This is a genomic window from Geothrix fuzhouensis (genome assembly GCF_024609325.1).
GTDB lineage: Bacteria > Acidobacteriota > Holophagae > Holophagales > Holophagaceae > Geothrix > Geothrix fuzhouensis.
On sequence record NZ_JANHMQ010000003.1, the window covers coordinates 115,159 to 227,319 of the forward strand.

The 112,161-nt window shown below is 67.6% G+C and carries 111 protein-coding genes and 1 riboswitch (2 of these 112 cut by a window edge); of the genes, 62 read left to right on the plus strand and 49 right to left on the minus strand.

Annotation, left to right across the window (positions count from 1 at the left end; all coding sequences use genetic code 11):
- Positions 1–28: the 3' portion of a S1C family serine protease gene (locus NOV74_RS11910; protein WP_257312715.1), read on the plus strand. Its footprint begins 1,175 nt before the window's first position; the window shows 28 of its 1,203 coding nt (coding positions 1,176–1,203); its start codon lies off the left edge, out of view; the stop codon is at positions 26–28.
- Positions 29–34: 6 nt separating this feature from the next.
- Here the strand turns inward: NOV74_RS11910 and NOV74_RS11915 are convergent, their stop codons facing one another.
- A complete protein-coding gene (locus NOV74_RS11915; protein WP_257312718.1) occupies positions 35–1,072 on the minus strand; it encodes a hypothetical protein in 1,038 nt (345 codons plus the stop codon).
- Positions 1,073–1,218: 146 nt separating this feature from the next.
- Here NOV74_RS11915 and NOV74_RS11920 point away from each other — a divergent pair, with 146 nt between their 5' ends.
- From NOV74_RS11920 to NOV74_RS11930, 3 genes are read left to right on the plus strand one after another with little or no spacing between them, the layout of a single operon-like run.
- The gene (locus NOV74_RS11920; protein WP_257312721.1) at positions 1,219–3,066 is read left to right on the plus strand and encodes a PKD domain-containing protein; all 1,848 of its coding nucleotides are present in this window, start codon (positions 1,219–1,221) and stop codon (positions 3,064–3,066) included.
- A gap of 59 nt (positions 3,067–3,125) precedes the next feature.
- Positions 3,126–3,560, plus strand: a complete 435-nt coding sequence (locus NOV74_RS11925) for a secondary thiamine-phosphate synthase enzyme YjbQ (protein ID WP_257312724.1) — start codon at positions 3,126–3,128, stop codon at positions 3,558–3,560.
- A gap of 1 nt (position 3,561) precedes the next feature.
- On the plus strand, positions 3,562–4,179 hold the full coding sequence (locus NOV74_RS11930; RefSeq protein ID WP_257312727.1) for a flavin reductase family protein: 618 nt from the start codon (positions 3,562–3,564) through the stop codon (positions 4,177–4,179).
- A 12-nt stretch (positions 4,180–4,191) separates the two neighbouring features.
- Here the strand turns inward: NOV74_RS11930 and NOV74_RS11935 are convergent, their stop codons facing one another.
- The 9 genes from NOV74_RS11935 to NOV74_RS11975 all read right to left on the minus strand — a co-directional run bounded on the left by NOV74_RS11935 (position 4,192) and on the right by NOV74_RS11975 (position 12,927).
- Positions 4,192–5,094: a cation diffusion facilitator family transporter gene (locus tag NOV74_RS11935; RefSeq protein WP_257312730.1), complete on the minus strand. Its 903-nt coding sequence runs from the start codon at positions 5,092–5,094 to the stop codon at positions 4,192–4,194.
- Between the two features lie 49 nt (positions 5,095–5,143).
- A complete protein-coding gene (locus NOV74_RS11940; RefSeq protein ID WP_257312733.1) occupies positions 5,144–6,373 on the minus strand; it encodes a bifunctional folylpolyglutamate synthase/dihydrofolate synthase in 1,230 nt (409 codons plus the stop codon).
- Complete coding sequence (gene accD, locus NOV74_RS11945) at positions 6,373–7,227, minus strand: acetyl-CoA carboxylase, carboxyltransferase subunit beta (RefSeq protein WP_257312735.1); 855 nt, start codon at positions 7,225–7,227, stop codon at positions 6,373–6,375. Before accD ends, NOV74_RS11940 begins: the two co-directional genes overlap by 1 nt.
- An 8-nt stretch (positions 7,228–7,235) precedes the next feature.
- Positions 7,236–8,105: a ParB/RepB/Spo0J family partition protein gene (locus NOV74_RS11950; protein ID WP_257312736.1), complete on the minus strand. Its 870-nt coding sequence runs from the start codon at positions 8,103–8,105 to the stop codon at positions 7,236–7,238.
- Positions 8,105–8,884 (minus strand): ParA family protein, encoded by a 780-nt coding sequence (locus NOV74_RS11955; RefSeq protein ID WP_257312739.1) that lies wholly within the window; start codon positions 8,882–8,884, stop codon positions 8,105–8,107. Before NOV74_RS11955 ends, NOV74_RS11950 begins: the two co-directional genes overlap by 1 nt.
- 114 nt (positions 8,885–8,998) lie before the next feature.
- A complete protein-coding gene (locus NOV74_RS11960) occupies positions 8,999–9,637 on the minus strand; it encodes a diaminopimelate epimerase (protein WP_257312741.1) in 639 nt (212 codons plus the stop codon).
- Between the two features lie 157 nt (positions 9,638–9,794).
- Positions 9,795–10,097 (minus strand): FtsB family cell division protein, encoded by a 303-nt coding sequence (locus tag NOV74_RS11965; protein ID WP_257312744.1) that lies wholly within the window; start codon positions 10,095–10,097, stop codon positions 9,795–9,797.
- A 12-nt stretch (positions 10,098–10,109) separates the two neighbouring features.
- On the minus strand, positions 10,110–11,390 hold the full coding sequence (eno, locus tag NOV74_RS11970) for a phosphopyruvate hydratase (RefSeq protein ID WP_257312746.1): 1,281 nt from the start codon (positions 11,388–11,390) through the stop codon (positions 10,110–10,112).
- An 82-nt stretch (positions 11,391–11,472) separates the two neighbouring features.
- Positions 11,473–12,927: an indole-3-glycerol phosphate synthase TrpC gene (locus tag NOV74_RS11975; RefSeq protein WP_257312748.1), complete on the minus strand. Its 1,455-nt coding sequence runs from the start codon at positions 12,925–12,927 to the stop codon at positions 11,473–11,475.
- A 489-nt stretch (positions 12,928–13,416) separates the two neighbouring features.
- On the opposite strand from NOV74_RS11975, the gene upp reads away from it, so the two are divergent.
- The gene (upp, locus tag NOV74_RS11980; RefSeq protein ID WP_257312750.1) at positions 13,417–14,043 is read left to right on the plus strand and encodes a uracil phosphoribosyltransferase; all 627 of its coding nucleotides are present in this window, start codon (positions 13,417–13,419) and stop codon (positions 14,041–14,043) included.
- A 24-nt stretch (positions 14,044–14,067) separates the two neighbouring features.
- On the opposite strand, the gene NOV74_RS11985 is transcribed toward upp, so the two are convergent.
- Positions 14,068–15,483 (minus strand): tetratricopeptide repeat protein, encoded by a 1,416-nt coding sequence (locus NOV74_RS11985; protein ID WP_257312753.1) that lies wholly within the window; start codon positions 15,481–15,483, stop codon positions 14,068–14,070.
- 158 nt (positions 15,484–15,641) lie between these two features.
- Here NOV74_RS11985 and NOV74_RS11990 point away from each other — a divergent pair, with 158 nt between their 5' ends.
- The 10 genes from NOV74_RS11990 to queA are packed head-to-tail and all read left to right on the plus strand — an operon-like array spanning position 15,642 to position 26,638.
- The gene (locus NOV74_RS11990; RefSeq protein WP_257312755.1) at positions 15,642–17,294 is read left to right on the plus strand and encodes a serine/threonine protein kinase; all 1,653 of its coding nucleotides are present in this window, start codon (positions 15,642–15,644) and stop codon (positions 17,292–17,294) included.
- Positions 17,295–17,296: 2 nt separating this feature from the next.
- On the plus strand, positions 17,297–18,004 hold the full coding sequence (locus NOV74_RS15370; RefSeq protein WP_306672469.1) for a ribonuclease III family protein: 708 nt from the start codon (positions 17,297–17,299) through the stop codon (positions 18,002–18,004).
- A 44-nt stretch (positions 18,005–18,048) separates the two neighbouring features.
- Positions 18,049–18,765 (plus strand): HisA/HisF-related TIM barrel protein, encoded by a 717-nt coding sequence (locus tag NOV74_RS12005; RefSeq protein WP_257312756.1) that lies wholly within the window; start codon positions 18,049–18,051, stop codon positions 18,763–18,765.
- Between the two features lie 11 nt (positions 18,766–18,776).
- A complete protein-coding gene (locus NOV74_RS12010; protein ID WP_257312758.1) occupies positions 18,777–20,561 on the plus strand; it encodes a hypothetical protein in 1,785 nt (594 codons plus the stop codon).
- Between the two features lie 42 nt (positions 20,562–20,603).
- Entirely contained in the window at positions 20,604–21,614 is a 1,011-nt protein-coding gene (locus NOV74_RS12015) for a hypothetical protein (protein ID WP_257312759.1), read from the plus strand.
- Positions 21,611–22,204 carry an RNA polymerase sigma factor gene (locus tag NOV74_RS12020; protein WP_257312761.1) on the plus strand — a complete coding sequence of 198 codons (594 nt, stop codon included), beginning with the start codon at positions 21,611–21,613 and terminating at the stop codon, positions 22,202–22,204. Before NOV74_RS12015 ends, NOV74_RS12020 begins: the two co-directional genes overlap by 4 nt.
- Positions 22,201–22,890, plus strand: coding sequence for a hypothetical protein (locus tag NOV74_RS12025; protein WP_257312764.1), 690 nt, complete (start codon positions 22,201–22,203; stop codon positions 22,888–22,890). Before NOV74_RS12020 ends, NOV74_RS12025 begins: the two co-directional genes overlap by 4 nt.
- Entirely contained in the window at positions 22,887–23,705 is an 819-nt protein-coding gene (locus NOV74_RS12030) for a tetratricopeptide repeat protein (RefSeq protein ID WP_257312767.1), read from the plus strand. The genes NOV74_RS12025 and NOV74_RS12030 overlap by 4 nt, the downstream gene beginning before the upstream one ends.
- 49 nt (positions 23,706–23,754) lie before the next feature.
- Positions 23,755–25,560, plus strand: coding sequence for an ABC transporter ATP-binding protein (locus NOV74_RS12035; protein ID WP_257312769.1), 1,806 nt, complete (start codon positions 23,755–23,757; stop codon positions 25,558–25,560).
- Positions 25,514–26,638, plus strand: coding sequence for a tRNA preQ1(34) S-adenosylmethionine ribosyltransferase-isomerase QueA (gene queA / locus NOV74_RS12040; protein ID WP_257312771.1), 1,125 nt, complete (start codon positions 25,514–25,516; stop codon positions 26,636–26,638). Before NOV74_RS12035 ends, queA begins: the two co-directional genes overlap by 47 nt.
- A gap of 70 nt (positions 26,639–26,708) precedes the next feature.
- Here the strand turns inward: queA and NOV74_RS12045 are convergent, their stop codons facing one another.
- Positions 26,709–27,056, minus strand: coding sequence for a hypothetical protein (locus tag NOV74_RS12045; RefSeq protein ID WP_257312773.1), 348 nt, complete (start codon positions 27,054–27,056; stop codon positions 26,709–26,711).
- Positions 27,057–27,091: 35 nt separating this feature from the next.
- Positions 27,092–27,880: a sulfite exporter TauE/SafE family protein gene (locus tag NOV74_RS12050; RefSeq protein ID WP_257312775.1), complete on the minus strand. Its 789-nt coding sequence runs from the start codon at positions 27,878–27,880 to the stop codon at positions 27,092–27,094.
- 92 nt (positions 27,881–27,972) lie between these two features.
- On the opposite strand from NOV74_RS12050, the gene NOV74_RS12055 reads away from it, so the two are divergent.
- Positions 27,973–28,743, plus strand: coding sequence for a metallophosphoesterase family protein (locus tag NOV74_RS12055; RefSeq protein WP_257312777.1), 771 nt, complete (start codon positions 27,973–27,975; stop codon positions 28,741–28,743).
- A gap of 6 nt (positions 28,744–28,749) precedes the next feature.
- On the opposite strand, the gene NOV74_RS12060 is transcribed toward NOV74_RS12055, so the two are convergent.
- The 3 genes from NOV74_RS12060 to thyX form a co-directional block, all read right to left on the minus strand.
- Positions 28,750–29,232 carry a DUF192 domain-containing protein gene (locus NOV74_RS12060; RefSeq protein ID WP_257312779.1) on the minus strand — a complete coding sequence of 161 codons (483 nt, stop codon included), beginning with the start codon at positions 29,230–29,232 and terminating at the stop codon, positions 28,750–28,752.
- A gap of 120 nt (positions 29,233–29,352) precedes the next feature.
- Positions 29,353–30,567, minus strand: coding sequence for an aminotransferase class V-fold PLP-dependent enzyme (locus NOV74_RS12065; protein ID WP_257312781.1), 1,215 nt, complete (start codon positions 30,565–30,567; stop codon positions 29,353–29,355).
- Positions 30,564–31,244, minus strand: a complete 681-nt coding sequence (gene thyX / locus NOV74_RS12070) for an FAD-dependent thymidylate synthase (protein ID WP_257312784.1) — start codon at positions 31,242–31,244, stop codon at positions 30,564–30,566. Before thyX ends, NOV74_RS12065 begins: the two co-directional genes overlap by 4 nt.
- A gap of 175 nt (positions 31,245–31,419) precedes the next feature.
- Here thyX and NOV74_RS12075 point away from each other — a divergent pair, with 175 nt between their 5' ends.
- The 19 genes from NOV74_RS12075 (at position 31,420) to NOV74_RS12165 (ending at position 49,414) form a co-directional block, all read left to right on the plus strand.
- Complete coding sequence (locus NOV74_RS12075) at positions 31,420–33,360, plus strand: hypothetical protein (protein WP_257312786.1); 1,941 nt, start codon at positions 31,420–31,422, stop codon at positions 33,358–33,360.
- A gap of 226 nt (positions 33,361–33,586) precedes the next feature.
- Positions 33,587–34,234 carry a fructose-6-phosphate aldolase gene (gene fsa / locus NOV74_RS12080; RefSeq protein ID WP_257312789.1) on the plus strand — a complete coding sequence of 216 codons (648 nt, stop codon included), beginning with the start codon at positions 33,587–33,589 and terminating at the stop codon, positions 34,232–34,234.
- Between the two features lie 185 nt (positions 34,235–34,419).
- Positions 34,420–34,896, plus strand: a complete 477-nt coding sequence (locus NOV74_RS12085) for a histidine triad nucleotide-binding protein (RefSeq protein ID WP_257312791.1) — start codon at positions 34,420–34,422, stop codon at positions 34,894–34,896.
- Between the two features lie 158 nt (positions 34,897–35,054).
- Positions 35,055–35,681: a YajG family lipoprotein gene (locus tag NOV74_RS12090; protein ID WP_257312794.1), complete on the plus strand. Its 627-nt coding sequence runs from the start codon at positions 35,055–35,057 to the stop codon at positions 35,679–35,681.
- A gap of 39 nt (positions 35,682–35,720) precedes the next feature.
- Complete coding sequence (locus NOV74_RS12095; RefSeq protein ID WP_257312796.1) at positions 35,721–36,422, plus strand: beta-ketoacyl synthase chain length factor; 702 nt, start codon at positions 35,721–35,723, stop codon at positions 36,420–36,422.
- Between the two features lie 4 nt (positions 36,423–36,426).
- On the plus strand, positions 36,427–37,233 hold the full coding sequence (locus NOV74_RS12100; protein ID WP_257312800.1) for a lysophospholipid acyltransferase family protein: 807 nt from the start codon (positions 36,427–36,429) through the stop codon (positions 37,231–37,233).
- Positions 37,181–37,453 (plus strand): phosphopantetheine-binding protein, encoded by a 273-nt coding sequence (locus NOV74_RS12105; protein WP_257312803.1) that lies wholly within the window; start codon positions 37,181–37,183, stop codon positions 37,451–37,453. Before NOV74_RS12100 ends, NOV74_RS12105 begins: the two co-directional genes overlap by 53 nt.
- Before the next feature lie 22 nt (positions 37,454–37,475).
- Positions 37,476–37,718 carry an acyl carrier protein gene (locus NOV74_RS12110; protein WP_371748453.1) on the plus strand — a complete coding sequence of 81 codons (243 nt, stop codon included), beginning with the start codon at positions 37,476–37,478 and terminating at the stop codon, positions 37,716–37,718.
- A complete protein-coding gene (locus NOV74_RS12115; protein WP_257312808.1) occupies positions 37,715–38,062 on the plus strand; it encodes an ApeI family dehydratase in 348 nt (115 codons plus the stop codon). The genes NOV74_RS12110 and NOV74_RS12115 overlap by 4 nt, the downstream gene beginning before the upstream one ends.
- A complete protein-coding gene (locus NOV74_RS12120; protein ID WP_257312811.1) occupies positions 38,059–39,786 on the plus strand; it encodes a glycosyltransferase family 2 protein in 1,728 nt (575 codons plus the stop codon). Before NOV74_RS12115 ends, NOV74_RS12120 begins: the two co-directional genes overlap by 4 nt.
- Entirely contained in the window at positions 39,783–40,199 is a 417-nt protein-coding gene (locus NOV74_RS12125) for an acyl-CoA thioesterase (RefSeq protein ID WP_257312814.1), read from the plus strand. Before NOV74_RS12120 ends, NOV74_RS12125 begins: the two co-directional genes overlap by 4 nt.
- The gene (locus tag NOV74_RS12130) at positions 40,196–41,401 is read left to right on the plus strand and encodes a beta-ketoacyl-[acyl-carrier-protein] synthase family protein (protein WP_257312818.1); all 1,206 of its coding nucleotides are present in this window, start codon (positions 40,196–40,198) and stop codon (positions 41,399–41,401) included. The genes NOV74_RS12125 and NOV74_RS12130 overlap by 4 nt, the downstream gene beginning before the upstream one ends.
- Positions 41,398–41,826 carry a hotdog family protein gene (locus NOV74_RS12135; protein WP_257312820.1) on the plus strand — a complete coding sequence of 143 codons (429 nt, stop codon included), beginning with the start codon at positions 41,398–41,400 and terminating at the stop codon, positions 41,824–41,826. Before NOV74_RS12130 ends, NOV74_RS12135 begins: the two co-directional genes overlap by 4 nt.
- Positions 41,823–42,569, plus strand: coding sequence for a 3-oxoacyl-ACP reductase FabG (gene fabG / locus NOV74_RS12140; RefSeq protein ID WP_257312823.1), 747 nt, complete (start codon positions 41,823–41,825; stop codon positions 42,567–42,569). Before NOV74_RS12135 ends, fabG begins: the two co-directional genes overlap by 4 nt.
- Positions 42,569–43,798, plus strand: a complete 1,230-nt coding sequence (locus tag NOV74_RS12145; protein WP_257312826.1) for a beta-ketoacyl-ACP synthase — start codon at positions 42,569–42,571, stop codon at positions 43,796–43,798. The genes fabG and NOV74_RS12145 overlap by 1 nt, the downstream gene beginning before the upstream one ends.
- A 61-nt stretch (positions 43,799–43,859) precedes the next feature.
- A complete protein-coding gene (locus tag NOV74_RS12150; RefSeq protein WP_257312829.1) occupies positions 43,860–45,719 on the plus strand; it encodes an aspartate ammonia-lyase in 1,860 nt (619 codons plus the stop codon).
- 82 nt (positions 45,720–45,801) lie between these two features.
- Positions 45,802–47,340, plus strand: coding sequence for an acyl-CoA carboxylase subunit beta (locus NOV74_RS12155; RefSeq protein WP_257312831.1), 1,539 nt, complete (start codon positions 45,802–45,804; stop codon positions 47,338–47,340).
- 60 nt (positions 47,341–47,400) lie between these two features.
- Positions 47,401–48,522 carry a hypothetical protein gene (locus NOV74_RS12160; RefSeq protein ID WP_257312834.1) on the plus strand — a complete coding sequence of 374 codons (1,122 nt, stop codon included), beginning with the start codon at positions 47,401–47,403 and terminating at the stop codon, positions 48,520–48,522.
- 19 nt (positions 48,523–48,541) lie between these two features.
- A complete protein-coding gene (locus tag NOV74_RS12165; protein WP_257312835.1) occupies positions 48,542–49,414 on the plus strand; it encodes a CPBP family intramembrane glutamic endopeptidase in 873 nt (290 codons plus the stop codon).
- Here NOV74_RS12165 and NOV74_RS12170 read toward each other — a convergent pair.
- Entirely contained in the window at positions 49,380–49,910 is a 531-nt protein-coding gene (locus tag NOV74_RS12170; RefSeq protein ID WP_257312838.1) for a GNAT family N-acetyltransferase, read from the minus strand. The two genes, NOV74_RS12165 and NOV74_RS12170, sit on opposite strands and share 35 nt — an antisense overlap.
- Between NOV74_RS12170 and NOV74_RS12175 the strand changes: the two genes are divergently transcribed.
- The 5 genes from NOV74_RS12175 (at position 49,909) to NOV74_RS12195 (ending at position 54,652) form a co-directional block, all read left to right on the plus strand.
- Positions 49,909–50,688: an MBL fold metallo-hydrolase gene (locus tag NOV74_RS12175; protein WP_257312840.1), complete on the plus strand. Its 780-nt coding sequence runs from the start codon at positions 49,909–49,911 to the stop codon at positions 50,686–50,688. The genes NOV74_RS12170 and NOV74_RS12175 overlap by 2 nt on opposite strands.
- Before the next feature lie 8 nt (positions 50,689–50,696).
- Positions 50,697–51,395 carry a LolA family protein gene (locus tag NOV74_RS12180; RefSeq protein WP_257312843.1) on the plus strand — a complete coding sequence of 233 codons (699 nt, stop codon included), beginning with the start codon at positions 50,697–50,699 and terminating at the stop codon, positions 51,393–51,395.
- A gap of 34 nt (positions 51,396–51,429) precedes the next feature.
- On the plus strand, positions 51,430–52,062 hold the full coding sequence (locus NOV74_RS12185; protein WP_257312845.1) for an FHA domain-containing protein: 633 nt from the start codon (positions 51,430–51,432) through the stop codon (positions 52,060–52,062).
- A gap of 37 nt (positions 52,063–52,099) precedes the next feature.
- On the plus strand, positions 52,100–53,911 hold the full coding sequence (locus tag NOV74_RS15375) for a tetratricopeptide repeat protein (protein ID WP_306672470.1): 1,812 nt from the start codon (positions 52,100–52,102) through the stop codon (positions 53,909–53,911).
- Positions 53,912–54,022: 111 nt separating this feature from the next.
- Positions 54,023–54,652: a flavin reductase family protein gene (locus NOV74_RS12195; RefSeq protein WP_257312848.1), complete on the plus strand. Its 630-nt coding sequence runs from the start codon at positions 54,023–54,025 to the stop codon at positions 54,650–54,652.
- 2 nt (positions 54,653–54,654) lie between these two features.
- Here NOV74_RS12195 and NOV74_RS12200 read toward each other — a convergent pair whose 3' ends face one another.
- The 11 genes from NOV74_RS12200 to NOV74_RS12250 all read right to left on the minus strand — a co-directional run bounded on the left by NOV74_RS12200 (position 54,655) and on the right by NOV74_RS12250 (position 65,586).
- The gene (locus NOV74_RS12200) at positions 54,655–55,491 is read right to left on the minus strand and encodes a bifunctional transcriptional activator/DNA repair enzyme AdaA (protein ID WP_257312851.1); all 837 of its coding nucleotides are present in this window, start codon (positions 55,489–55,491) and stop codon (positions 54,655–54,657) included.
- Between the two features lie 62 nt (positions 55,492–55,553).
- The gene (locus NOV74_RS12205) at positions 55,554–56,705 is read right to left on the minus strand and encodes a type III PLP-dependent enzyme domain-containing protein (protein WP_257312854.1); all 1,152 of its coding nucleotides are present in this window, start codon (positions 56,703–56,705) and stop codon (positions 55,554–55,556) included.
- Positions 56,706–56,735: 30 nt separating this feature from the next.
- On the minus strand, positions 56,736–57,851 hold the full coding sequence (locus NOV74_RS12210) for a pyridoxal phosphate-dependent aminotransferase (protein WP_257312856.1): 1,116 nt from the start codon (positions 57,849–57,851) through the stop codon (positions 56,736–56,738).
- Between the two features lie 119 nt (positions 57,852–57,970).
- Positions 57,971–58,792: a 2,3,4,5-tetrahydropyridine-2,6-dicarboxylate N-succinyltransferase gene (locus NOV74_RS12215; protein ID WP_257312859.1), complete on the minus strand. Its 822-nt coding sequence runs from the start codon at positions 58,790–58,792 to the stop codon at positions 57,971–57,973.
- A complete protein-coding gene (dapA, locus tag NOV74_RS12220) occupies positions 58,792–59,694 on the minus strand; it encodes a 4-hydroxy-tetrahydrodipicolinate synthase (protein ID WP_257312862.1) in 903 nt (300 codons plus the stop codon). The genes NOV74_RS12215 and dapA overlap by 1 nt, the downstream gene beginning before the upstream one ends.
- On the minus strand, positions 59,691–60,413 hold the full coding sequence (locus tag NOV74_RS12225; protein ID WP_257312865.1) for a 4-hydroxy-tetrahydrodipicolinate reductase: 723 nt from the start codon (positions 60,411–60,413) through the stop codon (positions 59,691–59,693). The genes dapA and NOV74_RS12225 overlap by 4 nt, the downstream gene beginning before the upstream one ends.
- Positions 60,410–61,750 carry a lysine-sensitive aspartokinase 3 gene (lysC, locus tag NOV74_RS12230; protein ID WP_257312868.1) on the minus strand — a complete coding sequence of 447 codons (1,341 nt, stop codon included), beginning with the start codon at positions 61,748–61,750 and terminating at the stop codon, positions 60,410–60,412. The genes NOV74_RS12225 and lysC overlap by 4 nt, the downstream gene beginning before the upstream one ends.
- 291 nt (positions 61,751–62,041) lie before the next feature.
- Positions 62,042–63,097 carry an aspartate-semialdehyde dehydrogenase gene (gene asd / locus NOV74_RS12235; protein WP_257312870.1) on the minus strand — a complete coding sequence of 352 codons (1,056 nt, stop codon included), beginning with the start codon at positions 63,095–63,097 and terminating at the stop codon, positions 62,042–62,044.
- Positions 63,098–63,100: 3 nt separating this feature from the next.
- On the minus strand, positions 63,101–64,135 hold the full coding sequence (locus tag NOV74_RS12240; RefSeq protein WP_257312873.1) for a M20/M25/M40 family metallo-hydrolase: 1,035 nt from the start codon (positions 64,133–64,135) through the stop codon (positions 63,101–63,103).
- A gap of 57 nt (positions 64,136–64,192) precedes the next feature.
- A riboswitch (Lysine riboswitch) is annotated at positions 64,193–64,372 on the minus strand.
- 37 nt (positions 64,373–64,409) lie between these two features.
- Positions 64,410–64,934 (minus strand): RBBP9/YdeN family alpha/beta hydrolase, encoded by a 525-nt coding sequence (locus tag NOV74_RS12245; RefSeq protein WP_257312874.1) that lies wholly within the window; start codon positions 64,932–64,934, stop codon positions 64,410–64,412.
- A 46-nt stretch (positions 64,935–64,980) separates the two neighbouring features.
- Complete coding sequence (locus NOV74_RS12250) at positions 64,981–65,586, minus strand: TetR/AcrR family transcriptional regulator (protein WP_257312876.1); 606 nt, start codon at positions 65,584–65,586, stop codon at positions 64,981–64,983.
- An 83-nt stretch (positions 65,587–65,669) separates the two neighbouring features.
- Here NOV74_RS12250 and rhlP (NOV74_RS12255) point away from each other — a divergent pair, with 83 nt between their 5' ends.
- The 6 genes from rhlP (NOV74_RS12255) to NOV74_RS12280 are packed head-to-tail and all read left to right on the plus strand — an operon-like array spanning position 65,670 to position 70,006.
- Positions 65,670–66,488, plus strand: a complete 819-nt coding sequence (rhlP, locus tag NOV74_RS12255) for a rhombotarget lipoprotein (protein ID WP_257312878.1) — start codon at positions 65,670–65,672, stop codon at positions 66,486–66,488.
- 22 nt (positions 66,489–66,510) lie between these two features.
- Positions 66,511–67,371, plus strand: coding sequence for a rhombotarget lipoprotein (rhlP, locus tag NOV74_RS12260; protein WP_257312880.1), 861 nt, complete (start codon positions 66,511–66,513; stop codon positions 67,369–67,371).
- Entirely contained in the window at positions 67,371–67,853 is a 483-nt protein-coding gene (locus NOV74_RS12265) for a rhomboid family intramembrane serine protease (protein ID WP_257312881.1), read from the plus strand. Before rhlP (NOV74_RS12260) ends, NOV74_RS12265 begins: the two co-directional genes overlap by 1 nt.
- A 23-nt stretch (positions 67,854–67,876) precedes the next feature.
- Positions 67,877–68,548 (plus strand): hypothetical protein, encoded by a 672-nt coding sequence (locus NOV74_RS12270; protein WP_257312885.1) that lies wholly within the window; start codon positions 67,877–67,879, stop codon positions 68,546–68,548.
- Between the two features lie 41 nt (positions 68,549–68,589).
- Positions 68,590–69,366, plus strand: a complete 777-nt coding sequence (locus NOV74_RS12275) for a thiazole synthase (protein WP_257312887.1) — start codon at positions 68,590–68,592, stop codon at positions 69,364–69,366.
- Positions 69,323–70,006, plus strand: a complete 684-nt coding sequence (locus NOV74_RS12280) for a YceH family protein (protein WP_306672471.1) — start codon at positions 69,323–69,325, stop codon at positions 70,004–70,006. Before NOV74_RS12275 ends, NOV74_RS12280 begins: the two co-directional genes overlap by 44 nt.
- 17 nt (positions 70,007–70,023) lie before the next feature.
- Here the strand turns inward: NOV74_RS12280 and NOV74_RS12285 are convergent, their stop codons facing one another.
- From NOV74_RS12285 to NOV74_RS12295, 3 genes are read right to left on the minus strand one after another with little or no spacing between them, the layout of a single operon-like run.
- Positions 70,024–70,470, minus strand: a complete 447-nt coding sequence (locus NOV74_RS12285; RefSeq protein ID WP_257312894.1) for a barstar family protein — start codon at positions 70,468–70,470, stop codon at positions 70,024–70,026.
- 11 nt (positions 70,471–70,481) lie between these two features.
- Positions 70,482–70,892: a guanyl-specific ribonuclease gene (locus NOV74_RS12290; RefSeq protein WP_257312897.1), complete on the minus strand. Its 411-nt coding sequence runs from the start codon at positions 70,890–70,892 to the stop codon at positions 70,482–70,484.
- A gap of 40 nt (positions 70,893–70,932) precedes the next feature.
- A complete protein-coding gene (locus NOV74_RS12295) occupies positions 70,933–72,255 on the minus strand; it encodes an MFS transporter (protein WP_257312900.1) in 1,323 nt (440 codons plus the stop codon).
- A 237-nt stretch (positions 72,256–72,492) separates the two neighbouring features.
- Here NOV74_RS12295 and NOV74_RS12300 point away from each other — a divergent pair, with 237 nt between their 5' ends.
- Positions 72,493–74,157 carry a M4 family metallopeptidase gene (locus tag NOV74_RS12300; protein ID WP_257312902.1) on the plus strand — a complete coding sequence of 555 codons (1,665 nt, stop codon included), beginning with the start codon at positions 72,493–72,495 and terminating at the stop codon, positions 74,155–74,157.
- Positions 74,158–74,256: 99 nt separating this feature from the next.
- Complete coding sequence (locus NOV74_RS12305; RefSeq protein WP_257312905.1) at positions 74,257–74,976, plus strand: hypothetical protein; 720 nt, start codon at positions 74,257–74,259, stop codon at positions 74,974–74,976.
- Here NOV74_RS12305 and NOV74_RS12310 read toward each other — a convergent pair.
- From NOV74_RS12310 to NOV74_RS12320, 3 genes are read right to left on the minus strand one after another with little or no spacing between them, the layout of a single operon-like run.
- Positions 74,973–76,901, minus strand: a complete 1,929-nt coding sequence (locus NOV74_RS12310; RefSeq protein WP_257312907.1) for an APC family permease — start codon at positions 76,899–76,901, stop codon at positions 74,973–74,975. The two genes, NOV74_RS12305 and NOV74_RS12310, sit on opposite strands and share 4 nt — an antisense overlap.
- Positions 76,902–76,922: 21 nt before the next feature.
- Complete coding sequence (locus NOV74_RS12315) at positions 76,923–78,812, minus strand: APC family permease (RefSeq protein ID WP_257312910.1); 1,890 nt, start codon at positions 78,810–78,812, stop codon at positions 76,923–76,925.
- Positions 78,813–78,827: 15 nt separating this feature from the next.
- On the minus strand, positions 78,828–79,238 hold the full coding sequence (locus tag NOV74_RS12320) for an EamA family transporter (RefSeq protein WP_257312912.1): 411 nt from the start codon (positions 79,236–79,238) through the stop codon (positions 78,828–78,830).
- A gap of 181 nt (positions 79,239–79,419) precedes the next feature.
- On the opposite strand from NOV74_RS12320, the gene lipA reads away from it, so the two are divergent.
- Complete coding sequence (gene lipA / locus NOV74_RS12325; RefSeq protein WP_257312915.1) at positions 79,420–80,346, plus strand: lipoyl synthase; 927 nt, start codon at positions 79,420–79,422, stop codon at positions 80,344–80,346.
- Positions 80,347–80,349: 3 nt separating this feature from the next.
- Here the strand turns inward: lipA and NOV74_RS12330 are convergent, their stop codons facing one another.
- From NOV74_RS12330 to purB, 3 genes are all read right to left on the minus strand, one after another.
- A complete protein-coding gene (locus NOV74_RS12330; RefSeq protein ID WP_257312919.1) occupies positions 80,350–81,000 on the minus strand; it encodes a 4Fe-4S dicluster domain-containing protein in 651 nt (216 codons plus the stop codon).
- Between the two features lie 275 nt (positions 81,001–81,275).
- On the minus strand, positions 81,276–82,106 hold the full coding sequence (locus tag NOV74_RS12335; RefSeq protein WP_257312921.1) for a hypothetical protein: 831 nt from the start codon (positions 82,104–82,106) through the stop codon (positions 81,276–81,278).
- Between the two features lie 27 nt (positions 82,107–82,133).
- The gene (gene purB / locus NOV74_RS12340; protein WP_257312923.1) at positions 82,134–83,585 is read right to left on the minus strand and encodes an adenylosuccinate lyase; all 1,452 of its coding nucleotides are present in this window, start codon (positions 83,583–83,585) and stop codon (positions 82,134–82,136) included.
- A gap of 118 nt (positions 83,586–83,703) precedes the next feature.
- On the opposite strand from purB, the gene glyA reads away from it, so the two are divergent.
- Entirely contained in the window at positions 83,704–84,942 is a 1,239-nt protein-coding gene (gene glyA, locus NOV74_RS12345) for a serine hydroxymethyltransferase (protein ID WP_257312925.1), read from the plus strand.
- Between the two features lie 74 nt (positions 84,943–85,016).
- The gene (locus NOV74_RS12350) at positions 85,017–85,448 is read left to right on the plus strand and encodes a gamma-glutamylcyclotransferase family protein (RefSeq protein ID WP_257312928.1); all 432 of its coding nucleotides are present in this window, start codon (positions 85,017–85,019) and stop codon (positions 85,446–85,448) included.
- A 57-nt stretch (positions 85,449–85,505) separates the two neighbouring features.
- Here NOV74_RS12350 and gyrA read toward each other — a convergent pair whose 3' ends face one another.
- The 4 genes from gyrA to dnaA form a co-directional block, all read right to left on the minus strand.
- A complete protein-coding gene (gyrA, locus tag NOV74_RS12355) occupies positions 85,506–88,112 on the minus strand; it encodes a DNA gyrase subunit A (RefSeq protein ID WP_257312931.1) in 2,607 nt (868 codons plus the stop codon).
- A 54-nt stretch (positions 88,113–88,166) separates the two neighbouring features.
- Positions 88,167–90,731 carry a DNA topoisomerase (ATP-hydrolyzing) subunit B gene (gene gyrB, locus NOV74_RS12360; protein ID WP_257312933.1) on the minus strand — a complete coding sequence of 855 codons (2,565 nt, stop codon included), beginning with the start codon at positions 90,729–90,731 and terminating at the stop codon, positions 88,167–88,169.
- 54 nt (positions 90,732–90,785) lie between these two features.
- Positions 90,786–91,919, minus strand: coding sequence for a DNA polymerase III subunit beta (dnaN, locus tag NOV74_RS12365; RefSeq protein ID WP_257312936.1), 1,134 nt, complete (start codon positions 91,917–91,919; stop codon positions 90,786–90,788).
- Positions 91,920–92,133: 214 nt separating this feature from the next.
- Positions 92,134–93,513: a chromosomal replication initiator protein DnaA gene (gene dnaA, locus NOV74_RS12370; RefSeq protein WP_257312939.1), complete on the minus strand. Its 1,380-nt coding sequence runs from the start codon at positions 93,511–93,513 to the stop codon at positions 92,134–92,136.
- Positions 93,514–93,745: 232 nt separating this feature from the next.
- On the opposite strand from dnaA, the gene rpmH reads away from it, so the two are divergent.
- The 9 genes from rpmH (at position 93,746) to thiS (ending at position 100,861) form a co-directional block, all read left to right on the plus strand.
- Positions 93,746–93,880 carry a 50S ribosomal protein L34 gene (gene rpmH, locus NOV74_RS12375; RefSeq protein ID WP_026852422.1) on the plus strand — a complete coding sequence of 45 codons (135 nt, stop codon included), beginning with the start codon at positions 93,746–93,748 and terminating at the stop codon, positions 93,878–93,880.
- 10 nt (positions 93,881–93,890) lie between these two features.
- Positions 93,891–94,259, plus strand: coding sequence for a ribonuclease P protein component (locus NOV74_RS12380; protein WP_257312940.1), 369 nt, complete (start codon positions 93,891–93,893; stop codon positions 94,257–94,259).
- Positions 94,256–95,803, plus strand: a complete 1,548-nt coding sequence (locus tag NOV74_RS12385; protein ID WP_257312943.1) for a YidC/Oxa1 family insertase periplasmic-domain containing protein — start codon at positions 94,256–94,258, stop codon at positions 95,801–95,803. The genes NOV74_RS12380 and NOV74_RS12385 overlap by 4 nt, the downstream gene beginning before the upstream one ends.
- 10 nt (positions 95,804–95,813) lie before the next feature.
- Complete coding sequence (locus tag NOV74_RS12390; RefSeq protein WP_257312947.1) at positions 95,814–96,278, plus strand: R3H domain-containing nucleic acid-binding protein; 465 nt, start codon at positions 95,814–95,816, stop codon at positions 96,276–96,278.
- 9 nt (positions 96,279–96,287) lie between these two features.
- On the plus strand, positions 96,288–97,592 hold the full coding sequence (locus tag NOV74_RS12400; RefSeq protein WP_371748444.1) for a tRNA modification GTPase: 1,305 nt from the start codon (positions 96,288–96,290) through the stop codon (positions 97,590–97,592).
- Positions 97,593–97,625: 33 nt separating this feature from the next.
- Entirely contained in the window at positions 97,626–99,086 is a 1,461-nt protein-coding gene (gene gatB, locus NOV74_RS12405) for an Asp-tRNA(Asn)/Glu-tRNA(Gln) amidotransferase subunit GatB (RefSeq protein WP_257312949.1), read from the plus strand.
- Positions 99,087–99,107: 21 nt separating this feature from the next.
- On the plus strand, positions 99,108–99,395 hold the full coding sequence (locus NOV74_RS12410) for a hypothetical protein (RefSeq protein WP_257312952.1): 288 nt from the start codon (positions 99,108–99,110) through the stop codon (positions 99,393–99,395).
- Between the two features lie 72 nt (positions 99,396–99,467).
- Positions 99,468–100,664 (plus strand): trans-sulfuration enzyme family protein, encoded by a 1,197-nt coding sequence (locus tag NOV74_RS12415; RefSeq protein WP_257312954.1) that lies wholly within the window; start codon positions 99,468–99,470, stop codon positions 100,662–100,664.
- Positions 100,661–100,861, plus strand: a complete 201-nt coding sequence (gene thiS / locus NOV74_RS12420; protein ID WP_257312959.1) for a sulfur carrier protein ThiS — start codon at positions 100,661–100,663, stop codon at positions 100,859–100,861. The genes NOV74_RS12415 and thiS overlap by 4 nt, the downstream gene beginning before the upstream one ends.
- A 3-nt stretch (positions 100,862–100,864) precedes the next feature.
- Here the strand turns inward: thiS and NOV74_RS12425 are convergent, their stop codons facing one another.
- The 8 genes from NOV74_RS12425 to NOV74_RS12460 all read right to left on the minus strand — a co-directional run bounded on the left by NOV74_RS12425 (position 100,865) and on the right by NOV74_RS12460 (position 109,887).
- A complete protein-coding gene (locus tag NOV74_RS12425; protein WP_257312962.1) occupies positions 100,865–102,562 on the minus strand; it encodes a hypothetical protein in 1,698 nt (565 codons plus the stop codon).
- A 76-nt stretch (positions 102,563–102,638) separates the two neighbouring features.
- On the minus strand, positions 102,639–103,766 hold the full coding sequence (gene ribD, locus NOV74_RS12430; RefSeq protein WP_257312965.1) for a bifunctional diaminohydroxyphosphoribosylaminopyrimidine deaminase/5-amino-6-(5-phosphoribosylamino)uracil reductase RibD: 1,128 nt from the start codon (positions 103,764–103,766) through the stop codon (positions 102,639–102,641).
- A complete protein-coding gene (gene ftsY, locus NOV74_RS12435; RefSeq protein WP_257312967.1) occupies positions 103,759–104,676 on the minus strand; it encodes a signal recognition particle-docking protein FtsY in 918 nt (305 codons plus the stop codon). Before ftsY ends, ribD begins: the two co-directional genes overlap by 8 nt.
- 74 nt (positions 104,677–104,750) lie before the next feature.
- A complete protein-coding gene (locus NOV74_RS12440; RefSeq protein ID WP_257312970.1) occupies positions 104,751–105,137 on the minus strand; it encodes a hypothetical protein in 387 nt (128 codons plus the stop codon).
- Between the two features lie 50 nt (positions 105,138–105,187).
- Positions 105,188–106,045 carry a tetratricopeptide repeat protein gene (locus tag NOV74_RS12445; RefSeq protein WP_257312973.1) on the minus strand — a complete coding sequence of 286 codons (858 nt, stop codon included), beginning with the start codon at positions 106,043–106,045 and terminating at the stop codon, positions 105,188–105,190.
- A 7-nt stretch (positions 106,046–106,052) separates the two neighbouring features.
- Positions 106,053–108,470, minus strand: coding sequence for an endopeptidase La (lon, locus tag NOV74_RS12450; protein WP_257312976.1), 2,418 nt, complete (start codon positions 108,468–108,470; stop codon positions 106,053–106,055).
- Positions 108,471–108,827: 357 nt separating this feature from the next.
- Positions 108,828–109,421, minus strand: a complete 594-nt coding sequence (gene nrdR, locus NOV74_RS12455; protein ID WP_257312979.1) for a transcriptional regulator NrdR — start codon at positions 109,419–109,421, stop codon at positions 108,828–108,830.
- A gap of 19 nt (positions 109,422–109,440) precedes the next feature.
- Positions 109,441–109,887: an OsmC family protein gene (locus tag NOV74_RS12460; protein WP_257312981.1), complete on the minus strand. Its 447-nt coding sequence runs from the start codon at positions 109,885–109,887 to the stop codon at positions 109,441–109,443.
- 78 nt (positions 109,888–109,965) lie between these two features.
- On the opposite strand from NOV74_RS12460, the gene NOV74_RS12465 reads away from it, so the two are divergent.
- Together NOV74_RS12465 and NOV74_RS12470 are read left to right on the plus strand one after the other, a co-directional pair.
- Complete coding sequence (locus NOV74_RS12465) at positions 109,966–111,132, plus strand: CsgG/HfaB family protein (RefSeq protein WP_257312984.1); 1,167 nt, start codon at positions 109,966–109,968, stop codon at positions 111,130–111,132.
- 42 nt (positions 111,133–111,174) lie between these two features.
- Positions 111,175–112,161, plus strand: partial view of an RsmB/NOP family class I SAM-dependent RNA methyltransferase gene (locus tag NOV74_RS12470; protein ID WP_257312987.1) — the 5' portion only. 324 nt of this gene lie beyond the right edge of the window; only the first 987 of its 1,311 coding nucleotides appear in the window; the start codon lies at positions 111,175–111,177; the stop codon falls past the right edge of the window.

The following is a 112,161-nucleotide window of genomic DNA, read 5'->3' on the forward strand; positions in this document are numbered from 1 at the left end:
GAAGAAAGCCGTGCCCACCAGCATCTGAAATCAGCTAGTGGTGGTGGTGTTCCTCTGCGGGCGGCGGGGGCGGCACGGCGCCCTTCGGGGGCCGTGCCCTGGGATCCAGATAACGCAGCGGCACCTTGAGGGGCTCCCCCAGGTTCGAGCAATGGACCAGCAGGAGGGCTTCCGCCGCGGTCCCCGTGCGCCGGATCCGCAGGACCTGCCGGGCGGATTCCGCCTCGGGCGCGTCCAGCACCTGGAACCCGCGTCCCTGGACCTCCGTCTTCAGGATGCGGAAGGGCTTTCCGTCCCGGGCACGGAGCTCCAGGGCCAGCAGGGTGTTCTTCGGCTCCGTGAACACTACCCGGGAAGGCTCGGGGATGACCGGGAACGCAATCCGCCAATCCAGGTACAGGGTGAAGAGGGGCTGCTTCGGTGCGTTGGTGGCCACCTTCAGCACCTCTAGCCCTGCGGTGACCCCCGGCTCCAGGTGCCTGGGCCGCAAGGTCACGCGCAGGTCCGACCCGCCCTCCCGGGGAACCAGCTCCATCTCGAGGTACGAGGGCGCCGCCGAGGCCAGCGCGAGCTTCAGGGGTTCGCCGCCTTCCCGCCGGAAGTGGAAGTCCAACTCCGGACTCTCGTGGGGCGCGACCTCGCCAAGGCTCTTGCGCTCGGCATCCACCGTCACCTCGGGCCGCACCAGCATGTCGTAGCGGAGGATGTAGTTGGGCTGGCCGGGATCATCGGTGCCCAGGCGCACGGCACCCTTGACGGGACCCACCAGCCCCGTGGGATCCACCTTCACCCTCACCAGGCGGACCTCACCGGGCTGCAGGGGCGCGGCCAGCTGCGCCGGGTCCAGGCTGAGTCCCAGCGACAGGTCGAGCACCCGCAGGTGGAAGGGCCGGTCGTGGATGCTCTTAATGCCGTAGGCCGCCTCCCGGATCTCACGCGGGCCCACGCTGCCCAGGTGGACGGGGAACGGCGTGGTGAGTTCGATGCGGGCCGGCGGCACCGGGTCCGGCTTGGCCGGAGCCGGGGCTGGTGGGGCCTGCATCAGGAGAAGGAGGGCGGGAACGAGCAGCATGTCGGATCCTGGAGGAGTCCTTCCAGTGTGCCGCGAGGGGGGCGCGCCACTGGGATGTTAATTGTTGTTAAGTGCAGCAAATTCACCTCGCGGTCACGCCCGGTCTGGGTGGAATGGGGAGAACCCTACTTTCCTGCGAGGTGATCATGCGCCTGTTCCGCGTTCTCCTGAGCCTGTCTCTGGCCCTGGCTCTGGGGGCCCAGACCCCGAAGAAGATCCTGTTCGACCACACCCGCCACGAGGAGGCCGGCACGTCGGCCGAGTGGGTCATCTGCTCGGCCAGCGAGCCCAATCCCAGCCCAGCCGCCCCTGCCTCCGAGGCCGACTGGAACGGTGGCATCAGCGCCTGGGCCTTCGATCTCTACAAGGCCGGCTACACCGTCCAGACCCTTCCCCCCACCGGTCGCGTCAGCTACCGGGACACCACCAACGCCCAGGATCTCGCCAACTACGCCGTCTACGTCATCCCCGAGCCCTATCTCAAGTTCACGGCCGCGGAAAAGCAGGCCATCCTCACCTTCGTCCAGAATGGCGGCGGCCTGTTCATGGTGTGCAACCACCCCGGCGCCATCCGCTACAGCGGCACCGGGGGCACGGATGCCTACACGGTGTTCAATGACCTGGTGGCTGTGAACGGCGGCAACCCCTTCGGCTTCACCTTCGTCCCGGGCCATGGCCCCGGCGATGCGCTGGCCAACACCACCAGCACCGCCTTCAGCACCAGCACCTCGCCGGCAGCCCAGGCCATCATCCACGGCGCCTATGGCGGCCTGGGCCTGATGGACTTCCATTCCTACTCGTACCTGAACTTCAACACGGCCCAGAACCCCAACGTGCAGGAGATCCTCCATACCCAGATCAGCGGCGACACGGGCTCCTTCATCGTGACCTGCACTGTGGGGGCCGGCCGGGTGGTGGCCATCAGCGACAGCTCCCCTTCCGATGACGGCACGACCACGACCGCTGGGAAATCCCTCCACGCCAGCTACGGCATCAATAGCAACCGGGCCTTCTACCTGAATGCCACCACCTACCTGGCGGGCACCACCTCCGCCCCGGTCCCCTCGGTGAGCATCGTCTCCCCGTCCTCCAACCCGACGATCCTCGCCGGCGGATCCGTCAGCTTCCAGGGCAGCGCCAGCATCTCCGACGGCAGCGCCCTCACCTACAACTGGTCCTTCGGCGACGGGTCCTCCGCCGCGGTGCTGGGCCCCGTCAACCACACCTACACCACGGCCGGCACCTATACGGCCACCTTCACCGCCACCAGCAATCAGGGCAAGTCCGCCTCGGCCACCCGCACCATCACCGTGAATGCAGCCTCCTATACCCTCACGGCCAGCGCCGGGACCGGCGGCACCATCAGCCCCGCGGGCACAGTCACCATAGCCAAAGGCGGCAGCCAGACCTTCACCATCACCCCCGCCACCGGCTACGTCATCAGCAGCCTCACCGTGGATGGCGTGAACCAGGGCGCCCTCGGCTCGTACACCTTCAGCAATGTCACGGCCAGCCACACCATCACCGCCGCCTTCGCCGCCAGCGCCGGCAGCAGCCTGAAGGAGACCTTCGACACCGGCACCAAGACCGCGTATGCCACGGGCACCGTCGCTCTCCCCACGGGCACATGGACCTTGAACGACGCCCTCCTCGGCAACACCTCCTCCGATCCCAAAGTGGGCACCCAGAGCGTCCGCACCCGCAACAGCGGCAAGGTGACGATGATGTTCAACTTCGCCACCGGCGCCAAGACCGTTTCGGTGAAGCACGCGAAATACGGGACCGATGGCAATTCCACCTGGGGCCTGTGGTACTCCACCAACAGCGGCTCTACCTGGACTCAGGCCGGAAGCACCGTGACCACCTCGTCCACCACCCTGGCCACGGCCTCCTTCACCGTGAACGTGGCGGGCGCCATCCGCTTCGAGCTCCGCAAGACGGACGGCAGCGCCAACCGCGTAAACTTCGACGATTTCCAGATCGCTGGCTACTGAGCGTCCTCGCTCCACCAACCCCGGGCCCCAGGCCCGGGGTTTTTCGTTATGCTTCGCCCATGAAGAGCCACCGGAAGGTCCTCACGCTCCACCTCCCCGGCCGGACCGGCTTCGTGAACATCACGGCCGAGGTGGCCGGCGCCGTCCGCGACAGCGGCATCCGGGAGGGGCTCTGCCTGGTCAACTCCATGCACATCACCTCCAGCGTCTTCATCAATGACGAGGAGTCCGGCCTTAAGCAGGACTACCTCCGCTGGCTGGAGAAGCTGGCCCCCTTCAACGCCGGGAGCGATCCGGCCGCCGGCGGCTACCTCCACAACCGGACCGGCGAGGATAACGGCGACGCCCATCACAAACGGCAGATCATGGGCCGTGAGGTGGTGGTGGCCATCACCGGGGGACAGTTGGACTTCGGCACCTGGGAGCAAATCTTCTATGGCGAGTTCGATGGCCGCCGGGACAAGCGCGTCCTTATTAAGATCATCGGGGAATGACATGATCACTCGCGACCTCGCTTCCCTGCCCAAGCGCGATGTCTACCGCATCCTGTCCAGCCTGGTGATCCCGCGCCCCATCGCCTGGATCACGACGGTGGATACGGCCGGGCGGGTGAACCTGGCCCCCTTCAGCAGCTTCATGGGCATCTTCGGGCCGCCCATGGTGGCCTTCACGGCGGGCCGCCGCCGAGACGGATCCCTCAAGGACACCCACGGCAACCTGAAGGCGAACGGCCAGGCCGTGGTCCACCTGGCGGATCTGCCGCTTCTGGCGCCCCTCCACGCCAGTGGGGCGGAGGTGGAACCGGACATCAGTGAGGTGGAGCGCCTGGGCCTGGCCACGGAGCCCTCTCAGCGCGTGGCGCCGCCCCGCCTGAAGGATGCGCCGGTGGCCCTGGAGTGCCGGCTGAACCGGGAGCTGGAGCTGGGTCCCGCCAGCACCCTCCTCCTGCTGGATGTGGTGGTGGCCCATGCCGCAGAACGCATCTGGAACGCCGACCAGGACTGCGCCGATGCCAGCCAATGGACGCCCATCGTCCGGCTGGCCTCAGTGGTGGGGCCCAACTACGGCGCCCTGGGCGAGACCTTCCGTTTGGGGCCGTCCGAGCTGCCCTGATCGGCTCCAGGCTCAATCTTCGTCCGGCTCCACGAACAGGTGCTGGATCTGGGGGAAGCGCTGGTGGAGATTCCGCTCCAGGGCGTTGATGACCGCCACCATGGCCATCCCACTGGGCTGGTCCCGGAATTTCACTTTCAGCGCCACCATCAGCCGGTCGCTGCCGACGATCACGGCCACCAGGTTCAGCACCTGGTCCACCGCCGGGTCCTCATCCACCGCGGCGCGGATGGCGGCCCGCAGGACCAGGGGCGGGGCCTCGTTCAACAACAGACTCGTCACCTCCGTGCCCACGAAGGCCGCCACGCCGATGAGCAGGAGGCCGATGGCCACGCTGCCGATGCCATCCCACACGGGATTTCCGGTGAGCAGGGTAAGCAGCACGGCGGCGAGGGCAAACACCAGACCCAGCAGGGCCGCGATGTCCTCGGCCACCACCACCACCAGCTCCGTGCTGCTGGACTGGCGCAAGTACCGCAGCAGCGACCGGCCGCGGCGTTCGGGCCCCGCGGCGCGGAGGGCGCCCCGCAGGGACCAGCCCTCCAGGGCCGTGGCGAAGAGGAGCAGGGCCACGGCCCAACCCAGGTGATGCGGCTGCTCGGGATGGTGGATCTTGTGGAGGCCCTCCACCAGCGAATAGAGGCCGCCCACGCTGAAGAGCAGCAGGGCCACGAGGAAACTCGCCACGAAGGCGGCCTGGCCGTGGCCTAGCGGGTGCTTGGGTCCCGCGGGCTTCGATCCCTGGCGCATGCCCAGGAAGAGCAGCACCTGGTTCGCGCAGTCCGCCGTGGAATGGATCGCCTCCGTCAGGAGGCTGGAGCTTCCCGTCAGGAGAAACACGCCGAACTTGGAGATGGCGATGCCGCCATTGGCGGCGAGCGCGAGGGCAACGGCGCGGGAGGATCCGGTGGACATGGCTCCAGGTTAGCGGCTTCCCTCCGCAGACCGGGCATGACCAGGTTGCTCAGGACACCTGGATGTCCAACTCCCTCAGCAGGTCACCCAGCAGGTAGAGGGAACCGGTCACGAGCCGTGGGGCTTCGGCGGGAGCCTTCAAGTGGGCCGCCGCCTCGCGCACGGTGAGCAGCGGGGCCTCGTTGCCCCAGGCTTCCCTAAGATCCGGCGCCTTCGCATAGCGGGGCGCATCCCCCTGGATGAAGGTGACGGACAGGGGGCGCATGCGTTTCAGTTCCCGGGCCACACCAGCCAGATCTTTGTCGCCCATGGCGCCGAAGTACAGATGCGGCCGCACCCCGCAGGCCAGAGCATGATCGGCCAGGGCGCGGGCGCCGTCGGGGTTGTGGGCGCCATCCATCCAGATGCCCTGGAGGCCCGGCGGGGCCCAGAGCCTGCCGGGCCAGCGGGTGGCCGCCACGCCATCCCAGAGGCGATCCTCCGGGATGGGGAACCCCAGCTCCCGCAGCTGGCGGATCGTTTCGAACGCCGTGGCCAGGTTGTCCAGCTGATGCAACCCCGCCAGACCCACCCGATGCCCATTCACACGGGAATGGTCCCAGCGGATGTCCGCGGGACCCAGGCGCGACGCCGGGCAGAGCACCGGCTCATTCGAGAGCAGCAGGCGAATCCATTCGGGATCGAGGGTGGGTCCCAGAATGAGGGGGCGGCCGTCTCGGGCTGTGCAGAGCTTCTCCCGCGCGATGGCCTCCCGGGTGTCCCCCAGGTACTGCTGGTGGTCCAGACCCACGCTGGTCAGCACCGTGAGGATGGGATCGGTGGCGTTGGTGGCGTCCCAGCGCCCTCCCAGGCCCACTTCCACCAGGGCCACTTCCACGCCGGTCATGCGGAAGGCTGATAGGGCGGCCGTGATCATCAGCTCGAAGTAGGTGGCGTTCACACCGGTCCGGGCTTCAGCGTCGAAAGCTTCTCCCAGTAGGAGTTCCAGGGCCCCCTCGCCGATGAACCCACCGTCCACCCAAACCCGCTCGGTGGGGTCCACCAGGTGGGGCGAGGTCGTCCATCCGACGACGAAACCCGCCGCCTTCAGCATGTGGGCGAGGAAAGCCCCAGTGCTGCCCTTGCCATTGGTGCCCGCGATGAGGATGACGGGAAAGCCCGCATCGGGGCGTCCCAGGCCTTCGAGCAGCGCGTGGATGTTCTCCAGGCCGCACTTGATCCCGAGGTGGCCGCGCGCCTGCAGGCGTGGAATGAAGACGGGTTCGATGTCGGGGCGCATCAGTCCCTGGGCGAGGGCATCATCCAGACCAGGCAAGCGGTGATGAAGTCCTTGAGGTGATCACGGGTGACAACCTTATCGACCATGCCGTGGGTCTGGAGGAACTCCGAGCGCTGGAAGCCCTCGGGCAGGCTCTGCTTGATGGTCTGCTCGATGACGCGGGGACCGGCGAAGCCGATGAGGGCCTTGGGCTCGGCGATGTTCAGGTCGCCCAGCATGGCGTAGCTGGCGCTCACGCCGCCCGTGGTGGGATCCGTCAAGAGGCTCAGGTACGGCAGTCCGGCCTTGTCCAGCTTGGCCAGGGCGGCGCTGACCTTGGCCATCTGCATGAGCGAGAGGGTGCCCTCCTGCATGCGGGCCCCGCCGCTGCAGCTCACAATGATGAAGGCGCACTGCTTCTCCAGCGCGCGCTCGGCGCCCAGGCGCAGCTTCTCGCCCACCACGCTGCCCATGCTGGCGGCCAGGAAGTCGAAGTTCATGATGGCCGTCACCACCGGCTGGCCGGACAAGGTGCCTTCCACCACGACCACCGCATCCTCAGTCTGGCCCGCCTGCTCCAGCTTCTTCAGCTGGTCCTTGTAGCTCTTGGTGGAGACGAAGCCAAGGGGGTCCCCGCTCCGCAGGTCACTGAAGAGGGTCGTCCAGCCCTCGTCCATCAGGTTCTCGAGCCGCTCATCCACACCGATGCGGAAGTGGTAGCCGCACTTGGGACAGACGTTGTGCGTGTTGACCAGTTCCTTGCGGTAGATCAGTTCCTTGCAGGCCTCGCACTTGATCCAGAGCCCCTCAGGCACCCGGACGGTCTTTTCTTCGACAGCAGTCTTCTGTTGACGCTTCTTCACGAACCAGGACATGACGACTCCTACCGGCCCTTGGCCGGACCGTGCTTGAGGGCCTCGAAGAGCCGGTCCAGCTCCGCTTCGCTGCCATAGTGCATCACCAGGGCACCCGCCTTGCCCTTGGCCTTGATCTCGATGCGGGTACCCCAGGACTGGGTCAATTCTTCCGCGGCCGCCTTGATGAACAACTCCTGGGGATGCTTCTTCCGCCCCCCCTTGGCCTTGGCCTGCTTCTGGAGTTGCTGGATCCGGGCTTCCAGGGCGCGCACGCTGAGCTGCTGCGCCACCACTTCGTGGGCGAGCTGCTCCTGCAACCGGGGATCGGGAACCCCCAGCAGGACTTTGGCGTGCCCGGTGCTGAGGCGACCATGGGCGACGTCGGCTTTCAGCTCGGCGGAAAGGCGCAACAGCCGCAAGGTGTTGGCCACCTGGGGGCGAGACTTGCCCACCCGATCCGCCACCTGTTCCTGCGTGAGGCGCAGATGCTCGCCCAGCTGCCAGTAGGCCGTGGCCTCCTCGATGGGATTGAGCTCCTGCCGCTGGATGTTCTCCACCAGGGCGAACTCCAACAGGCGATCGTCCGGCACTTCTTTGATGACCACCGGGACCATCGCGATCCCGGCGAGCCGTGCGGCCCGCCAGCGGCGCTCGCCGGCGATGATCTCGAACTGCTGACCCACCTTGCGCACGACGATGGGCTGGACCATGCCGTGCTGCTTCAGGCTCTCGGCGAGTTCGGCCAAGGCCGTCTCGTCGAAGTGCGTGCGGGGCTGCGCCCGGTTCGGGACAAGGCTGCCCAGCGGCAGCTCCCGCTGGTTGGCATCCTCAGGCGCCATCTGGCTCATGAGCGAAGTGAGTCCCCGGCCCAGGGCCGGACGCTTCAGCTGGGTCATCAGGCTTCCCTCCTCGCGGGGATCTCCAGACCCAGCCATTCCTTCGCGAGGCTGAGGTAGGCCTGGGCGCCCTTGGAGCGTAGGTCATAGAAGGCGACGGGTTTGCCGTGACTGGGTGCCTCGGCGAGCCGGATGTTGCGGGGGATCATGGTCTGAAAGACTTTGCCCGGAAAGGCGTGGCGCACCTCGTTCGCCACCGCAGCACCGAGGTTGGTTCGCTCTTCCGCCATGGTCAGCAGGATGCCGCCCAGCTGGAGGCGCGGGTTCGGGCCGGCCTGGATGCGGCGCAGGGTCTCGGTCAACTCCGCCAGGCCATCCAGGGCGAAGAACTCGCAGGGCATGGGAACGATCACCTCGTCCGCGGCAGTGAGGGCGTTCAACGTGATCATGCCGAGGCTGGGGGGCGGGTCGATGAGGATGTAATCGAAGCGGTCCATGAGTGGCGCCAGGCCCTGCTTCAGCACCTGGAGCTGGGGCAGTTCGAAGAGCTCGAACTCCAGCTGGGCGAGATCCTTGCCTGCGGGGATCACCTGCATCATGGGGACTTCGGTGCTCAACACCAGGGCTTCGGCGGGGGCGCCCTTCATCAGCGCGTAGGCTCCGGCCCGGTGGTCCGGCTTGGGGAAGCCCAGGCCCGTGGTGCTGTGGCCCTGGGGATCGAAGTCCACCAGCAGCACCATTTTCTCCATCATCGCGAGGGACGCGGCGAGATTGATGGCCGTGGTGGTCTTGCCCACCCCACCCTTCTGGTTCGCCAGAGCCACCACCCGGGCGCGCATCAGGCGGCCCTCATCATTGCGCAGGCGCTCGTCAAACCACGCATCTCGGCATCCCCTTGGGTGTGGAACACGCCAGTCTAGCAGGTCAGGTTCCACGGCAAAGTGCCCGTGTGATCAGGGCCGCAGCGAAGGGTCCGGCTGCACGTGACCCAGCCTCCGCACCGAGCCGGAAAGCCACAAGTCGCGCCAACCGCCACCGCCTTCTGGGGTGAGGGTCACGGAAACGTCCTCGCCCCCCGCGGTATGCAGACGCCAGCGAGTGGGTCCCTCCATGTGGGCCAACCAGGCGGCGGCGACGGCGCAACCGGTCCCGCAGCAGAGAGTCTCCCCTTCGACGCCACGCTCCCAGGAACGGATGCTCGCCTCGCCCGGTGCGATCACTTCGACCACACTCACGTTCGTGCCGCCAGGGAGCGCGGCGTGGTGGCGGAGCGGCGGCGCGAAGACCGGAAGATCGATCGAGGTCACCGACGGCACGCGCAACACCAGCTGCGGATTCCCGATCCACCCGAACCCTGCCGGATGCGCGGTCGGCATGGGCACGGGACGAAGTCCGAAGCCCTCGCCCTCCGGCATGCGGATGCCGACGCCACCTTTCGCATCGCGTCGGAGGAGGACGGCTTCGCCGCTGGAGATCACCTCGACCAAGTCGCCTTCCGGGGCCCCGGGGACAGCTAGGGCAGCCCTACTACCGTTGGAACAAAAGGACTTGGCACCATCTGTATCCCAGTGCTCCAGGATCCATGGACCCATTCCAGGCCTTTGCATCAAAAAAAGGCCATCTAAACCAAACCCTCGCCCCCTGGGACAGAGGATCCTGGCCCAATCCGAGCCTGGACAATCTTTAGCCTCCTCCCCCCAGAGGTAGCCGAACACGTTGCCAGCGGCAGAGGCGAGGAAGAGATCCAACCTATTTCTCGCGATTCCCGAAGGTGTACACGGTCTCGCCGGGACGCGCATAGCCTTGGCGCCGCGCCAGGGCCTCCATCAGCTCCGGGTCCTTGGCGGCGAGGCGCTGGACCTCCTCCAGCAGTTCGCGGTTCCGCCGGTTCAGCTCGACCAGGCGGGCGCGGGTCGCGACCAGCTCCCCTTCGCGCTTCCGCAGTTCAGGCAGCCCCCCTTGAGAGAAGAGCAGGGCCATGAGGGACAGGAACCCGGAGGCTCCAAGCACGCCCCACACGGTGGAGGACTTCAGGAGCCAGTTGGCATTCATGCCGGGGTCCTCCTAACTGAGGCGGGACCCGAAGGCCTCACGACCCGCGTAGCGGGCGGCGGCCCCCAGTTCCCACTCGATCTGGAGCAGGCGGTTGTATTTGGCGATCCGGTCCGTGCGGCAGGGAGCGCCGGTCTTGATCTGCCCCGCGCCCGTGGCCACGGCCAGATCCGCGATGAAGCTGTCCTCGGTCTCGCCGCTGCGGTGGCTGATGACGGCCCGGTAGCCCGCCTTGTGGGCCATGTCCACGGCCCGGAGGGTCTCGGTGACGGTGCCGATCTGGTTCAGCTTGATCAGGATGGCGTTGGCCACGCCCTCCTGGATGGCCTTGGCCAGGAGGATGGGGTTGGTGACGAAGATGTCATCCCCCACCAGCTGGGTCTTGGCCCCCATAGCCTCGGTCTGGGCCTTCCAGCCTTTCCAGTCGCCCTCGGCGAAGCCGTCCTCGATGGAGATGATCGGGTGCCGGGAGACCAGACCCTGGTAGTACTCCACCAGCTGGGTGGGGGTCTTCTGGACGCCATCCAGGGTGTAGGTCTTGCCGTTAAGGAATTCACTGGCAGCGCAGTCCAACGCCAGGAAGACATCCTTCCCCAGCTTATAGCCCGCCTTCTTGACGGCTTCCCCGATCAATTCGAGGGCCTCCTCGTTGGAGGCCAGGTTCGGTGCGAACCCGCCTTCATCCCCCACGCCTGTGGACAGCTTGCGGGCCTTCAGGACCCCCTTCAGGGCGTGGTAGACCTCGGCGCCCCAACGGAGGCCCTCCCGGAAGCTGGGAGCGCCCACGGGCAGCACCATGAACTCCTGGATGTCCACGTTGTTGTCTGCGTGGGCACCGCCGTTGAGGATATTCATCATCGGCACGGGGAGCAGCCGGGCCGAGGCACCCCCGAGGTACCGGTACAGCGGCAGGCGGGACGCCTTCGCCGCGGCGTCCGCGATGGCCATGGAGACGCCCAGGATGGCGTTCGCGCCCAGACGGCCCTTGTTCTCGGTCCCGTCCAGGTCGCACATCAGCTCGTCGAGCTCGGCCTGCTGGAAGGGATCCATCCCCTGGAGGGCCTGGGCCAGCTCCACATTGACCGCATCCACGGCGCCCAGGACTCCCTTGCCGAGGTAGCGCTTCTTGTCGCCGTCCCGCCGCTCGAGGGCTTCCCGGCTGCCGGTCGAGGCGCCGGAGGGAACGAGAGCCTGGCCCATCGTCCCATCGGAAAGCTCGACCCGGGCAAGAACCGTGGGGTTCCCCCGGCTGTCGAGGACTTCAAGGGCAGAGACGCGTTCGATGGTCATCATGGCGGCACCCGGCTCAGAGAGGCGCGCTAGCGCGCCTCTCTGATGTTAGCCCGGTTGCGCAGAAGGATTCCGTGGAATCCGTCTACTTCTTCGTGGCCTTCTTCACGGCCTTCTTGACGACCTTCTTGGCGGCCGGCTTCTTGGCGGCAGCCTTCTTCGGCGCGGCCTTCTTCACGACCTTCTTGGCGGCCGGCTTCTTGGCGGCAACCTTCTTCGGCGCGGCCTTCTTCACGGCCTTCTTGACGGCCGGCTTCTTGGCAACGGCCTTCTTCTTCGGCGCGGCCTTCTTGGCAGCGGCCTTCTTCGGCGCGGCCTTCTTCACGGCCTTCTTGACGACCTTCTTGGCGGCAGCCTTCTTCGGCGCGGCCTTCTTCACGGCCTTCTTGACGGCCTTCTTAACGGCCGGCTTCTTGGCAGCGGCCTTCTTCGGCGCAGCCTTCTTGGCGGCCGGCTTCTTGGCGGCAGCCTTCTTCTTCGGCGCAGCCTTCTTCGCAGCCGGCTTCTTGGCGGCGGGCTTCGCGGCCGCGGGGGCGGCAGGGGTGGCGACCATGTTGGTCAGTTCGGCCATGGGTGGCTCCTTTACGCCCTTTTGGGCGAGGTTGGAAGGGGTCGTGCGGGAAGATGGCTTCCCAGTGGCATCTTTTATGCCAATTTGGATCGCGTCTTTCCGCTGGGTGGATATGCGTTCCTTGGCTGCGGCAGCAGCCGCGGGGGGATGCGCCGCATCGGCGGCAGAGCCGGTCTTGCCCTTGGGCTTCGCGGCTTTTTTCGGGGGCTCAACGCCTGCCAGGATCTGCGCCAGGCGCTTGCCGGGATAGTAGTCATCGAGAAGGGCGTCACCAATCAGGAGTCCGTGGATTCCCAATGCCTCCATCTCCTTGATTTGATCAAGGTTATGGATACCGCCTTCGACCAGTTTGAGACAGCTTTTGGGGATCTTCTTGACCAGCGACACGGCCATGTCCCAGGAGGCTTCCCAGGTGTCGAGGTTGCGGCCCACGGCGCAGATGATGTCGGCGCCAGCCTCCAACGCCCGCTGGAGTTCAGCCTCGGAGGTCACTTCGACCACCACATCGAGCCCCTTGCTGGTGGCGAACTTGAGCAGCGTCTCCAGCCGGTCCTGGCTAAGCAGGGCAGGCATGAGGTAGATGGCGTCGGCGCCGAGGATCTTGCTTTCCTCGACCTGGTATTCCTCGAAGATGAAATCCCGGCGGATCAAGGGGAGCTTCACCTGGCTGCGAACCTCGGACAGGTGCTTGTCCTCGCCGTGGTAAAGGAACTTGTCCGTGGCGATGGACAGGGCTCGGGCCCCGTTTTCGGCCAGACTCTTGGCGTGGGTGGAGGCCTTGTAGGACTCACGGACCTGACCCCGGCCCGGATCCCCCCCGGCCACTTCACCCAAAATAGTGATTCCAGGCTGGCTGAGCTCTTCCTTCAAGGAGTGGTGACCCTTGTAGGCATCTTTCACCGCCACAGGGCCCCTCTGCTTCTTGATTTCCACGTCGAGGGCCTTGAAGATGGCGACTTTCTTTAGCATTTCCCACGCTCCAAATCTCAGATACCTCGCTGCTGGCCCTATGGGGAAGATGATCGGTCGTTTTTCCTCTGATTCAACATCAAACCAGTGATTTGGATGAGGTCAACAGAGAAATCTTAAAAATCTTCATTTTTTTTGACGCTACCGCCTCGTCTTCCCCCCATTCGTTTCCGACGCCGCGACCATCGCCAAGGGCGAAATCCGATCCCGTGAAAGCCTCTGCAATCCGGAATTGCCGGGCTGCGCGTCAAGGTCAAGATCGTCGCGAAACCCCGCCATCACTCGATCCGCATCTCTCCGCAAGCCAACCGCGCGGACCCACTGCGTCTGGATCACGAGCGCGGAATCGCTTCCGTGGAGCCAAGACCGAGCGGGGTGTTCGTGTCCACCATCAAGGGTTCCGCCTGCTACCCTTTCCTTCGCGCTTCCCGCTCCGGGGCTCAGTGCATGCGGCCTTCAGGGTCCCGCCGGAAGCGACGAGAGGTCCCCATGACGATCCAAGTGCTCGACCACCCCCTGGTGCATCACAAGCTCTCCCTCATCCGCGACCGGAAGACGTCCGGAAGCCTCTTCCGCTCCCTCATCGAGGAGGTCGGCTTGATCCTCGCGACGGAATCGACGCGGAATCTCCCTGTGGAGTCCGTGGTCGTGGAGACGCCGCTGGAACGCACAAGCACGCTTCGCTTGAGGGTACTGGATCCCGTGCTGGTGCCGGTGCTGAGGGCGGGACTCGGCCTCCTCCCCTCCTTCCTCAAGCTGCTGCCGACCGCGAAGGTGGGTCATCTCGGGCTCTACCGCGATCACGATTCCCTCGTGCCCGTTCCCTACTACCGCAACTTCCCACCCATGCTCGAGGCCCGGCCCGTTTTCGTTCTGGACCCCATGCTCGCCACGGGAGGCAGCGCCTCTGAGGCCGTGCGCCAGCTCAAGAGCGCGGGTGCGGTGAACCTCACCCTCGTCGCCTTGCTCGCGGCTCCCGAAGGTCTGGAGCGTCTCCAGGCAGACCACCCGGACTTGGCCATTGTCGTGGGCGCCGTGGACCGCCAGCTCAACGAAAAGGGCTACATCCTCCCCGGCCTCGGCGACGCCGGTGACCGGCTCTTCGGAACAGCCTAGGCGGTGGCGGGGGCTCGTACGCGATCAGCCTTTTTCGCGGCCGAGCATGGCGCGCAGGCGGCCCATGATCCCACTCTCGCCCCGCGCCATTTCGGAACCGGCCTCGCCGCCATAGTCGGATGGCACCGCTACCGAAGGATCCAGTTCCAGCGCGCGGCGGAAGCAGCCCTGGGCGTTGGCGTGGAAGCCTTTGCGGTGGTAGAGCTCGCCCATCAGGGCCCAGGGTTCGGCGGCCTGGGGCCGGATGCGCGAGGCCACCTGTAGCGCCTCGACGGCACGAGTGGACCAGGCGGGATTCCCCAGCCGCAGCCGGCCTAGCAGCAACCACGCCTCGTAGGCTGCCGGGGAATCGCCGTCCAGCTTGATGGCCTGCTCGAGGGCGCGGATGGCCTCGCTGGTGCGGTTCTGCATCACGTAGGACTTGGCCTTCACCAATAGATGATGGGCCCGTTCCGGGGCTGACAGTGATTCTTCATCGGCCGTGGACTGGAGCAGGGGGAGGACCGAAGGTGTCGGTTCGGAAAAGGCCCGCTCTATGGCCTCTAGGGGTGGGGGCGGCAAGGAACGCGGCGTGTGGGCCCTGGGAGGAGGACCGTAATCCTCCTCGATCAACAGGATCGGCTCTGGATCCGCTTCGAGTTCGAGCACCGGACTGGCCTCGAATACGGGTTCGGGGGTCTCGCTGGATGCGGGGGAGGGCGCGGCGGATTCCTTGGGCAACAGCGGGAGTTCGCCTCGAACCAGACTCAACCCACCCAGGGCCCACAGCGTCGCCACCAGTCGGGCGGAGTCCGCAGGCGACATGCCGGAGAGCGAGCCGATGGTCTCGTAGCCGAGGGGTTCGGAGCCCAGCAACGACAGCGCGTAGGCCAGCGTGGGGGTGAGCGGCAGGTCGCTGAGGGAATTCAGCAGATCCGGTCCGGCTCCCCACCGCCAATCCAGTTCGCTGCGGAACATTTCCACCAACTCATTGTCGATCTTGGCGTTCTGGAAGGTGTCCCACACGAGCCGGCGATGGTCCAGCCAGAACTGCAGATCCCCGCTGAGGTTGTCTTCCAGCACGCCGGGAATCCAGGTCATCTTCAGGATCGTGTGTTCCATGGCGTGCAGCAGCACCGAGCCCAGCAACTCATGCAGGCGCTTGTCCCGTTCGGCCACGGTCATGAGCCCGCTTTGCACCACGCGGTCTCCCATGCGGGAGCCTTCGCCATCGGCCAGCAAACCCTTCAGGGACGCCATGTCCAGCACGCCGCGCCGGATGAGGAAGTTCCCGAACTGCTCCCCGACGGCATCACTCCGCAGGTAGACGAGATCGCCTCCGCGCCAGTAGAGCCTGCGGGTGCCATCGTTCTGTTCCAGCACGAGTTCGCCTTCGGCCTGCTGCTGATGCAACGATCCCATGAGGGCTGGCAGGAAGTGGCGAAGGCGGACTTCGGGCACCGGTGGCTCCGGAGTGTGAATTCTAGTTTGCATGTTCCTCGCCAGGGCGCCAGTCCAAACGAGCCTCCTGAATGCCGCATTATCCCAAGTCCCTTGGCCCGGAAGAGGACAGGACCTATGCTGTCCCTCCATCCTCATCGCATCCAGGGGACCTTCCCATGTTCGAGAAGCTCGGGAAATTCGAGATCAAGCGTGTCCTCGGGAATGGCGCTATGGGTGAAGTCTACCTCGGTGTCGATCCCTCCATCGGCCGGGAGGTGGCCATCAAGACCATCCTCCCGGCGGCGGCTCAGGGTGGCGAGGCCAAAGAACGGTTCGCCCGGGAGGCGCGGGCCGCTGGCGTGCTGAACCACCCGAACCTCGTCACCATCTATGAATTCGGCGAGGACCAGGGCGTGCTCTACATCGCCATGGAGTTCGTGAAGGGCCACGACCTGGACGAGCTGCTCCAGGATCAGTCGCTCAGCCGTTCAGAGACCCTTGAAGTCCTGGCCCAGGTCTGCGACGGCCTCGGCTTCGCCCACCGCCAGCAGATCGTCCACCGCGACATCAAGCCCACCAACGTCCGTGTCCAGCGCGACGGGCGGCGCCTGCACGCCAAGGTCATGGACTTCGGGGTGGCCAAGATCAGCAACTCGGACATGACCGCCACGGGCATGGTCATGGGCACGGTGAGCTACATGGCGCCGGAATACATCCGCACCGGCAAGCCTGACCCTCGCAGTGACCTCTTCGCCGTAGGCGTGATGCTGTACGAGAGCCTGAGCGGCCGGAAACCCTTCTCCGGTGATACCACGCCCACGGTGCTCTACAAGATCGTGAACGAGCCCCCGGATCCCATCGAGACCGAGAAACTCCAGGGGATCAGCCCCGCCATCCGCACCGTGCTGGACCGTGCTCTGGCGAAGAATCCTGACGAACGCTTCCAGACCGCGGAGGACCTCGCCAAGGCTCTGCGCGCCGCGAAGGATCCCTCATGGACCGGAGAGTTGGAGGAGGCGACATCGCGGCTTCAGGCCGCCGCGCCCACGGCCCCCGCCCCGGCCCTGCCAGCCGCTTCCGCCCCCACCATTCAGGCCCCGGCAGTCCTGGTTCCCCCGGTGGCCACCACCCCTCCGACCCGGCCCGCCAGCGGGAAGCGGGGCGTTTGGATCGGACTCGCGGCCCTGGTCCTCGCAGCAGCTGGAGGCACGGGCTGGTGGGCTCTCCACCGGAATGGCGCTCCGACCGCGGACGTCACGCCCGCCCTCCCAAGCCAGGTTGATACGAAGACCGATACCTCCCACCCCGCGCCGGAGGGCGCTGCCCCGGCCAACCTGGGCGCTGCGAACCACGGGGACGTGAAGGCGAAGCCTGAGGCCCTGCGAACGGCCCAGGTGGCGGAAACAGTGACAGCGGAAAGCCGCCCCCAGGAATCCCGGCCGGCAGGCCCCAAGGTCGCTGAACCGCGCGCCATCGACCAGCCCGAACTCTATCAACCCGAGAAGCTCGACAAGCTGCAGACCCACGAGCGGCTGAACCTGGGCAATGTGTCCCTGAGTGAAGCCATCCAGCTGGCGGACAGCCAGCCCGATAAGGCCATCCACGGGTTCCGGCAGGCCATCAAGGCCGATCCCTATAATGTGAACGCGCACGCGTGGTTGGCCGTCGTGCTCCATGATCAGGGCCGCTCCGGTGAGTTCGTCCAGGAACTCCGGGAGGCTCGCCGCCAGGGCATCCTGGGGCAGATGGCCACGCGGAACATCCGGTTCCGATCGGTCCTCAATCAGGCCCGGTTCAACCGGAAGCTCCCCCCGGATCTGGCGGATTGACCATGGCGAAGCGCTCCGATGGACTGGCGGACCTGGAGGTCGGGCTGGGTTACCAGTTCTCAGACCGGACCCTGCTCCAGGAGGCGCTCACGCACACCTCGGCTGGCAAGGTGCGAGATAACCAGCGGCTGGAATTCCTCGGGGATGCGCTGCTGAACTTCTCGGTGGCGCTGCTGCTTCACCGGGAGCGGCCGGATTGGCAGGAAGGGCCCATGAGCAAGTTCCGAGGCGTTCTGGTCCGCACGGATTCGCTGTATCAGTGGGCCCTGGATCTCGGCCTCGATCAGACTCTGCGCGCCATCCATCCGCGCAAGGCCCCGCCCATGGGGCCCAAGCCCCTGGCCGATGCCCTGGAAGCCCTGCTGGCGGCGGTCTACCTGGACGCCCAGGCCTCGGGCCGGGACGGGAACGCCGCCGCCATGGCCCTGGTGGAAGCCCGCTTCCTGGAACCCATCCGCCAGGCCGATCCGGAGGCTTGGTCTCGGCTGGACCCCAAGACCACCCTTCAGGAAACGGCCGCCCGGCTAGGATTGCCGGCCCCTTCCTATGACCAGGTCGCTCAGTCCGGTCCCGGCCACGCTCCCCTCTTTACCGTGCGGGCGGTCGTGGGCCACCTCAGCGTGGAGGCCAGGGGTTCCTCCCGCAAGCGGGCGGAGAGTGATGCCGCCCGGCAGCTCCTCGACCTGCTCACGGAATCCTCACAGGCCTGACCCTTGCGTTACACTCCCATCTACCGGTCTACCGGGGTGTCCGCTTGAAGATCTACCCAACCTTGAATCTCCAGCATGGCCGTGTCATCCCGACGACGGGACAGGGCGGTCCCTCTGCGGAAGCACCGCTGGACCTCGCGGCCCGCCTCCTCGATGAGGGCGCCAAACGCATGGCCCTCGTGGATGTGGACGCCGCCCTGGGCAAGGGCAACAACCGCGACCTCATCGCCCAGATCCTCCAACGCTGCCAGGCCCGGGATCGCAAAGTCTGCATCCAGGTGGCCGGCGGCATCCGCAGCTCCGATCAGGCCCAGTTCTTCATTGATCAGGGCGCGGTCTGGCTCGTGGCGGGAACGATCCTCCACAAGTCGTCACTCGTCTCGGAACAGCTCATGGCGCGGTTCCAGCCCTTCCTCACCGCGGCCATCGACGCCCGCGGAGGCCAGGTGCATCGCTCGGGCTGGGTGGACACCGCCAACCTCAGCGCCCTTGACCTCGCCCTGCGGGCCAAGGCTTACGGCTTCAAGCGTCTGCTCTTCGTGGACATCCCCGAGGTTCCTGGCGCCGATCCCGACTTTGCCACCGCCGAGGCCCTGGCCACGGCCACGGGCCTGCCCCTGGTGATGGGCGGCAGCATCACCTCCCTCCGGCATCTGGACGCGGCCCGCGCCCATCTTGGCCTCAAGGGCGCCTTGGTGGACGCCCTGCTCTTCCGCGAAGATCCCGGACTTCTGGCCCTCCTGCAAGCCGCCTGCGCCTGACCGGAGGGACCGTGAAGGAAGCGGAAGGCGCGTTCCTCGCCAGCCTCACGGAACCTGAGCAGATCCACTTCCGCCATCTGGCGTTGATCCGCCCCCAGCTGCCCACGGAAAGCCAGGTCTACATGCTGGAGGGCCTGGCCCGGTCCTTGGCCTCCCCCCGGCTGCTGACCCTCATGGCCCGCACACCCCACTGGCTGGCCCACTGGCCCATCCTCCTCAGCCTGGCCGAGAACGAGGCCACCCCCGAGGCCATCCGCCGCGACTTGGAGATGGTGGTCTCCCTCTTCGACCAGATGAGGGAGATGGACCAGGCGCCCCCAGCGGATAAGAAGGACCGCTCGGAGGCCGTCAAGGCGCTCTACTCGCAGCTGAATCCCGACCTGAAACCCGTGGCCAAGCTGCTGGCCAAGCTGATTGCCAAATCCGTCTCCGCCACCGGGAACACCCAGGAACTGCCTCCGCTGCCTGGCGAGGACACGGATTGGGAGGCTCTCACGGCCCTGCCGGAAGCCCCGCCGCCCCAGGCCTCGGCCCCCATCCTGCACCGGGGCGACCGTCTCGCCCGAGCCCAGCAGACCGCCCAGCCCGATGAACTCCTGGGTTTCCTGGTGGATGCCGACGCCGAGCTGCGGATGGTCGCCCTCCAGAATCCCCTGATTTCCGAGGATCTCATCCGCCGTGCCCTGGGACTGTGCGCCGTGCCGGAGTTCTTTGAAGAGGTCTACGCCGAGGCTCGCTGGTATTTCCGGGAACCTGTGCGCGAGAGCATCCAGGAGGCCCCGGGCTGTCCAGCTGGCCTCTCCCGCCGCCTGGCCCTCGCCTCCCACCTGGTGGCGGCGCTGGAACGGGGCGCGGCGCACCCGGCCTCCCTCCGACGCATCGTGAGCCTCTTCACCCAGCTGGAGGAGGGCGAGTACCAGTACGTCACCTACTGGGCCAAACGGCAGTCCCCACAGCTGCTGCGGGTGGTGAAGTACTTCTATGATCGCCTGGTGCGTCAACGGTCTGGGCTTTCGTCGGCCCTGCCTGAGCGCGGCGAGGACGGGCGCTGGGCCAGCATGGAAGAGCGGGTCTTTCTCGCCACCCAGGCCACGCAGGAGGACCAGATCATCCAGGTGCTCAAGGACCCGGATCCGCAAGTCTTCCGCCTGGCCCTGGAGAATCCGGCGCTCACTTCCCGGATGCTGGCGTCCACCCTGCCCGCCCTGGACCGTGGCCGGGCTGAGCAAGTGGCCTCCCACGCCAATTGGCAGAAGGATCCACTGGTGGCCGAGACCCTGATCCACCATCCCCATCTGACGGAAACCACGGCCCTTCGCCTTCTGGCGAACCTGCCGGGCCTCAAGCCCGCCATCGAGATCCTGCGGGACCCCCGGCTCCAGCACCTGGAGGTCAAGCGCCAGGCCCTGGAAACCCTTCGCACCCTCTACCAGGACATGGATGTGTCCGAGCGGATTGCCGCCCTCCGCGCCTCCGGTGGCGAGCTGATGCGCCACCTGCCCCAGGAAGTGCTCCAGGACGAGGAGACGCTGCGGCGCATGGTGTCCGACCGCCAGCTGGACCCGGGCATCCTGCTCCGGTTGGCCCGCAACAAGCTGACCCCGCGCGCCGTACTCGAGCAGATCGCCAGCCACCCGGTCCTGATGGCCCACGCCGCGATCATGTCCGAGCTGTTGCTGAACCCCAAAACCCCGAAAGAAGCCTCCGCCCGGATCTGGGGGCTGTTATCCGAGGCCGAGCAGCAGCAACTTCTTCGCAGCCCCCACCTTCCCGCGACCTTGCGGACCCTCGGGTAAACGGGAGCACCACCGCCCCGTAACCCAAGTCCAGGAGCCCTCATGCGCCGCCCCGCCGCCATTCTGATTCCCGCCGCGGTGGTTGTGCTCTGCCTGCCCTTCGCGGGTTCCTGCCGGCCCAAGCCGCGCGTTCCCGGTTGGGTGGAGGCGGCACCGGCCGATAGCGTGGCGGCCTTTTCCGGCGAAGCGGCCTGGATGCTCACGCACAAGGAGGTCCAGTCCCTGATTTCCCGGGATCCCATGGTGGAGCGGGCCCTCGACATCTTCCTCCAGAAGGCCCGCATCAACCCGCGGACCGAAACCGGCCGGGTGACCTTCCATGTCATGGGCGTGCCGCAACAGGGCGAGCAGAACCTTCAGAAGGGCCTTGAGCATGTGCTCATCCAACTGAACCAGTTCGCGGATCCAACGGCCCTGGTGGCGGCTCTGGCCGAGTCCTTCCCCCAGGAGGGAAGCCTGCGCCTCCACGGCCGGGACTGGCCCCTCCACGTGATCCTTGATCTGGAGGCCCAGGGAGCGAAGGCCCATATCCGCGCCGCGAGCGACGAAAAGGGGCAGCTTTGGATCGGGTCACTGGAGGCCCTCCAGCGCATGGCCGCCAAGGACAGTCTCGCCTCCCAACCGGACGCGGCGCTCGCGGCAGAGTGGATCAGCGCCCGCGCCCCGTTCCAGGGCTACCTCCAACCCGAGGCCCTGCTGGGCGGCCTGCGCAAGAACCTGCAAGGCAGCTTCGTCCAGGATCTGCCTCAAGGTGTCGACGCGCTCTTCTGGAGCATCACACCACCGGCGCAGACGGACCAGCCCATCCGGTTCGAACTGGCCCTCGCGGGCACACCCGAGGGCATCAACCAGGTCACGCCCTGGCTCCAGCGGCTGGTGGCCGCCGCCAATGCCGTGCAGTCCGCCCCTGGCGCAGCCCCCCAATTGATGCAGGAGAAGCGCCGCGTGGGCCTGCATTGCGCCCTCACCCCAGAGCAGCTCAAACTGGTCATGGAGAAGCTGGGCCAGCCGGGCTTCTCTTTCAGTCTGCCGACCAGGATCCCCAGGGCATGAGCGAGGCCACACCCCAGCCTGCGGGCGCCCCCGGAGCCCTTCCGTCGGAGACCACGTCCCCTGAGTTCTGGATGGCCCAGCTCAAAGCCGGCCGGGAGGAGGCCCTGGCCCACCTCATGGCCCGCTTCGAGCGCCCCCTCTGCGCATTCCTCCACCGGCGCCTGCAGGGCGAGGCCGGGGTGGTCCAGGAACTGGTCCAGGAGGTTTTTCTCAAGTGTCTCCAGCATTGTCAACGTTTCGAGGAGGGCCGGCCCGTGGCCGCCTGGCTTTTTACGCTGGCGGCTAATGCGGCGACGGACCATCTGCGTAGACGAGGGCGAGAGGTACCCCCTCCCGAGACCTTTGACGCTCCGGACCCCGACCAGGCTTCACCCTGGGAATCCGTGGACCAAAGCCGGCGGATCCAGGCTCTGCGCGGAGCCTTGGACGGCCTGACCCCCCGCCAGCGAGCCATGGTGCTCGCTTACTACGTCCAGGAACATCCGGTGAAACGGATCGCCCAGGATCTGGGCTGCGCCGAAGGCACCGTGAAAGCCACCCTGTTCCAAAGCCTCCAGAAGCTCCGCAAGACCCTTGGACCCCAGCCATGACCCCCGCCCCTCTCCACCGACCTGATCCCCGCCTCCTGGACGAGGCCCGGGGCTTCGAGCTGCTCGAACAGCCCGAGCTCTGGCCGGAGGATCCCACCCAACAGGCGGAGCTGGCCGAGCTGCTGGAGCTCCATCTGGCCCTTGGCTGCCACGGCCCCGTCCTGGCCGAGAGCCTGGCCCCCGCCCCTCGTACCCGCTGGACCAGCTCTTGGACCTTGGCCGCGGCCGCCGTCCTCCTGGTGGCCCTGATCCCTGCCGCTTATACCGTGCAGCACACCCAGAGCCTCCGGGCCCAGGCCCAGGACACCGCCCGCCTCGAGCAGCTGGCTCGCAAGCGCACCCAGGACCGCGCCTGGATCGCCTTCTTCCGGCAGAGCTCCAGCCTGCTCCAGGATTTCGAGCAGAACCCGGCCCTGTGCAAGAAGGGCGAGGAGGACCGCCGTCAGGAGCGCGAGACGGCCTTGGTTCTGCTGGAAGCCAGCCACCAACTCGCCGCCCAGGGCGCGCCCATCCAAGAGGCCGAAGCCACCCGCGCCAACCTGCACGCCTGGCTCTCTGAGGTGGCCTTCGAGGATGACTGTCTCAGCGTCGAGCGAGTCCGCGAGCTCCGGCAGTGGGCCGCCGCCCACAACCTGGAAGGCCAAGCGGAGCGCATGGAGCGTCGCCTGAGGGGAGACGGCGCATGACCCTGGCTTTCCTCCTGGCCGCATCGGCCCTGGTGATCCCCGCCGCTCCAATGCCTGTCGCGGTTGTGCTGGTGGCCCCGGAGAACCCCGCGGAGGCCCTGTTCCGGCAGGCCCGCGACCTGCGGTACGCTCAGCGCTGGTACCAGGCCGCCCAGGCCTACCGCACACTGCTCCGGGAATTCCCCGCCTCGTCCCGGGCTGTAGATGCCCGCTACTGGTTGGCCTCCAGCCTCGAGCAGGACCAGCGGTGGGATGAAGCCGCCGACGCCTACACCGACTTTCTGGCCAGACATCCGGATCAGCGCATGCTGGGCAAGGAAGCCAAGCTCAACCGTGTGCGCTGCTGGGGCATCCGCCAGTGGGACAACCCTGCCGCCCAGGCCGGTCTGGCGGCGGCCCTTTCCGACGAGCGCGAGGAAATCCGCATCGCCGCGGCCCTCCAGCTGGCCAAGCGCAGGGATGCCCGCGCCGTGCCGGTGCTCCAGGCCGGGCTCCGGGCGGACCTCTCCTCCGAGGCCTGCCGCCTGGCGCTGCAGTCCATGGGTGTCCAGCCCCTGGCCACCGGGCCCACCCAGGGCCGCTTTCTGGTGATCCGGGTGAAGGAGCGGACCAAGCCTGAGGCCCTGACCGTGCGGCTGACCCTGGGTCTGGCCCGGGCCGTGGGGGGGTACCTTTCCGATGAGCAGTTGCGCCAGGCCAAGAAGCAGGGGGTGGACCTGGAGCGCCTCATGGACCAGGCCTTGAACGCCCCCAAGGGCACGGAACTCTTCAGCCTGGATGACGGCAAGAGCACGGTGACGGTGACAGTCGAATAGCCGACCGTGACGGTAGCGCAGGCCGGACCGGCTAAGCTGGTCGCTGACCATGTCGCGACTCCTGCGTTTCTTCAACGACCACCTTCGAGCCCATGCCCCCCTTATCGCGGGGGCCTCGCTGCTCCTGCTCCTGGCCGGCCTTTGCCAGGGCGCCCTCATCGCCTCCATCAAATTCGTGTTCGACGATGGCAAGGCCCACGCCATGGGACTCGCCCAGGGCGGCCTCTTCGGCCAACTGGAGCACCTGCGCGCCTGGGTCCTGGCCCACCTGCCCGAGGCCTCCGCCCTGCGCACGGGCCTGCTGGTGCCCCTGGTGCTGGTGCTGCTCTTCGCCCTGAAGGGCCTCTTCACCTACGCCGGCACCCTGCTCATGGTGCGCAGTGGCATCCGCGCCACCCAGGCCTTCCGCGAACGCCTCTTCGCCCACCTGCTGACCCAGGAGCCGGCCTTCTTCCAGAAGCATCCCGTGGGCGAGCTGATCACGCGCAGCATCAGCGATGTGGGCGCCGTCCAGGGCATCGCCAGCAACCAGCTGGCGGAGGCTGTGCGCGAGACCTGCGTGGCCGTCACCATGCTGGCCACGGTTCTCTACATGGATTGGAAGCTGAGCCTCACGCTGTTCCTGGCCGGCCCCCTCGTGGTGCTGCCCGTGAAGCGCCTCAGCCAGCGCATCCGGAAAGTGAACCACCGGAACCAGGAGGCCTCCAGCCGCCTGCTGCAGCGCCTGAAGGAAGTGTTCAGCAACATCCGTGTGGTCCAGGCCTTCGCCCGGGAATCCTACGAGGTCAGCCGCTTCCAGGTCCAGAACAACGAGCTCTACCGCCTGGGCATGAAGAGCGCCCGCGCCTCGGCCCTCTCCACCCCGATCATGGAGCTGGTGGGGGGCTTCCTGCTGGCGGGCCTTGCCGCCTATGCCGCGGGACGCTTCAAGGCAGGCACGCTCACCACCGAGAACTTCCTCACCTACATCCTGGCCATCTACGCTCTGTACGATCCCCTCCGCCGGCTCACCAAGCTCAACAACGAGATCCAGGTGGCCTCCGCCAGCCTGGATCGGGTCTATTCCATGCTGGACCGGAAGCCGGAGCTGCCCTTGAGCCCGCATCCGAAGCCCGTGCCCGCAAGACCCGCCCTCCTGCGCTTCGAAGGCGTGGAGTTCGCCTACGACGACAAGCACCCCGTCCTGCGCGGCATCGACCTCGAGGTGCGCGCCGGGGAGACCGTGGCCCTGGTGGGTGGCAGCGGCGGGGGCAAGACCACCCTCGTGAACCTGGTACCCCGCTTCTTCGACCCCACCGCCGGGCGGATCACCCTCGACGGCATCGACCTGCGCGACTTCGATCCCCGCGAACTCCGCAAGATCATCGGCATCGTCACCCAGGAGACCCTGCTCTTCATGGACACCGTCCACGACAACATCGCCTATGGCAAGCAGGCCAGCCGCGAAGCAGTCATCGTGGCCGCGAAGAAGGCCCACGCCCACGACTTCATCATGGGCCTGCCCCACGGCTATGACACCCCCCTGGCGGAGACAGGCTCCAGTGTGAGCGGAGGTCAGCGCCAGCGCCTCGCCATCGCCCGGGCCCTGTTGCAGGATCCGCCGATTCTCATCCTCGACGAAGCCACCAGCGCCCTGGACACCGAGAGCGAACGCGCTGTGCAGGCCGCCCTGGAAACCCTCATGCAGGACCGCACCACCCTCGTCATCGCCCACCGCCTCAGCACCGTCCAGCGCGCCACCCGCATCTGCGCCATGAAGCAGGGCCGTATCGTGGAGCAAGGCAACCACGATGATCTGCTTTCCCGCCATGGCGAGTACGCGCGACTGCATCGGCTGCAGTTCGCCGAAGCGTGACGCCAGCCTGATGCTCCGCTCCGACTTCCACTTCGACCTCCCGCCGGAACTCATCGCCCAGCACCCGACGGCCGACCGCGATGGGGCGCGGCTGCTGGTGGTGGATGCGCGGACGGGCACCTGGTCTCACCGCGCCATCCGGGAGCTGCCCGGTCTCGTTCCCGCGGGCAGCCTCTGCGTGCCCAATGATGTGCGGGTGCGCCACGCCCGCCTCTTCCTGCGGCGCGCGGGGGGCGGGGCGGGCGAAGCCCTGCTGTTGCGGAGCCTTGGGGGCGGCACCTTCGAGGCCCTGGTGAAGCCCGGCGCGCGGCTGAAGCCGGGGGCCTCGGCCACCGTGGTGGATCCCGTCTCCGGCGCGGACCTGGCCCGCCTGGACATCCTGGCCACCCTGCCCGAGGGCCTGCGTACGGTGCGGGTCCACGCCGACCACGGCCTGGACTGGGACGAGATTGACCGCATCGGCCGTCTGCCCCTGCCGCCCTACATCGACCACCTGGCCGACGGCGAGGACGAGACCCGCTACCAGACCGTCTTTGCAGCCAGAGAGGGCGAGGCCGTGGCGGCTCCCACGGCAGGCCTCCACTTCACACCGGCGCTTATCGACGCGCTGAAGGCCCGCGGCTGTGGCTGGCATCCGGTGCGGCTCCACGTGGGCCTGGGCACCTTCCGGCCCATGACGGCCGAACGCCTCGAAGACCACGCCATGCACGAAGAGCGCTTCGAGATCCCGGAGGCCACGGCCGAGGTCCTGGAACCCGTGCTCCGAAACCGAGCACAGCCCCTGCTCTGTGTGGGCACCACCGCCCTGCGCACCCTTGAAGGGGCCTGGGACGGCTCACGTCTGGCGCGTAGCGGCGCCACCCGCCTCTTCATCACACCCGGCTATCGCCTGCGCACCGCGGACCACCTGCTCACCAATTTCCATCTGCCGGAAAGCACCCTCTTCGTGCTGGTGTCGACGTTGCTCGGCCTGGACCTGGCCCAGGCCGCCTACGCCGAGGCCGTGCGCGAGCGCTACCGGTTCTTCAGCTACGGCGACGCGATGCTGATCCTGAATGTCGGACCCAGCCCGGCGTGATTCGCTTCCTGTGGGGCCCCGCTCCGTGCGCGACATTCAGTCGCGCACTCCGCGACCCACATGGGCGCGACTACAGGTAATCCACAAACTGGTGGACCACCGGGATGCGGTGTTTCTTGCCCTTGGTGGCCTGGAGGACGCTGGTCACCGACATGCCGAGGCACCAGAGCAGCCAGAGCGGCAGAAAGAAGCGCACCGAGACCGCCCCGAAGATGGGGAACAGGCCCAGGATGAGCAGGGCCAGAGTCACGGTGCATTCCGCGAAGGCCAGGATGACGCCCTGGCGGGCATGCCAAAGCAGCTCCGCGTCCTCGCGGTTCCGCATGTAAGGAAGGAAGGCCCAGGGCCCCGCGTAGCACAGGATCAGGTCTCGCAGGCGCTCCCCCACGTAGAGGGGAGTCGGGGCATCCAGGGACACGGCAACCTCCGGCTCGAGGATAGCGCAAGAGGGGCCTAGCGGCCCCGCAACACCACCAGCAGGGCCATGAGGAGCACCACCACGGCGTAGGTTTGCTTCAGTTTCCCCCCATGCACACGAGTGGCCACGCGGGCACCCGCCAGGGCCCCGGCAGCGAACCCCACAGCCACGCCCGCGATCACCATCCAGGGCAGGCCACCCTGGGCCTTGGCGTAGACATACACGCCCGGCAGGCCGATGGGCGGCAACAACATGGCGAGGCTCGTAAGTTGGGCTTCATGCTGAGTCATGCGGAAGCGCGCAGCCAGCAGGGGAATCACCACCACCGCACCGCCCAGTCCTGTGAGCCCCGAGACCACCCCGGCCAGCAGGCCGATGGGCAGCCCGGCCGTCCAGAGGCCCGAGGAAAGATCCAAGGGCTCCACGGTCCGATCCACAGGTGGCGGCTCGTGGCGGAAGAACGTCTTGAGGGCCAGGAACACCAGGAAGGCCGCGTAGCCCCAGCGCAGTGGCTCGGAAGGGATGAGGTTGGCCGCCACCGAGCCCCCGTAGATGCCAAAAAGGAAGGCCAGCACCAACACTCCCACCAGGCGCAGGCTGGTGTGGATGCCCCGGCTGCGGTACTGGATGACGGCGGGCAGGCCGGTAGGCAGCAGCATGGCGGCCAGCGTGGCGCCTTGCGCGCGATGCTGGTCCAGGTGCAGCACCAGACCCAGCAAGGGCACCATCACGACGCCCCCGCCCACACCGAACAGGCCGGACAGCAGGCCGCCACAAAGGCCCGTGCCCAGGCCCGCCAGCAGGTGGTTTGGATCCAGGCTCACAGTGCCTCCAATGGTTGGGCCTCGAAGCAGGCCCAACCCCCATCACCGGATTCTGGGGCCCCCTGTGTTCCAATGGAAGGTCGGAGGCTCCCTTGCAGGTCAAGCTCAACCCGGATGTGGTGCTGGACAGCCGGCGGGCCGTGTGGCTGCCCCGCCAGAAGACACTGGTGCTGGCCGACCTCTTCTTCGGCATGGGCGCTGCCCGCCGCCGCCGCCCGGATCCCCTGCCACCCCCTCAGCAGACGGAGATCTGGGAGCGGGTGTTCAGCCTCATCGATGATTACGCGCCCGCCCAGATCGCCCTCCTGGGAGATCTCAAGCCCAGCCAGGGCACGGTGGAGGGAGACGAAGCCGAGGAGTTGCGCACCATCTTCCGGAAGCTCAAGGGGGGTGGACGGCAGGTGGTGCAGGTGGTGGGCCATCCGGACCGCAGCGCTGGCCCAGCCCTGGAGGGCACCGGCATCGAACCCGTGGAACAACATCGAGTGGGACCCTTCACCCTGATGCACCGCCGCCGGGTCTTCGTCTACCCCCGCCACGACTCGCCCCAGGGTTTCTGGATCAATGGCGGCGTGCACCCCCTCTTCGCCGTGCCCAGCCCGGGCCCCGCGGCAGAGCCGGACTGGATGCGCCTGCCCGCCTTTCTGTACACCGGCTTCGCCCTGGTCATGCCGCCTTTCGTGAGCTATGCCCAGGGCTTCGAGGTCATCCAAGCCGAGCGCCTGCCCCGCCAGGCCCGTGCGTGGAAGCTGTTGGCGGACCGCCTGAGCCCCCTGGAACTGGCAGACCTCCCACCCGCTCCTGAGCACCTGCGCACCCTTACCCGCCCGCCCCGCAAGGGCGTGCCCAAAGGCGCTGAATAGGGCGCGCTACTTCTTGCGGGCCTTGGGCAGGGGGGCCCCGCCACGAAGGGTGCGGCCCTCGTCCAGGACGAGTTCCCAGCCCAGCCGGTCGCCCTTCTTCAATCCGATGCGCTTGAACGTGCCGGCGGCAAATTCGATGAAGTGGCGCGCGGGCACTGTCCCCCCGTAGGTGGGGCAGTCGTCGCCGCGCATGGGGCTGCACGGGGGCACATGTTCAGCCGTCTCCACCACCCGGCCCTCGGCGTCCACCCAGGCCACGTCCAGAGCGATGAGGCAGTTCTTCATCCAGATGGCATGGTCGCCATCCTCGCTGTAGACGAAGAACATGCAGCGGTCCTTGGCCAGGCTCTGGCGGTACATCAGGCCCTTTGCCTTTTCCTGGTCCGTGGCCGCCACCTCGGCCATGAAGGCCGTCTGTTTGAAGGCCACGGTGCCCCCACCGCCCGCCAACAGGGGGAGGGACAGCAGGGCGGCGAACAGCATGCGCATGGCAACTCCTCAGAAGGCCATTATCAATGAAGTGCTTGGAGACGGGCGATGGCTTCTGATAGCGATGATACCTCGCTAGATGTGGCAACATGAGCCGGGACGCTGTGATCCGGGCCAAGGTCAGCTGGCTGATCCGTGGAGCCACGTCGCGATGCGGTCGACATCCGCTTCCGTGTGGAATCCATGGAAGGCGACCCGCAGATAACCCTCCCGCACGGAGGTGAAGATGCCCCTCTGGTACCCCGTCTGAAGCAGGGTTTGCAGGTGATCCGCTCCCGCCCCCCCATGGTGGAAGGCCAGGAAGGACCCCAGCCGTCCTGCCATCAGCAGCCTCCGCAAGCGCCTCCCTTCCGCGGCCCAGGTGGTGCCTTCCAGGGCGTCCAAGAGCCGGGCCTGAAGCCCTGCGGCATGGGTGGCGATGGCCGCGACTCCCGCCCCGTTGAGCAGGCGGAGGGATTCCAGCAGGGCCGAGGCTTGCAGCAGGTTCGGTCCACCCGGCTCCAGGACCCGGCCGTCCGGCAGCCAGGCCCGCGCGAAGTCCGTGGAAGGCCGCGAGAAGTCCGTGGCCTGCTCCACCGACAGCCAGGTGCCTGAAGGCGACAGGGACTGTCTAAACCCTGCTTCCGTCCATAAGAAGCCCATGCCCTGAGGCGCCAGCAGGCCCTTGTGCCCCCCCGTGGCGAAGGCGGAGAGGTCGGTCAACTCCACCGGCACCGTGCCGGCGGCCTGGATGCCATCCACCACCAGATGGACGCCCCGTTCCCGGCAGGCTTTCCCGAGGCGCTGCAGGTCCAGCTTCAGCCCGTCCTGGAAGCGCACCCAGGAGACGGCCAGGACGCGGGTGCGGGGACCCAGGGCCGCGATGAGCCGCGCCTCGGGGTCCGCCTCGGCCGTGGGGGGAAGGCTGGACCATGCCTCGGCTCCAGCCCGGTGGCCTGTCCACAGGGGCACTTCGCGAAAGGTCACGCCCCGTGCTTTCAGGGCCAGCCAGGGCCAGGCGTTGGAGGGGAACTCGCCCAGCGGCGCCAGCACCTCGTCGCCGGGGACCCAGGAGAAACCCTGGGCCACCGTCACCAGACCCGTGGAAGTGCTGGGACTGAGGCTGATGTCCTCGGCCCGCCCACCCAGCAGGGCCGCTGCCTCGGCGCGCAAAGCGGCCGGAATGCCCTGGAAGTCCTCCTCCCAGCACACCTCCCAGGGGCGCAGCTCCTTCAACATGAAGGACCGCACCACGCGCAGGGTGGCCCGGGGCACGGGGCCCTCGGAGCAGTGCATGACCCAGAGGTGCTCCTTGTCCAAATGGAACAGGGCGGGATTGAGGGGCGGCGCGGTCATCCCTTGCCGGAGGTCAGCAGGGCCTTGAGGCCCACGGGGTAGATCGGCTCCACCACCGACCGCACGGCGGCGGCGTACTGCTGGATCTCCCACTGGGCATGGCTGTCCGTCCGCAGGCGGATGAAGTGGGCCACGGCCTGCAGGCTCACGGTCCAGTAGACCTCGGAGTAGAGCCCCACGGGCAGCACGCAGCGGGCCTGCTCCCGGCAGACGCCGAGCGAGAGCAGTTCCTTGTAGTGGGCCACGGCACCCCGGCAGCTCGCCAGGTAGCTCTCCATGGCCCGGGCGCGGTTGGCCTCGTCGATCTCGCCTTCGCTGCCCTGTTTGTTCACCTTGGCCTGCTTCCGGAAGGTCTCGGGCACGAAGAACTCATCCTCGGGGAACTCCACATAGCGGCCGCTGATCTCATTGAACTCCGACCCGATGCGGTGCTTCATCCACTGGCGGAACACGAAGATGGGTGCCTTCACATGCAGCGTCAGCGCCGTATGGCGGAAGGGCGAGGTGTGCTCGTGCTCCGCCAGGTAGCCGATCAGCTTCGCATCGCCCTCCTCGAAGGCCTCCTTCCGCTTGCCGAAGGACACCCGCGCCGCGTTCACCACGGACAGGTCCGACCCCATGTGGTCGATGAGCCGGACGAAGCCTTTGTCCAGCACCTTGATCTCGGGCTTGACCATGGCGCATTCCTCCGCAGTTCCGACAGTGTAGCCTTTCCGGGACCCTCCTATCCCGCCCGGGTCGCCCCCTCTTGCACACCCTCTGATCGGTTGCGGATAAGGAAACGGCCTACCATTGTCGAATCCTCCGAGGTCATCAATGGCTGGCACTCCGGCTCACCGGCTTCTTGTTTTCATGTTCACCCTAGTCCTCTTGGGTTGCGGTGGCGCAGGGGGACAGGACCCGCAGGCGACCCGCACCGGCCCCACCGCGCTGACCGCCAGCATCTATAAGGCTCCCGCCTTGTTCCGGTTGGCGTGGCTACCACCGGACACGCCCACCACGGGGTTGGAGATCCAGGTCCGCGTCGGGACCGCCCCTTACACCACAATCTACAGCGGTCCGGGCCCCACTTCCGAGAGCGTGGTGTTCTATGATGCGGGGGCAGACGCTCCGGAGATCACGACCTTTGCATTTCGGATGCGGGCGCTCAATTACGGCACGGCCTCGGACTACAGCAACGAAGCGACCGCCCGCACCGGACTGCGGCCCCCCACCCTCGGTCCCTTCTCCCACCCGGCGAACGCCATCGGCATCTCTTGGCAGAACAACAGCCTGACGGCCGATACCCTCAAGCTCGAACGGGGAAACCAGGTGGGCGCAGACACCGTCTGGACCCCCGTTCCGGGCGTTCCTTTCGGTGTCACCTTCTGGGCCGACCGGGACGCCCCGGAAGAGTCCCTGAGCCGCTACCGTGTGACCTACAGCAAGGGCCAGGACTTCGCCCAGGACACCTCCTACGATGGTGCCTACATGCTCATGCAGTCCCCGGAACAGGTCCGGATCACGCCGCTGCTGGAAGGCGCCCGGATCACCTGGCTCAACCCCAGCAACATCGCCTCGACGGTCGCCATCCTGAGAGTCTCGGGATTCGATGACGGGCTGGGCGCCCTGGAAACAGAAGTGGCCTCCTTGCCACCCGGAGCCACCTCCTACGACGATCTGCACCTCACGACCGGCTACTACACCTACCGCCTGGAGAACCGGAAACCCGGGGTGAACCCCGCCTCCTCCCCGTTTGTCCCCATGGCCACCCTGCTCCCTGGATTCGGCTCGACCGTCATCCCGTCCACCGTCGTCCTGCCTTCTGCGCGTGCAGTCCGCCGCAGCAGCCAGGGAGCCTGGTACCTGTCGGGGGCTCCGGGAAATATGGAGATCCAGGTGAACACGCCGGTAGGCGATTCCTGGACCTCCTTCACCCCGGCCAATGCACAGTTCTGGAACACCCCTTACTTTCTGCTGGACAGCCTCGATCAGCCCCACCTCGTCTATTCCCACCAGGTCGCTCCGGGCGTCCAGGACATCATCAATGAACACGCCTGGAAGGCTTCCAGTGGCTGGCAGACCGAGGAAATGCCCCAGTCCATCGTGGGCCCCCCGACCTTCTCCCTCGATGCACAGGATCACCTGCACGTCGCCTGGCAGAAGGGACCTCAGGTTCAGGACCTGATGTACGCAGTCAGGCAATCGGATGGCAGCTATGTGGTTGATGACCTGAGCGGCCTCAACGATTCCACTGCTCTCTATGGTTTCCAGCTGGTCGTCGACCCCACCGGCCAGCCCCACATCCTGGCCCGAACGCCAGTGAATCTCCTCCACTTGACGCGGGCGAATGGGATCTGGACGGCCGAGACGATCACCTCCGGACGCAACTATGGCTCCATGGCAGGGTTCGCCCCCGCCCCTGACGCCTTCAGGGCCTTCGTGTCCCGGGACTACACGCCGGACAGCGGCACGACGGAGCTGGTTATGTTCCAGAAGGAAGCCGGCTCCTGGCTCCCCGAGAAGGTCCTGGCCACAACTTCCTTCCCGGACGCCTTCACGATTTCCTCCCTCGCAGTCACGGGGAGCAGACAACGCTTTGCCCTCGCCTACAGTTCCACTTCCACGGGCAACATGTTGAGCGTCTGGAGCTCGGGCACCCTGCTCGGTGTTCCGCTTGGGTATTTCGACCCCATTCAGGGTCCACTTCTGGGTTTCGACCCCTCCGACAGGTTTTACCTGCTTCTCCCTCAGATGTATGGCGCACCTGACGGATTGAGTCGCCTCTGGGTGCTCTACCAGGAGCAGCCCTAGCCTGCCGGCCCAAGGCCCTTTCCCGATTAGAGCACGTGCCTGTCGGGCCAATCCCTGAGAAGATGGTTGGCCGTCCAAGGGAGATTCCTCACGGGTCTTCCTTGACCTTTCTTTCGGGAGCCACGCATGCCGTTCCTCCTCGCCTCTGCGAGGCTCAGGGCCGAAAGAGCCTGAATCCTTCGGTTGGTCCGTCTCACATTCAACCTCCCGCCTCTACGGAGTTCCCATGCAGTTCTTTATCGACACCGCCAACATAGACGAGATCAAGCGCATCAACGCCCTGGGTGTGCTGGACGGGGTGACCACCAACCCCAGTCTCATTGCCAAGGAGACGGGCAAGCCCTTCGAGCAGATCATCGCGGAGATCTGCGGCATCGTGGACGGCCCCATCAGCGCCGAAGTCATCGGCCTGGAGGCCCCCGGCATGATCGAGGAGGGCCGTCGCCTTTCGAAGATCCACAAGAACGTGGTGGTGAAGCTGCCGCTCATCGCCGAAGGCCTCAAGGCCTGCAAGGCGCTCAGTGCCGAGGGCATCCACACCAATGTCACCCTCTGCTTCAGCGCCACCCAGGCCCTCATGGCCGCCAAGGCCGGTGCCACCTACGTCTCGCCCTTCGTGGGCCGCCTGGACGACATCAACCTGGACGGCATGGAGCTGATCCGGGAGATCGTGGCCATCTTCGACAACTACGGCTTCGACACCCAGTGCCTCGCCGCCAGCATCCGCCAGCCCCGCCACGTTACCGACGCGGCCTTGGCGGGCGCCCACGTGGCCACCATCCCCACCAAGGTTTTCGACCAGATGCTGAAGCACCCCCTCACGGACAAGGGCGTCGAAGGGTTCTTGGCCGATTGGAAGAAGAGCGGAAGGTAACGCATGGTTGGGTCGAATCCATGCGAGCCTCGGCACGAGGCGAACAGAACGACGCGTTCGATACGCTTCGGTGTGTCGAACTCATGTGAGCCTCGGCGCGAGGCGAACAGAACGATGCGTTCGATGCGCTTCGGTGGGTCGAACCCATGTGAGCCTCGGCACGAGGCGAACAAGAAGAGCGAACGATGATTCGCCAGAGCCTGCGGGCCGCAGTTGCCGTCCTGATCCTTGGCGCTGCGCTGCCAGGCCAGGTTCCGTCCGCCTCGGCCCTGGCTCCGGACTCCGCCACGAACGCTCATCCCGACTGTGTCTTCTGCCGCATCGTGGCCGGCACCGCCCCCTCGCGAAAGGTGTACGAGAATCAGTTCGTGCTGGCGTTCTGGGACATCCGACCCCGGGCGAAGGTCCACCTCCTGGTGATCCCCAAACAGCATGTGGCCAGCCTCAAGGAACTGGATGACCTGTCCGTGGAAGCCCGGGCCGCCCTGCTCAGCGCCTGCGTGAAGGTGGCCAAGGACCAGGGCATCCTCGAGGATGGGTTCCGGCTCATCTCGAACTCTGGGACCAACGCCAGCCAGAGCGTCTTCCATCTTCACTTCCATGTGGTGGGCGGCGAACGGCTCCGGGAAGACGCCATCACGAAGGATCCAACCGGCCGCTGAGCCCCGAAAAGATCCCCAGACTGGTAGCCAAAGCCTTGTTTCACAGGGTATCGTTCCTGCATCTGTCCTTTCCTGACTCTTGGGTCCGGACCCGGGTGTGAGCCTCCAGCCTTGTTCGCCTCCTGGTCCAGAGCCTTGCCCTTCACCAAGGAGCCTCCATGCGTCTCCGCTCACCCCTCCGATCCCTCCTCCTCTGCGCCGGTCTGATGTCCGGGCTCCTGGCGGCCGATGGCCCCAGCCTGGCCACACCCCTGGTGTGGAAGCCCACGTCGAAGCTCCTGGATTCCGTGGGAACCCTCAACCTCACCCCCTTCACGGGCAAGCAGATCGTTTTCCTGCCCATCACGGACACCCGCAAGGACAAGACCGTGATCGGCGAGAACCGGGAGAAGGCCCAGGTGCGCTATGTCACCACCTCGGACGATGTGCCGGCCTACCTGACCAAGCAGCTGGTCGAGCAGTTGCAGGGCGTCGGCCTTCCCATCGTGGACAAGCCCACCGCCGGCAGCCTGGTCGTCAGCAGTGAGCTGGTCCGGTTTTCCGTCATCGAGACCGGCACCTACCAAGGTGAGCTGAGGCTCATCCTCCAGGTGAAGGCCGGGGACAAGGTGGTCTGGCGGGGCATGGTGTCGGGCAAGGCCACCCGCTTCGGCCGGTCCTACAAGCTCGAGAACTATCACGAAGTGCTCAGCGACACCGTGATGGACGTCCTCACCCACCTTCTGACAGACGAAGTCTTCATGAGCGTCCTGGCCGGCAAGGCCAGGGTCGTGGCCGTTCCCTAAGCAGACCTGTTCCCGCCGCCCGGCCCCCGGGACCACCCGATGCCCCATACCTTCAAGATCCCCCTCCTCAGGGCTTCGGTCTGGTCCCAGGCGGGGCCGGTCAGCCTATCCCCCTTCCTGGACCAGGCCGCGGGTGCCCCAGACGTGGCCTTCCTCGATCCCCTGATCCGGCGCCGCCTCAGTCCCCTGGGCCGGGGCATGCTGCACTGCGCTCATCGGGCCGTGGGCAACCTGGGGCCCATGCCCTCGGTGTTTTGCTCCCGACACGGCGAGGCGTCCCGAACCCTGCCCGTACTGGATGATCTGGCCCAGGGCCTCCAGCCTTCCCCTGCGCAGTTCACGATGAACGTCCACAACGCCACGGCCGGCATCTGGTCCATCGCGCGCCGAGACCCCAGCCCCTCCCTCTCGCTAGCCGCCGGCCCCGAGACGTTTGCCTGGGGTCTGGTCGAAGCGCACGCCATCCACACGGCGGGGCCTGATGTTCCCGTGCTCCTCGTTCACGGGGACGCCCCCCTGCCGCCCCTGCTGGCCACCTTCGACGTGGTTCCCCAGCCGCTCCATGCGTTGGCCTTGTTGATCGGCCTTCCCGCCCGCCACCATCTGGTCCTGACCTGGGCGCCCGAGGCTCGCACGCCAGGCGTCCAGGGCCTGCGGGAGGGCCCGAGGGCCACCGACTTCGAAGCGCCCGGGGGGCCCTGGTCGAGTGCGGATGGCGCCTGGATCTGGCGCGTGGATTGAAAGCATGCGCCGGATCATCAAGATTCCCGCCAGCGCCGCTGGCTTTACCGCGCTGGGGCTCGGCGGCATCCTCTTCTCGCTGATCGGACTGCCCCTGCTGCACCTGTTCCCCGGAGGGCCTTCCGCGCTGCAGAGACGCACACGGTGGGTCATCCATCGGTTCTTCAAGGCGATGGTCTGGTTCCTCTCCACGGCCGGTCTGTTCCAGATCCGGACCGAGGGTCTGCCGGAACGCAAGGACCTGGATGGGACCTTGATCCTGGCCACCCACCCGGGTTACCTCGATGTCGTCCTGCTGCTCTCCCTCCTCGAGCAGCTGACCTGCGTGGTGAAAATCGGCATCTGGACCAACCCCTTGTTCGGCCGGGTGGTGCGGGCCGCGGGCTACCTCCCCGCGCTGGGCCCTGACTCGGTCATCGAATCGGGCGCCCTGGCTTTGGAACGGGGCGAGGCCCTGCTGCTCTTCCCCGAGGGCACCCGTACGGATCCACACCAGCCGCACGCCTTCCACCGGGGGGCTGCCCATCTGATCCTGCGGTCCCGGCCCCCGGTTCTGCCCCTCCTGCTCACCTGCGCCCCACCCCTGCTGGCCAAGGGTCACAGGTGGTTCGAGATCCCCCGGGATTCATGCGATTATTGCATTCGAGCCACTGAGCAGCTGGGGGTGCCCTGGTCGGACCTTGAGGGTCTACCGGCGCCTTTGGCCGCTCGAAAGCTGACCCGCTGGCTCGAAGGTCGCTTCAACCAGGAAACCACCCATGCAGGACATCACGACGACCGAGATCAAGCACTTCATCATCCGAACCCTTGACCTCGAGGACATCCAGCCCGAAGAGATCGAAGATGAGCAGCCCCTTTTCAAGGACGGTCTCGGCCTCGACTCCATCGATGCTTTCGAGCTGGGCCTGGCCCTGAAGAAGGCCTACCGGCTCAATCTCGACAGCGAGGACGTCTCCAGCTTCGCCCACCATTTCCGCACGCCGGCCAGCCTGGCCGCCTTCGTGTCGAGCCACCGCCAGGTAACCATCTGAATTCCGGAGTACCGCCATGGTGATGACCGAGCAGGACATTTTCAGCAAGCTGCGCGACGTCCTTTCCGATTCTTTCCAGCTGGACCCCGAGTCCATCCATCTCGACTCCCACCTGTTCAAGGATCTGGACCTGGATAGCATCGACGCCGTCGAGCTCGCGATCCAACTGCAGGAGTTCACGGGGCGCCGCGTGAGCGCCCAGGAATTCAAGGACGTGCGGACCGTGGGGGACGTGGTGGCGACGCTCCAAAAGATGCTGTCGTGATCCCCTACCCCCAGGCGCTGGAGGCGCTGCCTTCGGTTCCCGGGGGATACTCACTGCGCGTAGAACCCGGACACCCGGCCTTCTCCGGCCACTTTCCCGGCCAGCCCATCCTCTCCGGCCTCATCCAAGTCGACTGGGCCGCTCGCCTCGGGGAAGAGACCTTCGGCCCCCTGGGATGTTTCCGGGGCTTGGAGCACCTGAAGTTCCAGTCCCCCATCCTTCCGGACGAACCCCTGGAACTGCGCCTGGATTGGGAGCCTGCGGCCAGGCAGTTGCGGTTCCGGTACATCGGGAGCCACGGGCCGAAATCCGGGGGCACCCTCGTCTACACGCCGGCCCCATGACCTTCCGCCCCTGTCTCGTGGTGCCGGTCTACAACCCGGGCCCAGCCTTGGGCCGGACGCTCGACGCCCTCCTGACCTGCGGACACCCCCTCTTCCTTCACGACGACGGCAGCGATGAGGCCACCCGGCTCCAGCTCGAGGCTGTGGCCATGGCCCACCCCGGCCTCCGGTTGTCCCGGTGGCCTGACAACCGGGGCAAGGGCGCGGCCGTGGTGGAGGCCTTTCGCCGCGCCCAGGCCGAGGGCTTCACCCATGCCCTCCAGGTGGATGCGGACGGCCAGCACGATGCCGGGGCCATCGCCCCGTTTCTCGCCCTGGGCGCGGCGCGGCCCGACGCGGTGATCGCGGGGGTTCCTGTCTACAACGGTTCTGTTCCAGCGGCACGCAAGTACGGGCGGTGGTTCACCCACGCCTGGGTCTGGCTGGAGACCCTTTCCTTCGACATCGGAGACTCCCTCTGCGGCTTCCGGCTGTATCCGCTCGATGCCATGTTTCGGGTCCTTTCGCGCACGACGCTGCCCGCCCGCATGGACTTCGACACTGCGACCATCGTGCGCCTCCACTGGGAGGGCGTACCGGTGGTGAACGCTCCGGTCAGAGTGATCTACCCGGAAGATGGCGTCTCCCACTTCCACCTGCTCCGCGACAACCTGCGGCTGACCCGGATGCACACTCGGTTGGTGCTGGGCATGCTCCGCCGCCTGCCGACCCTGGTCGCACGGCGTTGGCGCGGCAATGCCCCCCGCGACCACCAGTGGACCAAGATCCAGGAACGGGGCACCGCCCTGGGCCTGCGGGCCGCTCACCTGGTCTTCCGTCTGACCGGCGCGCGCGGCCTCCGTTGGCTCACCGAGCTCTTGGCCGCCTACTTCTTCCTGACCGGCCGCTCCGCGCGCCGGGCCTCGGGCCAGTACCTCGATCGCCTCTTCGCGTACGCGGGCCCGCTCGCGGATCTCCCCACGAAACCGGGAATGCGGGCGCGCTACCGGCACATTCGGACCTTCGCCCTGTCTTATGTGGATCGCTTCCTGGCCTGGATGGACGCCAGTGACGCCGAGGTGGTCTTCCCTGAAGAACAGGCCTTCCAGACGCTCGTCCACTCCGGCCGAGGCACCCTCTTCCTCAGCGCCCACCTGGGCAACCTCGACATGCTGCGGGGGCTGGGCGCGGCCCGCGGCATCTCCGGCCTGAACGCCGTGATCTACTCCGAACACGTCATCCGCTTCCAGGAACTCCTAAGCCGGATCAACCCTGGATACTCGGCGAACCTCATCCACGTGGCGGAGGCCGGGCCCGAAACCGCCCTGCTGCTGGAGGAGCGCATCGCCCGCGGCGAAAGCCTCTTCATCGTCGGAGACCGCCCCCCCGCCTCCGAGAATGGGCGCACCCTCGCCATCCCCTTCCTGGGTCGCGAGGCCCCCTTCCCCATCGGACCGCTCTTCCTCGCGCACCTGCTCCAATGCCCCGTCTACCTTTTCTTCTGTGTCAAAGATGGACCCCGGTACCGGATCCACATGGAGCCCTTCGCCGACCGCGTGGACCTGCCCCGCAAGGGAAGGGAGGCCGCCCTCCGGACCTGGCTCGAGCGCTATGCCCAGGCGGTCGAGACCCGGTGCCGGGAGACGCCCTTCCAATGGTTTAATTTCTATGACTTCTGGGGAGAGGCGAGCTCCCTTCCGCCCCTGCCGCCCACCGCAACACCACCGCCTGATCCCCGACCATGACCTTCCTGCAGACCTCCGTGACCCTGGAAATCCCCTTCCACGATGTGGACTCGATGGGGATCGTCTGGCATGGGCACTATTTGAAGTACTTCGAGATCGCCCGCACCGCCCTCATGCGCCGTGCCGGCCTGGACGTGGCGGACATGCTGGCCACCGGATGCGCCTGGCCCGTGGTCACCTGCGAGGTGAAGTACATCCGGCCCCTCCGGTACGGGCAGCGGATTCTGGTGGAGGCCTACCTTGAGGAGTACGAGTTCCGCATCGGCATTGCCTACACCGTGCGGGACGAGACCACCGGCGAGCGCCTCACGCGCGGCCGCACCCGGCAGCTGCCCATCGATTCGGCCACCGGAGAGCTTTGCCCGGGCACCCCTCCTGGCATGATCGCCGCCATCGAGCGGGCGCTCGGATGACCGCGCTCGCAGCCCCCTGCTACCTCTCGGCCCTGGGCCTCGTCAACGCACTGGGGCGAGGCAAGCGCGAGGTGGCCGCTGGGCTGCTGCGCGGAGACACCTCGGGACTGGTCGAGGAATCGGGCTGGCTGCCCGAGCGCACGGCCCGGGTGGGCCGGGTGCGGAGTCCCCTGGAGCCCCTGCCCAGCCGCTTCGCCGCGGACGATTCGCGGAACACCCGCCTGGCCCTGCTCGCCCTGGAGGAGATCCGCGACGACGTGGACCGGGAGATCCGCCGCCACGGCGCCCATCGCGTCGGCGTGGTGCTCGGCACCAGCACCTCAGGCATCGAAGCCGCCGAGCGGGCCGTCGCCCATCACCGGCAGCACCAGACCCTTCCCGGCGACTTCCACTACCAGCAGCAGGAGATCGGTCGCCTGGCCCCGTTCCTGGCGGCATACCTGGGGCTCCAGGGCCCCGCCCTCACCGTCTCCACGGCCTGCACGTCCGGCGGAAAGGCCCTGGTCACCGCCCGGAGCCTGCTCCGCCTCGGCCTCTGCGACGCGGTGATCACGGGCGGCGCGGACTCGCTCTGCCGGCTGACCCTCAACGGGTTCGCCTCCTTGGAGTCCGTCTCGCCGGCCCCGTGCAATCCCATGAGCCGGAACCGCGCCGGGATCAATGTGGGGGAAGGTGCGGCCCTGTTCATCCTCCGCCGGGAGCCCGCGGAGATCGCCTTCCTAGGCGCCGGAGCCTCCAGCGACGCGTACCACATCTCCTCGCCGGATCCCTCCGGCGCCGGCGCGGAAGCGGCCATGCGCGCGGCTTTGGCCGAGGCGGGTCCAGGTCTGGAGGTGGGCTACCTCAACCTGCATGCCACGGCCACGGTGAAGAACGATGAAATGGAAAGCCGCGCCACCGCGGCCATCTTCCCTGATGGCGTGGACTGCAGTGGGACCAAGCCGCTCACCGGGCACCTCCTCGGGGCCGCCGCCGCCACGGAACTGGCGTTCTGCTGGCTCCTGGCCCAGGACGTATGGAACCCCGAGGGCCTTCTGCCTCCCCACCGCTGGGACGGCCAGGCCGACCCCGAACTCCCGGCCCTCAGGCTCACCCAGAACGGCGCCACCTTCCCCGCCTACCGTGGATCCCGGATCTGCATGTCCAACGCCTTCGCCTTCGGTGGCAACAACCTCAGCCTGATCCTGGGGCCCGCCCGATGAGCCGGGAACAGCCCACTCCAGAGACGCTGCTCCCCCACCGGGGGCCGTCCCTTCTCCTGGACAGGATCCTCGAACGATCCGACGAGCACTGCCTCGCCCGCGTCCGCGTGGCACCGGGCGCCTGGTACCTGGATGAACGCGGCGAGGCCCCGGCGTGGGTCGCCCTTGAGTGGATGGCCCAGGCCGCTTCGGCCTTCAGTGGTTCCCGCCATCTCCGGGCGGGCCGCGCGCCCCGGGTCGGCTTCCTGCTGGGGACCCGGCGCTTCGAAACGGTGGTACCGGCCTTCCCGGTGGGCACCGAATTCGAAGTCGAAGCCCGACTCATCTTCATCGATGACCTCGGCCCCAGCGCCTTCGCCTGCCTGGTCCGGGACGGGGCCGACATCCTTGCCCGTGCTACGTTAAAGGCCATCGAAGTCCCATGAACCCACCCTCCTCCGACACCCCCAGGAACGCGCTCGTCACGGGCGGTAGCGGCCGTATCGGCCGGGCCATCGCCCACCGGTTGGCGCGAGATGGGTACCGCGTGACCGTGCACTGCCGCAGCCGCGTCGATGAGGCCCAAGTGGTGGTGGACGCCATCCGCGCGGCGGGGGGTGAAGCCGACTGGATCGCCTTCGATGTCTCCGACCGGACGGAAGCCGGGCGCCTCCTTGAGGTGAAGGTCGCCGCCGACGGCCCCTACCACTGCATCGTGTGCAATGCGGGGATCACGCGGGACGGGGCCTTCCCGGCCCTCAGCGGCGAGGACTGGGACCAGGTTTTGGGTGTGGGCCTCGACGGCTTCTTCAATGTGGTCCAGCCGCTCCTGATCCCCATGATCAAGACCCGCTCGGGAGGACGCATCGTGTGCATCTCCAGCGTCTCGGGCGTGGTCGGCAACCGCGGGCAGGTGAACTACAGCGCGGCGAAGGCGGGCCTGATCGGGGCCGCCAAGGCCCTGGCAGTCGAAGTGGCCAGCCGCGGGATCACCGTGAACTGCATCGCGCCCGGGCTCATCGAATCCGAGCTGGTGGACGAGCTGGTGCTCGAGCATGCCCTGCAGGCCATTCCCATGAACCGGGTCGGCCAGCCCGAGGATGTGGCCGCCCTCGTCGGCTTCCTCTGTTCGAACTCTGCGGGCTACATCACCCGCCAGGTCATCGGGGTGAACGGGGGCATGGTCTGATGCGCCGCGTTGTGGTGACCGGCATGGGGGGCGTCACCCCCTTCGGCGAGACCTGGGAGGCCATCGACCGCGCCGTATCCACGGGTCGGAATGGCGTGAAGGTCATGCGGCAGTGGGACCAGTATCCCGAGCTTCAGACGCGGCTCGGCGTGCCCATCGAAGGCTTCGAGGTCCCGGCCCACTACCCGCGAAAGATGGTGCGCTCCATGGGCCGGGTAGCCCTCCTGGGCGTCCGCGCCACGGAACTCGCCCTGCAGGATGCCGGCCTCCTGGGCGACGCGATCCTGGGGAGCGGGCGGGTCGGCGTGGCGTACGGTTCCTCCTTCGGCAGCGTGGATCCCATCGTGTCCCTGGGCCGCAGCCTGGCGTCGGGCCGGATCGGCGGCCTCAGCGCCACCGGGTACATCCAGGCCATGAGCCACACGGCCGCCGTCAACATCGGGGTGTACTTCGGCCTCACGGGCCGCGTCATCCCCACCAGCACCGCCTGCACCAGCAGCAGCCAGGCCATCGGCTACGCCTACGAATGCATCCGGGAGGGCCGCCAGACCATCATGGTGGCGGGGGGGTCGGACGAGCTGTCCGTCTTCACGGCGGCCGTCTTCGACACCCTGTACGCCACCAGCCAGCGCAATGACGCCCCCGACCAGTCCCCCCGGCCCTTCGATCGGGATCGCGACGGGCTGGTGGTCGGGGAAGGCGGCTGCACGCTCATCCTCGAGGACCGGGAGCATGCCCTGGCCCGTGGCGCCCGCATCCACGCCGAGGTACGGGGTTTCGGGACCAACTCGGATGGCGCCCACATCACCCAGCCCCAGCGGCCAACCATGGCCGAAACCATGCGCCTGGCCCTGGCCGATGCCGGCCTCCACCCCGACGCCATCGACTGGGTCAATGCCCATGGTACTGCCACGGAGTACGGGGATATCGCCGAAAGCCACGCCACGCGGGATGTCTTCCAGAGGCGCGTCCCCATCACCTCCTTCAAAAGCTACATGGGCCACCCCCTGGGCGCCTGCGGTTCCCTCGAAGCGTGGATGGGCATCGAGATGTCCCGAGCCGGGCGCATCGCCCCCACCCTGAACCTGGTCGAGCCTGATCCCCGCTGTGCCGACCTGGACTACATCCAGTTCGACCACCGCGAGCTGAAAGCGGTCTGCTTCATCTCCAACAATTTCGCTTTTGGCGGCATCAACACCTCGCTCGTCTTCCAGTGCGGGGATTCGTGACCGAATCGTAAAAGGGCCCCGGTAGCATGGCCCCAGGCTCGGACCGGGCCGGAGGTCTTTCATGGATGCCATTTCGACTGTCCTTCGCCGCTGCGAAATCTTCTCTGGGCTGTCCGACACGGACCTTGGCCTGATCGCCAAGGACGCCCGCTGGCGTGAGGTTCCCGCAGGAACACGCCTCTTCACCCAGGGCGAACCAAGGAAGGGGGCCACGGTCATCGCCGAGGGCCGCGTGGAGATCACCCGCGATAACGGCGAGGGGGCCGAACCGGTGGTCATCCTTGGACCTGGGGACGTGGCGGGCGAGCAGTCCTTCCTGGCGGCCAGCACCCACACCGCCACGGGTGAGGCCCTCACCCCGGCCGTGCTGCTGGACCTGGACCGCGAGGCCGTCCTCCAGAGCCTGGGCCAGAACGGGGCCGCGGCTATCGCGGTGCTCAGCAAGATCGCCAACGTCCTCCATCAGCGCATTCTCTACTCGGCCACGCCGCGCACCGGCCGCGAACAGGCCTACGCCAGTGGCCGGACCCGCCACGAATCGGATCTTCTCGGCCCCCTGGACGTGCCTGAAGACGCGCTCTTCGGCGTGCAGACCCTCCGCGCCGTCCACAACTTTCCCATCACGGGCACCCCCACCAGCCATTTCCCCGCCATGATCCGCGCCCTGGCCATGGTCAAACAGGCGGCGGCCCGGGCCAACGCCCAGCTGGGTTTGCTGGATCTTGCCATCGCGGACGCCATCGACCGCGCCTCCCAGGAGATCATCGACGGCCACTGGCACGGCCACTTCCCCACGGACATGGTTCAGGGTGGCGCGGGCACCTCCACCAACATGAACGCCAACGAAGTCATCGCCAACCGGGCCCTTGAACTGCTGGGCCACAAGCGCGGGGACTACGCCCACTGCCACCCCAACGACCACGTGAACCTGGGCCAGAGTACCAACGACGTCTACCCCACGGCCCTGCGCCTCAGCACCATCTTCATGCTGCGGAACCTGCTCGACGCCATGGAGCGCCTGAAGGCGGCTCTGCACGCCAAGGGCCGCGAGTTCTCCGATGTCATCAAGATGGGCCGCACCCAATTGCAGGATGCCGTGCCCATGACGCTCGGCCAGGAATTCGAAGCCTACGCCATCACCACGGGAGAGGACATCCAGCGCCTGCAGGAGACCGCGCGGTTCTTCCTCGAAGTGAACATGGGCGGCACGGCCATCGGCACGGGCATCTGTGCCGATCCCCGCTACCCCCAGATCGTGGTGGATGAGCTGCGCAAGGTGACGGGCCTGGAGGTCGTGCTGGCGGAAAACCTGGTGGAGGCTACACCGGATACGGGTGCCTTCGTCATGTTCTCCGGCGTGGTCAAGCGCGCCGCCGTGAAACTCAGCAAACTCTGCAACGACCTGCGCCTGCTCAGCAGCGGCCCCCGCTGCGGGTTCGGCGAGCTCAACCTGCCTCCCATGCAGCCCGGCAGCAGCATCATGCCCGGCAAGGTGAACCCCGTGATCCCCGAGGTGGTGAACCAGGTGGCCTTCCAGGTCATCGGCAACGACCTCACCATCACCCTGGCCGCCGAGGCGGGCCAGCTTCAGCTCAACGTGATGGAGCCCATCCTGGCCTACAGCCTGGCCACCAACCTGCGCAACCTCACGGCCGCCGTCCACGTGCTCACCACCAAATGCATCGTGGGGATCACCGCCAACCGCGACCGCTGCCGCGATCTAGTGGAACACAGCATCGGCATCGTCACCGCCGTCATGCCTGCCATCGGCTACAAACGTGCCACTGAGGTGGCGAAAGAGGCTTTGGAAACCGGCGCGTCTGTGCGCGAGTTGATCCTTCGCAAGGGTTATCTGACCCCCGCCGAGCTGGATGAAGCCTTCAGCCTGGAGGCCATGACCCAGCCTCGGCCCATCCGGTAGGGGCTTCCGCCATCTGGTCGGTTAAACTGGCAGCAGATCCCCACGAGATCCGCTGCCAGTTCTCTGTACCCCGGGAGTTCCCATGTCCCTCGAAAAGAAGATCGAGATCCTCAAGGCCAAGCACGCCCAGGCGCTGGCCGGGGGTGGCGAGGCCCGGATCCAGAAGCAGCACGAGGGGGGCAAACTCACGGCCCGCGAGCGCATCGCCGCCTTCCTGGACGAGGGCTCGTTTGAGGAAATGGACGCCCTCATGGTCCACCGGGCCTGGGGCGTGGAGAAGATCCCAGGGGATGGCGTGGTGACCGGCTTCGGCCGCGTGGACGGCCGCCCCGTGGCCATCTTCGCTCAGGACTTCACGGTGTTTGGCGGCTCGCTAAGCGAAGCCTACGCCAAGAAGATCTGCAAGATCATGGACCTCGCCATGAAGGTGGGCTGCCCCGTGGTCGGCCTCAACGACAGCGGCGGCGCCCGCATCCAGGAGGGTGTGGTGAGCCTGGGCGGCTATGCCGACATCTTCCTGCGCAACACCCTGGCCTCCGGGGTCATCCCCCAGATCAGCCTCATCATGGGCCCCTGCGCCGGTGGCGCGGTCTACAGCCCCGCCATCACCGACTTCATCACCATGGTGAAGGGCACCAGCTACATGTTCGTGACAGGGCCCGATGTCATCAAGGCCGTCACTCACGAAGAGGTGACGAAGGAGGAACTGGGCGGTGCCAACACCCATGCCGCCAAGTCTGGCGTCGCTCACTTCGTCACGCCGAGCGACCTGGCGGCCTTGGCCCACACCCGCGAGCTGCTCTCCTTCCTGCCCAGCAACAACCTGGGCGAGGCCCCGCGGCGCGCCCCGAAAAACCAGATGCCCCTGGAGAACCCGGATCTGGACAAGGTGGTGCCGGACGATCCCAGCAAGCCCTACGACATCCGGGACATCATCCGGGGCGTGGTGGACGACGCCCACTTCTTCGAGGTGCATGAGGCCTTCGCGCCCAACCTCGTCGTGGGCTTCGCCCGCATCGATGGCCGCAGTGTGGGCATCGTCGCCAACCAGCCGGCCTTCTACGCCGGCGTGCTGGACATCTCCTCCGCCGAGAAGGGCGCCCGCTTCGTGCGGTTCTGCGATGCCTTCAACATCCCGCTGATCACCTTCGAGGACGTGCCGGGCTTCCTGCCAGGCGTCACCCAGGAACACGGCGGCATCATCCGCCACGGCGCCAAGCTGCTCTTCGCCTTCTGCGAGGCCACGGTGCCCAAGATCACCATCATCACCCGCAAGGCCTACGGCGGCGCCTACTGCGTGATGGCCAGCAAGCACATCCGCACCGACTTCAACTTCGCCTACCCCACCGCCGAGATCGCCGTCATGGGCGCCGAGGGGGCCATGAACGTGCTGCACGGCAAGTCCATCGCCAACGCGCCCGATCCTGCCGCCAAGAAAGCTGAGTTGGTGGCCGAGTACAACGAGAAGTTTGCCAACCCCTACATCGCCGCCGAGCATGGCTTCGTGGACGAGGTCATCCTCCCCCGCGAGACCCGCCAGAAGCTGGTCAAGGCCCTCGCCTTCCTCGAAACGAAGCGCGACACCATGCCGCCCAAGAAGCACGGCAACATCCCCCTGTAGGAGGCCACTCGGAAGTTGGACGGGGAAGTGTCCTATCATGGCGCCACCCCGGGAGTTCCCATGCGTACCGCCCTCCTCGTCTTCGCCACCCTCGCACTCTCCGCGCAGGACGAACGGGCCTTCATGGCCTCCATGAATCGACTCGAGCGGCAGGATCCCGCCGGCAAGAAGGATCTCGAGGACGCCAGTCCCCTCCGCGCCGCCGCCCTGGCCATGGATCCCATCAAGGCGAACGAGAGGGACCGCTACGCCGCCGCCACCTGGCTTTGGGCCACCAACTTGATCCGCGGGTTCCAGCACGGCAAGGATCAGACCTACCTGCAGGCCGCCCGCGGGCAGGCCGATCTCCTGAAGGCCTGGTCCCTGCTCGAAACCGTGGGCGGGGACCTCGCCCGCTCCCGCGACGACCTGCGGCTGGAAATCGCCTGGCACCTGGTGGACCTCGACCGGATGCGGACGGCCTACCCGGCGGTGGCCGCCCAGCCCAACCTGAATGTCCGCGAGCTCGTCCACTGCTTCTTCGTCTCCGCCCACCTGGGCGAATGGACTGCCATGAGGAAGTACGCGCAGGCGCTCACGGCCCAGGGTGGGAAGCTGGAAAACCTGCACGCCGCGGCCGAGAACACCCTGACGATGTTCGACTATGAGTCGCTGCTCAAGGCGGTGGAGCTTGGCCACCCGGACCCGACCGTGGGCCCCCTGATCGTGCGGAGCTACCGGGTCACCAAGCAGCGGATCAAGATCCGGAACGTCTCTGGCGGCGACAAGACCCTCCTGAAGGAATCCGAATCCTGGCCCAAGGGCTGGGTCGCCAAGCCCGATGGAACCACAGACCTGCTCCAGGTGGGGGCTGCGGCCCATTGGGTCGAGGGCACCGCCCAGCCACCCGTGTCCGGCTTCCTCGATGCCAGCCGCCTCTACCTGGTCGGGTACCGGGAGACTCAAGGTGAGCCCAACGACTCGGGTCGTCAGGAACAGACCTGGGACATGCGCCCGGACTCCCGGAACCCAGGCCGTTGGCGCGGAACCAACACCCTCACGGCCTGGCGGGCTGGAACGGAGTCCAAGGCGGGGCCCGCGCTGCAGGTGACCTTCGACGTGGAGTGGGACCTGCGTCCCACAGAAACCTACCTGGAGGCCCTCTCCGCGGCCCCGGCCACCCCGGTGAAACCTGGTTCGTGACGGGGCCTTCGAGAGCCTTATGCGCAGGGTGTTCATCGATGACCAAGGCGCCGTGCGCAATGGATGGCGGATTCTCGAATTCGCGGTTCTCCTCGGCGTCGTGGGCTTTGGCACCTCCCCCCTCACCCGCCTATGGCCGGCGGCCTGGCAGGGCCTGCTTCCGGGCCACTGGTTCGACGTCGCCATCTGCCTTGGGGTCACCTGGCTCTGCGTCCGGACGGAAGGGACCTGCTTGGCCGAGGTCGGCCTCCGCTTCAATCGGCGTTTCTTCCTGGAGGTCGCCCTGGGCAGCCTGGGCGGGTTTGCGCTGATGCTGGCCACTGCGGCGCTCATCCACGGGTCGGGCGCGTTCCATTGGGTCCGCACTCCGGGCACTGGCCCCACGGACCTGGTCAAGGGGGCGTGGTTCTTCCTCGCGGTGGCCTGCTTCGAGGAACTCCTTTTCCGTGGCTATGCCTTCCAGCGGGCCGTGCGGGGCCTGGGGTTCGCGGCGGCCCAGATCGTGTTCGCCCTGACCTTCGCGTGGGTGCATTGGGACAACCCGGGCATGGTCGGGGCCACCAAAGCCTGGGCCACGCTGAACATCGCCTTGGCGTCCCTCCTGCTGGCCTTCTGCTGGCGCCGCACGGGCAGCCTGGCCCTCCCCATCGGCGTCCACCTGGGCTGGAACTGGACCCAGGGCAACCTCCTCGGCTTCGGCGTGAGCGGCACCGAGGCCCCAGGTTGGTGGACGCCGGTCTTCCACGGCCGCCCGGAGTGGCTCACGGGCGGCGCCTTCGGCCTGGAGGCCAGCGCTGTCTGCGCCCTGGTGTGTGGCGCGGCCCTGCTCGGACTGTGGCGGTGGAAAGGTGCGGTGCCTAGCGGCGGTTCTTCCACAGCTTCGGGGTCTTGATCCCAGCGCCCATCACCAGGCGCATCTCGCTGGTGGGCACGAAACCCATGCGCTGGTAGAGGCCTTCGGCTTCCAGGCTCGCGTGCAGTTCCATGACCTCCAACCCGATGTCCCGGGCCAGGTCCAAGGCCGCGTCCGTGAGGCGCGCGGCGAGGCCCTGGCGGCGATGCGAAGGTTCCGTGTAGATGTTGAACAGGTAGCCCCGCACCGAGAGCGGCGTCACCGGGGTGGGGAGGGTTTCACGCATGAGCATCAGCACGCCGGCCACGGGACGGCCATCATCTTCCATGAGGAAGCCCCGGCACTGGCCCGCTACCAGCCAGTTCCGCAACTGGACCCGGAAGGTGTCAGCCATGCGCCGCAGCCCTTCTTCGGAACCAGCCTCCAAGTCACGGAACAGGGCCAGGCGGTGGGCCACATGGGTCTCGAGGTCGGCGGTCGTGGAGGCGCGGAGAGAGAGCTTCATGCGGTCAGTGTAGGCGCTATCCTGGGCCATGCACTACGCGGCCCTGGCCTCCGGTTCCAAGGGGAACTGCCATGCCCTTTCCGAGGGCGGCCGGACGCTGCTCATTGATGCCGGCATCTCCCTGCTCCAGATCCGTCGCCGCATGGAGATCCTGGGTCTGGATTCCGGAACCGTACGCGCCCTGGCCCTCACCCACGAGCACTCGGACCATATCGGCGCGGTGGGCGTGATTCTCCGCAACACGGACTGGGCCATCCTCGCCACCGCCGCCACCCGCATCGCCGTGGAGCGGATCCAGGGCATCACCATTTCACCGTCCCGTTGGATCGAGGTGGAGGCCGGCCGACCCAGCGACTGGTGCGGCTGGCGCCTGCTGCCCTTCGCGTTGCCCCATGATGCAGAGGATCCCGTGGCCTACCGGATCGAGGCCGGGGGAACCGCCGCCGCCGTGGTGACGGACCTGGGGCACCCCACGGCCCTGGTGGCCGACCACCTCCAGGATCTGGACTTGCTGGTGCTGGAGGCCAACCATGACGTGGACATGCTGCGCGAGGGGGACTACCCCCCCCAGCTCAAGGCCCGCATCCTGAGTCGCGTCGGCCATCTGAGCAACGCCGCCATGGCCGACCTGCTGGGCCGGGCGCTTTCCTCGCGGTTGAAGCAGGTGGTCCTGGCCCACTTGAGCGAATCGAACAACGACCCCGGCCTGGCCCGCTTCGCCGCCGAGGAGATCCTCCGGGGAACCGCGGTGGCCTTGCATGTGGCTCACCAACGGGAACCCCTCGCCATCACCCCGGCCGTGGCCTAAGGAGTCCGATGTTACGACGCACCCTGATCCACCTTGTTCTCCTGACTCTGCCAGCCTTGATCCCGACCCTGAGCGCTCAGGGCGCTCCGCCCTCTCTGCGCGAGGCCGTGGAACGCTTCGACGCCGCCCAGGCGCAGGTCCAGACCCTGCAATGCCCCTTCACCTTGACCTTGCGGCGAGCCCTCCTGAAAACGCCCTCCGTGACGAAAGGAACCCTCTACCTCCAGGGTTCCGACTTTGTCCACTTCGTCTTCCTGCCACCCGAGGACCTGATCCTGCACCTCACCCCCAAGGCGCTCATCTCCTACAGCCCCGAGGCCCGGTCCGGGGAGTTGATGAAGATTGGCATCATCAAGAATGCCAATCGTAAGTTCCTGGGGCTCGGTCAGAAGCTCAGCTACCTGTCGGAATACTTTCAGATCCACCTGAGCGAATCGAAGGACCTGCCGGGTACCTGGCTGCTGGCCATGACGCCCCGCACCTTGTCCATGCGCAAGCGGATGCAGAATCTCAACCTCTGGGTGGATCGTGAGAGCTGGCTGCCCCGGCAGATCCAGTGGATCGAACGCAGCGGGGATTCCTGGCTGGTGGAACTGGGGGCCCTCCGGATCAATCAGCCCCTGCCTCCCGCCGTGACCGGCTTCAAGCTTCCCGAGGGCATCCCCTTGCAAAGCGACTTCAGCTTCTTCGCCACCCGGAAGAAGTAGCGGTAGACTGCATGAGAGATCCCACGGGGGCCCGATGATTGTGGTGTGCCCGGCCTGCCAGGCCCGCTTCCAGTACGACGACAGCCGGTTCGGTCAAGCCCGAGCCAAGCGGTTCAAGTGCCCGAAGTGTGCCCACCTGTTCGAGGTGGCGAACCCGGCGGTGACAGCCCTTCCGCCCGCCCAGGCGGCTCCGGTGCCGCTCACGATGCCGCTGACGATGCCGGTGCCCATGCCTGAGCAGGATCCTGCCTCCGAATCCACCATGGCCTCCGCGTTCACCACAGCCCGCCGGGACAGAGATTCCATCCTGGTGGCCGCAGGCCTTCAGGGGGCCGGCCTGCCGGCGGGGTTCAAGTTCAGCTTGGCCTTCCTCACGGGCCCCCAGGCCTCCACCGTGCAGGTGCTTGAGCGGCCTCTGATCGTCATCGGCCGCGAGGAGGGCGATGTCATCACCCAGGATCCCGAGACTTCCCGCCGCCACGCGGTGCTGGAAATTCGGGGAGACGGGACCGTGTGGATCACCGACCAGGAATCCACCAACGGCACCCAGGTCAATGGCGAACGCATTACGGGTCCGGTCCAGCTCCTCAGCCAGCAGGAGTTCATCTGCGGGAACAGCACCTTCATGCTGCTGATCCGCAATACCAACGAATACCCCCTGCACTGAGCCCCGCGATTCCACCGACCCGAACCCGAGCGACGCCATGACGCCAGACCCCTATGCGCCCCACCTCCGCCAGGCGGATCAGCTGTTCGCCCAAGGGGAGGTCATCAAGGCGGGGCAGATCTGGCAGGCCATCCTCAAGCAGCAACCGGGTCATGCCGAAGCTCGTGAACGCCTGGTGGCCTTGCGGGGGTACCTGCAGGCCCAACGGGAGGCTGCGGCCGCCGCAGCTCCCCCGGCGGCATCGCCCGCCCCTGAACCCATTCCAGAACCCGTTCCCGTTACGATGGCGGCACCACCACCCCCCACGCCGGCCCCGATTCCTCCGCCAGGCCCCGCCGCCCCCCCAGCGCCGGCCCCAGCGTCAGTTCCCGTGCCAGCTCCGGTCCTCGCATCGATGGAGCCCGATCGGCTGCTGATCGAAGGCTGCACGCTCTATGACATGGGCCAGGTGCCCGACGCCCTCCAGAAATGGGAACAGGTGCTGGCCATCGACCCCACCCACAGCCTGGCCCTGGGCTACGCCAACGGCGCCCGCCGCGAGCTGGGCCTTTCACCCCTCCAGACGTCCGCCTCCGCGGCACCCACGGAGGAACCAGCTCCCGCCGCCGAAGAAGACGTGGACAAGCTGCTCCGGGAAGCCGTCCAGCTCTACGACATGGGACTGACGGAAGAGGCCATTTCCAAATGGGAACATGTACTTGTCCTGGAACCCCACCGGGAAGAGATCCAGAGCTACCTGCGCATGGCCCGACAGGAACTGACGCTGCCGGGGGCGCAGACCTCGACCCAGGCTCCAGCCTTGCCCTCCGCGCCAACCCCTGCGCCAGGCCCCGCTGCGACTCCCGACGAAGAGGCCCTGGCCCTGAAGCTCCGGCAGGCGGAACACCTGCTGTCGCTCCAACGTCACGACGAGGCGGCCTTCACCTACCAGCAGGCCCTCCAACTGGCCCCAGGGCATCCGGAAGCCTTGGCGGGCCTCGAACGTTGTCGCCGGCCCCAGGCCTCCATGTCGCCTACGGCGCATGGCATCACACTGGATACTCGAGGCCCCATCACCCTGATGGAAGAGGACGCCACCCTGATCATGCCGAGTTCCGCCCAGGTGGAACCCCCCGCCTCCATGACCCGGACCGCCTCGGCGCCCCGGGAGGGGATCAGCCTTCCGGACCGCCTGCAGAAGGCCTCCGTCAACCTCCCCTGGCTGCGGGAGCCCAAGGTCTGGGCCATGACCGGAGGGGGCATCCTGGTGCTGGCGGGAAGCCTCTACGCCCTCCATACCTACCGCCAGGACCAGGAGCTGAAGGAGGCCGTCAAGGCTGCGCGCCAGGCGGCTGTGGCCCCCGTGCTCCAGCAGGCCCAGTCGCCCGATCTCTCCGAAACGCCCGCGGCGATCCTCCACGAAGGGGAACGCATCCTTGACAGAGACCCGCTGCGGGCCTACTTCCGGGCCCAGACCGTGCTGGCCCAGAACCCCGGCGACGCCGCGGCGGCGCAGCTGCTCGAGAAGGCCCGGGCTGCCCTGCCCGGAGGTGCCACAGGGGCGAGCCTCCTGGAATTTCAGAAACACCTGCAGGACGGTGATCTGGACGCTGCGGCCAAGGTCATGGACGCCCTCCTGCGGGCCCAACCCGATGACCCCGGCCTTCGGTCCCGGGCGGCCCGGCTGTACCTGACCTTATGCGGGGCCCATGCCGGCCAGGCCAAGTGGGATGAGGCCGCCGAAGATCTGCGCCAGGGTCGGGCGATTTCTCCCAGCGACAAATCCTGGCAGGCCCGGCTCAAACTCCTTGAGCGCTTGAAGACCCTGCCCAAATCCCAGCAGGCCGCCTGGCTTCCCCTGCTCGGCTAGGCCGCAGACCGCCACCTATTTCGCGGCAAGAACCGGGTCGCCCGGGGCCCCCGGTGCGCCGGATCCTGGGCCCACGGGAGCCGTTTCCGCCTCCCGCCTGGGAGGTGCGCCATGCACAAGGTCGTCCGTCCGAAGATGCTGTACTTCGGGACCCCGGTGGTCCTCATCAGCACGCTGAATCCCGATGGCTCGCCCAACCTGGCGCCCATGTCCTCGGCCTGGTGGCTGGGGGACACCTGCCAGCTGGGGATGAGCAGCCGGTCACGGACCGTGGAGAACCTCGCCCGCGAGGGGGAGTGCGTCCTCAACCTCCCTTCCCAGGCGCTGGTGGCCGCCGTGGACCGCTTGGCCCTCCTCACGGGGAGCGATCCCGTGCCGCCCTACAAGGCCGCCCTGGGCTACCGGTACGAGGCCCGGAAGTTCGAGGCCGCGGGCCTGACCCCGGTCCCCGCGGACCTGGTGAAGCCCCCGAGGGCGCTGGAGTGCCCCGTCCACCTGGAGGCCCGGGTCCGCGGGATTCGCCGGATCGGCGACGAGGACAGCCACCTGGCCGCCATCGAGACCCAGGTGGTGCGCGTCCACATCGACGAGGCCCTGATGCTGCCGCGGGAAGGGGACTATATCGACCCCCAGCTCTGGCAGCCCCTGATCATGAGCTTCTGCGACTTCTTCGGCCTGAGCGGGACGCCCCTCCTGCCGTCCCGGCTGGCCCGGGCCTGGCGCCCGCCCGTAGCCTCCTGAATTCAGGCCGTCCTCGCCCGCTCGAAGGCGAGGATGGCCTGCTTCCGCGCGGCGCCCCAGTGGTACTGGCCCAGGGCCCCGGTGGCCTGGATCACGCGGTGGCACGGGATGAGCCAGGCGATGGGGTTCTGCCCCACGGCCGTGCCCACGGCGCGCACGGCGTCCGGGGCGCCGGACAGGGTGGCCAGGTCGCGGTAGGACACGGCCTGGCCCGGGGGAACCCGCAGGAGGGCCTCCCAGGCCCGGAGCTGGAAGGGCGTGCCCTTGAGGACGAGGCTGAGGGGTTGGCCCACGCCATCCCGCAGGCGCGCCTGAAAGGCCTCCGCATAGGGGCGGATGAGGGCGTCCCCTCGCTCCAGGCGTGCCCCGGGCCAGCGGGCCTGGAGCTCGGCCAGGGCGCCGTCGCGGCCCTCCTCGCCGAGGAAGGTCAGGCCGCAGAGGCCCCGGTCGAGGGCCGCGAAGAGCGCCGGGCCGAAGGGCGTCTCCTCCAGGCCCCAGTGGACCGTGAGACCTCCAGCCTGGGCCTTGTACTCCCCTGGGGTCATCCGCTCAAGGGAGAGGAAGAGGTCGTGCAGGCGGCCGGGGCCCGAGAGGCCCACCGCGTGGCTCACCTCGAGCAGGCTCCGGGATTCGGCGAGCATGCGCTTCGCCTCCGCCAGGGTCAGGACCTGGAGGAAGCGCTTGGGGCTCACCCCCGCCCACCGCTGGAAGAGCCGCTGGAAGTGGAAGGGGCTGAGGCCCACCTCCTCCGCCACCTGCTCCAGGCTCGGCTGCTCCTCCGCGTGATCGGCGAGGAAGCGGATGGCCCGCTCCACCCGGCTGTAGTCGCTGCTAGACATGAGGACCTCCCAGGCCAAGATGCGATCACGGACGACCCGCACCCACCCGGATCTTGCGGGGATCAGCCCGCCACCCAGACCTCCGGCGGCACCGGGTGGCTCAGGAAGTGGGTCATGCCCTCGTTCAGGCCGTAGGCACCGGTGGTGCCGAAGGCCAGCAGATCCCCCGCCGCCAGCTCCGGCAGGCGCACCTCGCCCAGGCGGTCCAGGCTGGTGCAGAGGGGCCCCGCCAGGGTGTAGGGCACATTTCCCTCGCCTTTTCCCACGGCCTTCACCGGGAAGGGCTGGCCTGTGAGGAGAGGCCGGATGAGGTGGTTGATGCCGCCCTCCAGGATGGCGAAGCGGGTGCCGCGGCTCTCCTTGAGGCGCACCACCCGGGCCAGGTAGATGCCGCAGGGGCCGGCCAGGAAGCGGCCCGGCTCCAGGATCAGCTCGCCCTTGAACCAGGCGTGTCGTGTCAGCAGATCGGACAGTCCTTGTCCAAAATCCGTCAGGTCCAGGGGCGCTTCGTCCGGCGCATACGGCACGCCCAGGCCGCCGCCCAGGTCGATCTGCTCGAAGGCCAGCCCGTGGGCCTCGTGCAGGCGCTTCGCCAGGTCCAGCACCGCGCCGTGGATGGCCTTCAGCTTGGCGGCATCCCGCTGGTTGCTGGCGGCGAAGACGTGGAGGCCCTTGATGCGCACATGCGTCAGCCTGGCCGCCTTCTCCATCAGCGCCGGCACGTCCTCCTCGTCCACGCCGAAGGCCGAGGGCCCGCTGCCGCCGATGATGCGGTTGCCCTCATCGATGTCGAAGGCCGGGTGCACCCGCAGGTTCACCGCCGTCTCCCGGGTGGCCATGGCGTCGATGCGGGCCAGGTCCTCGAAGCCCTCGGCCTGCACGCGGACACCCATGTACAGGGCCTTCTGCAGCTCGGGCCCCCGCTTGCCGGGCCCGGCAAAGAAGGTGCGTCCCGCTGGCAGGTTCAGCGCCTCCACCCGCTCCAGCTCCCCGATGGACGCGCAGTCGAAGCTGGCGCCCAGGGCGTCGAAACACCTCAGCAGGTCCGCGTGCGGGTTGGCCTTCACCGCATAGGCGATCCGCACCCGCTCCGGCAGGGCCGCGCGCAGCGCCCGGAAGCCCGCCTCCGCCACTGCTCCCGAATAAGCAAAACAGGGCGTGCCGTGGGTCTCGGCGAGGGATTGGCATTGAGCATCATCGAGCGCGAATAGCATGGGAACCTCGAACCGCGGAGAACGCCCTCGTCAGGGCTTCCAGTACGTCGCCAGCCGCCGCACGCCTTCCCTTAGCTGCTCGGGGGTGGCAGCGAAGCTGAGGCGGGCGTGGCCGCGGCCGCCCTCGCCGAAAGCCAGGCCCGGGATGAGCACCACCTTGGCCTCGTCGCGCAGCTTCAGGCAGAAAGCCACGGGATCCGCATGGGCCGCCTCGGGCAGGGCCATGAAGTGGTAGAAGGTGCCGTCCGGGGGTGTCACGACCTGACCCAACTCCTCGCGCAGGGCTGCGGCCAGGGCCTGCCAGCGCTCGCCCGCGGCCGCGCGGGCCTCGGCGAGCACCGTGTCGGAGTGTTCGATCAAGGCCAGCGCCGCCCATTGCGCGGGCGTGGCCGTGCCCGTCACCGCGTAGCCGTGCACCGTGCGGGCGGGAAGGAGCCAGGCGGGATCGCCCACGGCCCAACCCACGCGCAGGCCCGGGGCGCCCCAGCCCTTGCTGACGGAGCTGGTCACCACGCCGCGGTCCGTCACGTCCCGCAGGCTGGGGCAGCGGGTGCCGAAGTGCAGGTCACGGTAGACCTCGTCGGAGATGAGCAGCACGCCGCGGGCGATGCAGGCGTCGGCCACGCGCTTGAGGGCCTCCAGGCTCCCGCCGCCGCCCGTGGGGTTCGAGGGCAGGTTGAGGACCACCGCGGACACGTCCGGGGTGGCGTCCAACACGCGGATCAGGGCCTCCGCATCCAAGCGGAAGCGGTCCTTGGACAACGGATAAGGCACGGCCTCGGCGCCCGCCATCAGCGCGAGGGCCGGATAAGCCACGAAGCCGGGATCAGGCACCAGCACCTTCGTGCCCGGCTCCACCCAGGCCTGGAAGAGCGAGAATAGCGCCCCCTGGGAGCCGGTGGTGATGAGCACCTCGTCCACGTGAGCGCCGTGGAAGGCGGCCACCGCCTTCCGCAGGTCCAGCAGGCCCACGTGGGGCACATAGGGACAGGGGCCCGGGTTCCGCAGCAGGGCCTTCCGGCCCACCTCCGGCAGGTCCCAGGTGGGCTCGCCCAGGCCCAGGGGGATGGCCCCGGGCGGCGTGCCGTCCGTGATGGCGCGGATGGGTGAGGGCTTGAGCAGCGATAGGCGGGAGGCGGGTCGCACGGAATCCTCAAGAAAAGATCAAAAGCAACAGATCACCACCAAGTCACCAAGTAAGGACAAAAGCCTTTTGCAGTTCTTGGCGCCTTGGCGTCTTGGTGGTTTGCATTTCGTTGATACCTCTACCTCAGCGCTTGCTCAAGGGCAGTCGCCGCGTCGGTCCGGTCGTCGCGGTACTTCACGATACAGGGGGCGGACACCTGGAGTCCGTGCGCCTTGGCATAGTCGCCCGAGGCCGGGCGGGACCCCGGCACCACCACGGCGCCTTCGGGCACCTCCTGGCGCAGCTCCCGGCCGTGCACCAGGTCGTAGATCACGGTGCTGCCCGTGATGACCACGCCCGAGGCCAGCACCGCCCGCTTCCGCACGACGATGCCCTCGAACAGGCCCACGAGGCCACCCACGAAGGCGTCGTCCTCCACCACCACGGGCCGGGCGCCCGCGGGCTCCAGCACGCCGCCGATCTGGGCGGCAGCGGAGAGGTGCACCCGCTTGCCGATCTGAGCGCAGCTGCCCACCAGGGCGTGGCTGTCCACCATGGTGCCCTCGTCCACGAAGGCGCCCACGTTGACGTAGGCCGGGGGCATGATCACCACCCCCTTCGCGATGTGGGCGCCGCGGCGCACGGAGGAGCCGCCAGGCACGAGGCGCACCCCGTCCTCCAGGCCGAAGTGGCGGGCCGGGTAGGCGGTCTTGTCGAACATGGGAAAGCCGGGCCCGGGCATCTCCACGAGGCTGGTGCGGCGGAAGCCGCAGAGGATGGCCTGCTTCACCCACGGGTTGGCCTGCCAGCTGCCGTCCGACCGCTGTTCGGCGGCCCGCACGATCCCGCTCTCCAGGGCGGAGAGGAGCACCTGGTGCATGGCGGGCGCTTCGGGATCAGTCGTCAGTTCCTCCGGGGAACGGCTGAAGAAGCGGTGGACGGTATCCAGATCGACGACCATCAGATCACTCCGGGGAAGGTGCCCTCGGTGGAGAGGCAGAGGGCTTCGGCCAGGCGGGTGCGGGTGGCCGCGACCGCGGGGACCAGGGGCAGACGCAAGCCATCCCCGCAGAGCCCCAGCATCTTCAGAGCCGCCTTCAGGGGGATGGGATTGCTCTCGACGAACAGGGCGTCCATGAGGGGCAGCAGCTGCTGGTGGAGGCGGAGCGCCTCGGCCCGGTCGCCCCGGCGGGCGGCGGCGACCAGGGCAGCGGTCTCCCGGGGCAGGGCGTTGCCCAGCACCGAGATCAGGCCCGAGGCCCCCACGGCGATGGCGGCCAGGGCCAGGTTGTCGTCCCCCGACAACAGGACCTTCCCCCGCGGCAGCTGGCGGACGATCTCCGCGATCTGGGCGAGGTTGCCGCTGCTCTCCTTCACGGCCACCACCTGGGGGTTCTCCCAGAGCCGCGCCAGAACGGGCGGCGTCACGTTCAACCCGGTGCGGCCCGGCACGTTGTAGGCGATGAGCGGGAATCCGGGCGCCGCCTCGGCCACAGCGGCGAAGTGTGCCACCAGGCCATCGGGCGTGGGCTTGTTGTAGTAGGGCGTGACCACCAAGGCGCCCTGGGCGCCGAGGGCCTGGGCCCGTTTCGTCATCGCCGCGGCTTGGCGGGTGGCGTTGTGGCCCGTCCCCACGACCACGGGGCGGCCGCTGCTTTCCTCCAGGCAGGCGGTGATGAGGATGTCGCGCTCGACTTCGACGATGGTGGCGGCCTCGCCCGTGGAGCCCAGGGGTACGAGGAAGTCCACACCGCCGGCCACTACGTGGCGCACCAGCTTCCGGAAGGCGGGCAGGTCCACCTCGCCCGAGGCCTTGAAGGGCGTGGCCAGGGCGACAGCGAGGCCGGAGAGATCAAGGGTCATGGTCTTCCTCCAAACACAAAGAGGGGGTCGAGCAGATCGGCGGCCAGGTCATCCATGGTGAAGACGCCCTTGCGGCCATGAACCCAGCGGGCGGCGACCAGGGCGCCTTGCGCGAAGGGGGCGCGGGACCGGGCCCGGTGCGTCAGCTCCAGCACCTCGGCCGGGGCATCGATCCCCACGGTGTGCGTGCCGAACTCGGCCCCGGCCCGCACCACGCCGACGCTCAGCTGGTGCGGCGCCGGGGTGCCGAGGGTCCATTCCGTTTTGCGGGGACAGCCCACCATCAGGGCCGCCGCCAGGGTCTTGGCCGTGCCCGAGGGGGCGTCGACCTTGAGGCGGTGGTGATGCTCCACCAGGTAGGGGTCTCGTGCCGGATCGAGGGCGGCGAAGCGGCCCAGTACCGTGGCAAAGCGCGCCATGAGGGCCACGGAAATCGAGAAGTTTGAGGCCGAGAGCACGCCGATGCGGCCTGCCACGCGGGCCTCAAGTTCCGGAATGGCCCAGCCCGTGGTGCCGATCACCAGATCCGTCCCCGTCGCCAGGGCCCAGGCCAGGTGCGCTTCCACCGCCTCGGCCACGCTGGCGTCGATGGCCACGTCGGCCTTGGCTTCCGGGGTGTCGCCACGGCCCACCTGCCAGGTCAGGGACTCCGCGGCTACCGCGGCGATGGCGGCCCCCAGACGGCCCTTTCCGAACAGACCGATGCGGAAGGGCGTCACGGCGTCCCTCCCACCAGCACGTGGTGGAGTCGGCGCAGGGCCTCATCGCCCTGTTCCTGGCGCACCACGAGGCTCAGGTTGATCTCGTTGGCGCCCATGCTGATCATTTCCACGTTGATGTCACCCAGCGAGGAAAGCAGACGGGCACCCAGGCCAGGCGTGGACTTCAGGCGTTCTCCCACGGCGGCGATGATCGCCCGGCCCTCGTTCACCTCCACCGTGGCGAAAGCCGAGAGGTCCTTGATCAGCGCCTTCAGCGGCATGCCCGCCTCCACGGTGAGGGACACGCTCACCTCGGCGGTGGCCACCAGATCCACGCTCACCCCGCGGCGGCCAAACACCTCGAAGAGGCGCGCCAGGAAGCCGCTCTGGGCCAACATGCGGGAGCTGCTCACGGTGAGCACCGTCACCGGGCCGCGACTGGCCAGGGCCGTGATGGGGCGGCCGGTTCGGACCTCGGCCGAAATGGTGGTGAAGCGGCCCTCGGGTTTTTGCGTATGCCGGACAGTGACGGGGATGCGGGCCTCGACGGCGGGCTGGATGGTCGCCGGATGGAGGACCTTGGCCCCGAAGGCCGCCAGCTCCGCCGCCTCCGCGAAGCTCAGCTCGGGAATGGGCAGGGCCTCGGGGACGATGCGGGGATCGGCGGTGAGCACGCCTTCGACATCGGTCCAGATCTGCACCTCCGCCGCGCCCAGGGCCGCGCCGAAGAGGGCCGCCGAGAAATCACTGCCGCCGCGACCCAGGGTGGTGGTGAGCCCATCCTCCGTGGCGCCGATGTAGCCCTGGGTGACCACGGCTCGGCCGGGCCCCAGCAGCGGCTGCAGGTGTTCTGCGGCCAGGGAGCGGATGGCGTCCTGCTGGGGCGCGGCCTCGCCGAACACGGCATCCGTGCGCAGCACGGTCCGAGCGTCCACCCAGGCGCCGCCTACATAAGCCGAGAAGATTCGCGTGGACAGCCGCTCGCCCAGAGAGGCGATGGCATCCATGCTGCGGGGGCTCAGCTCGCGCAGCATGGCCACGCCGCGGAGCAGGAGCTCCAGCTCCCCGAAGAGGTCCGTGAGCGCCACATCCAGTTCCTCGGGCACCTCGCCGGCGAAGAGGTCCTCCGCCGCCTTCCGGTGGGACGCCATGAGCTTCCGCTGGCGCTCCATGGCGCCACCAAGGTCCCCGGCCTCCGCCGCCTTCGCCGCCTCGAAGAGACCGTTGGTGGTCTTGCCCATGGCGGACAGCACCACCAGGGGCGACTGGGGCAGGGCCGCCTTCACCAGGCCCGCCACCTGCCGCATGCAGGCCGCATCGGCCACGCTGCTGCCACCGAACTTGAGGACGATCATCGGAGGTACCCCTTCGCATGGGCGAGTTCCGCATTGAGGATGCTGCCGCCCGCCGCGCCCGATCGCGGGCTGCCAGACAACACGTGCGAGAGGCGGTTCGAGGAACGGATCATCGGAGGTACCCCTTCGCATGCGCCAGTTCGGCGTTCAGGATGCTGCCGCCCGCCGCGCCCGCTCGGGGGGGCCCCGCTCTGCGATCCCGCGCAGCGGGGAGCATGAGGACATGCCTTGATGGCATGTCCGATCGCGGGCTGCCAGACAACACGTGCGAGAGGCGGTTCGAGGAACGGATCATCGGAGGTACCCCTTCGCATGCGCCAGTTCGGCGTTCAGGATGCTGCCGCCCGCCGCCCCTCGCTCAGTGTTGTGGCCAAGGAGGGCGAACTTCACGCCGAGGATGGGGCAGGCCCGAAGGCGGCCCACGTGGACACTCATGCCCTCGTCCCGCTCCACATCGCGGCGCACCTGGGGGCGATCCTCCAGCGTGTGGACATGGATGGGAATGGGCGGGGCCGAAAACAGCTTGAGCCTCTGAGGCTCGGGCCTCCAGGCCAGCCAGGCGTCACGCACGGCCTCCAAGGAGGGGTTGCCCTTCAGCTTCACGCTCACGGCCTCCGTGTGGCCCTCGATGACAGGCACGCGGTGGCAAAGGGCACTCACCAGCATGGGGGCCAGTTCCACTTCCTTGCCCGTGAAATGGCCGAGCATCTTGGGGGTCTCCTCCTCCACTTTCGGCTCCTCATTGCGGATGAAGGGGATGACGTTGCCCAGGATGTCCAGGCTGGCCACGCCGGGATAGCCCGCCCCGCTGATGGCCTGCATGGAGGTCATCATCACGGCCTCCACGCCGAAGGCCTGGTGCAGCGGCGCCAGGGCCATCACCAGCACGGTGGAGGTGCAGTTGGCGTTGGTGATGATGCCGCCGCTCCACCCATGGTGGTGGCGCTGGACATCCAGCAGGCCCAGATGGTCCGCGTTGACCTCCGGCACCAGCAGCGGCACTTCCGGCGACATGCGGTAGGCCGCGGCGTTGGAAAACACCATCGCCCCGGCGCGAGCGAAGGCAGGTTCGAGATCCTTGGCGGGTCCCGTGTCCAAGGCGCTGAAGATCACCGGCGAGAGGGCGAACTCCGGGGTGCCCTCGGCCATCACCTGGTCGCCCAGGCCCCCGTAGGGCTCGCCGTCCAGGCGCCAGGCGCAGGCATCGCGGTAGCGCTTGCCGGCGCTGCGTTCGCTGGCGGCGAGGTGCTCGACGCGGAAGAGGGGATGGTTGGCCAACCGGCGCACGAAGCGCTGGCCGACGACGCCAGTGGCGCCCAGGACGGTGACAGGAATTCTGGTGGTCATGGTTCAGTCTCCCAGGAAGTGCAAGGCCAATCGGCGGTTGAGTTCCACGCCCTCCTCCAAATCGGCGAGGGTAAGGCGCTCCTCCAGCGTGTGTGCCACGCGGATGCTGCCCGGCCCGGCCAGCACCACCGTGCGGTCGGGCACCAGGGCACGCAACGTGGGGGCGTCGGAGCCGAAGGGCATGGCGGCATAGTCGAAGCCGGGAATCTCGGGATAGCGGTCCGGCGCTTCGTCGAGGGTGAGGGCCACCGAACCCTCGGGCGGGGCCAGGCGGCGGGCTTCCACGACAAAGGTGCTGTCGGGCAGGGTGCGGGCCATGATCCGGGCCTCCGCCGAGGCCGGCACGGAGTTGAGGGCCTCGCCGGCCCGAAGCAGGCCCAGGTTCCAGACCTCAGGCCCCAGGGCGGAATCGACGGGGCGCGGCTGCTCGCGCAGGCGCTGGAGCCAGTCCAGCAGGGGCCAGGTCGCGTCGTGGCCCAGCTCGGGGCTGCCGCTGTGGGCGGCCCGGCCCCTGCAGTGGAGGCGCAGGTGCTGGGCGCCCCGTTGGCCCGTGGCCAGCTTCAGGTCCGTGGGCTCGCCATTGACGAGGACGCGCAGCTCCCGCAACCGGCCCGCCAGGCCCAGGGCCGCCGAGGCTCCGGCGCTATCCGTCTCCTCGCCCACCACCCCCAACCAGGCCAGATGTTCGTGACCCTCCGCCAGCAGGGTCCGGATCGCCCCGAGCTGGGCCGCGATCTGGCCCTTGGCATCGCAGGTGCCGCGGCCCAGGAAGACCTCACCCTCCAGCCGTGGCGGCAGATAGGGCGGCACCGTATCGAGGTGGGTAGAGAAGAGCACGCGCGGGTTGCCCCAGAGGGCCAGGACATTGGTGCGGCCCTCCGCCACGGGCTGCTCGATGACCTTCGCGCCGAGTGCCAACAGGAGGGTCCGCAGCTCCGGCTTCCCCGCGTCCTCCTGGCCCGAGGTGGTCTCGCAGGCGCACAACCGCTGGAGGCTGCCGGTGAGCCAGCGTCGGAGATCAGCGGTGGTGGCGTTCATGGAAACCTCGGCGGGCCGACGGTGCCATCAGGAACGCGGTGGGTGGGGTCCCGCCGCCGCGCCTCAGGCCCTCCGCGCCGGGTGACCGGCACGACAGCCGCCGGGCTTTCGCCTCGACGTCCAGGGGCCACGCTGATGATTCGTGAACCCTTCGGCGATCCTCCCCTTTCCCGCCGGGTCATCGGGTTCATCGCCCTCGCCGTCGGTACTGATGGGGATCGCTCCTCCATCGGAAGGTCCACCTTCCCATGCCAGGGGCCCATTCTGCAACCGGCTAGCTTAATTCTGTTAGCAGCGCCTCGCCCCGGGGCCAGGGTCCGTGGCCCGAGGCCAGGTTCAGGTGCCCACAGCGGCCCAGGTCCACGAAGCGGGCCCCCCAATCCGCCGCCAGGGACCGGGCCCGGGAGAGGCTCAAGTAGGCATCGTCCGCCGAGGCGGCCAGGATGGCCTCGAAGGGCAACCGCACCCTGGGGATCGGGGCGAAGCCCCGGATGGCCGGCAGGGCTTCCGGCCGCTCTGGATCCACCGGGGTCGCCAGCAGCGCGCCCTTGATCTCGCGATCGTGGTCTTCCGCCCAGTGCGCGATGACCAGGCAGCCCAGCGAATGACCCACCAGCAGGGGTGGCTCCGTGCAGTCGGCGATGGCCTCGTCCAGGGCCTCCACCCACTCCACCTTGCGGGGGAAGTCCCAGTTGGGCATCTCCACCCGCTTCGCATCCCGGAGGCTCCCCTCCCACAGGCTCTGCCAATGGCCAGGGCCCGAATTCTGGTAGCCGGGGACGATCAGGATGGCGGCCATGGATCACCGTGGGATGGCTCCATGGAACGCCTTCGGGCGCCGGAGTTCAAGCCTTCCGTGGAGATCGCGCCGGCACCAGGGCGTCCGCCAGCTGGTGCACGTACCCGCTGAGGTCCGTCACCTCCTTCACGGCCTTGGGCGTCGCACGCAGCAGCTGGAAGTAGCCTGTGTAGGCCGCGTAAGCCAGCAGAGCCCGCTGGCGGGCCTCCGCCTCCGATAGGCCCAGGGCCATGAAGGCCTCCGCGCCGAAGGCCAGGCGGCGTTCCGTGGCGCGCCGAAGGAAGGGGGCCACGCGGGGATCTTCGCCGGACAGCGCCAGGGCCGCAAAGAAGAGCCCGTTCTCCACATCCTCGAACGCCGCGAAAAGCAGCACGCGCAGGCGCCGCCGCGGGTCGGCGATGCCCCCGTAGCGTGTCACCACGTCGGCGCTCTGATCCTGCTCCCAGTCAGCCAGCGCAGCCTTGATGAGGGCGTCCCGGCTATCGAAGTGCCAGTAGAAACTTCCCTTCGTGACCCCCAGTTCATGCGCCAGGGGTTCCACCGCCACGGACGAGACTCCTTCCCGGATGATGAGGGCCTGCGCCGCCTTCACCCAGGCCTCGGGGGACAGCGGCGTGGCAGGGCGAGGGAGGTTCTTGCGGGGCGTGGGCATGACCGCCTTGACAGGTGACCGGGTCAGCTTACCATACCATACCGTATGGCAACCATACGCATGCGTATTGATTCGGAGGCCCCATGCGAACCTCGCTCCTCCCCCTGCTCGCAGTCCTTGCCTTGGTCTTCACCGGCTGCGCCACGCCCGAAACCGTCCAGCGTCGCAGCAGCCTGACCGCCTACTTGGGGGCCCGGGAGGCCCCCACCGCCACGGAAGCCACCGGGCCGGCCCGCTTGCAGTTGCCCCTCCGCCTCGGCATCGCCTTCGTACCGAAGGAAGCGACAGTACGAAAGGGGCACGGTGGCGGGCTGGGCGAAGGGCCCGATGGATTGTTCTCACCCGAGCAGGAGCTCCTCCAGGAACAGAAGGTGGCGGAAGTCTTCCAGGCGAAGCCGTGGACCGCCTCCTTCAAGGTGATCCCCAGCCATTACCTCACCCAGGGCGGTGGGTTCGCCGACCTGGATCAGGTCGGCCGGACCTTCGGGGTGGAGGTGGTGGCCCTCGTGAGCGTGGACCAGGTCCAGTTCAGCAGCCCCCGGTGGTACTCGTGGACCTACTGGACCCTGGTGGGGGCCTACATGGTGAAGGGCGACAAGAACGACACCACCACCCTGGTGGACGCCGCCGTCTACCACGTGCCCTCCCGCACCTTCCTGTTCCGGGCCGGGGGCGTGGGCACCATCAAGGGCAGCTCCACCTGGTCCGGCCGGGAGGAAGCCTTCCGGCAGCAGGCCCGGGACAGCCTCGCCCTAGCCATGACCCAACTCTCCACCTCCCTTGATCAGGGAGTCGCGGCGTTCAAACAGGACATCCTCCAGGGGGCCCGGAAGGATGTGCAGCTGATCGACAAGGCCGGGAACCCGCTGGGCAGCGCTGCCTATGACCCCACCCGCCGCTGAGTCTGTCTTCCAAGGAGAACCCATGCCCTGCCGCCCCCTCCTCGCCGCCACCTTGGCCCTGATGGCCGCTGTCGGCTGCAACACGCCAGAGACCCACGTCCGTCGCAGCAGCCTCATGGACTACCTCTACCCCAAGGAGAAAGCCGCTCCCGTGCCGAACCCCGCCGGGGCCCGCCTCAAGCTGCCCCTGAAGCTGGGCATCGCCTTCGTTCCCGGCGGCAACGCGTCCTGGCGGGTCCAGAACCTCCTGGCTCCGGGCCAGGAGAAGCAGCTGCTGGATGTGGTGAAGCAGAGCTTCAAGGACCGGCCCTGGATTTCCGAGATCAAGCCCGTACCCAGCGCCTACCTCCGCAGCAGCGGCGGGTTCGAGAACATGGACCAGGTGGCCCGGATGTACGGTGTGGACGTCATGGCCCTGGTGAGCGTGGACCAGGTGCAGAACACCGATCCCCGCTGGTACAGCTTCACCTACCTTTCCATCGTGGGCGCCTATGTGCTGCCCGGCGATGCCAACGACACGAACACCCTCATCGACGCCGCCGTCTACGACGTGGCCAGCCACACCTTCCTGCTGCGCGCCCCCGGCCAGAGCCAGGTCAAGGGCAGCTCCACCTGGGCCAACCGCGAGAAGCAGCTCCGGGAACACTCGGCGAAGGGCCTGCAGCTGGCCATGGCGGATCTGGCCAAGAACCTGGACGCCGAGGTGGGCGCCTTCAAGGCCGAGGTGGCCCGGGGCGAGCGCAAGGATGTGGATGTGGTGGACCGCCAGGGCGTGTCCCTGCGCCAGAGCGGTGGGCGGAACTTCGGCGGCAGCACCAGCTGGATCGAAGTCCTGGGCGCCCTCGTCCTGCTCGGCTTCGCCCTGAGGTTCCGGCGGGCCTGATGGACGCCTTCGCCCTCACCGCCGAGGCCCTCCGGGAGCCCTGGCGCCTTTGGACCGGCCATCTGGTTCACTTCGGCTGGGAGCACGCCCTGGCCAACGCCGTGGCCTTGGCCGTGCCCTGGATCCTGGCCCCGCCCGGGGATCGGCGGCGGCTGGCCCTGGCGCTGCTCGTCCTTCCGCCCCTGCTGAGCCTGCTCCTCCTGCCATCCCTGGGCGCCAGCGAATACCGCGGCGCCTCGGGCTTGGCCTGCGCCCTCTGGGCCTTGGTGGGCCTACGCCTGGCGGGGCGACAAGGCTCCCTACCCCTCGGTCTGTTGATGCTGGGGGGTCTCCTGCTGAAACTGGGGGCCGAAACGGTCCTTGGCAGGGGCTTCCTGCTTCACCCGGAAGGTTGGCGGACCCTGCCCGCCGCCCACCTCTGGGGGGCGCTCCTGGGCTTCGCTTCCGCGCTGCCGCCCCGGCCCCGCCCCCATCCCGCCTGATCGCCACCTCTTGAGGAGGTCCCATGAGAAGGCTGCTCTGCACCCTGCTTGTGATCATAGGAGGCCTGGGTTGCGCCCGGATCTACCGGCCGGTGGCCCTCGCCACGCCACCTGCCAGTGTTCGCGGTGACGGGCTTGCGGGGCAAGTCGTGGTGCAGCCCTGGGGGGACAACTCAAGGTACGAGCGGAAGGCCCTTCAGGCGAACCTGCGCGTCTTCGTGCTGACCCTCGAGAACACCTCGCCGGCTGACCTCGAGATTCTGCGCCTGGACCTCCCGGAGGGAGCCACCGCCCTGCCGCCCGAGGCCGCAGCAAGCCTTGTGAAACAGCAGAGCCTCGCCTACATCCTCTATCCCCTGCTCCCGGGCCTGGCCAGTCTGGGGGCCGCGGACAAGGCCGCCAGCGGTTCCGTGGGCCCTTCGGATCAAGCCATCTTCCAGGGTCTGGCCATCGTCGGTGCCTGCATCGGGATCCCCAACGCCGTCATCGCGGCCCGGAGCAACCGACGCCTGGAGGCCTTCTTTCGAGACCAGGCCTGGTCTCCGGGAGCACTGAGGGCCGGCCAGACTCGGCGGGGGCTGGTGTTCCTGCGGGCCCCGGATCCCTATGCGCCCCTGCCCCTGCAGATCCTCTACCGGGATCAGGCCAGGGAACGGACCTTGGCGCTGGTTGGTCCGGGCGCGCGGCCCCTCTAGGCAGAGGCCGGCGGGGCTAGACTGGAGATTCGGAGCGCGCCATGTCCCTCGTCATCGCCGGCAAGACCTTCAGCAACCGCCTCGTCCTCGGCACGGGCAAGTACAAGGACTTCGCCACCATGCAGGCCTGCTACCGGGCCGCGCGGGTGGAGATGATCACCCTGGCCGTGCGTCGCTTCGACCTGGGGGCCAAGGGCGAGGACAACATCCTCAACTGGATCCCCAAGGACATCGCCCTGCTGCCCAACACCGCCGGCTGCTACACCCGTGAGGAGGCCCTGCGCGTGGCCCGCCTGGCCCGCGAGGCCTTGAACACCGACTGGGTGAAGCTGGAGGTCATCGGGGACCAGAAATCGCTCTACCCCGACAACGAGGAAACCCTGGAGGCCGCGAAGATCCTCGTGAAGGAGGGCTTCACGGTGCTGCCCTACGTGAACGCCGATCCCATCCTGGCCAAGAAGCTCTGCGACGCGGGCTGCGCCGCCGTCATGCCCCTGGGCAGCGCCATCGGCTCGGGCCTGGGTGTGCAGAACCCCATGACCCTTCTGCTCATCAAGGAGGTCGTGGAAGCCTACCAGCTGCCCATGATCGTGGATGCCGGCGTGGGCACGGCTTCCGATGCCGCGCTCGCCATGGAGCTGGGTGCCGATGGCGTGCTGCTCAACACCGCCGTGGCCGAGGCCGGCGAGCCCACCAAGATGGCCCAGGCCATGGATCACGCCGTCATCGCCGGCCGCCTGGCCTTCGAGAGCGGCCGCATGCCCAAGCGCCTCTATGCCAGCGCCAGCAGCCCCGTGGCGGGCGTGGTGGGACGCTAGGCGCACCGTGCCCGACTTCGAGCTCGCCCCCTTCGAATGCCGCGTGCTGGGTTGCCTGCTGGAGAAGCAGCTCAGCACGCCAGACATCTATCCCCTGTCCTTGAACGCCCTGGTGAACGCCTGTAACCAGTCCAGCAACCGCGAACCCGTCCTGGCAATGACCGAAGCCGAGGTGCAGGCAGCGGTGGATGCTCTGATCGCCCGCGGCCTGGCGGAACCTTGGCCGGGCCGGGTGCTGAAGGTTGCCCACACCGCCAAGCCCACCTGGAACCTCTCGGTCCAGGAGGCGGCCCTCCTGGCCGAGCTGCTGCTGCGCGGCCCGCAAACACCCGGTGAACTGCGCACGAACACCCGTCGCATGTACGTCTTCCCCGACCTGGCTGAACTGGAGAGCTGCCTTACGGCCTTGATGGAGGCCGAGCCACCCCTGGCCCTGCGCCTGCCCCGTGCCCCCGGTGCACGAGAGGCGCGAACGGCACACCTGTTAAGTGGCCCTGTGGCCCCAGAGACGGCCCCACAGGGCCCCACGGTACCCCTGGCCCCGGGTCGGATGGACCAACTCGAGGCCGAAGTCTCCACCCTCCGCGAAGAACTCGCAGAACTGCGCGAAGCCTTCGAGGCCTTCAAGGCCCAGTTCTAGCGTCTGTTCTTGGTCCTTCACAGATCCCGGAAGGTCACCGTCAAGGCGCGAAGGCCCTCGACCAGGTTCGCGCGTCGGGCGGGTTCTACCTGGAGCACGAGGTGGAACGGCTGGGGGGCCAGATCCTCGGCCACGTCCGAGAGCACCGCCATCAGGGTGGTCCCGTCCTCCGGCGGGGCATCCTGGAGCAGCTGGTCCGCCTCCAGGATCAGGAAGGCCCCGCCTTCAGGCAGGTCCGAGAGGCAGTCCCGCAGGCTGTCCCAGGTGCCGCCGAAGTGGGGCGGGAACTGGGCCGCGGCGGCCCATTCGTCCATGAGCCCCTGGCGGGTCCGCATGCGGCTGCCTCGCAGCCAACGGAGCATGCGGGCGCCCTCGGCTGGGGCCTCGTCCACCAGGTCGGAAGCGGAGCCGGACCACACGTGGACCCGCGGCCGCTGAGTCGAGGCCAGGAAGGACCAGTCCACCCCTCCGGCCATCACTTCACCTCAAGGAAGGTGCGGTAGTGGTCCGCGCTGTACCAGGCCCGGCCGTCGCTGCCCGTGACCAGACGCTCGGCGCCGCGATTGCGCCCCTCCGCCTTGGGATGCACATCCCATTCCCGGTAGACGATCCGTCTGCGGCGGGCGTCGTAGCGAGGCAGGGCGCCTTCGTAGTTCCCGAAGACGCGCCCGCCCACATAGCCCGGCGGGGCGTAGCCGTGCTGGCGGATGTAGGCCAGGGTTTCGCGGGCATGCGGGGGTATCGCATCTTGCGGTGTCGACTGCACCTGGGCTGGAGGTTGCGTCGGGGGCGCCGCCTCGGGACCGCAGGCCACCGGCATCAGCAGGGCGGCCAAGGCGACCAAGCCCCCGGCCAGGTGCGCGAGGGTTCTCCGCCAAGGGGTCATTGGGCCTCCCAAAACCGGTCCCAGTCTACTCTCGCCGGGCTCACCCCCGGGGGGAGGATCCGGCCTCAAGCACGCCGCCATGTCGCTTGTCGGAGCGCAGGAGCAGGAAGGCGAAGACCAGGCCCACCACGCCCAGGCCCGAGAACATGACTTGGGTGGAGGTGTAGGTTCCGGTCTTGTCCCGCAACCAGCCGTTGAGGACGGGGAACAGGGCCAGTCCACCATTCTGGATCATGGTCATCAGCCCGAAGGCCGTGCCTACCCTCTTCTCCTCGACCACCAGGGGTACCGAAGGCCACATGGCGGCGGGCACCAGCACGAAGGACACTCCGAGCACGGCCATCATGGGGATGGGGTTCCAGCGGGTGATGCCCATGAGCAGGTGCGCGGGGATCATGAGCAGGGACCCCACCACCATCAGGGAGGCGCGACGGCCGATGCGGTCCACCAGCCCGCCCGCGAAGGGCGCGAAGAGCATGGAGGCCGCGATGGTGATGCTGGTGATGCCCGGCGCCGTGCTGAACATGTGGGTGAAGTTGAAGAAGACCTTGGTCATGAAGCCCCCGGTCATCTCATGCACCGAGGCAATGCCCCACTTGTCGTGGAACATGTCCGTGGAGAGCGCCGTGAAGGGGAAGATGGCGCTATAGAAGGTCACGCAGAGCAGCACCACAAACCAGTACGAGGACGTGAACTTCTTGATGTCGGCGAAAACGATCGTGTCCCCGGCCGCGGCCTTGGGCAGGGACAGCTCCCGCTCGCCGTGGCGGTCCATGGCGATGAAGACGAGGTTGCAGAGGACCGAGAAGAGGCAGAGCAGGGCCGCAGCCCATAGGGCGGCGCGGAAGCTGTGGAAATGGGCCGCGATGAGCTCCTCGGTGTTGAAAGCGAACATCGTGCCCACCCGGCTGAGGGTGAGGGCGATGCCGAAGGCCATGGCCATCTCCTTGCCTTTGAACCAGCGACTGATGATGGCGCTTTGGACCACGATGAGGGATTCCGAGCCCGCCCCGAAGATCAGGCGGCCGAAGATCAGCATCCACTTGCCCTGAGCGACTGCCACGACGGCCGCCCCCACGAAGACCAGGAGACTGAAGAGCAGGCTGGCCTTCCGAGGCCCCAGCCGGTCATAGAGCATGCCGCCGAAGAACACGATGAAGATGGCCGCGATCGAATAGGCCGCGTAGAGCGTCCCGATGGTGCTGCGGTCCAGATGCAGCTCGACCATCAGGGTGTTCTCGAGGGCGCCGATGCTGTCGTAGGCGAAGTAGCTCCCGAGCACCAGCAGGCTGATGAAGATCAGGATGGTGAATCGGTAGAGCCGGGTACTCGGATGGAAGGCGCCGGGGATCGCGGTGGTCATCGGGGGGTCCTTTTTTTGGGCCGGGCGTCACCAGGTATCTGGGGTGGGACCTCCATGGCCCCAAAACCCCGATGGTGACAGGGCGGGCTTCCAACTCTCAAATAGAATTGATTCTCATAAAAATTCATAACTCTTAACAGGGGTTTTTTGCCTTCTGGCACCTAGCATTCATCCACGCACCTCAATCCTTGTCATCCCCATCCACCCATCTGGAGCTCAAGCTCCCTGGAGGTCACCTTGCCATCCCGTCTCGCCCTTCGCCTTGCCGCCGCCGCCGTCCTGATGGTTCCGGCTTTTGCCGCCCGTCCCGTGGATAGCGCCATTGCCGACGAGGCCCGTCGTCACCTGGACGCCCGCGTCTTCCAGCTGGGCCTGGACCGGAACGCCGGTTTCGCCACCAAGAACGTATTCGAGGAGGCCACCGGCGAGGCCCACGTCCGCATGAACCAGTTCTACAAGGGCGTCCGCGTCTTTGAAGGCGAGACCATCGTGCACATGAAGGGCGGCGCCATCACCGGCCGCACGGATGCGCTGGTCCGTGGCCTCAACCTGAACGTCACCCCCACCCTCGGTGCCTCGGAAGCCCTGGCTGCGGCCCACCAGTTCCTGGCCCCCAAGGGCGCCTATGCCAGCACCCCCACCTCCGAGCTGGTGGTCGCTACCGTCGGCCAGCCCACCCTGGCCTACCACATCCACACTGAGCTGGAGAACGGCGCCGCCGAGACCCGCCACACCGACTTCCTCGTGGACGCCCACAGCGGCGCCATCCTGGAGCAGTGGAGCACCCTGCACACCGTGAGCGGCACCGGCAACTCCCAGTACTCAGGCACCGTGGCCATCAACACCACCGCCAACGGCGCCACCTACGACCTGCGTGACACCGCCCGTGGCATGAACTTCGCGACCTACAACCTCAACCACGCCACCACCGGCACCGGCACCCTCTATAACGATGCCGACAACACCTGGGGCGATGGCGCCAACTACATCGCCGGCGGGAGTACCACCAACGCCAACGGCCAGACGGCGGCCGTGGACGCCCACTACGGTGTGGGCCTCACCTACGACTACTACAAGAACATCTTCGGCCGGAACGGCATTGACGGCATCGGCACGGCCACCTACAGCCGCGTCCACTACAGCAGCGCCTATGACAACGCCTTCTGGTCCGACAGTTGTTTCTGCATGACCTACGGCGACGGCTCCTCCTTCAAGTCCCTCGAGTCCATCGACGTGGCCGGCCACGAGATGAGCCACGGCGTCTGCGCCCGCACCGCCAACCTCACCTACCGCGGCGAGTCCGGTGGCCTGAACGAAGCCAACTCGGATATCAACGGCACCATGGTGGAATTCATGGCCCACGGGGGCGGCACCACCACTGTGCCGAACTACACCAACATCACCTCCACCATCAACGTCTACTGGACGGGCACCACGACTCCCACGCCCTCCACCAGCAAGGCCGTGCCCGCGGCGAACTACTACATCGGCGAGCAGCTGGCCACCGCCAGCTACTACCGGCCCCTGCGCTTCATGCACAAGCCCAGCCTGGACGGCAAGAGCCCCGACGCCTGGTCCAAGAGCCTCGGCCGCCTGGATGTCCACTACAGCTCGGGCGTGGCGAACCACTTCTTCTTCCTGCTGTCCCATGGCAGCCAGATCGACACCTTCTCGGACGGCATCCAGTCCCCCATGGCCAACGGCGTCACCAGCATCGCCGGCCTGGGTAACGACAAGGCCGCCCGCATCTGGTTCCGCGCCCTGACGGTCTACATGACCAGCAGCACCAACTACGCCGGTGCCCGCGTCGCCACCCTGAACGCCGCCACGGATCTCTATGGTGCCGGGTCCGTCGAGTACACCACCGTGAACAACGCCTGGAAGGCTGTGAACGTTCTTTAGTCCTACCCCTGTTCCAGACAGCGCCCCGGCCTTGGCTGGGGCGCTGTCCGTTCGGGCCGCCCTTCCCTATGGGTGGTCCCTGGCCGATAGTGGTGCATGATGACCGCCTCCACCCGGCGCACCTGCCCCAGCTGTCAGACCCGGCTTTCCCCCCTCGCGGCGGAGTGCCCGGAGTGCGGCCTGACGTTGGCGCCGCCGCGGCAGGGCCGGCCCATGCTCTTCCAGGCCTCAGCCCTGGCCCAGGTTCCCCTGGAAGCGCCTCCCCGCGCTCTGACCGCCCCCGCCCTGGGCCGAGTGGCGGCCGTGGCCGTGGACGTGACCGCCGAGGAGCTGGAGCGGCCCGACACGCACCCGCCCTCACCCAGTCAGGGGCCGCACGCTCAGGCCGCCCTTGGCTTCCAAGAGCCGGTTTCCAGCTTCTGGCCCTTGGTGAAGGTCGAGGCCACCGAAGCCCTGCTGCTTCTCCTGGTCCAGGGCCTGGCCCTGGCCCTTCCCGCCTGGGTCTTGGGTATCTCTCCCTCTCGGCTCCTGACGGGAGCCTGGCCCCTGGTATTGCCCTATCTCCTGGCCGTGTCCTGGATTCTCTTCATGGCCCCCTTGGCGCTCACGGGACAATCGCCCCTCATGGCCTCCTTCGGCGTGACCCTCCCCGAGAATTCGCCGGAGCGACGGATGGCCTTCTCGCTGGTCCACATGCTGTCCGTGCTCTGCTTCCCCCTGAGCTTCCTGTGCATGGTCCTGGATCCCCGCCACCGGACCCTGGGGGAACTGCTCAGCGGCCAGGAACTGCTGGCCCGGCCCACGGGCCGGATGCGCTAGGGCAGGAGCAGGGGCACCGACGTCACGATCACGCCGGGCTTCGTCAGCAGAGCGGCCTTGATCCGCAGGGCGCTCTGGTTGTGGAGGAACTGCTGCCACCACTTGGGGGCGATGAACTCCGGCAGGATCACCGTGAGGACCAGCTCCGGCTCTGCGTTCCTGATGCGCTCCACCTCCACCAGGATGGGCTCTACGATCTTCCGGTAGGGACTGGGGATGCAGCGCAGGGGTACGCCCATGCCGTAGATGTTCCAGTCCGATCGCAGCTTCTCCATGGCCCGGCTTTCCCGTGTGCCGTCAGAACCCAGGTCCACGGTCAAGGCCTCCACCCGGTCCCCGGCGATATGGCGGCCGTATAGCAGGGACTGCACCACCCCGCGGTGGATGCTGTTCACCAGCACCAGGGCGTGGTGCTTGGTGGGTAGGGTGGCGTCCGTCCGGCTGGCGGCGAGTTTGCCCTTCACGCCCACGTAGTGGCGCCGGATGTTGTAGTGGATCACCACCAGCACGGGCACCAGCAGGATCACGATCCAGGCCCCGTGAATGAACTTGGTGATGGCGATGTCCAGCAGGACGACACAGGCGGTGAGGGCGCCCAGGCCGTTCACCGCTGCCTTGGCGTGCCAGTGGGGCCCCCGGACCTTCCGCCAGTGCGCCACCATGCCCGTCTGGCTGATGGTGAAGCCCATGAACACGCCGGCCGCATAGAGAGGCAGCAGCATGTCCGTGTTGGCATGGAAAGCCCAGACCAGGAGGCCGGAGAAGAAGAACAGGATGAGGATGCCATTGGAGAACACCAGGCGATCGCCCTGGCTGGCGAACTGCCGCGGCAGAAACCCATCCCGAGCCTGGAGGGCCGCCAGGCGAGGGAAATCCGCAAAGGCCGTGTTCGCCGCCACCACCAGGATGGCGAAGGTGAAGCCTTGGGCCACGTAGTAGATCAGCTTGGGGAGGCCATGGCTGACGTCCCCAAGGACGGCCTTGTTCAGCTTGGACAGGAGGGTTTCTGCGACCAGGGATGGATCCGCGCTGTGCTGATAGGTCACGCCGAACCGATGCGCCAGGAGGGTGATGCCCAAGAACATGACCGCCAGGAGGCCGACCATCCACATCATGGTCTTGGCGGCATTGGGCCCGGCCGGGTCGCGGAAGGCCGTGGTGCCGTTGCTGATGGCCTCCACCCCGGTCAGGGCGGTGCAGCCGGCGCTGTAGGCCCGCATGAACACCCACACCATGGTGAGGCCCGCCAGATGGGTGCCTTGCTGAGCGGCCTGCTGGACCTGGACTGGCGTGGGCCCCCCATGAAGGGCAAGCTTCAGGGTTCCATAGCCCAGGACCAGGAGGACGCTGACCACGAACCCGTAGGTGGGGATGGCGAACAGGCCACCGCTTTCCTTGACCCCCCGCAAGTTCATCAGGGCGATGAACCCAATGGCCAGCAGCGTCAAGGAGACGTTGTGGCCCTCCAGGGCCGGCAGGGCGGCCGTGATGGCCGCCACACCCGAGGATGCGGACACCGCCACCGTCAGGATGTAGTCGAGCAGGAGCGAGGCGCCGGCGGTCAGGGCGGCGAGATCACCCAGATTCTCCATGGCGACGATGTAGGCCCCGCCGCCCCCAGGGTAGGCCAGGATCGTCTGCCGGTAACTGAAAGCCAGGATGGCCAGCAGGCCCACGATGCTCAAGGCCACGGGGATGGACCAGCCGAACATGGCATAGGCCGACGCGCCCGCCAGGGCCCCAGCCCCGAGGGCCTGGCCCATCGTGCTCGAGAGGGAGGCCATGATCTCCTGGGTGGCGTAGGCCACCGAGGACAGCGCGTCGGAGCTGAACACCGCCAGGGCGATGGGATTGCTGATCTTGGTGTGCTGCGTCTCTTCGCTGGATAGCCGCCGTCCCAGCAGGATCCGCCTCAAGCTCTGCATCCGTGTCTCCCGGACAGAAAGCTACTCCAGTATGGGCTCCAGGTGGTAGGGAATGGAGATCACCACCGTCTTGGGCTTCATGAGCAGGGTGCCCTTGATGCGCCAGGCCGTCTGATTGTGCAGGATGTTGGCCCACCAGTGACCCGTCACGAATTCCGGCAGGATGACGGTGATGGTGTACTCCGGTTCCACGCGCCGCATGCGATCCAGCTCCTCCACGATCGGCTCCACGATCTTCCGGTAGGGGCTGCGGATGGACCGGAGCGGGATGCCCTCGCAGTAGCGGGGCCAGTCTGAACGCAGGCGCTCCAGAGCGGCGCTGTCGCGACCGTGCTCATCGGGGAAGTCCACGGTGAGGGCCTCGACCTCCCCGTGATCCGCGATCACTTTGGCGTAGTTCAAGGCCTGCACCACCCCGGAGTGGATGCCGGACACCAGCACCACCACCCGGTTCTTGCGGGGGCTGATGAAGTCCGCCCGGCTGCCCGCCAGGATGGACTTCACGCGGATGTAGTGGCGGTGGATGTTGAAGAAGCCCATGACCATCACGGGCAGGACCAGGACCACCACCCAGGCACCGTGCGTGAACTTCGTCACGATGATGACGGCCATCACGATCAGCGTCGTCAGGGCGCCGGCCCCATTGATGACCGACTTGAGGGCCCAGCGCTGGCCCCGCAGTTTGAGCCAATGGCGGACCATGCCGGTCTGGGAGAGGGTGAAGCCCAGGAACACGCCCACGGCATACAGCGGCAGCAGGTGGTGCTCCCGAGCGTTGAAGAGCCAGAGCAGGACCCCCGACAGAAACGACAGGATGAAGATGCCGTTGGAGAACACCAGCCGATCCCCCTGGCTGGCGAACTGGCGCGGCAGGAACCCGTCCCGGGCCATCATGGCCGCCAGCCGCGGGAAATCTGCATAGGCCGTGTTGGCGGCCAGGCAAAGGATCAGCATGGTGAAGGTCTGGATGATCAGGTAGGTGAGGTGGGGAAGGCCAGGGCCGGTCCCCAGAATCCGGTGCTCCAGCATGGAGAGCAGGGATTCACCCTCGCCGGTATACATGATGCCGAAGTGATTGGCCAACCATGTGATGCCCAGGAACATGGCGCCCAGCATCAGCACCATGGACACCATGGTCTTGCCCGCGTTCCGGGCGGTGGGCTCACGGAAAGCGGAAACGCCATTGGAGATGGCCTCCACCCCGGTCAGGGCCGTGCAGCCCGCACTGTAGGCCTTCATGAATACCCAGACGGCCAGCCATCCCGGCAAGGGTGGCGGCACCACCGCGTGGTGCTCGCCGATGGAGACACCGCCCGTGAAATAGCGCCAGAACCCGAGGCCGATGATCGCGAACATCGAGATCACGAAGCCATAGGTGGGCACCGAGAACACGGCCCCGCTTTCCTTGACGCCCCGCAGGTTGATCAGCCCGATGACCGCGACCACCATGAAGGCGAGCACCACCCGGTGGGCATCCGCAGCGGGGAAGGCGCTGGTGATGGCGGTGACACCCGCGGAGACGCTCACCGCCACCGTCAGCACGTAATCCACCAGCAGGGAAGCCCCCGCCACCTGGGCCGGCAGCTCGCCCAGGTTCTCCTTGGCGACGATGTAGGCGCCGCCCCCACTGGGGTAGGCGAAGATGGTCTGCCGATAGCTGATGGTCAGGATCGTCAACAGCAGGACGATGCCCACGGCCACGGGCCAGGACCAGGACAGCACAGCCGGCCCGAAGGCGGCCATGGCCATGTAGGGGCCGAGCACGGCCATGATCTCGCCGGTCGCGTAGGCGACAGAGGAGAGCGCATCCGAGCTGAACACCGCCAAGGCGATGGGGTTGCTGATGCGAGCTTCGTGGCTTTCCTCGCTGGCGAGGCGGCGGCCCAGCAGGAGGCGTCGGACATTGGCCATCTTTGGGATCCTGGTTCAGCGGGTCATCAGCCAGAGGCCGGAAAGGGTGGCCGCGAGTCCCACCAGCTTGGAGGGCTGGAGGTGCTCACGGAAGAGAAAGAAGGCCATCAGGGCCACGAGGACGAAGTTCGCATTCATGATGCCCACGCCCACGGCGGCCTTGGCGCCCCGAAAGAAGCTTTCGTTCACGGCGATCAGGGCGGCCGCGGTGAAGATCCCCGCCACCAGGGCCCACGCCGTGGCTCCGGCCGGCGCACCGGGGCGCCCACGCCACCACCAGTAGGCCAGCGCCAGGGGCATCTCCCCGGCCACCACCCAGAAGAGGACTGCCGCCGGCGGCAGCCCGTGGTGGCCTGCGGCCTTCATGCCCACGTTGCCCAGGCCCATGAGGACCATCGCCGCCATTGCCCAGCCCAACCACGCCATACCCGGCACACTCCAAAGGAACTCATTATGGCGGTTGGCGCAGCCTGTGGGGACAATGGTTGACGGACGCCACAGGCGGCGGCCCTGGTGCGCCTGAGCCCCGTCTTCTTCCTCCCCACGGCGAGGAAGGACGCTTGGAGATTCCGGTGTGCTACGGGAGACTGGAACGCTAGGAGGCCCGATGGCCCGTTTCTCCAAGCGCGTGGGCCGCGAAGTCCTCGATGGCCACCCCCGCCTCCCCGACTGGATCACCAAGGAGCGGGTGAAGCTCGGGGATCTGCACGGCATGAAGAAGGACCTGCGGGACTCGCACCTCCACACGGTCTGTGAAGAGGCCCGCTGCCCCAACCGCACCCACTGCTTCACCCATGGCACCGCCACCTTCCTGCTCATGGGCGAGGTCTGCACCCGGGCCTGCGGGTTCTGCAGCATCCAGAGCGGCAGGCCCCGGCTCCTGGACCCCCACGAACCCCAGGAGACCGCCGAGCGCGTGGCGGCCCTCAACCTGCGCTTCGCCGTGCTCACCAGCGTGAACCGCGATGACCTGCCAGACGGCGGTGCCGCCCACTTCGCCGAAACCGTGCTGGCCATCAAGCGCCGCAATCCCGGCGTGGGCGTGGAGGTGCTGGTGCCAGACTTCCTGGGCGATCTCGATGCCGTCGCCCGGGTGGTGGCCGCGGGCCCTACCGTGTTCAACCACAACACCGAAACCGTGCCCAGCCTCTACCCTGAAGTACGGCCCGCGGGACGGTTCGAGCGGAGCCTTCGGGTACTGGCGCACGCGAAGGCTCTCGGATCGGCCTTGTATGGGTCCGGGTTCCGCACCAAGAGCGGCCTCATGCTCGGGCTCGGCGAAACCGAGACCGAGCTCATGACCACCTTCGAGGCCCTGGCCGCGCATGGCGTGGACATCCTCACCCTGGGCCAGTACCTGCGCCCCACCCGTCACCAGTTGCCCGTGAAGCGCTACGTGCCCCCCGAGGCGTTCGCGGAGCTGGGGACCAAGGCCAAGGCCTTCGGGTTTCAGACCGTCTACGCCGGTCCCCTGGTGCGCTCCAGCTTCAACGCCCACGAGGTGGCCGAGCTGCAGGGCATCAGCATCGCCTGACCCTCAGCCCCGCCGCGGTTCCACGATGATGGCCACCGGTTCAGCGGGACAGGCGAAGACGCACAAGCCGCAGCCCGTGCAGACGTCCGCATCCACCGCCGGATGGCCCACGGTCTCGCCTTCCCGGGGCGCCGTGATCCGGATCGCCTCCTCGGGATAGGGACAGCGGTCCACACAGACCCGGCAGGCGCGCGGTTCCCGGTCCAGGTCGCCCCAGGTGACACAGAGGCCCGGCTTCACCCGGGCGGTGCCCATGCGCACGGCCCGCGGCCCCTCGAGCACCGTGCCGTCGGTCCGGACGATCTGGGGCCACACCAGGGCCTCGTCGTCACACTCCGCGATGCAGGGTAGCGTGGTGCAGAGGAAGCAGGGGATGCTCCTCGGATCGAGGTAGGGGGTGTTCAGGCCCAGGCCCGCGCTGGGACCGGCTTTGAGGATGGCGTTCTCGGGGCAGGCTCGCATGCACTTGTCGCAGCGCGTGCACTTGGTGAGGAATTCCAGCTCGTCCAGGGCGCCGGGGGGGCGCAGCAGCTTGGGCCCCAGGTTCGTCACTGCCTCCTCGAGACGGTTCGCCACGAAGCCCGCAAAGAGGCTCCCCAGGGACTTGAAGAAGTCGCCGCGTTCCTGGGGTTCATCGAGCTTCCTAGAGCTCATGACAACACCCCACAGGGCCGCGCGAGGGGCGCCGGGCGAGTGAGGCAAGGAAGGCGAGTGGCAGCGTAGCGGGTACTACGCAAAACGAGCCTGACGAAGCATCGCGACGCCCGCCGCCCCTCGCCCGGAGGGATGAAGCCAGGCAGGCGCCCCACGGCGTCAGCGCCCTTGAACAACGAACCACGTTGCCCTGCGGGCCCTTCCTTGTGGTGCCTCCTGCCTGGCTTCATCGCGGCCTCGTCGGGTGTTGTCATGAGCTCTTCGCCATGGTTCCTTCAGTCCATCAGCCCCAACACGCGCATGGTGGGCCGCAACGTCCCCCACAGCACGGGATCGAAGCCCAGGGTGAGGACGGCGGCCTGCCCACCACTCGCGAGGTCCAGGTAGGCCAGGAGGTCGGGGCTGATGGCCACGTCCCGGGAGCTGGGCGCCGCGTCCACCCAGGCCACGCCCGCCGGGGCCGCCTTCTTCGCCAGGGTCTTCCCCTCCGCCGCGCGAATCTGGAGGATCAACAGGTCCCCATGGAAGGAGGGCACCCGGATTTCCATGAGCCGGCCCTTGCCCGCGGCGGGGGTGACCGGTACCACCTCGAAGGCCTGGCGGTAGCCCAGCTTGGCCAGATCGGGGTCCTCGCCGTTGAGGACGGCGAGGGTCTGTTCCACGAGGCCGTCCAGACCCCGGTCGCCCATCCAGGCCACGGAACGCAGGTGGGTGCCACCGACCTCGCCCAAGCCCTCGATCAGCGAGGGCAGGAGGGCCAGCACCTGTTCCAGAGCGGGCCGGCCCCGCAGGGATTTCGCCCCTTTGGGCCAGGGGCCCGCCAGGGGCATGGGATCAATCCGGGCTTCGGGTTCGGAACGGAGGTCCAGGATGCGCCCCGGGAAGCCTTCCAGCAGGGCCAGGTCGGGGGTATCCGCCAGGATCACCACATCCATCCCTTCTAAGAGCGCCTGGCTGGGCGCGAAGACCACCAGGTCGCCCACCTCCTCCTCGACGGTGAGGGCACCGATCGACAACGGCAGCACCGATGCGTCCCGGGCCTCGAGGGCCCCCACAAGTTCACGACCCAGCAGGGTCTGGGCGCCGATCACGGCAAGTTTCAGCATGTCAAATCCTCTTGGTGGCGGGCGGGGTCAAACGCGGACGGTAGCTTCATCGGCCGGGGCATGGTCTTTCAGGGCGGCGGCCACGGGTCCCGCCAGGAACCGGCGCACCTGCTCCCCGGCGCGGCCCGTGAAGCGGTGGGCGTCCAGCAGGGCGGCCAGCTCGGCCTCGGTCATGGCCCAGGCGGGGTCCGCCGCCAGCAGCTTCAGTAGCTCGTTGGGCCGGCCCTCGGCCTTGATGCGACGGCCCGCCTCCAGCGCCGCCCCCCGGAAGCGTTCGTGGAGATCCTGGCGGTCGCCGCCGCGCTTCACGGCCTCCATGAGCAGCACTTCGGCGGCCATGAAGGGCAGCTCCTGGCCCAGGCGCGCCTCGATCATCTTCGGGTAGACCACCAGGCCCGAGGCCACGTTGCGGAACAGCACCAGGATGGCGTCCGCGGCCAGCAGGCCCTGGCTGATGGTGAGGCGGCGGTGGGCGCTGTCGTCCAGGGTGCGTTCCATCCACTGCGTGGCGCTGGTCTGGTAGCTGGAGGGCATGAGGCCCAGCACGAAGCGGGCGAGGCTGTTGATGCGCTCCGAGCGCATGGGGTTGCGCTTGTAGGGCATGGCGCTGGAACCGATCTGCTTCGACTCGAAGGGCTCCTCGACTTCCTTCAGGTGCTGGAGCAGGCGCAGGTCGCAGGCGAATTTCGAGGCCGAGGCCGCGATGCCGCAGAGTACCTGGCCGATACGGTCTTCCAGCTTGCGGGTGGCCGTCTGGCCACTGACGGGGATGGCCGGGAAACCCACCTTGGCGCAGAAGCGCTGCTCCAGGGCCTCCACCTTGTCCCCGTTCCCCTCAAACAACTCCAGGAAACTGGCCTGGGTGCCCGTGGTGCCCTTCACGCCGCGCACTGGCGTCGTGCGGATCAGGTGGTCCAGGTCCTCCAGATCCAGGAGCAGGTCCTGGATCCAGAGCGTGGCCCGTTTGCCCACCGTGGTCGGCTGGGCGGGCTGGAAGTGGGTGAAGCCCAGGGTGGGCTGATCCTGCCACTGGTCCGCAAACGCGGCCAGGGCTGCGATGACATCCTGGAGGCGACGGCGCAGCAGGACGAGGGCCTCCTGCGCGATGAGCAGGTCCCCGTTGTCGGTGACGAAACAGCTCGTGGCGCCCAGGTGGAGGATGGGTCGGGCGCCGGGGGCCTGCTCGCCCCAGGCGTGGATGGCGGCCATGACATCGTGGCGCAGGGCGGATTCGTGCTTCGCGATGGCCTCGAGATCGACGGCGTCCTGGGTGGCCTTCAGTTCCGCGATCTGGGCGGCCGTCACCGGCAGGCCCAGCTCGGATTCGGCTTCTGCGAGCGCGATCCAGAGCCGCCGCCAGACGCGCTGGCGGTACAGCGGCGACAGCAGGCGCACCATGGCCCTGCTGGCATAGCGGCTGGCCAGGGGATGCTCGAAGCGCTCCAATTCGGGACCATCATGGGGCGGCAGGAAAGACATGGGAACTCCGGCCCTCCAGTGTCTCACAGGCCCCGACCTGTGATTCCGCTCACGAAGAGGGTGCCTTGGCCGGGGCTCTCCGCGGCTAGGATAGGGGCATCACCCTGGAGCCGCCGCCATGTACGAAGTGATCCGAACTGCCGATCCCGCTGTGTTCCAGGCCCTGGAGCTGGAGGTCCAGCGCCAGCGGCACCACCTGGAACTCATCGCCTCGGAGAACTACGCCTCCCGGGCCGTCATGCAGACCATGGGCTCGCACTTCACCAACAAGTACGCCGAGGGCTACCCGGGCAAGCGCTACTACGGCGGCTGCAGCCAGGTGGACATCGTCGAAAACCTCGCCCGCGACCGCGCCAAGCAGATCTTCGGGGCCGAGCACGCCAATGTGCAGCCCCACAGTGGCGCGCAGGCCAACATGGCGGTCTACCTCGCGGCCCTGAAGCCCGGCGATACGGTCATGGGCCTGGACCTGGCCCACGGCGGCCACCTCACCCACGGCCACCCCCTGAACAGCTCCGGCATCCTCTACAAGTTCGTGCCCTATCACGTGCGCCAGGAGGACGAGCGGGTGGACATGGACGAGGTCCGCGACCTGGCCCGGCAGCACAAGCCGAAGATGATCGTGGTCGGGGCCTCGGCCTACAGCCGCACCTGGAACTTCCCCCTCTTCCGGGAGATCTGCGACGAGGTGGGTGCCCTCCTCATGGTGGACATGGCCCACATCGCCGGCTTGGTTGCTACGGGCCACCACCCCAGCCCCGTGCCCCACGCGGATTATGTCACCACCACCACTCACAAGACGATGCGCGGCCCCCGGGGCGGCATGATTCTCTGCAAGTCCCAGTATGCCAAGGACATCGATCGCGCCGTCTTCCCCGGCGTCCAGGGCGGGCCCCTCATGCATGTCATCGCCGCCAAGGCCGTGGCTTACCACGAAATCATGCAGCCCGAGTTCAAGGCTTACAGCGGCCAGGTGATCCGCAACGCCCATGCCCTGGCCAAGGGCCTCCAGGAACGCGGCTGGCGCATCGTTAGTGGCGGCACAGACAACCACCTCTTCCTGGTGGATTTGCGCGATCACGATCTCCTGGGCCACGAGGCCGAGGCCTGCCTGCACCGGGCCGGCATGACCACCAACAAGAACGGCATCCCCTTCGACCCCAACCCGCCCCTCAAGCCCTCGGGTGTCCGCCTGGGCAGCCCTGCCCTCACCACCCGCGGCATGAAGGAGGAGGAGATGGATCAGATCGCCCGCTTCTTCGACGTCACTCTGCGGCACCGGGGCGACGAAAGCACCTTCGCCCGCGTCCGGCAGGAGGTCTTCCACCTCACGGACCAATTCCCCATTCCGGAATAGCGCGCTCGCTTTCGGGAAACTCGACCGCCGCCAAAGCGCTCTGCGTTTTGGCGGTATGTTTTTGTGGGGTGAGCATGATCGCGGCCGATGGGTTGTTCGTGTACGGGGCGCTTCGGGAAAGTGGGTCGAACCACGCGTGGCTGCTGCGTACTCATCCCGAGGGGCTGACTCGGGCCTGGGTGGCCGGGCGGCTCTTCCACCTGCCCACGGGCCACCCGGCCCTGGTGCCCGGACCTGAACCCGCCACGCCCCCTCCGGGCTCCGGCTGGATACGTGGCGATTTTGTGGGCTATGAGGACGAGAAGGACCTCGATTCGGCCCTGGCGGACCTGGACCCGCTGGAGGGGGTGGAGGAAGGCCTCTTCACCCGCGAGATCCTGCCCGTGACCCTCGAGGGGGGCCACCGCTACCGGGCCTGGGTCTATGTGTTCCATGTGGAACGCCTGCCCAGGCTGGAGCGGGAGGCCGTGGAGCTGCCGGACGGAGACTGGGCGGCCTACCTGTGACACAGAACGGCGCGAGCAAGCCCGCGCCGTTCTGTGCGTACCAAAAAGAGTGGAGAACTACAGACCGAGCTTCGGCTGTTCGCCGCTTTCGTCCGGGCCCGGATGGGCCGGTTCCCCTTCAATGAGCTCCTCTTCTTCGTCCAGGGCCATGGCGCTGGCATCGATCTTGGCGAGGCCCACGACGCGGTCCTCGGCGCTGGCCAACTTGAGGAGGCCGACACCCTGGGCGTTGCGGCCGGTCTTGCGGACCTCGTCGATGAGGAAGCGGATGACCATGCCCTCCTGGCTGATGAGCAGGCACCCTTCCCCGGGCTTGACGAGCTTGAAGCCCACCACCTGGCCGTTGCGGACGCCGGCGCGGATGTTGATGACGCCCGTGCCGCCCCGGCCCTGGAGCCGGTAGTCCTGGAGGAGGCTGCGCTTGCCGTAGCCCTTCTCGCAGACCGTGAGCAGCATGCCGTGGTCTTCGGTGCTTTCGTCGGGCTCCACACCTTCCGGCAGGTCCGGCAGGGGGTCGGCCACTTCCATATCCACGATGTGGTCCTTGGCGGCCAGCTTCATGCCCCGCACACCCGTGGTGGCGCGACCCGTGGCGCGGACATCCTCCTCGGGGAAGCGGATGGCCTTGCCCTGGGCCGTGGCGAGGACGATCTGCTGGGTACCCGTGGACCGCCGCACGGCCACGAGGGCGTTCCCGTCATCGATGTTGAGGGCGATGAGGCCGTTGGCCCGGATGTTGGCGTAGGCCGCCAGGCTGGACTTCTTCACGGTGCCGTCACTGGTGGCGAAGACCAGGTTTTCCCCCTCTGGGAACTCCCGCAGGGCCATCAGGGTCACCACACTCTCCCCATCCTTCAGGGAAATGAGGTTGCGGATGTGCTTGCCCCGGGTGGAGGCGGCCGCCTCGGGCAGGTCATAGACCTTCAGCGCATAGACAATGCCCTTGTCCGTGAAGGCCATGAGGGTGTCATGGGCCTTGGTCATGAAGAGCTGCTCGACGAAATCTTCGTCCTTGGTCTTCATGCCCACCTTGCCCCTGCCGCCCCGGCGCTGGCGGCGGTAGGCGTTGAGGTCGGTGCGCTTGATGTAACCGGCCTTGGACATGGTGACGACCATGGGGTCGTCAGGCACCACGTCCTCCATGCGGATCTCGCCGGAGTAGCCTACGATCTCGGTGCGACGGTCATTGCCGAACTGGTCGGCCACCTGCTGCAGCTCTTCCTTGATGACCTTCAGGAGCAGCGTCTCGTCGGCCAGGATGGCCTTGAGCTTCGCGATGACCTTTTCCAGTTCGGCCAGCTCGTCGAGGATCTTCTCGCGCTCCAGGCCAGTGAGGCGCTGGAGGCGCATGTCCAGGATGGCCTGGGCCTGCACGGCCGAAAGGCAGAGGCTGCGGTCCTTCTTGATCGCTGCTGCGGTGGCAAAGGCCCCGGCCATGAGGCCAGCCTTGGCTTCTTCGGGGCTCTTGGCGGCTCGGATGAGCTTGATGACCGCGTCCAGGTGGTCCAGGGCGATCTTGAGGCCCATCAGGACGTGGTGGCGCTCCTCGGCTTTCCGCAGCTGGAACAGGGTCCGGCGGGTCACCACCTCGCGGCGGAAGCCGATGAACTCCTGCAGGATCTCGCGAAGGGTGCAGACGCGGGGCTGGCCGTTCACGATGGCCAGCATGGTGATGGGGAAGCTGTTCTGGAGCTGGGTCTGCTGGTAGAGCTGGTTGAGCACGATGTCGCTGGGCTCGTTCTTCTTCAGCTCCACCACCAGGCGGATGCCCTCGCGATCGCTTTCGTCGCGCAGGTCGCTGATGCCGTCGATCTTCTTGTCGCGGACCAGCTCGGCGATCTTCTCGATAAGGGTGGACTTGTTCACCTGGTAGGGCAGTTCTGTGAAGACCAGCTGCTCGCGGTCACCCGCCCGCTTGATCTGCTCCACGTGGGACTTCGCGCGCACCACACAGCGGCCGCGGCCTGTCCGATAGGCGTCCACGACCCCTTCGGTGCCCAGCATGATGCCGCCGCCCGGGAAATCGGGGCCCTTGATGTGGGCCATCAGGGCTTCCATGGCGATGCTGGGGCGGTCGATCAGGTCGATCAGGGCCCGGCAGCACTCCCGCAGGTTGTGGGGCGGGATGCTGGTGGCCATGCCCACGGCGATGCCCTGAGAGCCGTTCACCAGGAGGTTCGGGAACCGGGCCGGCAGGACGAGGGGCTCCTGCATGCTGCCGTCGTAGTTGGGTCCGAAGTCCACCGTGTCCTGGTCGATGTCGGCCATCATTTCGTTGGCGACCCGGGAGAGGCGGGCCTCGGTGTAGCGCATGGCCGCGGCAGAATCACCGTCGATGGAACCGAAGTTGCCCTGGCCGTCCACCAGCACATGCCGCATGGAAAAGGGCTGGGCCATGCGGACCAGGGTGTCGTAGATGGCCGAGTCGCCATGGGGGTGGTACTTACCCATCACATCGCCCACGGTGCGGGCGGACTTCTTGTAGGCCCGGTTCCACTCGTTCCCGGCCTCCTTCATGGCGTACAGCACCCGCCGGTGCACCGGCTTGAGGCCGTCCCGCACGTCGGGCAGGGCCCGCCCCACGATGACGCTCATGGCGTAGTCCAGGTAGGACTTCCGCATTTCCTTTTCGATTTCCAGGGGTTCGATACGATTCAGGCTCATGGGTTTCCCGGTGTTCTACGTGGAACTCTGCTCGACATCCTGCAAAAACAAGACTTAGATGTCGATGTTCTCCGCGAGGAGGGCGTTGGTCTCGATGAAGCGGCGTCGAGGTTCCACGGCGTCGCCCATGAGGACGGTGAAGATCTCGTCGGCCTCCACGGCGTCGTCCACGCGGACCTGCAGCAGGGTGCGGCGCTCGGGATCCATGGTGGTCTCCCAGAGCTGCTCGGGGTTCATCTCGCCCAGGCCCTTGTAGCGCTGGATGCCCAGGCCCCGTTTGCCCTCTTCCAGGACCATGGCCAGCATGTCCTCCGGGTCGGTGAACACGTGCTCCTTGTTGAGCTTGGGCGCGCCCTCCTCGACCTCATCCTCGGCGTCCTTGTCCTTGGGCGCGTCCTTGACGTCCTTGAGTCGGCGGAGCCGCAGCTCGCCCCCGCGGAACCCGGCCAGTTCGACCTGGAGGGTGGCTAGCCGGCGGAACTCGCCCCAGTGAGCCACCTGGCTGTCGATCCAGAGGGTAATGGGTCGGCTTAAGTGCATACGCACCAGCCGGAGGCGGTGGGAGGCGGGAACCTGTAGGGGATCGGCGCCCTCCCCTTCTCCGGGCAGTTCCATGGCCTCGACGGTCTCGATCTCGCAGGTGCCGAGCTTCTCGCGGGTGATGGCGGCGGCCAGTTCCTCGAGGCCTTCGCGGCTCTGGAACCGATCGGCGTCCAGGAGGCCATCGGCCAGGAGGGCGCGCACCAGGGGCCGGGCATAACCGCGGCGGTCCAGCTTGCTGAAGAGCTGCTGCACCTCGCCCCACTTCTTCATCTCGCGCACCAGGGTCGCGCCCTTGTGCTCCGTGCCGTCCGGCAGGCTGAGGGTCCAGCCGTCCAGGGCCTTCTGGAAGAGGAACTCCTCCAGGGCCCGTTCGTCCTTGAGGTACTTTTCCGTCTTGCCCTTCTTCACCTTGTAGAGCGGCGGCTGGGCGATGTAGAGGTGACCGCGCGCCACGAGCTCGGGCATCTGCCGGTAGAAGAACGTGAGGAGGAGGGTGCGGATGTGGGAGCCGTCCACGTCGGCGTCGGTCATCAGCACGATCTTGTGGTAGCGGAGGTTCTCGACCTTGAACTCCTCCTTGCCGATGCCCGTGCCCAGCGCCTGGATGAGCACGCGCAGCTCGTTGTGCCCGAGAATCTTGTCGAAGCGGGCCTTCTCCACGTTCAGGACCTTGCCCTTGAGGGGCAGGATGGCCTGGGTGGCCCGGTGGCGACCCTGCTTGGCGCTGCCGCCGGCGGAGTCGCCTTCCACCAGGAAGATCTCACTGAGGGCCGGATCCTTCTCCTGGCAGTCCGCCAGCTTGCCGGGCAGGCCGCCCCCGTCCAGGGCACCCTTGCGGCGGGTCAGGTCGCGGGCCCGGCGGGCCGCTTCGCGGGCGCGGGCGGCTTCGATGGCCTTTTCCAAGATGGCCTTGGCTTCCCGGGGGTTCTCCTCGAAGAACGCCGAGAGCTTCTCATAGACGATGGTCTGGACGATGCCCTTCACCTCGCTGGAGACGAGGCGGTCTTTGGTCTGACTGGAAAACTTGGGATCAGGAACCTTGGCGCTCAAGACCGCCGTCAGGCCTTCGCGGACGTCCTCGCCGGAGAGGGTCACCTTGGCGCTCTTCAGCAGGTTGTTCTTCTCGGCATAGCTGTTGATGACACGCGTCATGGCGGCCCGGAAGCCCTCCAGATGCGCGCCGCCATCGCGGTTGCGGATGTTGTTGGTGAAGCAGTAGAGGGTCTCCTGGTAGGAGTCGTTCCACTGGAGGGCCACCTCGACCGTGGTGTCCTGCTTCTCGTCCTTGATGTAGATCGGGGGCTTGTGGAGGACCGGCTTGTTGCGGTTCAGGTGCTCCACGAAGGCGCTGATGCCGCCGGCGTTCATGAAATCGTGGGTGTCGCCAGTGCGCTCATCTGTGATGCGGATGTGGACGCCCTGGTTGAGGTAGCTCAGCTCGCGCAGGCGCTGGCTCAGGGTCTCGAAGCTGAAGTCGAGGACGTTGTTGAACACTTCCGGGTCAGGCTGGAAGCGCACGCGGGTGCCGCGCCTGGCCGTGGGCCCGACGGGCTTGAGGGGGGCGTCGGCCTTGCCCTGGGAGAAGGTCATGGCGTACTCCTGACCCTCCTTCCAGACCGTGAGCCAAAGCTTGGAGGACAGGGCGTTCACGCAGGAAACACCCACCCCGTGCAGGCCGCCGGACACCTTGTAGGCGTTCTTGCCCTCGGTGCTAGTGTTGTCGAATTTCCCACCGGCATGGAGCACCGTCATGATCACTTCGGCGGCGCTGCGGCCCTCCTCCTTGTGGATGTCCACAGGGATGCCGCGGCCGTTGTCCTCCACCGTGCAGCTGCCATCGTTGTGGAGAATGACGTCCACGCGGCTGCAGAAACCCGCCAGGGCTTCGTCGACGGAGTTGTCCACCACCTCGTAGACCATGTGGTGCAGGCCGCTGCCGTCATCGGTGTCGCCGATGTACATGCCGGGACGCTTGCGCACGGCCTCGAGATCCCTCAAGACTGTGATGTTGTCGGCGGTGTAGCTGTCGGTTTCCAGGGGGGTGTGAACGCGGGCGCGGGAGACTTCTTCAGACATCAAAACTCACTTGGTTGGGTACGGTGGTGTGCGGTACGGTGCTGCAGGCGCCGATCAGGCCGTGGCGCTGGTGGCAAAGCGAACAGGCATGAGGACATAACGGAAGCTGAAATCCTCGAGGCTGGGGGACATGAAGACGCCCTGGCCCACCTCGTCCTTGAACTGGTAGACCACCTCGTCGCCCGGCAGCCGCTCCAGCAGCTCGGTGAGGTAGTCGATGTTGAAGGCCAGTTCGAAGGGCTGTTCTTCGCCCGTGAAGGGCAGCGTGGCCTGGTTCACACCCTCGTCCGGGTGCTGGAAGACCGTGCGCAGGTTGGGGAATTCGTAGAACAGGCGCACGTTCTTGTTGTAGTCGTCCTTCTTCAGGCCCACGAAGCGGAGGGTGCGGAGGAAGACTTCGCGATCCATGATCACGCGCTTGGGCAACTCGGCGGGCAGGACCTTCTCGTAGGCTGGGTAGTTGCCCGTGACGAGGCGGGTGCTGAATTTCAGGCCCGGTTGGTCCAGGAAGAGGGTCGTGCCGTCCCAGCAGAGCTCGACCTCGCCCTCGTCTCCCAGCAGCGTGGGAATGAGGTCCAGGGCCCGCTTGGGGACGATGAGGCGGACTTCCTCCTTCAGCTTCGTGTCGCAGGGAACCTCGGCCACGGCGAGCCGGAACCCGTCCGTGGACACCACGCGCACGTGGTGCTTGGAGAGGTGCACCAGCACCGCGGACAAGGTGGGCTTGGTGGCGTCCTTGCTGACGGCGATGGAACCGAGCTGAATGGCCCTTTTGAAGCGAAGCACGGGGATCTTCACGACAGGAAGCTGTTTGCTGGGCCCTGGGAGCTCCGGGAAGCCCTCTCCGGGCTGAATGTTGTGTTCGGAGTTCATCCCCTTCGCCCGGAGCCATAAACGGCCTCCAGCGTCCGGGCATTCCAAACTCAGGATTCCTTCCGGGAAGACTCGCACAGTCTCGATGAACTTCTTGCCGGGTACGGCCATGGTCCACTCGCCCTGGCCCTCGCCAGGCACGGTGGCTTCGAAGGCCAGCTCCATGTCCGTGGCCTTGAGCACCACCTCCTTCGGCCGCACGTCCACAAGGATGTGCTGGAGGATGGGCAACGTGACCCGGCGGTCCAAGGCGTGCTTCAGGATCCCAAGGGTGCGATCCAGACGATCCTTGGAAACCTGTAACTGAAGACTCATGAATCACCCTTGATGATGCTGAAGCCCAGGACAACCTGTGGAAAGACGTCTCAAAGCCCTATCTTACCGGAGTTTCCCTGCATGGGACAGGCTGTGGAGACCCCTTGCGGTGCTGCGGAACCAGGGATCCTGGCGAGATCCTTGTGGGCGAACAGGGCGTGTTGCGGATTCCGTCGACCGTCGGTCTGTGGAAAACATATTAAACCCTTGTAAATCAATGAATACTATTCAAGAGGGCCTGGACCATCCTGTGGAAATCAGGATCGCGCTTCATGCGTTCCCGTACCGAGTCGATGGCGTTCATCACAGTGGAGTGATGCATGCTGAACGACCGCCCGATATCGGCGAAGGGGGCGGAGGCGATCTCCCGGGCCAGGTACATGGCCACTTGGCGCGGCACGAGGACGGCTTGCTGGCGTGAACGCTTCTTCATCAGGTCCACGAAGGATAGGTTGAAAGTCTCGGCCGTCATGCGGTAGATCCGATCCGGCGGCACGACGGCCGTGGGCTCCTCCCCGCTCTGGCCCTGGAAGGCCGCATGGGCCACCTCCAGGGTGGGGGGTATCCCGATGAGGCTGGCCTGGAAGATCACCCGGGTGAGGAAGCCTTCCAGATCCCGCACGCTGCCCTTGGCCTTGTGGGCGATGAAGGTGAGCACGTCCTCGGGGATGGGCGGAACGCTCTTGAAATCCGCGTCCTCAAGCTTCTTCTTCAGGATGGCGATGCGGGTTTCGAAGTCGGGGGGCTGGATGTCAGCCGTGAGGCCCCATTTGAAGCGGGTGATGAGCCGCTCGTGGCAGCCCTCCAGCCGCTGCGGGGGCTTGTCCGAGGTGAGGACGATCTGCTTCCCGTGCTGGAGGAGGTATTCCAGGATGTAGAAAATCTCCTCCTGCGTGCGCTCCATCTTGCCCAGGGTCTGCACGTCATCCAGCAGCAGCACGTCGTTCTGCTGGTATTTTTTACGCATGGGCTCGGTGTTCTTGGCCTTGATGGCCACGGTGAGCTCGTTGAAGAAGTTGTCCACCTTGAGGTAGGCCACGCGCAGCTTGGGGTTCCGCGCCAGCAGGCCCTTGCCAATGCCCACCATGAGGTGCGTCTTGCCCAGGCCGGCGCCGCCGTAGATGAACAGCGGGTTCATGCTGAGGGGGGTAGCCGCCTTGCCGTAGCTGTCCACCACGGCCTTGGCGGCGGCGAACGCCAACTGGCTGCCCGGGCCCACCACGAAGCGGTCGAGGGTGTAGCGATTGAAGAGGTAGGGGAAGGAGGTGGTGGGCGCTTCCAGTGCCGGATGGCTGCCGGATTCATGCTTCCGCGGCGCGGCCTTCGGCTCCACGGGTGAGACGCCCGACACCTGGAACACCAGTTGGAGATCCGCGAGCCCGCCCTGGGCCAAGGCGTCATTGAACTCCTCGGGCAGCTGCTGCTCGATCCAGAGCTTGGCGGCGGCGCTCGGAACCTGGATCCAGAGGATGCCGTCCTCGACCTTCAGGGGTGCGCAGGGCGCGATCCACTCCTTGAAGCTGGCTTCAGGAAGCTGTTTGGACAGTCCAAGTCGGATGGTGTCCCAGAGGGCGGTGGGATCGGCGGAGCGCATGGGTTCACCAGGTGCGGTGGTGGGAGCGGCAGACGTGGCGAGGCGCGCAGGCACGCAACTTCGGGGGCGGGCTTCGCACGCCATCGACCACGGGAGACTCGCGGGGAGGATCCCAAATCTAGCACCCCCGGGGGTGGATGGGAGGATGGAAATGGCCTTGAGCCGCGCGCCCACCGCTGATACCCTCGAAGGTTCGTCCTCCTCCCCGGGAGGGGACCCCCGAGGTGGAACCATGAAGCGCACCTTTCAGCCCAACAATCGCCGCCGCGCGAAGACCCACGGCTTCCTGAGCCGCATGAAGACCAAGAACGGCCGTCTGGTGCTCAAGCGTCGTCGCGCGAAGGGCCGCCACGTCCTGGCGGTCTGACGCCCGTCCCGTGATCTTCAAGGGCCGCTTTTGCACGGTCCGCCACAAGGACCACGCGGTGCCCACGCCACCGCCCCGGCCACTGCTGGGGCATGACGCGTATCTGGATATCCGCGCCTGGCGCTGTACCAGTGCCCCCGGGCCCCTGCTGCTGGTGACCTCCCCCCGGAAGACCGGCCCGGCCGTGCGCAGGAATCGTTTCCGCCGCCAGGTCCGCATGGCTTTCCTGGCGCTCTCCGGGCGCCTCGCCGGGCAGCCCTGGGTCATCTGGGTGCGCCCCGCTCGCAGCGCCCCACCCCTCGACCGGCTCACCTTCCGGGACATCGAGGGCCAGCTCGGGCTGGCCCTGGGTCGTCTCCCCGCCACGGACACGCCATGAAAAACCGCAACGTCCTCTACTTTGTCATCGGCAGCGTGATCCTGCTGGCCGCCCAGTTCTGGCTGAGCTCCCGCTACGCCAAGCCGGTTCCGCAGGCCCAGGTCCAGCCGATTCCGGCGGAGGCCCCCAAGCCCCAGGCTCCGATCGCGGCCCCCGCGCCGGTTCCCGGCGCCCAGGCCTCGCTCCAGCCCGGCGTGAAGGCCGCGGATCCCGCGGTCATGCACACCCTGGCCACCGCGGATTTCCGCCTGACCTGGCAGGTGGCCACCGGCGCCTTGAAGCAGGCCATCTGGCTCCAGGACGGCACGCCGTTCTTCCCCGACACCTTCCTGGGTGTGGGCGCCTTCCAGGGCGCCGGCTTCGAGACGGTGCGCGAAGAGAAGGGGGCGGCGGACACCCGCGTCATCTTCGAGAACGCCGCCGGGGAGCGTTTGAGCTACCTGGTGCCCCAGAAGGGCCTCGTGATCCAGGTGGAGGGCCTTTCGCCCCGGAACACCGCCCTCCAGCTGGTGGCCAACCCCGCCAACGACGAGCCCGTGAAGCACCTGGGCCGCGTCTTCACCGTCTCTGAGAAATCCGTCGACGCCGTGACCTGGGTGGAGACGCTGCACAACCCCTTCTTCAGCTTCCTGGGCGCCAAGCGCAAGGAGCTGCCGCCCACGGCCGCCCGCCTGGGCCTGGACGCTGGCGTGGAGCTGAACGCCAAAAGCCAGCGCAACCACTACTTCGCCGCCCTTTGGAAGCTGCCCCGCCCTGCGAGCCGGGAGGCCTCGGGCTACCAGCTGCTGCCGGCGGATGGGCGTCTGGATGCCAGCCTCTACCTGGGCCCCAAGCAGGCCGAACCCCTGGCCGCCTTCGACAAGCCCTTCACCCGGATCATCGACTACGGCTTCTTCGGCGCCGTGGCCCAGCTGCTCTTTTGGCTCCTCCGCATGGTCTACCGTGTGGTGGGCAACTGGGGCTGGGCCATCGTGCTCTTCACGGTGATCATCCGCCTGGCCACCTGGCACCTGAACACCAAGCAGACCATCTCCATGCTGCGCATGAAGGACTTCGAGCCACACCAGAAGGCCCTCCAGGCCAAGTACGAGAAGTTCGGTGGCGACATGACAAAGAAGGCCGAGATGCAGAAAGAGCTCATGGCCCTCTACAAGAAGAACGGCCACAACCCCATGGGCGGCTGCCTGCCCATGTTGCTGCAGATGCCCATCTTCCTGGCCCTCTGGTCCATGCTGAACGCCGTCTTCGAGCTGCGTCACGCGCATTTCTTCGGCTGGATCACAGATCTCTCGGCCAAGGACCCCTACTACATCTTCCCCGTGCTCATGGGCGCCTCCATGTTCGCCCAGCAGGCCATCACGCCCGCCGTGGGCGATCCCGCCCAGCGCAAGATGATGCTGGTGCTCATGCCCGCGATGATGACCTTCTTCTTCGCGCAGAGCCCCGCCGGCCTTACGATCTACTACTTCGTGTTCAACATGATCGGCCTCGCCCAGACCTGGTGGATCATGCGGACCTACGAGCCCCAGCCCATCAAAGTCTAGGAGTCCGGCCATGCGGAAGAGCGGCGCCAGTCTGGAATCCGTGCCCGAGCTGATCGCCCGCTGGACAGCCCATCTCGGCCTGTCCGTGGAAGCCAAGCCCGCGCCCTCCGGCGACGAGGAAGCCTTCCCCAACCGCCTGTCCGTGTCCGGGCCCGACGCAGGTTGGCTCGCCGCGGACCGCGGCGCGGCCCTGGACGCCCTCCAGTTCCTGGTCCACGAGGCCCAGGGCGAGCGTGAAGATACGAAGTTGGCCTACCTGGACGTGAAAGGCGCCCGCCTCTTCCGCATGCAGGAGGTCATGGCCATGGGCCGCTTCGCCGCGGACCGCGCCCGAGAGCTGGGCAGCCACACCCTGGGCGCCCTGAGCGCCCGTGAGCGCCGCTGGGTGCATCTCGTGGTGAGCCGTGAAGACGGCCTGGGCACCGAAAGCGAAGGTACCGGCACCTTCAAACCCGTGAGGGTATTCCGGAAGTAGGCTGGCCCGGTGCCCACCACCGCTCCCATCTGCGCCCCCGCCACCCCGCCGGTCCCCTCGGCGGTGGCCTTGGTGCGCGTCTCCGGTACCGAATTGGCCACCCTTCTCGCGCCGTTGCTGACCTTGCCGAAGCCCCGCCGGGCCTCGCTGCGCACCTTGCGCTGGGAGGGCTTCCAGGAGCGGGCGCTGGTGCTGTTCTTCCCGGCGCCCGCCAGCTATACGGGGGAGGACCTCGTGGAGTTCCAGGTGCACGGCAACCCGCTGCTGGTCCGGCGTCTGGTGGAACGCCTGGGCATCCTGGGGATCCGCCTGGCGGAACCGGGCGAGTTCACCCGTCGGGCCCTCCTGAACGGGAAGCAGGGCCTGCTGGAGGCCGAAGCCCTGCGCGACCTGGTGGCCGCCGAGACCGACACCCAACTCCGGTTGGCCCAGGCCCGCGCCGGGGGCCTTCCCTCCTGGATCCAGGAGGCCCGCCAAGCCCTCGCCCCCTGGGTGGCCCGGGCCGAGGCGGCCGTGGATTATGGCGAGGAAGAGGGCATCTTATTGAATCTTCTCGACTTGAAAACCGCTTTTGAGCCCATTCGGCAGCGGTTCCACGTGGAACAATCCCGATCCCGCGCCGCCCGGCACATCCAGGATGGTCTTCGCCTGGCCCTGGTGGGCCGTCCGAATGCCGGGAAGAGTACCCTCTTCAACGCCCTGGCGGGGGAGGATCGTGCCATCGTGACCGAGGTGCCGGGCACCACCCGCGACGTGCTGGAGGTGCGCTGCGAATGGCGGGGCCTGCCCTTGCGGCTGTTCGATACCGCCGGCCTTCGGGACTCGGTGGATCCCGTGGAGCGTCTTGGTATGGCCCGGGTGCGCCCCGTTCTGGAGGGGGCGGACTTGGTCTTGCACCTCCGGCCGACGCAAGATCCGGCACCTGATCCCGTGCTCCTGGCCGCACTGGCCCCCTTTGCCGGCAAGGTTCTGGAGGTCCGCACCTTCGCGGACCTGGCCGAGGCCCCGGGCGTGGCCATCGCAGCTCACCGGGGGGAATTGGATGCCCTGGAAGTCGCCCTCAAGGATCGGATCCTGGGCGGGCTGGCCCCGGATGCCTGCCTGGGGGCCCTGGCCACCCAACGGCAGGTGGACCTCCTGGACGAGTTGGTTCGCCAGTTGGATCTGCTGGCGGACCTGGAACCAAGCTGCCCGCCCGAGCTGCCGGCCTCCCTGTTGCAAGGGGCCTGGGGTCTCCTGGCCCGGCTGACGGGCGAGGACCGGGCCGAACGCACCCTGGACGAACTCTTCAGCGGCTTCTGCCTCGGGAAGTAGATCCGGCAACGTAGACTGTCGCGAGGGGGGCGCGTGAAGCCAGGGTTGGAAGCCATCATCGGTCTTGAGGTCCACCTCCAGCTGCGGACCCGGTCCAAGCTGTTCTGTGCCTGCCGCAACGCCTACGGCGCCCCCCCCAACACCCAGACCTGCCCCGTGTGTCTCGGGCTGCCCGGGGCCCTGCCCGTCCTCAACGGGGAGGCCGTCCGCATGGGCATCGCCCTGGGCCTGGCGGTGGGGGCCCGGATCCGGGAGCGGAGCACCTTCTACCGGAAGCAGTACTTCTATCCCGATCTGCCCAAGGGCTACCAGATCACCCAGGGTCCCGTGGCCTTGGTGGAGGGCGGCGTCCTGGAGATTCCCGGCGACCCCGCCGTGCGCCCAGGGAGTGGACCCGTACGCATCGGTCTGGAACGGGCCCACCTGGAAGAGGACGCGGGGAAGAGCAGCCACGATCAGCGGCCCGAAGCCACCTTGGTGGACCTGAACCGGGCCGGGGTCCCATTGCTGGAAGTGGTGGGAGCGCCGGACTTGAGGAGTCCCCAGGAAGCCTCGGACTTCCTGAAGGCTCTGCACCGGCTGGTGGTGTTTCTGGGCATCTGCGAAGGCAACCTGGAGGAGGGTGGGTTCCGTTGCGACGCCAACGTGAGCCTCCGGCGGGTCGGCGAAGCCACCTTTGGGACCCGGGTGGAAGTGAAGAACCTCAACTCCTTCCGGTTCGTGAAGCAGGCGCTGGCCTTTGAGATCGAGCGGCAGGCTACCCTGCTGGGGGCGGAGGGCACCGTGGTCCAGGAGACCCGGGGCTGGGACTCGGAGAGGGGCGAGACCCGGTCCCAGCGAAGCAAGGAAGCCGCCATGGACTACCGCTACTTTCCGGAACCGGATCTGCCCGCCCTGGACGTGACCGAGGCCGAGATCGCCGCCGTCCGGTCCGCCCTTCCTGAACTTCCGGAGGCCCGCAGCCTCCGCTGGCGCTCAGCCTTTGGTCTCGGGGCCGACGAGGCGGCCACTCTGCTTCAGGACCCGGCCTTCGCCGGTTATTTCGAGGCCCTGGCGGCCGCTTCGGGACATGGCAAGGCCGCTGCCCACTGGATGCTCGGCGAGGTCAGCCGCACCTTGAATGAGCGGGGCAGCGGCATCGAAGCCTTCCCGGTGACGCCGGCAGCTTTGGCTGAACTGGTGTGCCTCGTGGAAACCCGGCAGATCAGCTTCGGCACCGCCAAGGACCAGGTCTATCCCGCCCTGGTGGCCGGCGAGGGCAGCGCCGCGACCATCGTGGCCCGGAAGGGACTGGCCCAGGTCAGCGACCGGGCCGCCATTGAGCGCCTGGTGGCCCAGGTGCTGGCGGCGAACCCCGGCCCTGTGGCCCAGTTCCGGGCCGGGAAGACCAGCCTCCAGGGCTTCCTGGTGGGCCAGATCTTGAAGGCCGGAGGTGGTCGGCTGGATCCCAAGGCGGTGAATGAAGTCTTGGCCGAGGGGCTGGCCAGGGAGTGATTCCCACCGCATGCTGGGCCCATGAGCAACGAGATCCCCCCTTCCCTCTCGGCCTGCCTTCCTGGCGTGGGGCATGTGTGCCAGGGGTGCGGGCGGTTGATCGTGGATGCGGTGGAGGTGCCCGGCGAAGCCTTCCTTTGTCCGGACTGCCGACCCTCCGAGCCCGCCCCTGAAGAGGAACTGACCCGCGCGGCCCTGGCGGATCAGGAGCCCACCGCACCGCCCCAGGGCCAGCCCACGGTCTGGCGGTTGGTGGCGGTCATCGCCTTTGCCGTGGTGGCCCTCGCCCTGGTCTTCTGGAAGTGGTAGGCCGGGCAGGGCTTCCGCGCCTATGCTGAAAGGGAGGAGCCGCGGGGCTCCGCCGCTCGCGTTGAGGCCCACATGCCCACACCCTGGGGACCCACCACCACCGCCATCCATGCCGGCAGACGCTTCAATCCCACCCGGGCCGTGACCACGCCCATCTTCCAGACCTCCGTGTTCCAGCTCATGGAGAATCGCGAAGGCGCAGAGTTCGCGGCCAGCATCGAGCCGCCGGCCTTCTACACCCGCTGGGGCAACCCCAACAGCAGCGAAGTCGAGGCCGTGCTGGCGGAACTGGAGGGCGCCGAGCGGGCCCTCGTGGCCGCGTCGGGCATGGCGGCCTTCTCCCTGGTGTTCGAGGCGTTCCTGAAGCAGGGCGACCACCTGGTGGCCCCGGCCGCCATCTACCTGGGCACGGAGCAGCTCATCCGCCGCTGGGAGGCCGAGCGGGGCCTCCAGGTCACCTGGATTCAGAACACCCTGGACCTGGGCGAATGGGAGGCGGCCATCCGCCCCGGCACCCGCATGATCTGGGTGGAGACCCCCTCCAACCCCACCCTGGCCTTGACGGACCTTGCCGGCGTGGCGGCCCTCGGCCGGAAGCACGGCGTCCGCACAGTCGCGGACAACACCTTCCCCAGCCCCATCCACACGAAGCCCCTGCGCTTTGGCATCGACCTCAGCGTGGCCTCGGCCACCAAGTACCTCGCGGGCCATTCCGACGTGGTGGCGGGTGTCATCGCCGGTTCCGATGCTGATGTGGTGGCCTGCTGGCACTTGACCAAGGTCATGGGCCCCACCCTCGATCCCATGGCCGCCTGGCTGCTGCACCGGGGCCTCAAGACGCTGGCCTTGAGGGTGCGCCGCGCCTCGGACAATGCCCAGGCCCTGGCCCAGTGGCTGCTCTGGCAGCCGCACGTGGCGAGGGTCGACTTTCCCGGCCTGCCCACTCACCCCGGCCACGAGATCGCGGCTCGGCAGATGGACACGGGGTTCGGCGCCATGATCAGCTTCGAACTGAGGGCGGGATTGGAGGCGGGTCGCCGCTTCTGCGAGGCCCTGGAGATCATCACCCGGGGCGTGAGCCTGGGTGGGGTGGAAAGCCTCATCCAGCACCCCGCCAGCATGAGCCACCTGAAGACGGCCCCGGAAGTGAAGGCCCGCCTGGGCATCACGGACGGCCTCCTGCGGTTTTCTGTCGGCATCGAGGATCAGGCGGATCTTGTGGCGGATCTGGAGCAGGGCTTCCAGGCTGCCGCAAAGGGGGCTCCGTGAAGCTGCACCTCAATGGCGAGATCCGGGAGGCGCCGGATCTGGCGACCTTGGCCGATCTGGCCGCCTGGCTGGACCTGCCGGCCTTCGGCAGCGCCGTGGAACTGAACGGAGAAGTCATCCGCCGGGCCGACCATCCGGCCACCCCCCTGAGGGAGGGCGACCGGCTGGAGGTGGTGCGGCTGGTGGGTGGGGGCTGAGCCTCAGTTCACCGTCAGGCCGTAGGAGACGGTGCCGCTTGAGTAGGTCCGAAGGGGGTCCACCCGGACCCGCACCACGTAGGTTCCCGCGGGCAGGCTCGTTTCGTTGATGACCCCGTTGCCGGCGCTCGAAGCTTCAGCCCAGGTCAGCAGGCCGAACGTGTCGAAGAGTTCCATCAGGAGGCCGGGGCCGGGGGCGGTGAGGGTCAGGGTTCGGGGGCCCGGGGAACCCTGGACAAAGCGGAAGGCCTGGGCCGTGTCGCGGTCATAGAAGTAACCCAGGGCCGGCCAATCGGTGGGGAAGCTCCCGGAGACATTGATTGGGAGGGGGGATACGGTCCACAGCGTGGGGCCATTCAGGTAGATGGAGGATGTGGGATCTGTTCCGTTCCCCACGTTCTCCAGGTTCAGCTCATTGGCGAGAGGGGTGGCGGCGGTGAGCCCCGCCAGGCGCTTGAGACCCGTGAGGTAGGTGGGGTAACAGGCAAGGGGCGTATGCCCGAATTCATAGTCGTTCGGGGTGAAGGCCGGGTTTGCGGCCTTCCACATCGTCTGCAGACCCGCTGGGGTGCCGTTGAAGATGGCGGCGTTCTTCCAGATGCCCCAGAGGGTCACGGCGACGGAACCCCGGGCGAACTCGCCCTTGGCGGCGGTGGGCACGTACGTGTGATCAGTGAGGTCGAAGACATCTACCCGGGGCACTCCGCCGGCATCCACATAGCTGTCGAGGATCTGGCTATTGTTGCGGGCTGCTGCGGAGAGGAAGTCCGAGAACCCCGCCACGAAGGCGGCTGTGGATTCGCTCTGCACGCCGCGGTCCACCCAGACGTTGTCGTTGTCCCGGCGGAGGAGGGAGAGGCTGCTGCTGCCATCGGCCTTGAAGCTATAGTCCGCGAAGAGCAGACGGGCATAGGTTTCCTGCAGCACGCCGTCGTCCCACTCATCTGTTTCTGTGCCGGCGGCCCCGCTGTCCAGACCGTACACCTGATGGCCGAAGAGGGCGCGGCCGCTGTCGGAGACCAGGATGGTGGATCCGGAGCTGGTCAGGACCGTGGGATAGGTGCGCTGCTGGTCCGCCCCGTTCGTGCTGGTGGTCCAGAAGGTGTGGAGGTTGGGCAGGCGCAGGGTGGTGGAGCCATCCATGTCGCGCACGGCGGCCGCGAAGGTCACGCCCTGGTCGGCGATGTTGAAGGCCCCGGCGATGCGGTTGCTGGCCAGGGCGGTGACGGACAGGGTGCCGTCCCGATCCGCCAGGAAGGTCCCGCTGGTGACGCTCCAGGTGGGGATGGCGGTGAACGCGCTGAGGCTTACGGCCCCGGACGGCAGAGGAGCGTTCTTCACGCTGCCCCGCATGAAGAAGCTGGTGGGATCTGCGCTGGGCACCTGGTATTGGGCGAACACCTGCACATAGACGGACAGGCCCCGAGGCACACTGGTCAGGCCCGTCCCATCGCTGCCGAGGTAGCCGGAGGACAGCAGGGCGCCCGAGGCCAGGTCCCTGACCTCCGCCCAGCAGTACCGGGCGGGGCGGAGGGTGATGGTGCCCAGGCCATTGGTGCTGAGGGCTGGCTTCTCGAACTGGGCCTGGAGGGTGATCTGGGCGTCGGACCCGTAGGAGGAACTGGAGCTGCCTCCGCCGCAGGCGAACAGGAGCGAGAGGCCAATAAGGCCGGTGAGGAATCGCCAGGTGGGTAGGCGCATGGGGGCTCCGGGGTGGGTAGAAACGTCCAGGGTCAAGGGTCGTGCCAGGATCGGCCCAAGGCCAGACCCAAGGTGTCTAGCGCCAAACTTCCCAGCGGCCGCCCGGCCACCGGCCCAGGGCGCGGAGGGCCCAGGCGGTCGGAAGGACCAGTGGGACCGGGGATCCGCCCGCGGGGGCCTCGCTCTGAAAGCGGTGGAATTCGTCGACCAGGCCCTGGTCCAGGAAAGCCCTGGCCAGGGTGCCGCCGCCTTCTACCAGCACCCGGCCCACGCCGCGCGCGGTCAGTTCATGCAACAGATGGCGCAAACTGCATCCCTGAGGTCCCGGAGGCAGGCGCAGATCCTCCACGCCCCGCAGGGGTTCCGGATCTCCTGTGACGGCCCGCAGGGCGGGCTGGCCGGCCACGGGTTGCCAGACCCGGGCCCCGGCGGGCACCTGACCGGCATTGTCCAGGACCACCCGGTGGAAGAGCCGGTGGGGGGCCGTGGGCGCGGGCCAGCGGTCCGTGAGCTGGGGATCATCCACTTCAGCCGTGTGCCGGCCAACCACGATGGCTTCCGAGGCCCGCCGCAGGGCGTGGCCCAGGCGCTGAACCGCTGGTGGCGTGATGGGGGTTGTTCGTCCCGGAGGACCCAGGGAACCGTCCGCTCCCAACGCCAGCTTGAGGCTCACCCAGGGCAAGCCCGTATGGATGAGCTTGAAGAAGGGGGCGTGGAACCGGGCGCAGGCCTCGCCCAGCAGGCCCTCCTCCACCCTGACCCCCTGGGCCCGGAGGATGGCCAAGCCACCCCCATCCACCCGGGGGTTGGGATCGCGCACGCCCACCACCACCCGGGAAATACCCGCCTGGAGGAGTGCCAGGGTGCACGGCCCCGTGCGCCCCTGGTGGCAGCAAGGCTCCAGCGTCACGTAGGCGGTGGCGCCCCGCACATCTTCGTCCCGCGCCTCGGCGTCCCGCAGGGCCATGATCTCGCCGTGGGGATCCCCCGCCCGGGTGTGGGCGCCAGCGCCCAAGACGCGACCCTCTTTCACCAGGACGCAGCCCACCGGCGGGTTGGGGCTGGAGAGGCCCACGCCCTTGAGGCCCTCCCGCAGGGCCAGGGCCATGAAACGGGCGTCGCCTTCCAGACCCTCGGGATCCGGCCAGGGGCCGCCCGTGGCCAGGGCCCAGGCGACCTCAGGAGTCAGGTCCGGCTCAAGCATCCAAGAGCCCATCCACGAAGGCTTCGGCGTCGAAGGGGACGAGGTCGTCAACCCCCTCGCCGACGCCCACGAAGGCGATGGGGAGCTTCAGGCGGTCCAGGATGGGCACCACCACGCCCCCCTTCGCGCTACCGTCCAGCTTGGTGAGCACCAAGTCCGTGACACCGGCGACCCGGGCGAACACCTCGGCCTGCTGCAGGCCGTTCTGGCCCGTGGTGGCGTCCAGCACCAGGAGCACCCGGTGGGGCGCGTCCGGAATCACCTTCTGGAGGCTGCGGCGGATCTTGTCCAGCTCCTTCATGAGGTGGTCCTTGGTGTGGAGTCGACCCGCCGTGTCGATGAGCACCCAGGGCGTGCCCTTGGCCTGGGCGCTGGTGGCCCCATCGAAGGCGATGGCGGCCGGGTCGCCCCCCATCTGGTTGCGGATGACGGGCACCCCGGCCCGCTCGCCCCAGCGTTCCAGCTGGTCGATGGCGGCGGCGCGGAAGGTGTCCCCCGCCACCACCAGGACGCCCTCGCCTCGTTGCTTCAGATGGGCGGCGAGCTTGCCCAGGGTGGTGGTCTTGCCGACGCCGTTGACGCCCACCAGCATCACCACCTGCGTTCCGGTCGCCGCGAAGGGCTGGGCCGCCCGCTGCCGGAGGAGTTTCAGCAACTCATCCTTCAGCACGGCCTTGGGGTTGATCTCAGACCCACCCCTCAGCTCGAAGCGGAGCCGCGCCATGAGCTGGTCCACGGCCCTCACGCCCAGGTCCGCCTGGAGCAGCAGGTCTTCCAGTTCTTCGAGCTGGTCCTCGTCCAGGCGCTGCAGGCCCAGCAGGCGGCCCATGGGCGCCAGCACCAGCTCCTGGGTGCGTTTCAGCCCCTGCTTGAACTTGTCGAACAGGCCACCCAGAAGACCCACGCCCACCTCGCGGATCCAGTCTACCGAAGGGGGCCCGGTTCCTGCCCTTCTTTCACGGAGTTCCACGTGGAACAACTGGTCTAGAACCCAGGCTTTGCCCTGAATTGGGAAGGCGTGAACGGGGCTGCCAGGGGGGCGGCCCAAGTGGGGGTGCGATCGGGCCAAGGCCACGGGTTGAAATTCACGCTCCCCCCCGTGCTCGAGGCCAACCCCGCCAAACCCAACAACAACAAAAGATCCGCGAGAGGATTCACCAGAGGCTCGGGTCCCCCGGGGCGCAGGCTGCGGGGATCCACCGAAAGCCGGGCGGTCCAGAGGGGCCTGGGCGCGGGCGGCGACCACGGCCGCCCCAGCTCCTCGACCGGGCAGACCAGTTCCCTGGGTGCTTGGAATGCGCCGGGCAGAGGCGCCTGGTTGAAGGCCAGGGGCGGCAACTGGAGGACGAGGGTGAAGGCTTCGGTGAGCATGGGTCACCCCGTGGAAGGGTCGGCCCCGGCCTTGGCCTGGGCAAGGTTCTTCAGGGTTGCTGGGGGTAGGCGGCCGCCATCTTGTCCGCTTGCCGCAGGTTCTCCTGGAGCACCGGGTCGCCGGGGCGCAAGGCCAGGGCGGCCTTGAAGTCGTCGCGGCTGGCGGCGTACTGCTTCAGGTTGAACCGGGCGATCCCGCGGTTGAACAGGGCCTCCATCTGACCCGGCTCCAGCTTCAGGGCCTGGTCGAAGGCCGCCTGGGCGTCGGCCCAGGCTTTGTGCTGCAGGGCGGCACGCCCCAGGTTGTTCCAGGCATGGGCGGCCTTGGGATTGGCCTGCACCGCCTGCTTGAGCACGGCGGTCGCCTCGTCGAAGCGCCCCAGGTGGGAGAGGGCCTCGCCCTTCCAGCCCAGGGCCTCGGCATCCCCAGGCTTCCGAGTGAGGATGGTGCCGGAGAGGGCAAGGAGGGCCTTCCAGTCCCCGGCCAGCCGGGCTTCGACACAGGCGTTGGCGTAGCCGTCGGGCTGGCCCAGCCGGCCATTCTCCGCGTGGGCCGCCATGGCCTCCCGGTGTCGGCCGAGCTGGCTGAGGGCCTGGGCCCGGTAGAGCCGGTAGGTGCCTAGGCGGGGCTTGCCTCTGCCTTCAATCTGGGGCGTGAGGGTCCTGCAGGCCTCGGCGAGGCGGGCCCAGCGCTGGCTCCGATTGAGGGCCTGGAGCCAGTACTCGTAGTGCTGGCGGCGGACCTTGGGCGAAGCCTTCTCGAACCAGTCCGCGAGACCCGGCCAGTCGTCGGCCTGCAACAGGGCCTCCATGGCGGGGGGAAGGCCCTTGTCGGTGCCCAGCTCGAGTACCTGGGTCTGGACAGCCGAGGGCTTGGGCGGGGGAGCCGCGGTGAACAACATCAGCATGACGACCTCAGCGTTTAGGTTTGGATTTGGGCTTGGACTTGGAGGCCACGGATTCGGGCCGCTTCCAGCCCACCAGTGCGTACTCAAAGACTTCCTCGACGTGCTTCACGGGGTGGAAGTGCAGCTGTTTGCGCAATTCGGGATCGATCTCCTCCAGATCCTTCTGGTTGGCGTGGGGGATGAGGATGTCCTTGATCCCGAGCCGGAGGGCCGCCAGGGCCTTTTCCTTGAGGCCGCCGATGGCCAGGGCCTCGCCGCGGAGATCGATCTCGCCGGTCATGGCCAGGGTGTTCTTCACGGGGATGTCCTTGAGCACGGACAGCAGCACGGTGGCAATGGCTAGGCCCGCGCTGGGACCGTCCTTGGGGATGGCGCCTTCGGGGAAGTGGATGTGGAGATCCTGCTTCTGGAAGACCTCCGGATCAATCTGGAAGGCCTCGCCCCGGCTGCGGATGTAGCTCAGGGCCGCCTGGGCGCTTTCCTTCATGACATCGCCCAGCTGCCCCGTGAGGGTGAGCAGGCCTTTACCCGGCATTCGGAGGGCCTCGACGAAGAGGACGTCGCCGCCCACCGAGGTCCAAGCCAGGCCCGTCACCACGCCCACCCTTGGCGCTTTCAGCCGCTCGTCCTGCAGGAGCTTCACGGGCCCCAGCAGCTCGTGGATGGATTCGTCGGTAAGCACGAGTTTCTTCTTCAGCGCGCCCTCGGCCACCCGGCGGGCCACCTTGCGGCAGACGGCACCGATCTCGCGTTCCAGCTGGCGCAGGCCGGCCTCGCGGGTGTAGCCCGTGATGATGGCCTTCAGCGCCTTCTTGGGGATGGAGAGCTGCTTCCGCGTGACGCCGTGCTTCTCCAGCTGCTTGGGGATCAGGTGCTGCTCGGCGATGCCCAGCTTCTCCTCCAGCGTGTAGCTGTTGAGGTAGATGATCTCCATGCGGTCCTTGAAGGCCGGGTGGATAGGCTCCAGCTCGTTGGCGTTGGCCAGGAAGAGCACCTGGCTGAGGTCCAGGGGCACGTTCAGGTAGTGGTCGCGGAAGGTGTGGTTCTGCTCGGGATCCAGCACCTCCAGCAACGCCGCGCTGGGGTCGCCCCGCTGGTCGCGGCCGATCTTGTCCACCTCGTCGAGCATGATCACGGGGTTCATGCTCTTCACCTGGTGGAGGGCCTGCACGATGCGGCCCGGCATGGCGCCGACGTAGGTGCGGCGGTGGCCCCGGATCTCGCTCTCGTCATGCACGCCGCCGAGCGAGATGCGCGAGTACTTGCGGCCGAGGGCCCGGGCGATGGACTTGCCGAGTGAGGTCTTGCCCACGCCCGGAGGGCCCACGAAGCAAAGGATGGTGCCGCGCAGATCGGGCTTCAGCTTGCGGACGGCGAGGAATTCCAGGATGCGGTCCTTGATCTTCGCCAGGCCGAAGTGGTCCTCGTCCAGCACGGTCTGGGCCTGCGTGAGGTCCAGGTTGTCCTCGGTGAAGGTGCCCCAGGGCAGCTCCGTCATCCACTCCAGGTAGGTCCGCGTCACGGCGGTCTCGCTGGAATCCGGATGCATGCGCTCCAGCTTCTTGAGGTTGCGCTCGATCTCCACCATGGGATCCTCGGGCACCGTCATCTTGGCCAGCTTGTCGCGGAAGGCCGTGATCTCCTCGGCCAGCTCCGAACCCTCGCCCAGCTCCTGCTGGATGGCCTTGAGCTGCTGGCGGAGGTAGTACTCCCGCTGGCTCTTGTCCATCTCGCCGCGCGCTTCCATGGTGATCTTCTGCTGCACCTCCAGCAGCTGGATCTCCCGCTGGAGCAGCTCGTTCACGCGCTTCAGCCGCAGGCCGGGATGGGCGATCTCCAGCACTTCCTGGGTCTGCGCGAGCTTGAGGTCGAGGTTGGAGGCCACCAGATCCGCCAGGCGGCCCGGGTTGTCCAGGTTGCTGGCGATGACCAGCACTTCCTGAGGCAGGGTCTTGCCCAGGGCCACGGCCTTTTCGAGCGTCTGCTTCACGCTGCGCAGCAAGGCATCCTGCTCCAGATCCGGGGATTTCATCTCGGGCTCGGCCAGGGGCTCCACCCGCGCCTTGAAGAGGTTCTCCGTCTCCGTGAAGTACTCCACGCGCACCCGCTGGAGGCCCTGCACCAGGGCCCGGATGCGGCCGTCCGGCAGCTTCAGCACCCGCATGATCAGGGCTGCCGTGCCCACCTGGTAGAGGTCTTCGGGCCGGGGGTTGTCCATCTCCGTCTGCTTCTGTGACAGCAGCAGGATCATCCGGTTCTCCACCAGGGCCGTGTCGATGGCGCGGATGGACTTCTCCCGGCTGACGCTGAGGGGCAGGATCACGTAGGGGTAGACCACCACGTCCCGCAGGGGCAGCACCGGCAGTTCCTCGGGCAGCTTAGGGGTTTCGTCAGGGGTGGGGGGCAGGAGGATATCGTCAGCCACAAAAACCTCGGACCCTAGGATACCCTCAGAGTGCCCAACAAAACCCCACGGCGCCGCGCGAGGGCGGCCGGGCGAGCGAGGCGAGGAACGCGAGTCGAAGCGTAGCGGGTACTACGCGCGACGAGCGTGATGAAGCATCGCCCTCCACCTGACGAGCCCTGCCCCGCAGGGCCCTTCCGCTCGCAGGCTTGCGGAGGTGGAGCCTCCCCGCCACCCCTCGCCCGAAGGGAGGAAGCCAGACGGGCGCCCCGCGGCGTCAGGGCCCTTGAACGATGTCCCGCATCGCCCCGCGGGCCCTTCCTTACGGTGCATCCCGCCTGGCTTCCTCGCGGCATCGTCGGGTTTTGTTGGGCACTCTCACTTCTTGCGGGTCCTCAGGGTTGGGGCCTCGGCTTCGCCCGGGAACAGCGCCGGGGAGATGGGTTTGGTGGGTTCCGAGGAGGGTGGCGTGGCCGCAGGCGGCGGCCCGCCCCGCCCTGCCGTCGCCTCCTTGTGGGCCTCCTTGTGCATGAGGCCCTCCAGGGCCTTCACGAAGTCCGGCAGGTCCTTGAAATCGCGATACACGCTGGCGAAGCGCACGTAGGCCACCTGATCCAGGGCCTTCAGCTCATCCATGACCAGCTCGCCCAGCTCGCGGCTGCGGATCTCGCGGTCGGGCCGCTCCATGAGCCGGGCCTGCACGTCCGCCACCAGCTCCTCGATGCGGGCCAGGGAGACGGGCCGTTTCTGGCAGGCCAGCAGCAGGCCCTTCATGAGCTTCTGCCGGTCGAAGGGCTCGCGCCGGCCGTCCTTCTTGAGGATCACCAGGGGCACTTCCTCCACCCGCTCGTAGCTGGTGAAGCGCCGGGCGCAGGACAGGCACTCCCGGCGTCGGCGGATGGAATCGCCCTCGCGGGACTCGCGCGAGTCCACCACCTTGTCCTCGATGTGCCCGCAGAAGGGACAGCGCACGGTTGCTCCCGGATCGTTCCTAGACCTCCACCACGCGAGGCGTCATCACCACCTCGCAGGTGACGGAATTGGCCACGAAGCAGTACTTGTGGGCCTTCTCAAAGAGCTCGGTCACCTTGGCCATGCTGGTGCCCCGGGGCACGCGGAGGATCGGGCGCAGGTGCACCTGGGTGATGCGCGTGATCTTGTCGATGGTGTCGAGCACGGCTTCGGCGTGATCCTCGTAGCCCACCACCTCGACCTTGGCCTTCGCGCAGAGCGCCAGGAAGGTGAGCATGTGGCAGGTGGCCAGGGCCGAGCCCAGCAGATCTTCGGGGTTCCAGCGGTCGGCGTCGCCGGCGTATTCCGGCGCGCTGCTGACGGCGAGCGCGTGCTTGCCGGGGGTGGTGACGGTGGCGTTGCGGGAGTAGCTGGCGTCGTGGGTGTTGCCGGTCCAGGAGAGCGTGAGGGGATAGTGGTGGGCCATGGGGTTCTCCTCGGGGAAGCCTGCGCCCAGGATGCCACAGCGCCCACCTGCTAGCCTGGATCCACCCCCGGAGTCTCCATGCGCTTGCTGCCCGCCACCGTCCTGGCTCTGCTGTCACTGCCCGTCCAGGCCCAGTTCTGGAGCGAGCTGGCCAATCCCAAGGTGGAGGTGGTGGTTGTCCATCCGCCGGGCCTGGGCCTCAAGGTGGAGCGGCTGGCCTTCGCCCCCTCCCGGGACCTGAACTCCCGCGAGTTGGCCGACGCCCTCACGGCCGATCTGGTGCAGAGCCACCAGGTGGAGGTGGTGGACCGGGCCCACCTCGACGCCGTGCTGAAGGAGCAGGAACTGGGTGCCAGCGGCTACGTGGAGCCCGCCACCATCGCCCGTCTGGGCAAGCTCCTGGGCCCCAGCGTGCTGGTGATCGTGAACGTGAACCGCTCGGAAGTGAGCCGGAACCAGTCCAGCAAGGAAGAGCGCAGCACCGACTACAAAACCAAGCAGGAGATCGTGCGCCACAAGCGCACCAGCATCACGAGCCTGGATTTCAGCGCCACCGTCCAGGTGGTGGACCTCAGCACCGGCCGCGTGTTCGGCGCGCAGCGCCTGGAGGACGCCCCCAGCCTCAGCAACAGCTCGTACGACGGCTTCCCGGCCTACCCGCGGGATTCCGATGTGCGTCGCCTGGCGTTTGAGACCGCCAAGGGGAAGGTGCTGCACCTGCTCCTGGCCTGGAGCGAAACCCGCAAGCTCACCTTCTTTGACGATGACGTTTTCGGCATGGCCCAGGCCCACGACCGGCTCAAGGCCCGCGACACCCGCGGCGCCCTGGAGCTGGCCTTGGACGGCCTGGAGCAGTCGAAGCAGGACAAGGGCCAGAAGCCCAAGTACTACCCGCGCGCCGAGTACAACGTCGGCATCATCCAGTTCGCCCTTGGGCACTACGAGGAGGCCCTGCCCTACCTCCGCGCCGCCCTGGACATGCAGCCCGACGCGAGCATCTTCCAGACCGCCCTGAAGGAGTGCCAGGAGGCCGTCACCCTCCAGGAGGCCCTGCGCCGGGCCGAAAGCCGCAGTGAGCCGGCCACCGCCCCCACCGCCTCATCCCGCCCTGCGCCCGCTATGTCTGAACCCACCAAGGCCAGCCCCGAGGCGCGGCTCCAGAAGCTCCAGGCGCTCTACAAGAAGGGTCTGCTAGACAAGAGGGAATACGACGCCAAGAAAGCCGAGATCCTGAAGGAGTTATAGGCCCCGACGCGGGATAATCGGGGTTCTGTCCTTCGGAGCCCCATGCCCACGCCCGCCCGCCTCCACGTCGCCCACGCCTTGCACGAAGTGTTCGGGGAGAAGGGCCGGGTCCCGGATATCTGGGACCGGGAGCTTGGCGAGGATGCGCATCTGGCCCAAGCCATGCTGGGCCTCTGCCTGCGCCGGTGGGGCCGCCTCCAGGCCTGGGTGAAGCCCAAGCTGAAGGACCCCGATCGGGGGGTTCCCCTGGGCACGCAGGTGGCGCTGGCCGTGGGGCTGGTCCAGTTGGCCTGGCTGCCCGGAGTCAGCGATCACGCCGCCGTGAACGAAGCCGTCGAGCTGGCCGCGACCCGCGACCTGGGCTTCCTTCCCCACAAGGGCCTGGTGAACGCCATCCTGCGCCGCGCCGCCAAGGATCGCGCCGCCCTGGCCGCCGAGCTGGACGCCCTGCCCGCCACCCTTGACCGCCCCGCCGCCGCCGAGCGGGCCCTGCGGGCGGCCCTGGCCCCCCATGGCGTCAAGCCATCAAGCGAGGGCGCTGAAAGCGATCTGGAGACCCTCTGGGCCCGCCTCCAGCAGCCCCCCCGGCTCTCCTTCCGGCGCCTGGAAGGCGAGGTGCCCGAAGGCCTGGAGCCCGACGCGGACCTGCCCGGGTGCCTGCGCCTGGCCGAGAGCGCCCCCTTCCCCCGCCCCTGGCTGGAATCCGGCGCGGGGATGGTACAGGACCGCAGCTCCCAGGCCCTGCTGGCCTATGCCTGGGAGCGCCCCGTTACCCGCATCCTCGATGCCTGCGCGGCCCCGGGCGGGAAGACCACCACCCTGGCCCTGCGCCATCCCGGGGCCGCGCTCACGGCCCTGGAGGTGCATCCGCGGCGGGTCGCCCGGCTCCGGCAGACCCTCCAGCAGCGGGGGCTCGCCGCCCAGGTGATCCAGGCCGACGCCGCCGAATGGCTGGAAACCAACGACGCGACCTTCGACCTCATCCTGCTGGACGCCCCCTGCTCCGGCAGCGGCACCCTCCAGAAGCAT

Coding starts and splice junctions, on each gene's coding strand:
- NOV74_RS11915 (WP_257312718.1), bottom strand. CDS start 1,072: ATGCTGCTCGTTCCCGCCCTCCTTCTCCTGATGCAGGCCCCACCAGCC.
- NOV74_RS11920 (WP_257312721.1), top strand. CDS start 1,219: ATGCGCCTGTTCCGCGTTCTCCTGAGCCTGTCTCTGGCCCTGGCTCTG.
- NOV74_RS11925 (WP_257312724.1), top strand. CDS start 3,126: ATGAAGAGCCACCGGAAGGTCCTCACGCTCCACCTCCCCGGCCGGACC.
- NOV74_RS11930 (WP_257312727.1), top strand. CDS start 3,562: ATGATCACTCGCGACCTCGCTTCCCTGCCCAAGCGCGATGTCTACCGC.
- NOV74_RS11935 (WP_257312730.1), bottom strand. CDS start 5,094: ATGTCCACCGGATCCTCCCGCGCCGTTGCCCTCGCGCTCGCCGCCAAT.
- NOV74_RS11940 (WP_257312733.1), bottom strand. CDS start 6,373: ATGCGCCCCGACATCGAACCCGTCTTCATTCCACGCCTGCAGGCGCGC.
- accD (WP_257312735.1), bottom strand. CDS start 7,227: ATGTCCTGGTTCGTGAAGAAGCGTCAACAGAAGACTGCTGTCGAAGAA.
- NOV74_RS11950 (WP_257312736.1), bottom strand. CDS start 8,105: ATGACCCAGCTGAAGCGTCCGGCCCTGGGCCGGGGACTCACTTCGCTC.
- NOV74_RS11955 (WP_257312739.1), bottom strand. CDS start 8,884: ATGCGCGCCCGGGTGGTGGCTCTGGCGAACCAGAAGGGTGGGGTGGGC.
- NOV74_RS11960 (WP_257312741.1), bottom strand. CDS start 9,637: ATGGGTCCATGGATCCTGGAGCACTGGGATACAGATGGTGCCAAGTCC.
- NOV74_RS11965 (WP_257312744.1), bottom strand. CDS start 10,097: ATGAATGCCAACTGGCTCCTGAAGTCCTCCACCGTGTGGGGCGTGCTT.
- eno (WP_257312746.1), bottom strand. CDS start 11,390: ATGATGACCATCGAACGCGTCTCTGCCCTTGAAGTCCTCGACAGCCGG.
- NOV74_RS11975 (WP_257312748.1), bottom strand. CDS start 12,927: ATGCTAAAGAAAGTCGCCATCTTCAAGGCCCTCGACGTGGAAATCAAG.
- upp (WP_257312750.1), top strand. CDS start 13,417: ATGACGATCCAAGTGCTCGACCACCCCCTGGTGCATCACAAGCTCTCC.
- NOV74_RS11990 (WP_257312755.1), top strand. CDS start 15,642: ATGTTCGAGAAGCTCGGGAAATTCGAGATCAAGCGTGTCCTCGGGAAT.
- NOV74_RS15370 (WP_306672469.1), top strand. CDS start 17,297: ATGGCGAAGCGCTCCGATGGACTGGCGGACCTGGAGGTCGGGCTGGGT.
- NOV74_RS12015 (WP_257312759.1), top strand. CDS start 20,604: ATGCGCCGCCCCGCCGCCATTCTGATTCCCGCCGCGGTGGTTGTGCTC.
- NOV74_RS12020 (WP_257312761.1), top strand. CDS start 21,611: ATGAGCGAGGCCACACCCCAGCCTGCGGGCGCCCCCGGAGCCCTTCCG.
- NOV74_RS12025 (WP_257312764.1), top strand. CDS start 22,201: ATGACCCCCGCCCCTCTCCACCGACCTGATCCCCGCCTCCTGGACGAG.
- NOV74_RS12030 (WP_257312767.1), top strand. CDS start 22,887: ATGACCCTGGCTTTCCTCCTGGCCGCATCGGCCCTGGTGATCCCCGCC.
- NOV74_RS12035 (WP_257312769.1), top strand. CDS start 23,755: ATGTCGCGACTCCTGCGTTTCTTCAACGACCACCTTCGAGCCCATGCC.
- queA (WP_257312771.1), top strand. CDS start 25,514: ATGGCGAGTACGCGCGACTGCATCGGCTGCAGTTCGCCGAAGCGTGAC.
- NOV74_RS12060 (WP_257312779.1), bottom strand. CDS start 29,232: ATGCGCATGCTGTTCGCCGCCCTGCTGTCCCTCCCCCTGTTGGCGGGC.
- NOV74_RS12065 (WP_257312781.1), bottom strand. CDS start 30,567: ATGACCGCGCCGCCCCTCAATCCCGCCCTGTTCCATTTGGACAAGGAG.
- thyX (WP_257312784.1), bottom strand. CDS start 31,244: ATGGTCAAGCCCGAGATCAAGGTGCTGGACAAAGGCTTCGTCCGGCTC.
- NOV74_RS12075 (WP_257312786.1), top strand. CDS start 31,420: ATGTTCACCCTAGTCCTCTTGGGTTGCGGTGGCGCAGGGGGACAGGAC.
- fsa (WP_257312789.1), top strand. CDS start 33,587: ATGCAGTTCTTTATCGACACCGCCAACATAGACGAGATCAAGCGCATC.
- NOV74_RS12085 (WP_257312791.1), top strand. CDS start 34,420: ATGATTCGCCAGAGCCTGCGGGCCGCAGTTGCCGTCCTGATCCTTGGC.
- NOV74_RS12090 (WP_257312794.1), top strand. CDS start 35,055: ATGCGTCTCCGCTCACCCCTCCGATCCCTCCTCCTCTGCGCCGGTCTG.
- NOV74_RS12095 (WP_257312796.1), top strand. CDS start 35,721: ATGCCCCATACCTTCAAGATCCCCCTCCTCAGGGCTTCGGTCTGGTCC.
- NOV74_RS12100 (WP_257312800.1), top strand. CDS start 36,427: ATGCGCCGGATCATCAAGATTCCCGCCAGCGCCGCTGGCTTTACCGCG.
- NOV74_RS12105 (WP_257312803.1), top strand. CDS start 37,181: ATGCAGGACATCACGACGACCGAGATCAAGCACTTCATCATCCGAACC.
- NOV74_RS12110 (WP_371748453.1), top strand. CDS start 37,476: ATGACCGAGCAGGACATTTTCAGCAAGCTGCGCGACGTCCTTTCCGAT.
- NOV74_RS12120 (WP_257312811.1), top strand. CDS start 38,059: ATGACCTTCCGCCCCTGTCTCGTGGTGCCGGTCTACAACCCGGGCCCA.
- NOV74_RS12125 (WP_257312814.1), top strand. CDS start 39,783: ATGACCTTCCTGCAGACCTCCGTGACCCTGGAAATCCCCTTCCACGAT.
- NOV74_RS12130 (WP_257312818.1), top strand. CDS start 40,196: ATGACCGCGCTCGCAGCCCCCTGCTACCTCTCGGCCCTGGGCCTCGTC.
- NOV74_RS12135 (WP_257312820.1), top strand. CDS start 41,398: ATGAGCCGGGAACAGCCCACTCCAGAGACGCTGCTCCCCCACCGGGGG.
- fabG (WP_257312823.1), top strand. CDS start 41,823: ATGAACCCACCCTCCTCCGACACCCCCAGGAACGCGCTCGTCACGGGC.
- NOV74_RS12145 (WP_257312826.1), top strand. CDS start 42,569: ATGCGCCGCGTTGTGGTGACCGGCATGGGGGGCGTCACCCCCTTCGGC.
- NOV74_RS12150 (WP_257312829.1), top strand. CDS start 43,860: ATGGATGCCATTTCGACTGTCCTTCGCCGCTGCGAAATCTTCTCTGGG.
- NOV74_RS12155 (WP_257312831.1), top strand. CDS start 45,802: ATGTCCCTCGAAAAGAAGATCGAGATCCTCAAGGCCAAGCACGCCCAG.
- NOV74_RS12160 (WP_257312834.1), top strand. CDS start 47,401: ATGCGTACCGCCCTCCTCGTCTTCGCCACCCTCGCACTCTCCGCGCAG.
- NOV74_RS12165 (WP_257312835.1), top strand. CDS start 48,542: ATGCGCAGGGTGTTCATCGATGACCAAGGCGCCGTGCGCAATGGATGG.
- NOV74_RS12175 (WP_257312840.1), top strand. CDS start 49,909: ATGCACTACGCGGCCCTGGCCTCCGGTTCCAAGGGGAACTGCCATGCC.
- NOV74_RS12170 (WP_257312838.1), bottom strand. CDS start 49,910: ATGGCCCAGGATAGCGCCTACACTGACCGCATGAAGCTCTCTCTCCGC.
- NOV74_RS12180 (WP_257312843.1), top strand. CDS start 50,697: ATGTTACGACGCACCCTGATCCACCTTGTTCTCCTGACTCTGCCAGCC.
- NOV74_RS12185 (WP_257312845.1), top strand. CDS start 51,430: ATGATTGTGGTGTGCCCGGCCTGCCAGGCCCGCTTCCAGTACGACGAC.
- NOV74_RS15375 (WP_306672470.1), top strand. CDS start 52,100: ATGACGCCAGACCCCTATGCGCCCCACCTCCGCCAGGCGGATCAGCTG.
- NOV74_RS12195 (WP_257312848.1), top strand. CDS start 54,023: ATGCACAAGGTCGTCCGTCCGAAGATGCTGTACTTCGGGACCCCGGTG.
- NOV74_RS12200 (WP_257312851.1), bottom strand. CDS start 55,491: ATGTCTAGCAGCGACTACAGCCGGGTGGAGCGGGCCATCCGCTTCCTC.
- NOV74_RS12205 (WP_257312854.1), bottom strand. CDS start 56,705: ATGCTATTCGCGCTCGATGATGCTCAATGCCAATCCCTCGCCGAGACC.
- NOV74_RS12215 (WP_257312859.1), bottom strand. CDS start 58,792: ATGGTCGTCGATCTGGATACCGTCCACCGCTTCTTCAGCCGTTCCCCG.
- dapA (WP_257312862.1), bottom strand. CDS start 59,694: ATGACCCTTGATCTCTCCGGCCTCGCTGTCGCCCTGGCCACGCCCTTC.
- lysC (WP_257312868.1), bottom strand. CDS start 61,750: ATGATCGTCCTCAAGTTCGGTGGCAGCAGCGTGGCCGATGCGGCCTGC.
- asd (WP_257312870.1), bottom strand. CDS start 63,097: ATGACCACCAGAATTCCTGTCACCGTCCTGGGCGCCACTGGCGTCGTC.
- NOV74_RS12240 (WP_257312873.1), bottom strand. CDS start 64,135: ATGAACGCCACCACCGCTGATCTCCGACGCTGGCTCACCGGCAGCCTC.
- NOV74_RS12245 (WP_257312874.1), bottom strand. CDS start 64,934: ATGGCCGCCATCCTGATCGTCCCCGGCTACCAGAATTCGGGCCCTGGC.
- NOV74_RS12250 (WP_257312876.1), bottom strand. CDS start 65,586: ATGCCCACGCCCCGCAAGAACCTCCCTCGCCCTGCCACGCCGCTGTCC.
- rhlP (WP_257312878.1), top strand. CDS start 65,670: ATGCGAACCTCGCTCCTCCCCCTGCTCGCAGTCCTTGCCTTGGTCTTC.
- rhlP (WP_257312880.1), top strand. CDS start 66,511: ATGCCCTGCCGCCCCCTCCTCGCCGCCACCTTGGCCCTGATGGCCGCT.
- NOV74_RS12265 (WP_257312881.1), top strand. CDS start 67,371: ATGGACGCCTTCGCCCTCACCGCCGAGGCCCTCCGGGAGCCCTGGCGC.
- NOV74_RS12270 (WP_257312885.1), top strand. CDS start 67,877: ATGAGAAGGCTGCTCTGCACCCTGCTTGTGATCATAGGAGGCCTGGGT.
- NOV74_RS12275 (WP_257312887.1), top strand. CDS start 68,590: ATGTCCCTCGTCATCGCCGGCAAGACCTTCAGCAACCGCCTCGTCCTC.
- NOV74_RS12280 (WP_306672471.1), top strand. CDS start 69,323: ATGCCAGCGCCAGCAGCCCCGTGGCGGGCGTGGTGGGACGCTAGGCGC.
- NOV74_RS12290 (WP_257312897.1), bottom strand. CDS start 70,892: ATGACCCCTTGGCGGAGAACCCTCGCGCACCTGGCCGGGGGCTTGGTC.
- NOV74_RS12295 (WP_257312900.1), bottom strand. CDS start 72,255: ATGACCACCGCGATCCCCGGCGCCTTCCATCCGAGTACCCGGCTCTAC.
- NOV74_RS12305 (WP_257312905.1), top strand. CDS start 74,257: ATGACCGCCTCCACCCGGCGCACCTGCCCCAGCTGTCAGACCCGGCTT.
- NOV74_RS12310 (WP_257312907.1), bottom strand. CDS start 76,901: ATGCAGAGCTTGAGGCGGATCCTGCTGGGACGGCGGCTATCCAGCGAA.
- NOV74_RS12315 (WP_257312910.1), bottom strand. CDS start 78,812: ATGGCCAATGTCCGACGCCTCCTGCTGGGCCGCCGCCTCGCCAGCGAG.
- NOV74_RS12320 (WP_257312912.1), bottom strand. CDS start 79,238: ATGGCGTGGTTGGGCTGGGCAATGGCGGCGATGGTCCTCATGGGCCTG.
- lipA (WP_257312915.1), top strand. CDS start 79,420: ATGGCCCGTTTCTCCAAGCGCGTGGGCCGCGAAGTCCTCGATGGCCAC.
- NOV74_RS12330 (WP_257312919.1), bottom strand. CDS start 81,000: ATGAGCTCTAGGAAGCTCGATGAACCCCAGGAACGCGGCGACTTCTTC.
- NOV74_RS12335 (WP_257312921.1), bottom strand. CDS start 82,106: ATGCTGAAACTTGCCGTGATCGGCGCCCAGACCCTGCTGGGTCGTGAA.
- purB (WP_257312923.1), bottom strand. CDS start 83,585: ATGTCTTTCCTGCCGCCCCATGATGGTCCCGAATTGGAGCGCTTCGAG.
- glyA (WP_257312925.1), top strand. CDS start 83,704: ATGTACGAAGTGATCCGAACTGCCGATCCCGCTGTGTTCCAGGCCCTG.
- NOV74_RS12350 (WP_257312928.1), top strand. CDS start 85,017: ATGATCGCGGCCGATGGGTTGTTCGTGTACGGGGCGCTTCGGGAAAGT.
- gyrA (WP_257312931.1), bottom strand. CDS start 88,112: ATGAGCCTGAATCGTATCGAACCCCTGGAAATCGAAAAGGAAATGCGG.
- gyrB (WP_257312933.1), bottom strand. CDS start 90,731: ATGTCTGAAGAAGTCTCCCGCGCCCGCGTTCACACCCCCCTGGAAACC.
- dnaN (WP_257312936.1), bottom strand. CDS start 91,919: ATGAGTCTTCAGTTACAGGTTTCCAAGGATCGTCTGGATCGCACCCTT.
- dnaA (WP_257312939.1), bottom strand. CDS start 93,513: ATGCGCTCCGCCGATCCCACCGCCCTCTGGGACACCATCCGACTTGGA.
- rpmH (WP_026852422.1), top strand. CDS start 93,746: ATGAAGCGCACCTTTCAGCCCAACAATCGCCGCCGCGCGAAGACCCAC.
- NOV74_RS12385 (WP_257312943.1), top strand. CDS start 94,256: ATGAAAAACCGCAACGTCCTCTACTTTGTCATCGGCAGCGTGATCCTG.
- NOV74_RS12390 (WP_257312947.1), top strand. CDS start 95,814: ATGCGGAAGAGCGGCGCCAGTCTGGAATCCGTGCCCGAGCTGATCGCC.
- NOV74_RS12410 (WP_257312952.1), top strand. CDS start 99,108: ATGAGCAACGAGATCCCCCCTTCCCTCTCGGCCTGCCTTCCTGGCGTG.
- NOV74_RS12415 (WP_257312954.1), top strand. CDS start 99,468: ATGCCCACACCCTGGGGACCCACCACCACCGCCATCCATGCCGGCAGA.
- NOV74_RS12425 (WP_257312962.1), bottom strand. CDS start 102,562: ATGCGCCTACCCACCTGGCGATTCCTCACCGGCCTTATTGGCCTCTCG.
- ribD (WP_257312965.1), bottom strand. CDS start 103,766: ATGCTTGAGCCGGACCTGACTCCTGAGGTCGCCTGGGCCCTGGCCACG.
- NOV74_RS12440 (WP_257312970.1), bottom strand. CDS start 105,137: ATGCTCACCGAAGCCTTCACCCTCGTCCTCCAGTTGCCGCCCCTGGCC.
- NOV74_RS12445 (WP_257312973.1), bottom strand. CDS start 106,045: ATGCTGATGTTGTTCACCGCGGCTCCCCCGCCCAAGCCCTCGGCTGTC.
- NOV74_RS12460 (WP_257312981.1), bottom strand. CDS start 109,887: ATGGCCCACCACTATCCCCTCACGCTCTCCTGGACCGGCAACACCCAC.
- NOV74_RS12465 (WP_257312984.1), top strand. CDS start 109,966: ATGCGCTTGCTGCCCGCCACCGTCCTGGCTCTGCTGTCACTGCCCGTC.